Source organism: Bradyrhizobium sp. AUGA SZCCT0283, from assembly GCF_018130385.1.
Lineage (GTDB): Bacteria > Pseudomonadota > Alphaproteobacteria > Rhizobiales > Xanthobacteraceae > Bradyrhizobium.
The window spans coordinates 1-105949 of the sequence record NZ_JAFCLU010000024.1 but is presented as its reverse complement, the minus strand read 5'-3'; the positions used below and the strand labels follow the sequence as shown (position 1 = coordinate 105949).

General features: G+C 63.0%; 113 protein-coding genes, 2 tRNA genes and 1 pseudogene. 56 read left to right on the top strand and 60 right to left on the bottom strand.

Annotated features, from left to right (window positions below; translation table 11 throughout):
• A partial coding sequence (groEL, locus tag JQ624_RS27920; RefSeq protein ID WP_212422109.1) for a chaperonin GroEL occupies positions 1–881 on the bottom strand: 881 nt, incomplete at its 3' end.
• A gap of 91 nt (positions 882–972) precedes the next feature.
• On the bottom strand, positions 973–1290 hold the full coding sequence (locus JQ624_RS27915) for a co-chaperone GroES (RefSeq protein WP_212422108.1): 318 nt from the start codon (positions 1288–1290) through the stop codon (positions 973–975).
• Between the two features lie 382 nt (positions 1291–1672).
• On the opposite strand from JQ624_RS27915, the gene JQ624_RS27910 reads away from it, so the two are divergent.
• Together JQ624_RS27910 and JQ624_RS27905 are read left to right on the top strand one after the other, a co-directional pair.
• Positions 1673–1960, top strand: a complete 288-nt coding sequence (locus JQ624_RS27910; RefSeq protein WP_212422107.1) for an usg protein — start codon at positions 1673–1675, stop codon at positions 1958–1960.
• A 143-nt stretch (positions 1961–2103) separates the two neighbouring features.
• Positions 2104–2652, top strand: a complete 549-nt coding sequence (locus JQ624_RS27905) for a cupin domain-containing protein (protein ID WP_212422106.1) — start codon at positions 2104–2106, stop codon at positions 2650–2652.
• Positions 2653–2774: 122 nt separating this feature from the next.
• Here the strand turns inward: JQ624_RS27905 and JQ624_RS27900 are convergent, their stop codons facing one another.
• The gene (locus JQ624_RS27900; RefSeq protein WP_212422105.1) at positions 2775–4025 is read right to left on the bottom strand and encodes a NupC/NupG family nucleoside CNT transporter; all 1251 of its coding nucleotides are present in this window, start codon (positions 4023–4025) and stop codon (positions 2775–2777) included.
• A gap of 112 nt (positions 4026–4137) precedes the next feature.
• On the opposite strand from JQ624_RS27900, the gene JQ624_RS27895 reads away from it, so the two are divergent.
• Entirely contained in the window at positions 4138–5361 is a 1224-nt protein-coding gene (locus JQ624_RS27895) for an MFS transporter (protein ID WP_212422104.1), read from the top strand.
• Between the two features lie 119 nt (positions 5362–5480).
• Here the strand turns inward: JQ624_RS27895 and JQ624_RS27890 are convergent, their stop codons facing one another.
• Together JQ624_RS27890 and JQ624_RS27885 are read right to left on the bottom strand one after the other, a co-directional pair.
• Positions 5481–6245: an SDR family oxidoreductase gene (locus tag JQ624_RS27890; RefSeq protein WP_212422103.1), complete on the bottom strand. Its 765-nt coding sequence runs from the start codon at positions 6243–6245 to the stop codon at positions 5481–5483.
• A 13-nt stretch (positions 6246–6258) separates the two neighbouring features.
• Positions 6259–7017, bottom strand: coding sequence for a proteasome-type protease (locus JQ624_RS27885; protein WP_212422102.1), 759 nt, complete (start codon positions 7015–7017; stop codon positions 6259–6261).
• A gap of 240 nt (positions 7018–7257) precedes the next feature.
• Here JQ624_RS27885 and JQ624_RS27880 point away from each other — a divergent pair, with 240 nt between their 5' ends.
• Entirely contained in the window at positions 7258–7644 is a 387-nt protein-coding gene (locus tag JQ624_RS27880) for a tetratricopeptide repeat protein (protein ID WP_212422101.1), read from the top strand.
• A gap of 30 nt (positions 7645–7674) precedes the next feature.
• Here JQ624_RS27880 and JQ624_RS27875 read toward each other — a convergent pair whose 3' ends face one another.
• The gene (locus JQ624_RS27875) at positions 7675–8487 is read right to left on the bottom strand and encodes a class I SAM-dependent methyltransferase (RefSeq protein ID WP_212422100.1); all 813 of its coding nucleotides are present in this window, start codon (positions 8485–8487) and stop codon (positions 7675–7677) included.
• Between the two features lie 69 nt (positions 8488–8556).
• Between JQ624_RS27875 and JQ624_RS27870 the strand changes: the two genes are divergently transcribed.
• Positions 8557–10167 (top strand): ABC transporter substrate-binding protein, encoded by a 1611-nt coding sequence (locus JQ624_RS27870; protein ID WP_249130126.1) that lies wholly within the window; start codon positions 8557–8559, stop codon positions 10165–10167.
• 104 nt (positions 10168–10271) lie between these two features.
• Here the strand turns inward: JQ624_RS27870 and JQ624_RS27865 are convergent, their stop codons facing one another.
• From JQ624_RS27865 to JQ624_RS27855, 3 genes are all read right to left on the bottom strand, one after another.
• The gene (locus JQ624_RS27865; protein WP_212422099.1) at positions 10272–11114 is read right to left on the bottom strand and encodes a transglutaminase family protein; all 843 of its coding nucleotides are present in this window, start codon (positions 11112–11114) and stop codon (positions 10272–10274) included.
• A 151-nt stretch (positions 11115–11265) separates the two neighbouring features.
• Positions 11266–12210, bottom strand: coding sequence for an alpha-E domain-containing protein (locus tag JQ624_RS27860; RefSeq protein WP_025589449.1), 945 nt, complete (start codon positions 12208–12210; stop codon positions 11266–11268).
• 16 nt (positions 12211–12226) lie between these two features.
• Complete coding sequence (locus JQ624_RS27855) at positions 12227–13645, bottom strand: circularly permuted type 2 ATP-grasp protein (protein WP_212422098.1); 1419 nt, start codon at positions 13643–13645, stop codon at positions 12227–12229.
• 220 nt (positions 13646–13865) lie between these two features.
• On the opposite strand from JQ624_RS27855, the gene JQ624_RS27850 reads away from it, so the two are divergent.
• The 3 genes from JQ624_RS27850 (at position 13866) to JQ624_RS27840 (ending at position 15923) form a co-directional block, all read left to right on the top strand.
• On the top strand, positions 13866–14597 hold the full coding sequence (locus JQ624_RS27850; RefSeq protein WP_212422097.1) for a molybdopterin-binding protein: 732 nt from the start codon (positions 13866–13868) through the stop codon (positions 14595–14597).
• A 72-nt stretch (positions 14598–14669) separates the two neighbouring features.
• Positions 14670–15179 (top strand): xanthine phosphoribosyltransferase, encoded by a 510-nt coding sequence (gene gpt, locus JQ624_RS27845; protein ID WP_212422096.1) that lies wholly within the window; start codon positions 14670–14672, stop codon positions 15177–15179.
• A gap of 126 nt (positions 15180–15305) precedes the next feature.
• Positions 15306–15923: a hypothetical protein gene (locus JQ624_RS27840; RefSeq protein ID WP_212422095.1), complete on the top strand. Its 618-nt coding sequence runs from the start codon at positions 15306–15308 to the stop codon at positions 15921–15923.
• A gap of 97 nt (positions 15924–16020) precedes the next feature.
• Here JQ624_RS27840 and JQ624_RS27835 read toward each other — a convergent pair whose 3' ends face one another.
• Positions 16021–17043 (bottom strand): methionine synthase, encoded by a 1023-nt coding sequence (locus tag JQ624_RS27835; protein ID WP_212422094.1) that lies wholly within the window; start codon positions 17041–17043, stop codon positions 16021–16023.
• 148 nt (positions 17044–17191) lie between these two features.
• On the opposite strand from JQ624_RS27835, the gene JQ624_RS27830 reads away from it, so the two are divergent.
• The 3 genes from JQ624_RS27830 (at position 17192) to JQ624_RS27820 (ending at position 19610) form a co-directional block, all read left to right on the top strand.
• Positions 17192–17893 carry a glutathione S-transferase N-terminal domain-containing protein gene (locus JQ624_RS27830; RefSeq protein WP_212422093.1) on the top strand — a complete coding sequence of 234 codons (702 nt, stop codon included), beginning with the start codon at positions 17192–17194 and terminating at the stop codon, positions 17891–17893.
• A 134-nt stretch (positions 17894–18027) separates the two neighbouring features.
• Positions 18028–18636 (top strand): 2-hydroxychromene-2-carboxylate isomerase, encoded by a 609-nt coding sequence (locus tag JQ624_RS27825; RefSeq protein WP_212422092.1) that lies wholly within the window; start codon positions 18028–18030, stop codon positions 18634–18636.
• Complete coding sequence (locus JQ624_RS27820) at positions 18636–19610, top strand: NADPH:quinone oxidoreductase family protein (RefSeq protein WP_212422091.1); 975 nt, start codon at positions 18636–18638, stop codon at positions 19608–19610. Before JQ624_RS27825 ends, JQ624_RS27820 begins: the two co-directional genes overlap by 1 nt.
• A 99-nt stretch (positions 19611–19709) precedes the next feature.
• Here JQ624_RS27820 and JQ624_RS27815 read toward each other — a convergent pair whose 3' ends face one another.
• The 6 genes from JQ624_RS27815 to JQ624_RS27790 form a co-directional block, all read right to left on the bottom strand.
• Entirely contained in the window at positions 19710–20387 is a 678-nt protein-coding gene (locus JQ624_RS27815; RefSeq protein WP_212422090.1) for a triacylglycerol lipase, read from the bottom strand.
• Positions 20384–21274, bottom strand: a complete 891-nt coding sequence (locus JQ624_RS27810; protein WP_212422089.1) for a crotonase/enoyl-CoA hydratase family protein — start codon at positions 21272–21274, stop codon at positions 20384–20386. The genes JQ624_RS27815 and JQ624_RS27810 overlap by 4 nt, the downstream gene beginning before the upstream one ends.
• 171 nt (positions 21275–21445) lie before the next feature.
• Positions 21446–22867 carry an amidase gene (locus tag JQ624_RS27805; protein ID WP_212422088.1) on the bottom strand — a complete coding sequence of 474 codons (1422 nt, stop codon included), beginning with the start codon at positions 22865–22867 and terminating at the stop codon, positions 21446–21448.
• Positions 22860–24032, bottom strand: coding sequence for a M20 aminoacylase family protein (locus JQ624_RS27800; RefSeq protein WP_212422087.1), 1173 nt, complete (start codon positions 24030–24032; stop codon positions 22860–22862). Before JQ624_RS27800 ends, JQ624_RS27805 begins: the two co-directional genes overlap by 8 nt.
• 5 nt (positions 24033–24037) lie before the next feature.
• The gene (locus tag JQ624_RS27795; RefSeq protein ID WP_212422086.1) at positions 24038–25573 is read right to left on the bottom strand and encodes a M81 family metallopeptidase; all 1536 of its coding nucleotides are present in this window, start codon (positions 25571–25573) and stop codon (positions 24038–24040) included.
• A 183-nt stretch (positions 25574–25756) separates the two neighbouring features.
• Positions 25757–26887 carry a M20/M25/M40 family metallo-hydrolase gene (locus tag JQ624_RS27790; RefSeq protein ID WP_212422085.1) on the bottom strand — a complete coding sequence of 377 codons (1131 nt, stop codon included), beginning with the start codon at positions 26885–26887 and terminating at the stop codon, positions 25757–25759.
• Between the two features lie 403 nt (positions 26888–27290).
• Here JQ624_RS27790 and JQ624_RS27785 point away from each other — a divergent pair, with 403 nt between their 5' ends.
• From JQ624_RS27785 to JQ624_RS27770, 4 genes are all read left to right on the top strand, one after another.
• A complete protein-coding gene (locus JQ624_RS27785) occupies positions 27291–28865 on the top strand; it encodes an ABC transporter substrate-binding protein (RefSeq protein WP_249130125.1) in 1575 nt (524 codons plus the stop codon).
• 66 nt (positions 28866–28931) lie between these two features.
• Positions 28932–29873, top strand: a complete 942-nt coding sequence (locus JQ624_RS27780; RefSeq protein WP_212422120.1) for an ABC transporter permease — start codon at positions 28932–28934, stop codon at positions 29871–29873.
• Positions 29873–30796 (top strand): ABC transporter permease, encoded by a 924-nt coding sequence (locus JQ624_RS27775; protein WP_212422084.1) that lies wholly within the window; start codon positions 29873–29875, stop codon positions 30794–30796. The genes JQ624_RS27780 and JQ624_RS27775 overlap by 1 nt, the downstream gene beginning before the upstream one ends.
• A gap of 1 nt (position 30797) precedes the next feature.
• Positions 30798–32414 carry an ABC transporter ATP-binding protein gene (locus JQ624_RS27770; protein ID WP_212422083.1) on the top strand — a complete coding sequence of 539 codons (1617 nt, stop codon included), beginning with the start codon at positions 30798–30800 and terminating at the stop codon, positions 32412–32414.
• Between the two features lie 340 nt (positions 32415–32754).
• Here the strand turns inward: JQ624_RS27770 and JQ624_RS27765 are convergent, their stop codons facing one another.
• On the bottom strand, positions 32755–33612 hold the full coding sequence (locus JQ624_RS27765) for an alpha/beta fold hydrolase (protein ID WP_212422082.1): 858 nt from the start codon (positions 33610–33612) through the stop codon (positions 32755–32757).
• A 126-nt stretch (positions 33613–33738) separates the two neighbouring features.
• Here JQ624_RS27765 and JQ624_RS27760 point away from each other — a divergent pair, with 126 nt between their 5' ends.
• Complete coding sequence (locus JQ624_RS27760; protein ID WP_212422081.1) at positions 33739–34488, top strand: 1-acyl-sn-glycerol-3-phosphate acyltransferase; 750 nt, start codon at positions 33739–33741, stop codon at positions 34486–34488.
• 153 nt (positions 34489–34641) lie between these two features.
• Here JQ624_RS27760 and JQ624_RS27755 read toward each other — a convergent pair whose 3' ends face one another.
• Positions 34642–35244, bottom strand: coding sequence for a TMEM175 family protein (locus JQ624_RS27755; RefSeq protein WP_312014508.1), 603 nt, complete (start codon positions 35242–35244; stop codon positions 34642–34644).
• 111 nt (positions 35245–35355) lie between these two features.
• Positions 35356–35442: transfer RNA gene (locus JQ624_RS27750), tRNA-Leu, on the bottom strand.
• Positions 35443–35616: 174 nt separating this feature from the next.
• On the opposite strand from JQ624_RS27750, the gene JQ624_RS27745 reads away from it, so the two are divergent.
• Positions 35617–36060, top strand: coding sequence for a twin-arginine translocation pathway signal (locus JQ624_RS27745; RefSeq protein WP_212422080.1), 444 nt, complete (start codon positions 35617–35619; stop codon positions 36058–36060).
• Positions 36061–36087: 27 nt separating this feature from the next.
• On the opposite strand, the gene JQ624_RS27740 is transcribed toward JQ624_RS27745, so the two are convergent.
• Entirely contained in the window at positions 36088–37290 is a 1203-nt protein-coding gene (locus JQ624_RS27740; RefSeq protein WP_212422079.1) for an FAD-dependent monooxygenase, read from the bottom strand.
• 7 nt (positions 37291–37297) lie between these two features.
• Positions 37298–37543 carry a zinc-finger domain-containing protein gene (locus JQ624_RS27735; RefSeq protein ID WP_025590194.1) on the bottom strand — a complete coding sequence of 82 codons (246 nt, stop codon included), beginning with the start codon at positions 37541–37543 and terminating at the stop codon, positions 37298–37300.
• A gap of 259 nt (positions 37544–37802) precedes the next feature.
• Here JQ624_RS27735 and JQ624_RS27730 point away from each other — a divergent pair, with 259 nt between their 5' ends.
• Positions 37803–38957: a hypothetical protein gene (locus tag JQ624_RS27730; protein ID WP_212422078.1), complete on the top strand. Its 1155-nt coding sequence runs from the start codon at positions 37803–37805 to the stop codon at positions 38955–38957.
• Between the two features lie 54 nt (positions 38958–39011).
• Positions 39012–39764, top strand: coding sequence for an alpha/beta fold hydrolase (locus JQ624_RS27725; protein ID WP_212422077.1), 753 nt, complete (start codon positions 39012–39014; stop codon positions 39762–39764).
• Here JQ624_RS27725 and JQ624_RS27720 read toward each other — a convergent pair.
• Positions 39750–41138 carry a hypothetical protein gene (locus tag JQ624_RS27720; protein WP_212422076.1) on the bottom strand — a complete coding sequence of 463 codons (1389 nt, stop codon included), beginning with the start codon at positions 41136–41138 and terminating at the stop codon, positions 39750–39752. The genes JQ624_RS27725 and JQ624_RS27720 overlap by 15 nt on opposite strands.
• Positions 41139–41344: 206 nt before the next feature.
• Here JQ624_RS27720 and cysE point away from each other — a divergent pair, with 206 nt between their 5' ends.
• The gene (cysE, locus tag JQ624_RS27715; protein ID WP_212422075.1) at positions 41345–42172 is read left to right on the top strand and encodes a serine O-acetyltransferase; all 828 of its coding nucleotides are present in this window, start codon (positions 41345–41347) and stop codon (positions 42170–42172) included.
• 107 nt (positions 42173–42279) lie between these two features.
• On the top strand, positions 42280–42498 hold the full coding sequence (locus tag JQ624_RS27710) for a DUF3126 family protein (RefSeq protein WP_025590201.1): 219 nt from the start codon (positions 42280–42282) through the stop codon (positions 42496–42498).
• A gap of 131 nt (positions 42499–42629) precedes the next feature.
• Here JQ624_RS27710 and JQ624_RS27705 read toward each other — a convergent pair whose 3' ends face one another.
• Entirely contained in the window at positions 42630–43343 is a 714-nt protein-coding gene (locus JQ624_RS27705) for a hypothetical protein (protein ID WP_212422074.1), read from the bottom strand.
• Positions 43344–43561: 218 nt separating this feature from the next.
• On the opposite strand from JQ624_RS27705, the gene JQ624_RS27700 reads away from it, so the two are divergent.
• Both JQ624_RS27700 and JQ624_RS27695 read left to right on the top strand, forming a co-directional pair.
• The gene (locus JQ624_RS27700; RefSeq protein WP_212422073.1) at positions 43562–43891 is read left to right on the top strand and encodes a DUF6949 family protein; all 330 of its coding nucleotides are present in this window, start codon (positions 43562–43564) and stop codon (positions 43889–43891) included.
• 73 nt (positions 43892–43964) lie between these two features.
• Positions 43965–44495: a gamma carbonic anhydrase family protein gene (locus tag JQ624_RS27695; RefSeq protein WP_212422072.1), complete on the top strand. Its 531-nt coding sequence runs from the start codon at positions 43965–43967 to the stop codon at positions 44493–44495.
• 22 nt (positions 44496–44517) lie between these two features.
• On the opposite strand, the gene JQ624_RS27690 is transcribed toward JQ624_RS27695, so the two are convergent.
• On the bottom strand, positions 44518–44685 hold the full coding sequence (locus JQ624_RS27690; protein ID WP_212422071.1) for a hypothetical protein: 168 nt from the start codon (positions 44683–44685) through the stop codon (positions 44518–44520).
• On the bottom strand, positions 44682–44909 hold the full coding sequence (locus JQ624_RS27685) for a hypothetical protein (protein WP_212422070.1): 228 nt from the start codon (positions 44907–44909) through the stop codon (positions 44682–44684). The genes JQ624_RS27690 and JQ624_RS27685 overlap by 4 nt, the downstream gene beginning before the upstream one ends.
• Positions 44910–45020: 111 nt before the next feature.
• Here JQ624_RS27685 and JQ624_RS27680 point away from each other — a divergent pair, with 111 nt between their 5' ends.
• Together JQ624_RS27680 and JQ624_RS27675 are read left to right on the top strand one after the other, a co-directional pair.
• Positions 45021–45485: a hypothetical protein gene (locus JQ624_RS27680; RefSeq protein WP_212422069.1), complete on the top strand. Its 465-nt coding sequence runs from the start codon at positions 45021–45023 to the stop codon at positions 45483–45485.
• A gap of 150 nt (positions 45486–45635) precedes the next feature.
• Positions 45636–46139: a hypothetical protein gene (locus JQ624_RS27675; RefSeq protein WP_212422068.1), complete on the top strand. Its 504-nt coding sequence runs from the start codon at positions 45636–45638 to the stop codon at positions 46137–46139.
• 740 nt (positions 46140–46879) lie between these two features.
• On the opposite strand, the gene JQ624_RS27670 is transcribed toward JQ624_RS27675, so the two are convergent.
• The 3 genes from JQ624_RS27670 to JQ624_RS27660 all read right to left on the bottom strand — a co-directional run bounded on the left by JQ624_RS27670 (position 46880) and on the right by JQ624_RS27660 (position 49805).
• Positions 46880–47764, bottom strand: coding sequence for a dienelactone hydrolase family protein (locus JQ624_RS27670; RefSeq protein WP_409334379.1), 885 nt, complete (start codon positions 47762–47764; stop codon positions 46880–46882).
• Between the two features lie 473 nt (positions 47765–48237).
• Positions 48238–48744, bottom strand: coding sequence for a hypothetical protein (locus tag JQ624_RS27665; protein ID WP_212422067.1), 507 nt, complete (start codon positions 48742–48744; stop codon positions 48238–48240).
• 143 nt (positions 48745–48887) lie between these two features.
• A complete protein-coding gene (locus tag JQ624_RS27660) occupies positions 48888–49805 on the bottom strand; it encodes an alpha/beta hydrolase (protein ID WP_249130123.1) in 918 nt (305 codons plus the stop codon).
• A 214-nt stretch (positions 49806–50019) separates the two neighbouring features.
• Here JQ624_RS27660 and JQ624_RS27655 point away from each other — a divergent pair, with 214 nt between their 5' ends.
• Together JQ624_RS27655 and JQ624_RS27650 are read left to right on the top strand one after the other, a co-directional pair.
• The gene (locus tag JQ624_RS27655) at positions 50020–50475 is read left to right on the top strand and encodes an Hsp20 family protein (RefSeq protein ID WP_212422066.1); all 456 of its coding nucleotides are present in this window, start codon (positions 50020–50022) and stop codon (positions 50473–50475) included.
• Between the two features lie 89 nt (positions 50476–50564).
• The gene (locus tag JQ624_RS27650; RefSeq protein WP_212422065.1) at positions 50565–50882 is read left to right on the top strand and encodes a hypothetical protein; all 318 of its coding nucleotides are present in this window, start codon (positions 50565–50567) and stop codon (positions 50880–50882) included.
• A 131-nt stretch (positions 50883–51013) separates the two neighbouring features.
• Here JQ624_RS27650 and JQ624_RS27645 read toward each other — a convergent pair whose 3' ends face one another.
• The 4 genes from JQ624_RS27645 to JQ624_RS27630 all read right to left on the bottom strand — a co-directional run bounded on the left by JQ624_RS27645 (position 51014) and on the right by JQ624_RS27630 (position 53656).
• Positions 51014–51643, bottom strand: a complete 630-nt coding sequence (locus tag JQ624_RS27645) for a transglutaminase-like cysteine peptidase (RefSeq protein WP_212422064.1) — start codon at positions 51641–51643, stop codon at positions 51014–51016.
• Between the two features lie 329 nt (positions 51644–51972).
• Complete coding sequence (locus tag JQ624_RS27640) at positions 51973–52590, bottom strand: PilZ domain-containing protein (protein ID WP_212422063.1); 618 nt, start codon at positions 52588–52590, stop codon at positions 51973–51975.
• A 171-nt stretch (positions 52591–52761) separates the two neighbouring features.
• On the bottom strand, positions 52762–53208 hold the full coding sequence (locus JQ624_RS27635) for a host attachment protein (RefSeq protein ID WP_212422062.1): 447 nt from the start codon (positions 53206–53208) through the stop codon (positions 52762–52764).
• Between the two features lie 37 nt (positions 53209–53245).
• Positions 53246–53656, bottom strand: coding sequence for a DUF3775 domain-containing protein (locus JQ624_RS27630; RefSeq protein ID WP_212422116.1), 411 nt, complete (start codon positions 53654–53656; stop codon positions 53246–53248).
• Between the two features lie 199 nt (positions 53657–53855).
• Here JQ624_RS27630 and JQ624_RS27625 point away from each other — a divergent pair, with 199 nt between their 5' ends.
• Positions 53856–55370, top strand: a complete 1515-nt coding sequence (locus JQ624_RS27625) for a DASS family sodium-coupled anion symporter (protein ID WP_212422061.1) — start codon at positions 53856–53858, stop codon at positions 55368–55370.
• A 45-nt stretch (positions 55371–55415) separates the two neighbouring features.
• Here JQ624_RS27625 and JQ624_RS27620 read toward each other — a convergent pair whose 3' ends face one another.
• Positions 55416–55721, bottom strand: a complete 306-nt coding sequence (locus JQ624_RS27620; RefSeq protein WP_312014507.1) for a hypothetical protein — start codon at positions 55719–55721, stop codon at positions 55416–55418.
• Between the two features lie 123 nt (positions 55722–55844).
• Here JQ624_RS27620 and JQ624_RS27615 point away from each other — a divergent pair, with 123 nt between their 5' ends.
• From JQ624_RS27615 to JQ624_RS27600, 4 genes and pseudogenes are all read left to right on the top strand, one after another.
• The gene (locus JQ624_RS27615; protein WP_212422060.1) at positions 55845–56618 is read left to right on the top strand and encodes an enoyl-CoA hydratase-related protein; all 774 of its coding nucleotides are present in this window, start codon (positions 55845–55847) and stop codon (positions 56616–56618) included.
• A 17-nt stretch (positions 56619–56635) separates the two neighbouring features.
• Positions 56636–56755: pseudogene (locus JQ624_RS27610) on the top strand (thiamine pyrophosphate-binding protein); the annotation flags it as partial.
• 17 nt (positions 56756–56772) lie between these two features.
• Positions 56773–57186 carry a DUF6130 family protein gene (locus JQ624_RS27605; protein ID WP_212422059.1) on the top strand — a complete coding sequence of 138 codons (414 nt, stop codon included), beginning with the start codon at positions 56773–56775 and terminating at the stop codon, positions 57184–57186.
• Positions 57187–57278: 92 nt separating this feature from the next.
• The gene (locus JQ624_RS27600) at positions 57279–57866 is read left to right on the top strand and encodes a hypothetical protein (RefSeq protein WP_212422058.1); all 588 of its coding nucleotides are present in this window, start codon (positions 57279–57281) and stop codon (positions 57864–57866) included.
• 65 nt (positions 57867–57931) lie between these two features.
• On the opposite strand, the gene JQ624_RS27595 is transcribed toward JQ624_RS27600, so the two are convergent.
• The 5 genes from JQ624_RS27595 to JQ624_RS27575 form a co-directional block, all read right to left on the bottom strand.
• On the bottom strand, positions 57932–58660 hold the full coding sequence (locus JQ624_RS27595; RefSeq protein WP_212422057.1) for an amino acid ABC transporter ATP-binding protein: 729 nt from the start codon (positions 58658–58660) through the stop codon (positions 57932–57934).
• On the bottom strand, positions 58647–59297 hold the full coding sequence (locus JQ624_RS27590; RefSeq protein WP_212422056.1) for an amino acid ABC transporter permease: 651 nt from the start codon (positions 59295–59297) through the stop codon (positions 58647–58649). The genes JQ624_RS27595 and JQ624_RS27590 overlap by 14 nt, the downstream gene beginning before the upstream one ends.
• Positions 59298–59300: 3 nt before the next feature.
• The gene (locus tag JQ624_RS27585; protein ID WP_212422055.1) at positions 59301–59963 is read right to left on the bottom strand and encodes an amino acid ABC transporter permease; all 663 of its coding nucleotides are present in this window, start codon (positions 59961–59963) and stop codon (positions 59301–59303) included.
• A gap of 21 nt (positions 59964–59984) precedes the next feature.
• Complete coding sequence (locus JQ624_RS27580; RefSeq protein ID WP_212422054.1) at positions 59985–60764, bottom strand: transporter substrate-binding domain-containing protein; 780 nt, start codon at positions 60762–60764, stop codon at positions 59985–59987.
• Between the two features lie 228 nt (positions 60765–60992).
• Positions 60993–61547, bottom strand: a complete 555-nt coding sequence (locus JQ624_RS27575; RefSeq protein ID WP_212422053.1) for a PAS domain-containing protein — start codon at positions 61545–61547, stop codon at positions 60993–60995.
• A 554-nt stretch (positions 61548–62101) separates the two neighbouring features.
• On the opposite strand from JQ624_RS27575, the gene JQ624_RS27570 reads away from it, so the two are divergent.
• Positions 62102–62899 carry a rhomboid family intramembrane serine protease gene (locus JQ624_RS27570; RefSeq protein WP_212422052.1) on the top strand — a complete coding sequence of 266 codons (798 nt, stop codon included), beginning with the start codon at positions 62102–62104 and terminating at the stop codon, positions 62897–62899.
• 190 nt (positions 62900–63089) lie between these two features.
• Positions 63090–63518, top strand: a complete 429-nt coding sequence (locus JQ624_RS27565) for a CBS domain-containing protein (protein WP_212422051.1) — start codon at positions 63090–63092, stop codon at positions 63516–63518.
• A gap of 3 nt (positions 63519–63521) precedes the next feature.
• On the opposite strand, the gene JQ624_RS27560 is transcribed toward JQ624_RS27565, so the two are convergent.
• Complete coding sequence (locus tag JQ624_RS27560) at positions 63522–64592, bottom strand: patatin-like phospholipase family protein (RefSeq protein WP_212422050.1); 1071 nt, start codon at positions 64590–64592, stop codon at positions 63522–63524.
• A gap of 233 nt (positions 64593–64825) precedes the next feature.
• On the opposite strand from JQ624_RS27560, the gene JQ624_RS27555 reads away from it, so the two are divergent.
• Positions 64826–65914 carry a hypothetical protein gene (locus JQ624_RS27555; protein ID WP_212422114.1) on the top strand — a complete coding sequence of 363 codons (1089 nt, stop codon included), beginning with the start codon at positions 64826–64828 and terminating at the stop codon, positions 65912–65914.
• 119 nt (positions 65915–66033) lie between these two features.
• On the opposite strand, the gene JQ624_RS27550 is transcribed toward JQ624_RS27555, so the two are convergent.
• From JQ624_RS27550 to thrS, 4 genes are all read right to left on the bottom strand, one after another.
• The gene (locus JQ624_RS27550; protein ID WP_212422049.1) at positions 66034–66597 is read right to left on the bottom strand and encodes a nitroreductase; all 564 of its coding nucleotides are present in this window, start codon (positions 66595–66597) and stop codon (positions 66034–66036) included.
• 99 nt (positions 66598–66696) lie between these two features.
• Positions 66697–67077, bottom strand: coding sequence for a hypothetical protein (locus JQ624_RS27545; RefSeq protein ID WP_212422048.1), 381 nt, complete (start codon positions 67075–67077; stop codon positions 66697–66699).
• A gap of 20 nt (positions 67078–67097) precedes the next feature.
• Positions 67098–68732, bottom strand: a complete 1635-nt coding sequence (locus tag JQ624_RS27540; RefSeq protein ID WP_212422047.1) for a YadA-like family protein — start codon at positions 68730–68732, stop codon at positions 67098–67100.
• Between the two features lie 470 nt (positions 68733–69202).
• A complete protein-coding gene (gene thrS, locus JQ624_RS27535) occupies positions 69203–71248 on the bottom strand; it encodes a threonine--tRNA ligase (protein WP_212422046.1) in 2046 nt (681 codons plus the stop codon).
• Between the two features lie 156 nt (positions 71249–71404).
• Here thrS and JQ624_RS27530 point away from each other — a divergent pair, with 156 nt between their 5' ends.
• Positions 71405–71668 carry a hypothetical protein gene (locus tag JQ624_RS27530; protein ID WP_212422045.1) on the top strand — a complete coding sequence of 88 codons (264 nt, stop codon included), beginning with the start codon at positions 71405–71407 and terminating at the stop codon, positions 71666–71668.
• 11 nt (positions 71669–71679) lie between these two features.
• Here the strand turns inward: JQ624_RS27530 and JQ624_RS27525 are convergent, their stop codons facing one another.
• Complete coding sequence (locus JQ624_RS27525) at positions 71680–72006, bottom strand: GrlR family regulatory protein (protein WP_212422044.1); 327 nt, start codon at positions 72004–72006, stop codon at positions 71680–71682.
• 158 nt (positions 72007–72164) lie between these two features.
• A complete protein-coding gene (locus tag JQ624_RS27520) occupies positions 72165–73472 on the bottom strand; it encodes an alpha/beta hydrolase (protein WP_212422043.1) in 1308 nt (435 codons plus the stop codon).
• A gap of 292 nt (positions 73473–73764) precedes the next feature.
• Between JQ624_RS27520 and JQ624_RS27515 the strand changes: the two genes are divergently transcribed.
• Positions 73765–75138: an APC family permease gene (locus tag JQ624_RS27515; protein ID WP_212422042.1), complete on the top strand. Its 1374-nt coding sequence runs from the start codon at positions 73765–73767 to the stop codon at positions 75136–75138.
• Between the two features lie 2 nt (positions 75139–75140).
• Positions 75141–76361 carry a hypothetical protein gene (locus JQ624_RS27510; protein ID WP_212422041.1) on the top strand — a complete coding sequence of 407 codons (1221 nt, stop codon included), beginning with the start codon at positions 75141–75143 and terminating at the stop codon, positions 76359–76361.
• A gap of 28 nt (positions 76362–76389) precedes the next feature.
• On the opposite strand, the gene yidD is transcribed toward JQ624_RS27510, so the two are convergent.
• Positions 76390–76743 (bottom strand): membrane protein insertion efficiency factor YidD, encoded by a 354-nt coding sequence (yidD, locus tag JQ624_RS27505; protein WP_249130127.1) that lies wholly within the window; start codon positions 76741–76743, stop codon positions 76390–76392.
• Between the two features lie 236 nt (positions 76744–76979).
• On the opposite strand from yidD, the gene JQ624_RS27500 reads away from it, so the two are divergent.
• The gene (locus tag JQ624_RS27500) at positions 76980–77900 is read left to right on the top strand and encodes a hypothetical protein (protein WP_212422040.1); all 921 of its coding nucleotides are present in this window, start codon (positions 76980–76982) and stop codon (positions 77898–77900) included.
• 139 nt (positions 77901–78039) lie between these two features.
• Here the strand turns inward: JQ624_RS27500 and JQ624_RS27495 are convergent, their stop codons facing one another.
• Positions 78040–78489, bottom strand: a complete 450-nt coding sequence (locus tag JQ624_RS27495) for an iron-sulfur cluster assembly scaffold protein (RefSeq protein WP_212422039.1) — start codon at positions 78487–78489, stop codon at positions 78040–78042.
• Between the two features lie 231 nt (positions 78490–78720).
• Here JQ624_RS27495 and folE point away from each other — a divergent pair, with 231 nt between their 5' ends.
• The 4 genes from folE (at position 78721) to JQ624_RS27475 (ending at position 82604) form a co-directional block, all read left to right on the top strand.
• Positions 78721–79443 carry a GTP cyclohydrolase I FolE gene (gene folE, locus JQ624_RS27490; protein ID WP_212422038.1) on the top strand — a complete coding sequence of 241 codons (723 nt, stop codon included), beginning with the start codon at positions 78721–78723 and terminating at the stop codon, positions 79441–79443.
• Between the two features lie 68 nt (positions 79444–79511).
• Positions 79512–79961 (top strand): phosphoribosyl-AMP cyclohydrolase, encoded by a 450-nt coding sequence (hisI, locus tag JQ624_RS27485; RefSeq protein ID WP_212422037.1) that lies wholly within the window; start codon positions 79512–79514, stop codon positions 79959–79961.
• Positions 79962–80111: 150 nt separating this feature from the next.
• Complete coding sequence (locus JQ624_RS27480) at positions 80112–81149, top strand: transglycosylase SLT domain-containing protein (protein WP_212422036.1); 1038 nt, start codon at positions 80112–80114, stop codon at positions 81147–81149.
• 279 nt (positions 81150–81428) lie between these two features.
• Positions 81429–82604 (top strand): DUF2336 domain-containing protein, encoded by a 1176-nt coding sequence (locus JQ624_RS27475; protein WP_212422035.1) that lies wholly within the window; start codon positions 81429–81431, stop codon positions 82602–82604.
• Positions 82605–82774: 170 nt separating this feature from the next.
• Here the strand turns inward: JQ624_RS27475 and JQ624_RS27470 are convergent, their stop codons facing one another.
• The 5 genes from JQ624_RS27470 to JQ624_RS27450 form a co-directional block, all read right to left on the bottom strand.
• Complete coding sequence (locus tag JQ624_RS27470; RefSeq protein WP_212422034.1) at positions 82775–83353, bottom strand: Hpt domain-containing protein; 579 nt, start codon at positions 83351–83353, stop codon at positions 82775–82777.
• 21 nt (positions 83354–83374) lie between these two features.
• A complete protein-coding gene (locus JQ624_RS27465) occupies positions 83375–83920 on the bottom strand; it encodes a response regulator (protein WP_025590237.1) in 546 nt (181 codons plus the stop codon).
• A 144-nt stretch (positions 83921–84064) separates the two neighbouring features.
• Positions 84065–84844, bottom strand: a complete 780-nt coding sequence (locus JQ624_RS27460; protein WP_212422033.1) for an NAD kinase — start codon at positions 84842–84844, stop codon at positions 84065–84067.
• A 140-nt stretch (positions 84845–84984) separates the two neighbouring features.
• The gene (locus JQ624_RS27455) at positions 84985–87114 is read right to left on the bottom strand and encodes an adenylate/guanylate cyclase domain-containing protein (RefSeq protein ID WP_249130122.1); all 2130 of its coding nucleotides are present in this window, start codon (positions 87112–87114) and stop codon (positions 84985–84987) included.
• A 49-nt stretch (positions 87115–87163) separates the two neighbouring features.
• Complete coding sequence (locus JQ624_RS27450; RefSeq protein WP_212422031.1) at positions 87164–87835, bottom strand: hypothetical protein; 672 nt, start codon at positions 87833–87835, stop codon at positions 87164–87166.
• Positions 87836–88133: 298 nt separating this feature from the next.
• Here JQ624_RS27450 and JQ624_RS27445 point away from each other — a divergent pair, with 298 nt between their 5' ends.
• Positions 88134–89708, top strand: coding sequence for a S10 family peptidase (locus JQ624_RS27445; protein WP_212422030.1), 1575 nt, complete (start codon positions 88134–88136; stop codon positions 89706–89708).
• 187 nt (positions 89709–89895) lie between these two features.
• On the opposite strand, the gene JQ624_RS27440 is transcribed toward JQ624_RS27445, so the two are convergent.
• Positions 89896–90432, bottom strand: coding sequence for a tetratricopeptide repeat protein (locus JQ624_RS27440; protein ID WP_212422029.1), 537 nt, complete (start codon positions 90430–90432; stop codon positions 89896–89898).
• Positions 90433–90723: 291 nt separating this feature from the next.
• Here JQ624_RS27440 and JQ624_RS27435 point away from each other — a divergent pair, with 291 nt between their 5' ends.
• From JQ624_RS27435 to JQ624_RS27415, 5 genes are all read left to right on the top strand, one after another.
• On the top strand, positions 90724–91011 hold the full coding sequence (locus JQ624_RS27435; protein WP_249130121.1) for a His-rich protein BRANT: 288 nt from the start codon (positions 90724–90726) through the stop codon (positions 91009–91011).
• Positions 91012–91251: 240 nt separating this feature from the next.
• Positions 91252–91644: a hypothetical protein gene (locus JQ624_RS27430; RefSeq protein ID WP_212422112.1), complete on the top strand. Its 393-nt coding sequence runs from the start codon at positions 91252–91254 to the stop codon at positions 91642–91644.
• A 160-nt stretch (positions 91645–91804) separates the two neighbouring features.
• On the top strand, positions 91805–92854 hold the full coding sequence (locus JQ624_RS27425) for an alpha/beta fold hydrolase (RefSeq protein WP_212422028.1): 1050 nt from the start codon (positions 91805–91807) through the stop codon (positions 92852–92854).
• 310 nt (positions 92855–93164) lie between these two features.
• Entirely contained in the window at positions 93165–93875 is a 711-nt protein-coding gene (locus JQ624_RS27420; RefSeq protein ID WP_212422027.1) for an outer membrane protein, read from the top strand.
• A 197-nt stretch (positions 93876–94072) separates the two neighbouring features.
• On the top strand, positions 94073–94312 hold the full coding sequence (locus tag JQ624_RS27415) for a hypothetical protein (RefSeq protein ID WP_212422111.1): 240 nt from the start codon (positions 94073–94075) through the stop codon (positions 94310–94312).
• Between the two features lie 86 nt (positions 94313–94398).
• Here the strand turns inward: JQ624_RS27415 and JQ624_RS27410 are convergent, their stop codons facing one another.
• From JQ624_RS27410 to JQ624_RS27385, 5 genes are all read right to left on the bottom strand, one after another.
• On the bottom strand, positions 94399–94653 hold the full coding sequence (locus JQ624_RS27410) for a hypothetical protein (RefSeq protein ID WP_212422026.1): 255 nt from the start codon (positions 94651–94653) through the stop codon (positions 94399–94401).
• Positions 94654–95024: 371 nt separating this feature from the next.
• Complete coding sequence (locus JQ624_RS27400; RefSeq protein ID WP_212422025.1) at positions 95025–95462, bottom strand: hypothetical protein; 438 nt, start codon at positions 95460–95462, stop codon at positions 95025–95027.
• 280 nt (positions 95463–95742) lie between these two features.
• Positions 95743–95967, bottom strand: a complete 225-nt coding sequence (locus JQ624_RS27395; protein ID WP_249130119.1) for a hypothetical protein — start codon at positions 95965–95967, stop codon at positions 95743–95745.
• A gap of 125 nt (positions 95968–96092) precedes the next feature.
• Positions 96093–96167, bottom strand: a tRNA-Thr gene (locus JQ624_RS27390).
• A gap of 173 nt (positions 96168–96340) precedes the next feature.
• The gene (locus JQ624_RS27385) at positions 96341–96757 is read right to left on the bottom strand and encodes a hypothetical protein (protein WP_212422023.1); all 417 of its coding nucleotides are present in this window, start codon (positions 96755–96757) and stop codon (positions 96341–96343) included.
• Positions 96758–97217: 460 nt separating this feature from the next.
• Here JQ624_RS27385 and JQ624_RS27380 point away from each other — a divergent pair, with 460 nt between their 5' ends.
• Positions 97218–97913 carry an urease accessory protein gene (locus tag JQ624_RS27380; protein WP_212422022.1) on the top strand — a complete coding sequence of 232 codons (696 nt, stop codon included), beginning with the start codon at positions 97218–97220 and terminating at the stop codon, positions 97911–97913.
• A 61-nt stretch (positions 97914–97974) separates the two neighbouring features.
• The gene (locus JQ624_RS27375; protein ID WP_212422021.1) at positions 97975–98949 is read left to right on the top strand and encodes a Bug family tripartite tricarboxylate transporter substrate binding protein; all 975 of its coding nucleotides are present in this window, start codon (positions 97975–97977) and stop codon (positions 98947–98949) included.
• Between the two features lie 76 nt (positions 98950–99025).
• On the opposite strand, the gene JQ624_RS27370 is transcribed toward JQ624_RS27375, so the two are convergent.
• A complete protein-coding gene (locus tag JQ624_RS27370) occupies positions 99026–99286 on the bottom strand; it encodes a hypothetical protein (RefSeq protein ID WP_212422020.1) in 261 nt (86 codons plus the stop codon).
• A gap of 481 nt (positions 99287–99767) precedes the next feature.
• Here JQ624_RS27370 and JQ624_RS27365 point away from each other — a divergent pair, with 481 nt between their 5' ends.
• The 5 genes from JQ624_RS27365 (at position 99768) to JQ624_RS27345 (ending at position 104754) form a co-directional block, all read left to right on the top strand.
• Entirely contained in the window at positions 99768–100787 is a 1020-nt protein-coding gene (locus JQ624_RS27365) for an MBL fold metallo-hydrolase (RefSeq protein WP_212422019.1), read from the top strand.
• Between the two features lie 10 nt (positions 100788–100797).
• Complete coding sequence (locus JQ624_RS27360) at positions 100798–101946, top strand: CapA family protein (protein ID WP_212422018.1); 1149 nt, start codon at positions 100798–100800, stop codon at positions 101944–101946.
• Between the two features lie 558 nt (positions 101947–102504).
• Positions 102505–103017, top strand: a complete 513-nt coding sequence (locus JQ624_RS27355; protein WP_212422017.1) for a DUF962 domain-containing protein — start codon at positions 102505–102507, stop codon at positions 103015–103017.
• A 34-nt stretch (positions 103018–103051) separates the two neighbouring features.
• Positions 103052–104101, top strand: coding sequence for an NAD-dependent epimerase/dehydratase family protein (locus tag JQ624_RS27350; protein ID WP_212422016.1), 1050 nt, complete (start codon positions 103052–103054; stop codon positions 104099–104101).
• A gap of 26 nt (positions 104102–104127) precedes the next feature.
• Positions 104128–104754, top strand: a complete 627-nt coding sequence (locus tag JQ624_RS27345) for an isoprenylcysteine carboxylmethyltransferase family protein (protein ID WP_212422015.1) — start codon at positions 104128–104130, stop codon at positions 104752–104754.
• A gap of 21 nt (positions 104755–104775) precedes the next feature.
• Here the strand turns inward: JQ624_RS27345 and JQ624_RS27340 are convergent, their stop codons facing one another.
• The gene (locus JQ624_RS27340) at positions 104776–105684 is read right to left on the bottom strand and encodes a LysM peptidoglycan-binding domain-containing protein (RefSeq protein ID WP_212422110.1); all 909 of its coding nucleotides are present in this window, start codon (positions 105682–105684) and stop codon (positions 104776–104778) included.
• Between the last annotated feature and the right edge of the window lie 265 nt (positions 105685–105949).

Below are 105949 nucleotides of genomic sequence, written 5' to 3'. Positions count from 1 at the left end.
ACGGCGATGTCCTGCAGCATGGCCTTGCGGCGATCGCCGAAGCCCGGAGCCTTGACGGCGGCAACCTTGAGGCCGCCGCGCAGACGGTTGACGACGAGGGTGGCGAGAGCTTCGCCTTCGACGTCTTCCGCGACGATGACCAGCGGCTTGCCGGTCTGCACAACGGCTTCGAGCAGCGGCAGCAGTTCGTTCAGCGAGGAGAGCTTCTTCTCGTTGATTAGGATGTAGGCGTCGTCCATTTCAACGCGCATCTTGTCGGCGTTGGTGACGAAGTAGGGCGAGATATAGCCGCGGTCGAACTGCATGCCCTCGACGACGTCGAGTTCGGTCTCGAGCGACTTGGCCTCTTCAACCGTGATGACGCCCTCGTTGCCGACCTTCTTCATGGCATCCGCCAGGAACTTGCCGATTTCGGCGTCGCCGTTGGCGGAGATGGTGCCAACCTGGGCGATTTCCTCGTTCGAGGTGACCTTCTTGGAGTTCTTGACGAGGTCGGCGACCACGGCTTCCACCGCCAGGTCGATACCACGCTTCAGATCCATCGGGTTCATGCCGGCGGCAACCGACTTGGCGCCTTCACGGACGATCGCAGCCGCGAGCACGGTCGCAGTGGTGGTGCCGTCGCCGGCAGCATCGGCCGACTTGGAGGCGACTTCGCGCACCATCTGCGCGCCCATGTTCTCGAACTTGTCTTCGAGTTCGATTTCCTTGGCGACAGTGACGCCGTCCTTGGTAATGCGGGGAGCGCCGAACGACTTGTCGAGGACGACGTTGCGGCCCTTGGGACCGAGCGTCACCTTGACGGCGTTGGCGAGAATGTCGACGCCGCGCAGCATGCGGTCGCGGGCATCGACGCCGAATTTGACTTCTTTAGCTGACATATTGGATTTCCCTGAGTTGATGCTTGTCTCTCACCCTGTCGGGGAGGCGCCTTGCGGGCGCTCCTCAGGGTGAGCGTGGCAGGCGAAGCGCTTAGGCAGCCTTCTTCTTGGTGCCGGCGGGGACGTCGAGCACGCCCATGATGTCGGACTCCTTCATGATCAGGAGATCTTCACCGTCGATCTTGACCTCGGTGCCCGACCACTTGCCGAACAGCACGCGGTCGCCGACCTTGAGGTCGATCGGGATCAGCTTGCCGGCTTCGTCGCGGCCACCCGGGCCCACGGCGGTGATTTCGCCCTGCGAGGGCTTTTCCTTGGCACTGTCCGGAATGATGATGCCGCCAGCAGTCTTCTCTTCGGCGTCGATGCGCTTGACCACGACGCGGTCGTGAAGCGGACGGAATTTCATGCAGTCCTCCTAAGTTTCTGAAGATGTTGTCAGATTCTGAAATTTTGGCAGTCCGGGCAGGCGAGTGCCAGCTCGGCTGCGGTGGACATAAGCCAGTCTTGTTCGGGGGACAAGGGCTTCTAGCAGAAAAATTGGCACTCAAATATGTCGCCTGCCAATTTCGTTAATCATGATTAATCGGCGGGCGACGGTCTTTGGACCTCGTATTAGCACATGCGGTAAGCTGCTGCTAACGCGTGAATTTTCAACAAATCATTAAACATTTAGGCTTGTGATGGGTTGGTATCGTGCGTCACATTTCTCTCATGTGAGCGCATCTCCGCCGGGGTGGCTCGGTGTGTGGCCACCACGTGAAATGCGCTTCCAGCAATGGAGGTTTGGCATGGTCTCGCGGGTTGGAGTTGCTTCCGACGATTTCCGGAAGCAGGTGCTGGGTTACGGGCTGACGACGGCGCAAATCCTGTATCGGATGCCCGATCATCCGTCATTGCTGCAGACCTATGTCTGGCAGAATTACGATCTGTTTCCGAAATTCCCGGCGCTGAAGGATTTCCTCGCCTTCTGGCAGGAAAAGCTTGATGGTCCGCTGTATTCTGTCACCGTCGCGCATTCCAGGCTGATCAAGCCCGCCGAGCTGCGCGCGGTCGACGGCGTGTTCAGGCTGCATTGATTGAGATACAAGGGTGGGCAAAGGCGCTTGCGTCGTGCCCACCATCTGACACTCAGCTCGCGCTGGTGGGCACGTTGCGCTTTGCCCACTCTACGAAAAAATTCTGTGTTAGCCTCCCGCCACAGACAAGAAGGGAGGCACCCATGGCCAAGAAGAAAGTCGCGTCGCGCGCCGCAGCGCAGCCCGCCGTGAAGAAGAAATGGTCGGGCCACAAGACCGCAGCCAAATCCTCAGCCCGCAAGGCCATCACGTCGAAGGCGAGGGGCGTTGCGGCAGCCAAGTCAAAACCGGCCAGGAAGGCGCGGCCGAAGCAGCGCATCGCCATCAGCCATCACCGTGAAGAAGATTTCAAGGCCGACGGCCTGCGCGCTTACGCGCATTACCGCGACCTCGGCATCGCGGACGCGACCCACGGCCTGGCCCAGGCGCATGTGATCCGCCTGATCGGCCCGTGCAATCCGGCGGAAGTTTCAAAACTGCATTACCACGACGTCGAATTCCAGATGGTCTACGTGCTAAAGGGCTGGGTGAAGACCTACATGGAAGGCCAGGGCGAGACGCTGATGAAGGAAGGCAGCGCCTGGACCCAGCCGCCGCGCATCAAGCACCTGATCATGGATTATTCCGACGACGTCGAACTCTTGGAAGTGATTTTGCCGGCGGAGTTCAAGACGGTGGAATTGGCGAATTAGCTCTCGCCGTCATTCCGGGGCGCGCGTAGCGCGAACCCGGAATCTACTTCGCCACTTGCGCATGTCGCCCAATGGATTCCGGGCTCGGTGCTTCGCACCGCCCCGGAATGACGGCGAGAGTTTTACGTCATCACCCCCACGATCGCCCCCATCAAACACGTCGTCAGCGTGCCCGATACGATCGACTTCAACCCCAGCGCATTGATCTCCTCGCGACGCTCCGGGGCCATCGTGCCGAGGCCGCCGATCATGATGCCGAGGCTCGCAAAATTGGCAAAGCCGCACATCGCATAGAGCATGATCAGCCGCGAGCGTGGATCGAGCGCATCCATGCCGAGTTTTGAAAGATCGAGATAGGCGATCAGTTCATTGAGCACGGTCTTGGTGCCCATCAGGCTGCCCGCCGTGATCGCCTGCGGCCAAGGCAGGCCCATCAGCCAGCACACCGGCGCCATCAGGTAGCCGAGCAGGCGCTGCAACGAAATTTTGGCGCCGCCGATTTCGGGCAACAGCCCGAGGACGGCATTGGCGAGGTAGACCAGCGCCACCAGCACCAGCAGCATGGCTATGATGTTCAGGAGGAGTTCAAGTCCCGCCGTGGTACCCTTGGCGATGGCGTCCATGGTGGAGGAGGCATGCATGTCGGGGTCTTCCAATGACCCGCCCGTGCGCTTGTCCGAAGTCTCCGGCACCATGATCAGGCTAACGAGGATGGCCGCGGGCGCGCCCAGCACCGATGCAATGACAAAATGCGCAGCCGCGTCCGGGATCAGCGGAGCGAGGAAGGTGGCGTAGAGCACCAGCACGGTGCCGGCGATGCCGGCCATGCCGCCGGTCATCACCAAAAACAATTCGCTGCGCGTGAGCTGCGCGAGATAGGGGCGGATGAACAGCGGCGCCTCGACCATGCCGAGAAAGATATTCGCCGCGGTCGACAGGCCCACCGCGCCGCCGACGCCGAGCGTACGCTCCAAGAGCCATGCCATGCCGCGCACGATCGGCGGCAACACGCGCCAGTAGAACAAGAGCGTCGTCAGAACGCTCATGACCAAAACAATCGGCAGCGCCTGAAATGCCAGGATGAAATCCGCGCCCGGCGCCTTGAGGTCGAAGGGCAGGGCGCCGCCGCCGAGATAGCCGAACACGAAGGAGGTGCCGGCGCGGGTGGCCGCCGCGATCGTGTTGACGGCGTCGTTGATGGCGCCGAACGCCTTTGCCACCGGCGGCAGCTTGAGCAGCACCAGCGCGGTGATAACGGTGGCGGCAAGCCCAACCGCCATTTGCCGCAGCGAAACCGCGCGCCGGTTCTCGCTGAGCGCCCATGCGATCGCCAGCAACGCCAGCACGCCAAACCCCGATTGCAGGTGCAGCATGAATCCCCCGCCAACCCCGGGAGCGATTATGCCAGCGCCGGGCGGCTGCGCAATGCCGTGTTGCGGGCCTGCCCGTTGACATCTGCATCCCGCTCGGCCACCCCGTCTCTCCATGTCCTCGACGATGCCGGTGGGCGCCCGCGAGTTGCTCAGGCACGGGCCGTTTCTGTTCTTCCTGCTGTCGCGCAGCCTTTCGCGCTTCGCCAGCCAGATCGTGGCGGTCGCGATCGGCTGGCAGATCTACGACATCACCGGCAGCGCCTTCCAGCTCGGCATGGTCGGGCTGGTGCAATTCCTGCCCACGGCGCTGCTTGTCTTCGTCGCCGGCCACGCCGCCGACCGGTTCGAGCGCAAGCGGGTGGTGCAGCTTTGCCAGATCGCGGAAGCGACGACGGCGCTGTTTCTGGCCGTCAGCACCTTTGCCGGCTGGCTCACCGTGGCGCAGATATTCATCGCCACCTTCGTGATCGGTATCGCCGGCGCCTTCGAGAGCCCCGCCACGGCCGCGCTGCTGCCGCTGATCGCGCCCAAAGGCTCGGTGCAGCGCGCGACCGCGATCTCCTCCGGCGCAGCCCAGGTCGCGACCATCACGGGACCTGCGCTCGGCGGGCTGGCTTATGTGTTGGCGCCGAGTCTGCCTTACTTCGTCATCGTCGTGTTCTGGCTGGTGGGCGCGGTTCTTACCGGCTTTATCCATACGGAGAAGCAGGAGGTTGCGAAGCCGGGTGCGACAGCCGACGATGTATTTGCCGGCGTCCGCTTCATCCGCAACAATCCGGCGATCCTCGGCACCATCTCGCTCGACCTGTTCGCCGTGCTGCTCGGCGGCGTCACGGCGCTGTTGCCGATCTATGCCCGCGACATCCTGCAGACCGGCCCGCTCGGCCTCGGCATCCTGCGCGCCGCGCCCGCGGTCGGCGCGCTGCTGATGACCATGGTGCTGGCCCGCCACAGCATCAATCGCCATGTCGGATTGCGCATGTTCCAGGCCGTGATCGTGTTCGGCGCGGCAACGGTCGTGTTCGCGCTGTCGCAATGGATGTGGCTGTCGGTGCTGGCGCTGGCGGCCCTCGGCGCCGCCGACACGATCAGCGTGGTGATCCGCTTCTCGCTGGTGCAGCTCTCGACGCCCGACGAGATGCGCGGCCGGGTCGGCGCGGTCAATTTCCTCTTCATCAACGCCAGCAACCAGCTCGGCCAGTTCGAGAGTGGCGTCACTGCGGCGCTGTTCGGCACCATGCCGGCCGCGGTGCTCGGCGGCGTCGGCACGATAGCGATCGCGCTGCTATGGATGAAGTTGTTCCCGGCGCTGCGGAAGGTGGAGCGGCTGGAGTAGGGCGCTTCGCGTCCCTCAACCGTCATTGCGAGCGAAGCGAAGCAATCCACTTCTCCAATCGAAGAGGCATGGATTGCTTCGTCGCTAACGCTCCTCGCAATGACGGTCGTGGGTGCGGCTCAACCCCGCCCCACGAACGGCATCTTTGTCGCCATCACCGTCATGAACAGCACGTTGGCATCTAACGGCAGGCTGGCCATGTAGGCGACCGCGTCGCCGACCGCCTTCGCGTCCATGCGCGGCTCGTGTTTCATCGTGCCATCGGGCTGCATCACGCCGGGGCCGGCGACCATGCGGTCCGTCATGGGCGTCGCGGCATTGCCGATGTCGACCTGGCCGACCGCGATATCGTACATGCGGCCGTCGAGATTGGAGGCCTTGGTCAGGCCGGTGATCGCGTGTTTGGTGGAGGTATAGGCCGCCGAGAACGGCCGCGGCGCGTGCGCCGAGATCGAGCCGTTGTTGATGATGCGGCCGCCGCGCGGGTTCTGGTCCTTCATGATGCGGAAGGCGTGCTGCGTGCACAAAAATGGCCCGGTGAGGTTGGTGTTTACCACCGCTTGCCACTGTTCGAGGCTGAGATCCTCGAAATTCACCGGCGGCGCGCCCATGCCGGCATTGTTGAAGAGAACGTCGAGCCGGCCATAGGTGTCCTTCACCTTGGCGAACAGCGCCGCGATCGAGCCGGGGTTGGTCATGTCGGCGGAAACGCACAGGCTCTTGCCGATATTGTCGCCGAGCTTCTTGGTTTCTTCCAGCATCTCCATGCGGCGTCCGGCGAGCACCACGGTAAATCCTGCATTCATCAGCGCCAGCGATGCGGCGCGCCCGACGCCGGTGCCGGCACCGGTTACGATTGCGATCTTGTTTGTTGCGTCGGCCATTGCTTCCTCGCCTTCAGTTTTTTGTTTCTGTTTCGGATTTGTAGGGTGGTCTCGGAATATTCTGGTGCGCCGCGCGCAGCGCCGCCGACCAGCGCGAGCGCAGGTCATGGAAATACGGCTCGCCCGCCTCGATGCGGTGGTTGAGATCGGCCTCGCAGGCATCCGCGCGCACCACCAGCACGTCGATCGGCAAGCCGACGCCGAGATTGGACCGCATGGTCGAATCCATCGAGATCAAGCCGGTCTTCAGCGCCTCATACAGTTCGACGTCGTAGTGCATCGCGCGGTCGAGCACCGGCTTGCCGTATTTGTGCTCGCCGATCTGCAAATAGGGGGTGTCGGTGGTGCATTCGATGAAATTGCCGGCGGTGTAGACCATGAACAGCCGCATCCGCGAGCCCTTGATCTGTCCGCCGAACAGGAAGGAGACGTCGAAGCTGACGTCTTCGGATCGCAGCGCCGGGCCTTCGGTGGCGTGGACCAGGCGGATCGCCCGCCCGATGCGCTGCGCCGCCTGGAACATGGTCGGCGCGTTCATCAGCGTCTCGATCTCGCCGGTGTTGGGGTCTTCGATGCCCTCGGTTAATGTCGACAGCACCGACTGGCTGATCGCCAGATTGCCGGCACTGGCAATCGCCATGATGCGCTCGCCGGGCTTGCTGAAAATATGGAGCTTGCGGAAGGTCGAGACGTTGTCGAGCCCGGCATTGGTGCGGGTATCCGCGATCATGACGAGACCGTCCCGCACCAGAATTCCGCAACAATAGGTCATTCCCGATCCCCGAACGTGCCCGAATTTTTCGGCGCCAAACCATAGCGTTTTCAAGCGAAGTGGGTACCGGTTCGCATGAAGAAAACGCGTCAAACAAGACACTAGAGCCCGGTTCTGATGCAATCAGAACCGACAAGGCTCTAGTAACCAATTTCAAGGGGGCGTCCAACCCCCATTCCCGTGGCGCGGCATGCGCCGAACGGGGTAAAAAAGCCGTCGCATCCATGGGCGGGGGAAGGCATGCGGAAACCAGTTCTGATTGGCGCTATCGCGGCTACGCTGCTGGGGGGCACCGCTGGCGCCCAGGCCGGCCCATGGGAAGACGGCATGGTGGCCTATAACCGCGGCGACTATGTGCCGGCGATCCGGCTGTTCCGTCCGCTGGCGGAAGCGGGCAATCCGAAGGCGCAGAATCAGATCGGGCTGATGTACCGCAAGGGCGAGGGGACGGCGCAGAGCCCGGCCCGCGCGTTCATGTGGTTCAGCCTTGCCGCCAAGCGTGGCGATGCCAAGGCGAAGGCTGGCCTGCGTGACGTCTCCAAGACCATGACGCCGGGCGAAATCTCGCAGGCCCAGCAGATGGCGCAGGCTTGCGAGGCTTCGAACTACCGAAGCTGCGAATACTGATCCGCCCTCAACAACGCCGCCCGGCGAGTTCTAGGCCCGCGCCAGAATGACATGCGCCTGGATCTTGGCGACAACCTCGCCGCTGCCATGCTTGCGCGCGATGGCGGCGGCGGCATGGTCGGTTGCCGCCTCGAGCTTCTCGGCACCCCGAGCCTCGATCTCGTTGCGCAGCGGGGTGCCCTGGCAATAGGCGATCGCGGGATCACGCGGGGAGGGCGCGCGGCTTTGCTCTGCTTTGGTCTCGATCGTCACGTTCGAGAAGCCCGCCTTCGCCAGATCACTGCGGATCAGCGCCGTGTCGTGATAGCCGTGCGGAATCCGTGCCATGAAGCGCGGCGGATCGTCTGGGAAAAATTCCGCGAGCGCGTTCGTCACGTCGTCGGCGAACACGTTTTCCTCGATGCGGTCCCATGCGTTGAACAGGAAACATCCGCCCGGCTTGAGCAGGCGCCGGGCCTCGCGATAGGCGGACGGACGATCGGGAAAGAACATCACGCCGAACTGGCAGCAAACGAGGTCGAAGGCCGCATCCTCGAACGGCAGCGCCTGCGCATCTGCCTTCTGCCAGCTGATGCGGTCATCCCGGCCCTGCCGCGTGGCGGCATAATCGAGCATCGGCTGGTTGAGGTCGGTTGCGACGTAACGGGCATCGGGCGAAAGCCTTGGCGCCAGCGCACGCGTCACGACGCCGCTGCCGGCCGCCGTTTCCAGCACGGCTTTGGGCGAAAGTGCTGATGCCTTGTGCGATATATCCCGGGCGTAGCTCTCGAAGATCAGCGGAACCATATAGCGGTCATAGTTTTCCGGAATCGAGCCCGCAAAAATCTTATCACCTGCTGACATGGCCTGTCCCCTGCGCTACCTTCGATCCCTCGCAGTTCTATAGAAAAAGAAAACACATTGGGAGGCTGAATGCGCACCAGCGACTTGCCGGGCAGGTTACAGGCCGCTCTCATGACGCTTTTTTGCGTCGCACTGGTTGCCACAAGCCCCGCCGCCGCGCAGAAAAAAGGCGGCACGCTCCGCCTCTATCACAACGACAATCCGCCCTCGACCTCGCTGCACGAGGAAGCGACCATTGCCTCGGTGACGCCGTTTGCGGCGATCTTCAACAACCTTGTCGTGTTCGATCCGGCCAAGGTTCATGAGAGCATCGACACTGTCATTCCTGATCTGGCCGAAAGCTGGTCGTGGGATTCCACCAACACCAAACTGACGTTCAAGCTGCGGCAGGGCGCGAAATGGCACGACGGCCAGCCGTTCACCGCCAAGGACGTGCAGTGCACCTGGCGGATGCTGATCGGCAAGACCGAGACCCAGGACTTCAAGCGCAATCCGCGAAAAGTCTGGTACACCAAGCTGCAGGACGTCAGCGTCAACGGCGATTACGAGGCGACCTTTGAGTTGAGCGAGCCGCAGCCGAGCCTGCCGGTGTTGCTCGCGAGCGCGTTTTCGCCGGTGTATCCCTGTCATGTGCCGCAACAGGTGATGCGCACCAAGCCCATTGGTACCGGGCCGTTCAAGTTTGTCGAATTCAAGCGCGGCGAGTCGGTTCGCCTGGTGCGCAATCCCGATTACTGGAAGAAGGATCGCCCGTATCTCGACGAGATCACGTTCCGGATGATCGACAGCCGCGCCACGCGCATGCTGGCGTTCGCCACCGGCGAATACGACATCACCTTTCCCTCCGACGTCAGCGTTCCCCTGAAGGACATCAAGGCACGCGCGCCGCACGCGATCTGCGAGACGACCGCGACGGGAACCCAGATCAATTTGATGGTCAACCGCGTCAATCCGCCGTTCGACAATCCTGATATCCGAAAGGCGATGTCACTGGCGCTGGACCGCAAGCCCTTCAACACCATCCTGATGGAGGGGCTGGCGCGGATGGGCGGGGCCATGCTGGCCAAGCCCGAAGGCGAATGGGGCATGCCGCCGGAAATGGTAACTGCGTTGACCGGCTACGGTCCGGATGGCGAAAGGAACATCGCCGAGGCGCAGGCGATCATGCAGAAGCTCGGCTACAGCGACGCCAAACCGCTGCAGATCAAGATCCAGACCCGGAACCTGCCGACCTATCGCGATCCCGCGGTGATCCTGACCGACCAGCTCAAGAAGATCTACATCACGGGCGAGCTCGATATTCTCGACACCCCGCGCTGGTACGCGCGGCTGGCGAAGAAGGACTACACGATCGGACTGAACGTCACTGGCGTCAGCGTCGACGATCCCGACGGCAACATCGTCGAGAACTATTCCTGCAAGTCGGAGCGCAACTACACGCAATATTGCAATGCCGAGGTCGACCGGCTGCTGGCGGCGCAATCGAGCGAGCTCGACAAGGAAAAGCGCAGGAAAATGGTCTGGGACATCGAGCGGCTGCTGGTCGAGGACGCGGCGCGGCCGATCATCCTGCACTCGTCGGCCGGCAATTGCTGGCAGCCTCATGTGAAGAATTTCCGGCCGCACGACAACAGTCAGTACAACAACCTGCGCTTCGAGGATGTGTGGCTGGATAGATAATCTGTAGGGTGGGCAAAGCGAAGCGTGCCCACCATATCTCCACGATCTCAATGTTTAATGGTGGGCACGCGCAGCGTGCCCACCCTACGAATCTACAAGCAGCCCTACGACTGCGACTGGCTCTGCCACTGGCCGGGACGTCCGGCCTGTTCGACCTTGACCGCCACCGTCAGCGTTTCCGCGCCGCCGCCATAGCGGGTGCCGCGCACCGGCGCGGCGCCGAGATAGTCGAGCCCGATGGCGACACGGGCGTGCGCGTCGGTGGTGCAGATGCCGTTGGCGGCATCGAAGCCGACCCAGCCGAGGTCAGGCACGTAAGCTTCCGTCCAGGCGTGGCCGGCCTGCTGGTGGATGGTACCGTCGGAACGCAGGAAGTGTCCGGAGACGAAGCGCGCCGGAACGCCGCCGGAGCGCGCGCAGGCGATGAAAATGTGGGCGTAGTCCTGGCAGACGCCGCGCTTGAGCGCAAAAGCTTCCGCCGCCGACGTGCCTGAATTGGTGGGGTCCTCGTCGAACGTCATGTGCTCGTTGATCTGCACCATCAGCGCATGCAGGAAGCCGAGCACGTCGCCGTCGGATTCCGAGCGCAGCTCGCGGGCAAACGTCGCCATCGCCGGATTGACTTCGGTCAGCGCGGTGGAGCGCAGGAACAGGCTTGGCGGGAACCGCTCGTCGGTGCCGCGCAGCACGCCGCCGGTGTCGTGGGTCTCGATCAGGCCTTCGACATGGATGGCCAGGTCGGCGATCGGCCCGTGCGTCAATACATGCGTGACGTTGCCGAACGCGTCCTGATGCATGTCGAGGCGGGAATCGGTGGAGACGTCGATCTGCCATTCGGCGACATATTGCCCGTCATGGCTGCCGGGCGTCATGCGCAGGATCTGGATCACCCCAGAGGCGGGAGGCTCGTAGCGATAGCTCGTGGTATGGGCAATTCGCAGGCGCATGGCTCAACCCGATTCAGATCGTCATGCCCGGCCATAGCAGTCTATGCAGACTGCGTAAACTTGTCTGCGATGCCGGGCACCACGTCTTTCTTTGCCCATTCAAAGCAAGACGTGGATGGCCGGGTCAAGCCCGGCCACGACGGAGAATGTATCAAATCAAATACTGCTTGGTGATGATCTCACCGAGCCGCGCGTTATCCGAAATGAATTCCTGGATGAATTCATGGACGCCGTGCTGGAAGATATCGTCCATGTGGCTGTGTTCAAGCCGGTTGCGAACGCCGCGGGCGTGGCGCTGGGAGGCGCCCTGGCGGCCATAGGCGACGCCGATCTGGTCGAGGTTGCGGACCAGGTTGCTGTAGCAGCTCGCAAGCGATCGCGGCAGCGTGTCGTTGAGGATCAGGAGATCGGCGATCAGCCAGGGTTTCAGCGTTTCGCGGTAGACCCAGTGGTAGGCCGTCAGCGCTGACACCGAGCGCAGGATCGAGGTCCACTGGTAGTAGTCCAGCGGACCGCCGACATGTTCTTCCTCGGGCAGCAGCACGTGATATTTCACGTCGAGAATGCGGGCGGTGTTGTCGGCGCGCTCCAGATGTAGCCCGAGGCGCGAGAACCAGTAGGCGTCGTTGCGCAGCATGGTCCGGTAGGCCGAACCGTCGAACCGCAATGAGGTCTCCTGCACGAAACGGAGAAACCGCGCCAGTTCCTCGCGGCTCGACGTGCCTTTGCCCCAGAGCTCCCCGAGCTCGATCCAGGCCGAATTGATGGTGTCCCACATCTCCGATGTCAGCGCGGTGCGCACCGAACGCGAATTGAGCCGGGCCGCCTCAATGCAGTTCTTGATCGAGGAGGGATTGGACGGCGAGAACGCCAGATATTCGACGACATTCTGCTCGGTGGCTTCCTGATAGGTCTCGTAGAAGCTCGCGCTGACGCCGGCGGTTAGCAGCGCCGATTCCCACTCATTGGTCTTGCCGATATAGGCGGCGGGGAGCGCGGTGACGCGCAAGGTCGCGTCGATGGTGCGCGCGATATATTCGGCGCGCTCGACGTAGCGGGCCAGCCAGTACAGATTTTCGGCGGTGCGCGACAGCATACGGAAATTTCGCTCTCTATTCGTCCAGTATCCAGGTGTCCTTGGTGCCGCCGCCCTGGCTCGAATTGACCACCAGCGAGCCTTCCTTCAGCGCCACCCGCGTCAATCCGCCCGGCACGATGGTGACGTGCTGGCTGCCCGTCAGCACGAACGGCCTGAGATCGACGTGGCGCGGCGCGAGGCCGGAGGCGGTGCAGGTCGGGCAGGTCGACAGCGCCAGCGTCGGCTGGGCGATGAAACCCTCGGGCTCGCGCTTGAGCTTGTCGCGGAACGCCTCGATCGTCGCTTTCGTCGCGGCGGGGCCGATCAGCATGCCGTAGCCGCCGGAGCCGTGGACTTCCTTCACCACGAGCTCGCTCAAATTGTCGAGCACGTAGGCCAGGTCCTTCGGCTCGCGGCAGCGCCAGGTCGGCACATTCTTCAGGATCGGCTCTTCGCCGAGATAGAATTTCACGATCTCCGGCATGTAGGAATAGATCGCCTTGTCGTCGGCAATCCCGGTGCCGACCGCATTCGCCAGCGTGATGTTGCCGGCGGCATAGGCCGACATCAGGCCGGGGACACCGAGCGCCGAATCCGGGCGGAAGGTCAGGGGGTCGAGGAAATCGTCATCGACGCGGCGGTAGATCACGTCGACGCGTTTCAGGCCCTCGGTGGTGCGCATGAACACTTCATCGTTCTTGACAATGAGGTCGCGGCCCTCGACCAGCTCGATCCCCAGTTTGTCGGCGAGGAAGGAGTGTTCGTAATAGGCGGAATTGTAGACCCCGGGCGTCATCAGCGCGACCGTCGGCTCCGCCGAGGCCGAGAGCGGCGCCACCGAGCGCAACGCCGACAGCAGTTCGTCGGGATAGCGTTCCACAGGTGCTACGCGGTGGCGGGCGAACAGGTCCGGAAACAGCCGCATCATGATTTCGCGGTTTTCCAGCATGTAGGACACGCCCGAGGGCGTCCGCGCATTGTCCTCCAGCACGATGAAATTGTCGGCGTCGACCCGGACGATGTCGATCCCCGCTATGTGGACGTAGACGTCGTGCGGCACGCTCTGGCCGTTCATTTCCGGGCGGAACACTGGGTTCTGGAAGATCAGGTCGTCGGGAATGATGTTGGCGCGCAGGATGTCGCGGCCGTGATAGATGTCGCGCAGGAACATGTTGAGCGCGCGGACCCGCTGCTTCAGGCCCTTTTCCAGCGTCGCCCATTCCTTCGCCGACATGATCCGCGGGATCACGTCGAAGGGGATCAGCCGTTCCTGGGCTTCGGCGTCGCCATAGACGGCGAAGGTGATGCCGATCCGGCGGAACAGCAGTTCCGCCTCCTGCCGGCGATATTCCAGGGCGTCCGGAGGCGTCTCCTTCAGCCAGCGGGAGAGCTCCCTATAGGCCGGGCGGAGGTCGCCGCCGGGCCCGTTCATTTCATCGAAGGCAACTGCCATAAATCCTGACTATCTCTCGAAGCCATGCGGCACAGTGCATGACTTCACGGGATGGTAGCAAGGCTCGGGCCAGCGCGATATGCATTGGCCAGCGGCATTTCGTGTGGGTAGCCGGCCGCGCTGCCCTAAAAAAAGGCTGCCGGGTGCTTATTTCGGCAGCAAACCCCCGTGACTTCAATGCGTTGCTTGCGCAAGGTACGGGGACAGGTGGGGAGAAGTCATGAGCGAGATCGTCACGGCGGGTATTCTGGTCATTGGCGACGAGATCCTGTCCGGCCGGACCAAGGACAAGAACATCGGCTTCATCGCCGAGTACCTGACCAATATCGGGATCGACCTCAAGGAGGTCCGTGTCGTCGCCGACGACGAGGCCGACATCATCGCAGCCCTTGATGCACTGCGGCATCGCTACGATTACGTCTTCACGACCGGTGGCATCGGGCCGACCCATGATGACATCACCGCCGACAGCGTTGCGAAAGCGTTCGGCGTCCGCATCGACCATCACCCCGAGGTGGTGGCGCGGTTCCGCGAGCGCTGGACCGAGCAGGACCTGAACGAGGCGCGGCTGCGCATGGCACGCGTGCCCGACGGCGCCGAATTGATCCAGAGCGCGACCATCCTGGCGCCGGGTTTCAAGCTCGGCAACGTCATCGTGATGGCGGGCATCCCTTCGATCATGCAGGCGATGATGGACATCGTCGCGCCCAAGCTGAAATCGGGCGTGCGGATGCTCTCGGATTCGGTCCGCGCCAATGCGCGGGAAGGCGACATCGGCGGGCCGCTGCGCGAGATCGCCAATGCGCACCCGGACACCATCATCGGCAGCTATCCGTTCATGGACGAGGACAAGAAGCCGAACACCAACCTCGTCGTCCGCTCCCGCGATCCCGAAAAGCTCAACGCCGCGATGGCCGCGGTGAAGGAGATGCTGGCAAGCATCCCGAGGTAGCCTCGCGCGTGATCCGGTTTCGAAGTTCGCAATACGGGAGACAGGAGTGATCGATTGTTCTGGAGCGCGCTCATGACCGCGCGCGAAAAAGCCACTCCGCCGCCGGAAAAAGCCTTTCCGGTTTCCTGGGATCAGTTTCACCGGGATTGCCGGGCGCTGACCTGGCGGCTCAACGAGGTCGGGCCGTTTCATGCCATCATCGCGATTACCCGCGGTGGGCTGGTGCCGGCGGCCATCGTGGCGCGCGAGCTCGGCATTCGCATCATCGATACCGTCTGCATCGCCAGCTACGACCATACCAAGCAGGGCGACCTGAAGGTTCTCAAGGGCGTTTCGGCTGACGTGGTAAAGCTCGGCGGCGGGACCGGCAAGGGCCTGTTGATCGTCGACGACCTCGTCGACACCGGCAAGACCGGGCGGCTGGTGCGTTCGATGATGCCGGACGCGCATTTCGCGGCCGTCTATGCCAAGCCGCAGGGCAAGCCGCTGGTCGATACGTTTATTACGGAAGTGTCGCAGGATACCTGGATCCATTTTCCCTGGGACACCGCGCTGTCGTTCCAGCCACCGATCCGTCCGTGACGGGGCGGGGTGATGGTCTCGTTATTGCGAGCGAAGCGAAGCAATCCATGCCGCCGCGGAGATGTATGGATTGCTTCGTCGCTTCGCTCCTCGCAATGACGGTGGTGGCAATGGCTTGAGCCTTTCATGCCCCTTCAAAACCGCGTCACGCCCACCGGCGACATCATCGCCACTCCGCATCGCGGCCTGTTCACCGGCAACCGCGGCATCATCCACGATCCCGCGACCAGGACCTTATTGAAGAAGCGCTGGTCAAGTCCGGCGTGGATCACCTGCGTCTGCGAATTCCGGGGCTGGCGGCGCAAGGTGATGGGTGGGCGAAGCTGGACCGAGCTGTTCTTTCTCGACGAGGCCACCGCATTCGCCGCCGGCCATCGCCCATGCTTCTTCTGCCGCCGCGACGACGCCAATCGTTTTCGCGCGGCCTGGGAGGAGGGCAATGGCGTGAAAAATATTCGCGCGCGGGAGATGGACGCCGTACTGCATAGCGAGCGGCTGGAGCGCGGCAGGAAGCGGCTGCATCCGCTGCCGGTGCCGGTGGCGCAATTGCCTGATGGCGCGATGGTGCAACGGGGCGAAGCGAATTTTCTGATCCTGCAGGGCAGGGGGTTGCGATGGTCGATGGCTGGCTATCGCAAGGCGGACGGCGCGATCGAGGACGCGGTGCTGTTGACACCGCCGTCGACGTTGCGCGCGCTGAGTGCGGGGTATCGCCCAGTGCTGCATCCGAGTGCAATGGGCTAGCGGTTTCACTCCGTCATTGCGAGGAGCGAAGCGACGAAGCAATCCATACCTCCTGCGCGAGACTATGGATTGCTTCGCTTCGCTCGCAATGACGGAACTACCCCAACTTCTGCCTTGCCAGCCTCGCACCCGCACCCAGCGCCATTAACTTGGCTTCCGCAATATCGCGCCGCATCGGCGCCATGCCGCAATTGGTGGTCGCGACGATGTTGCTCTTCGGCACGAATTTCGACACCGCCTCGATCACCTTCACGACGTCCTCGGCCGTTTCCACCGTGTCGCTGGCGACGTCGATCACGCCGGCCTGGACGACCTTGCCGGGGAGCAGCGCCAGCAGATCCAGCGGCACCTTTGAATTGCGGCACTCGATCGCGACCTGCTGGATCGGGCTTTTTGCGATCGCCGGGAAAATGTCCTCATATTGCCGCCACTCGCTGCCCAGCGTCTGCTTCCAGTCGGTATTGGCCTTGATGCCGTAGCCGTAGCAGATGTGCACGGCGGTGGTGCAGGTCAGGCCTTCGGCGGCGCGTTCCAGCGCTCTTATGCCCCAGTCGGAGACTTCGTCCATGAAGACGTTGAAGGCGGGCTCGTCGAACTGGATGACGTCGACGCCGTCGGCCTGCAGCGCCTTGGCCTCGTTGTTGAGCAGCTCGGCGAAGGCGAACGCCATCTTGACTTTGTCGCCGTAATATTTGTCCGCGACGGTGTCGGCGATGGTCATCGGGCCGGGCAGGGTGAATTTCAGTTTGCGGGTGGTGTGGGTGCGGGCGACGCGGGCTTCGTCGGCATGGACGCGGCCCTTCAGTGTCAGCGGCGCTGTCACCTGCGGCACCATCGCCTTGTAGCGGTCTTTGCGAATGCCCATCTCGACCTTGTGGGCGAAATCGATGCCCTCGACCTTCTCCAGAAAGCCATGGACGAAATGTTGGCGGGCCTGCTCGCCCTCGGTGACGATATCGACGCCGGCATCCTCCTGCAGCTTCACCGCCAGCAGAGTAGCGTCGCGCTTGGCGCGGGCGAGCTCGTCGCCTTTCGATTTCCAGGGGGCCCACAGCGTATTGGGCTCGGCCAGCCATTCCGGCTTCGGCAAGGAGCCTGCAATCGTGGTTGGAAACAGCATGGGAGCCTCCCGGTCGGTTCTGATTGAGCGCCTGTCTGCCATGTCTTATGATCAAGGTACAGAACAACGAAAGTCGCCCAAAAGCGCGAAGCGCGTCTTCAAGCAAAATCCCGCCTGGGGCGCAAGGAAGGGCGAGGCAAGGGGAGCCATGATCGACCTGCACTACGCGCCGACGCCCAACGGCTGGAAAATCTCGATCATGCTGGAGGAACTCGGGCTTCCCTATCAGGTCATTCCCGTCAACATCCGCGCCGGCGAGCAGTTCAGGCCGGAATTTCTGGCGATCAGCCCCAATAATCGGATCCCGGCGATCGTGGATCACGAACCCGCGGACGGCCAGGGACCGTTCTCGGTGTTCGAGACCGGCGCGATCCTGATCTACCTCGCCGACAAGACCGGGCGCTTTCTGCCGAAGGAGACGCGGGCGCGATCCCGCGTCATGGAATGGCTGATGTGGCAGATGAGTGGGCTGGGGCCCATGCTCGGCCAGCACGGCCATTTCGCGCTCTATGCGGCGGAGAAAATCCCGTACGCGATCGAGCGCTACCGCGACGAGGCGGCGCGGCTCTACCGCGTGCTCGACACTCAATTGGGCAAGACCGGCGCCTATGTCGCCGGCGACTACTCGATCGCCGATATCGCCTGCTTTCCCTGGACCATGACCCACAAGGCGCAGGGCTTTACGCTCGACGACTATCCGAACGTCAAGCGCTGGTACGCTGACGTCCGCGCACGGCCGCAGGTGCAGGCCGGCCTTGCGATCGGCAAGTTCGTGAAGGAGCCGTTCGACGAGGAGGCGCGGCGGAACATGTTCGGCGCGCGTGCCAAGGAGATGGCGGGGAGGAAGTAGATTGCAGACCCTCATGGTGAGGAGGCGCGCAGCGCCGTCTCGAACCATGAGGCCACGGACGGGCCTACATCCTTCGAGACGCGGCGAAGACGCCGCTCCTCAGGATGAGGATTGAAAATCAAAAAGGAAACCCCATGATCGAATTCTTCTTCGACTGCTCCAGTCCCTGGACCTATCTCGCCTTCCATAACATCCAGCCGCTGGCAAAGGAGCTCGGCGTCGAGATCTCCTGGCGCCCGATCCTGGTCGGCGGCATCTTCAATACTGTGAACCCCAGCGTCTACGCGCAGCGCGAGACGCCGGTGCCGCTGAAGGCGCGCTACATGAAAAAGGATCTCGCCGACTGGGCGCACTCGGCAGGCCTTGCGATCAAGATGCCACCGACGGTATTTCCCGTGAACAGCGTGAAAGCGATGCGCGGCTGCATCTGGCTTGGTCAGGAGATGGTGCCGTTTGCGACCGCCGTGTTCGAGGCCTATTGGGGTAACGACAAGGACATCTCGCAGGACTCGGTGCTGACGGAGGTCTGCAAGAAGGCCGGCGTCGATCACGTCAAATTTTTCGATGGGATAGGCCAGCAGGCGATCAAGGACCAGCTCAAGGCCAATACCGATGAAGTGATGGCGCGCGGCGGTTTTGGTTCGCCGACGATCTTCGTCGACAAGACCGACATGTATTTCGGCAACGACCGGATGCCGCTGATCCGCGAAGCGCTGGAGCGCCTGAAAGCGCGGGCTGCCTGATGCCGAAGGCCGTCGTCTGCCGCGAACTCGGCCCGCCCGAGAGCCTGCGCCTGGAAACATTTGCCGCCGCACCCTTGGCCCCCGGGCAGGTGCGCGTCGCCCTCCGCGCCGCCGGAATTAATTTCCCGGATATTTTGATGGCGGCGGGCGAGTACCAGCTCAAGCCGCCGCTGCCGTTTACGCCGGGCGTCGAAGCTGCCGGCGATGTGGTCGAGGTCAACGCAGCCGAGGGTGTCGCGGTCGGCGATCGGGTGATCGTCAAGATGCGGCACGGCGCCTATTCCGATGAAGCGGTCGCTACGCCCTCGCAGCTCGTGCGCCTGCCGTCGACATTGGATTACGCGGAAGGCGCGACATTTCTGGCCGGCCACGGCACCGCCTATCACGCGCTGATCGACCGCGGGCGGATTCAGCCGGGCGAGGTGCTGCTGGTGCACGGCGCGGGCGGCGGCGTTGGGCTCGCGGCCGTCGAGATGGGCAAGATGCTAGGCGCGACGGTGATCGCAACCGCTTCGAGCGACGAGAAGCTTGCGATTGCGAAGGCGAGGGGTGCCGATCATCTCATCCGTTACGACAAGGAGCCGTTCCGTGATGCCGTCAAGCGCATCACCGACGGGCAGGGCGCGGACGTGGTATTCGATCCCGTCGGCGGTGAAGTGTTCGAGAACTCGATGCGCTGCATCAACTGGGGTGCACGGCTGCTGGTCATCGGCTTTACCGGCGGCATCGGGCTTGCGAAGACCAATCTCCTGATGATCAAGGGCGCCAGTGTGCTCGGCGTCCGCGCCGGCGAAGCGGTGCGGAGAAATCCCGCGCTCGGCGCGGTCAGGATCAAGGCGCTGACGGAATGGGCGGAAGCCGGAAAGATCCGTCCCAACGTCTCGCACCGGCTGCCGCTGGAAGATTACGCAAAAGCGATGCGGCTTCTCATCGATCGAAAGGCGATTGGTCGGGTGGCGCTGACGATGGGGTAGAATCGTCGCCGTCATTGCGAGCGAAGCGAAGCAATCCATCGTGCTGCAACGGAAGAATGGATTGCTTCGTCGCTTCGCTCCTCGCAATGACGGCGTTACCTAGCGGCTCACGAACTTCCCATCCCGCAGAAATGCAATCGTCTGCTCGATCGCGACGCTATTGCGCACCAGCCACGGGTGCGAGGTGCGGATGACGATGTGGTCCGCCATCGCGTCGAGTTTGGTGTTCGCCACCGATACCCGTCCGTCATGTGGCTTCGGCAGGAATGCTGATGTGATCGGATAGATCGACCGATTTCCGGCGATGATGCCGACGGGATAGTCGACCGGCGGAAACAGCGCACTGACCGCTGCATTCCGCTGCGTTCCGAGTTGCTGTCCCGCCGGTCCGAAGAAGGCGCGGTAAGGTCTGAAATGCCTGAGCCGGTCGGCGATCTCGCTGCCGCTGTTCGGCGTGCCGAGCATCACCACCCGGCCCAAACGTTTGGGCCGGTGCCTCGCGATATACACGCGCGCCAGCAAGCCGCCCATGGAATGGCAGACGAAATGGACGGCGCCATCGACGCCATCGGCAAAACGCTGGATGGAGGGATGAATATCCTCGGCCAGCGCGTCCAGCGCCTTCCGGCGGCTCGCATAGTCCTGGTTGAGGGTGGCGAAGCCGGCGTCTGCCAGCGCCGTCTGCATCTTTCGAAACGATCGCGTCGTCCTGCTGATGCCATGCAGCAGGACGACGCCGTCTTGCGTCGCGTTGGCCGATGCGGATCGGCCGCTCACTTATACTCGCGCTCTTGCCACCACGGGAAATAGTCGGGCATGTCGCTGGAAACCTTGTTCTTGAATTGCGCCGGGCGCTTTTCCAAAAACGATACCACGCCTTCCTTGACGTCGTCGCTTCGTCCGCGGGCGTAGATGCCGCGGCTGTCGACCTTGTGGGCTTCCATCGGATCGTCGGCACCCATCATGCGCCACATCATCTGCCGGATCAGCGCCACCGACACCGGCGCGGTCTTGGCGACGAATTCCTTGGCGAGCGCGCGTGCGGTCGGCAGCAAATCGTCCGGCGGCACCACCTTGCTGACGAGGCGGCCGGCCAGCGCTTCCTGCGCCGGGAAGACGCGGCCGGAATAGCACCATTCCAGCGCCTGCGAGATGCCGACGATACGCGGCAGGAACCAGCTCGACGCGGCCTCGGGCACGATGCCGCGCTGGGAAAACACGAAGCCGAAGCGTGCGGCCTCCGAGGCAATACGGATGTCCATTGCGAGCTGCATGGTGACGCCGATGCCGACCGCCGGCCCGTTCACCGCCGCGATCACGGGTTTCAAGCATTTGAAGATCCGCAGCGTCACCTGGCCGCCGCCGTCGCGCACCTGGGGATCGCTGTAGTCGACCGAACCATTGGCGAGCCGCTTCACCGGCCCGCGCCGCGCGTCGCGGTCAAAAGTGTTGGCGCCGGAGGAGAGGTCGGCGCCGGCGCAGAAGCCGCGGCCTGCGCCGGTGACGATGATGGCGCGGACATTGTCGTCCTTGTCGGCCGCGTCGAAGGCTGCGATCAGTTCCTGCTGCATCGTGCCGTTGAAGGCGTTGAGCTTGTCGGGCCGGTTCAGCGTGATGGTGAGAATCTGCTCGTCGACCTCGTACTTGATGGTCTCATACGCCATGGGGTTCCTTCCTTTGTGTTCTTGTTTGACTGCTCAACGCATCGTCATGCCCGGGCAAAAGTGCGAAGCGCGTTTTCCGCTAGGGGTCCCGGGCATCCAAGTCTTTCTGTCCATCGAGAGCGTAAAGACGTGGATGGCCGGGACAAGCCCGGCCATGACGGCTCTATGTCGCTACTGTTTCGGCGGCGAGGGCCACGGCCGCTGCGGGCCGCGCAGGCCTTCGAACGCCTTGGCCATGCCGAGCACGCCGAGATCGTCGAAGCGGCGGCCGACGATTTGCACGCCGATCGGGAAACCCCTCGCGTCGTAACCGCCATTGATCGAGATCGCTGGATTTTCAGACATGTTCCACGGCACGGTATAGGCAATGTGCTCGAACGGCTTGTCCGGATCGTTGATCGGAGCGGCGAATTCGGCTGGGAAGTTGACCACCGGCGATACCGGCGAAATCACGTAGTCCAGTTCGCAGAATAGTTTTGCAGCGGCGGCGCGGATCGCCATCGTGGCGTTAAAACCCCTGACGACGTCGACGCCGGAAAGCTTCGCGGCGGCTTCGGCCCATGTGTGGATGTAAGGCAGCGTCTTGCCGCGCTGCTCGGGCGACAGTTTTGAGAGATCGTCCCACATCCGGGCGCGCCAGAAATTGTCGAGCCCGTCGAGCATCTCGCGCGTCAGGATGCCATCGACTTCTGTCACGACGGCACCGGCGGACTCAAACGCCTTGGCGGCCGAGACAGCGACGTTGCGAACTTCCTTTTCGAGCGCCTGGCCGGTGCCGGGATCGAGCATCAGCCCGATGCGAACCTTGCGCGGAGACTTGTCGTGCGCCTTCCAGTTGATGCTGTCCGCCGGCAGGCTCATGCCGTCGCGGCGGTCCGGCTTCGACAATACGCACATCATCAGCGCCGCATCGTCGACGGTGCGGGTCATCGGCCCGGCGACGCGGCCGACATAGGGCGGATCGACCGGAACGCGCCCAAAACTCGGCTTCAGCGCGACCAGCCCGCACCAGGAAGCCGGCAGCCGCACCGAGCCGCCGATGTCGGTACCCAGATGCAGCGGGCCGTAACCGGCCGCGCCTGCCGCGCCCGCGCCGGAGGAGGAGCCGCCGGCATTCTTGGTCAGGTCCCAAGGATTGCGGGTGAGGGGATGGAAGCTGGAGAGGCCCGACGACAGCATGCCGTAGTCCGGCATCGTGGTCTTGGAGAAGATGATGGCACCGGATTCACGCAACCGCGCGGCGGGCGGCGCATCCTTCTCCGCCGGTATAAGCTTGACACTGGCGGCACCCAGCGGGATCGGCTGACCTTTGGTGGCGATATTGTCCTTGATGGTGACCGGAATGCCGTCGAGCGTGCCCGCGGGCTCGCCCCTCTGCCAGCGGTCGGTCGAGGCCTTCGCGGCGGCGCGCGCGCCGTCGGGATCGAACAGATAGAGCGCCTTGATGTGCGGCTCCCACGCCGCGACATGCTCAATCACTTCCTCCAGCACTTCCGACGGCGAGAACTGCTTGGCGCGATAGCCCGCGATCAGGTCAGTCGCGGAAAGGTCGTGCAGCGAGGTGATCTCTTCTTCGGCGGCTGGTTTATGCATGCGAACCTACCGGCAAACGGGTTTCAATGATGCGGGCGAACATGCTGGCGCCGATCGGCAGGATCTTGTCGTCGAGGAAATAGCCGGGATTGTGCACCGGCACCGAGCCGTCATGGCCGATCCAGAAATAGGCGCCGGGCACCACCTGCATCATGTCGGCGAAATCCTCGCTTCCCATCTTCGGCGTCGAGCGCGTGAACACATTGGCCGGATCGACCACGGTCTTCGCCACCGCCTCGACCACCCTGGACTGCTCCTCCTCGTTGACCAGCACGCTGAAACCATCGCGGATATCGACGGATATTTCGCACTGGAAGGTCGCGGCAATGCCGGCGCTGATCGCGCGCATGCGTTCACGGATCAGCGCGCGCACGCCGTCGTCGAACGCGCGTACCGTGCCGCACAGCTTGGCGTCGCCGGGAATTACATTATAGGCGGAGCCCGCGTGAATCTGGGTGATCGACAGCACCGCCGCCTTCAGGGGATCGACGTTGCGGCTGACAATGGTCTGCAGCGCCTGCGCCAGCGTGGTCGCGATCACCACCGCGTCCTTGGAACGTTCCGGCATCGCGCCATGCGCGCCGTAGCCCTGGATGGCGATGTCGAAGAAGTCGGCGCCGGCCATCGCCGGGCCCGGCAGGATCGCGATCTCACCGTGGTTCAGGTCTGGCGCGTTGTGCAGCCCGTAAACTTCGTCGCAGGGAAATTTCTCAAACAGGCCGTCCTTGATCATGGCGCGCGCGCCGCCGAGGCCTTCCTCGGCGGGCTGGAAGATGAAATGTACGGTGCCGTCGAAATTCTTCGTCTCCGCCAGATAGCGCGCGGTGCCGAGCAGCATGGTGGTGTGGCCGTCATGGCCGCAGCCGTGGAAGCGGCCGGGAATGGTCGAGCGCCATTTCAGGTTGGTGTTCTCTTCCATCGGCAGCGCGTCCATGTCGGCGCGCAAGCCGATGCGCTTGCCGCCATTGCCCTTGCCCTTGAGCACGCCGATCACGCCGGTGCCGCCGAGGCCGCGATGCACCTCAATGCCCCATCCCTTCAGCTTCTCCGCGACAATGCCGGAGGTACGCACTTCCTCGAAGCCGATCTCGGGATGGGCATGCAGATCGCGTCTGATGGCGGTGAGTTCTTCGGCATAGCCGTCGATGCGGTCGATGGTGGGCATGTCTGTTATCCCGTGACTGGAGATGTTGAGCGAGATTGGGCGGATGGGGTGAAGGCAGGGCCGTTGGGCTTGATGCGGATGCCCGGACGCAGCCGTGTCCAGGGCAGCGCCGCCGTATCGGCGGGCATCGCGCCGGGCGCGGCGCAGATCAGCAATTTTTCGGCGATCGGTTCGAAATCAGCGCGGAAATGCACCGAGCTCTTGTTGACCAGGATTTTCTGCTCGGTCGGCTCGATGCCGACATAGCGGTACATCGACTGGTCCGCGAGCTGCGCCTTGTAGGAGCCGACGACCACGCGGACGTTACCAATGCGCAGGCAGGCCGACAGTCCCATGTCCATGTCGCGTCCGCCGTAGTAGGGGCCGGTCGCCACGAACTTTCCGTCCGACAGCTTCTCGACAACGAAGCTTTCCTTGTATGGCGCGTCGCCGGGAATGCCGGACTTGCCGCCGAGATCCAGCGTGACCGTGGCGCCGACGCCGGCCGCGTGCGCGGCCCTGGCCGACTCCGGATCGTAGATCACGCCGGTGGCGGCGCCGGACGCCCTGTTGCGCACCAGCGCGCGCAGCATGCCCGTGGTGTCGGAATCGCCGCCGGCGCCGGGATTGTCCTGGGTGTCGGCGATGACGATCGGCCTGGTTGCCGATTTTGCAAGCTCCATGGCGAGACGCACGCCGTCATCGGGCGAATAGATGCGGCCGTCGAAATCGTCTTCGTGGCTTTCGACCAGCGCCACCAATTTGTCGGCGGCTGCATCGGCATCGGCTTGCGTCCTTCCATAGGCAAACAGGCTCGGCCCGCAATCCTGGAAATCCGCAGCCGGAAAGCCCGGCGCAAAGGACAGCGTCGGCACCGCGTCGCTTTCGAGCGCCGCGAGCTTTTGATAGATGCCCTTGGTCGGCTGGTCGTTGGTGCATTGCCAGGAGATCGGGATCAGGAACGGCAGTTGCCGGAACGCTTTTGCAAAGCGCGCCTTCGTCTTCAGCATCAGCGCGAGGTGTCTTGCACAGGCACGCCCGGTGTCGGCCATGTCGATATGGGGATAGGTGCGGTAGGCAATGAGTGCATCCGCATGCGCCATCATCTCGGGCGAGACGTTGGCATGGAGGTCGAGGCTCACGACCAGCGGCAGGTCTTTGCCGATCACCTTGCGGACGCGGGCAAGCGTTTCGCCTTCGCCGTCGTCATGGTGTTCGGTCACCATGGCGCCGTGCAGATCGAGATAGACGGCGTCGATCGGTCCCGCCGCAGCGATGCCGTCGACCATCGCCTTCATGACGCGTTCGAAGGCATCCTTGGTGACATGCGCCGATGGGCTGGCGGCAGCCGAGATAGTCGGGACCAGCTCCCAGCCATTGGCTTCGGCCGCCTCGACGAATCCGGCGAGGCCGACATTGATCTTGCGCATCACCTTGAGGACATCGGCGCCATGCGCCATCGACGGCCAGCCGCCGCCGTGAACGAAATCTTCATAGGTCGCCTTGGTTGGCGCGAAGGTGTTGGTCTCGTGCAGAAAGGCGCCAACGGCGATGCGGGTCATTAAGTGTCTCGGCCAATGCTTTTCGTTGGGTGGACGTTAAGCGTGACATCGTGGCAAGCGCAAGCCGTGGAGCAATTCCGTTTTGCATGCCGCCCCACCGTCCTTGCGAGCGAAGCGACTTGTTCGCCGTAACTCAACGAGCGAAGGCGGAAGCAATCCAAGCCGCGGCTTGCTGCGCGTGGCTCACGTCAGTGTCGCCAGCAAACCCGCCATCAAACGGCCACGCTCGGCGAGGCTGTCGACCTCGATATGTTCGTTGAGAGTATGAGCGTCGGCGCCACGAACACCCAGGCCATCAAGGGTAGGAATGCCCATCGCGCCCGTAAAATTGCCGTCGGAGCCGCCACCGGCGCTGCCGTGCGGGAGCTCGACGCCCATTTGCCCGGCCACGCTGCGCGCGTGTTCGTAGAGCGCCATCGTGCCGGCATCGGGTTCCCACACCGGCCGGGTCACACCACGGGTGACCTTGAACGTGACGTCATTGCTGCTCCCGGAAAGCGCGAGCATCCGTTCGACGCCGCGATCGAGGTCGGCCTGTCGCTTGGCCATGCTGAGCGCCTCGCCGGTGCAGGTGGTGGCGACGCAATTGACCCATTGGCCGCCATGCACGATGCCGACCGAGAAGGTGCAATCTTCGGTCGTCATGCCGTCGATAGTGATAATCTGGCGTGCCATCTCGCGGATAGCGGAGCGGCCCGATGAGAGCGTGGCGCCGGCATGGCTCGGCTTGCCGATGGCTTCGAGATTGAAGCGGGCAATGGCATATCTCCCGGTGACCACGCCGTTGTTGGCGCGGCCCGGCTCCGGCACCAGCACATATTTGTTGCGGGCGGCCTCGGCTTCGATGATGTCGCGGGTCGACGGCGTACCGACCTCTTCGTCCGGCGTGAACAGCACGGTGATCGGCAGCGGCGTCGTGAACGCGGCGCGGGCCAGTTGCCGGATGGCTTCGAGGGTGAGGTAGTTGCCACCCTTCATGTCGAAGATGCCCGGGCCGTAGCACTTGTTGCCTTCGCGCCGCCATGCCAGTTTTTCCAGCGTGCCGACCGGATGGACGGTATCGAGATGGCCCGCGATCAGGATTCCAGGCTCGCCCTGCTTCGGGTGAGGGAAGCGCGCGCGAACGCAGCCGGCAAAACCCTGCCGTCCGGAGATGCGTTCGATGGTCGCACCCATAATGGCCATTTCGCGCGCCGCAAGATCGAGCATGCGATCGACCGCACGCGCATCCCAGGTGGGGCTTTCGCATTCCACCCAGGCCCGCAAACCCTGCAGCATGGAGTCGGAATCAAAGGGAAGGTTGGCAGGATTCATTTGGATGCTCCCGGTTAGGCCGGAATGTTTGGGTTCGGTGTGGACCCTTTACGAGAAGGACCGCCGGCGAATTTGTAAAGGGAAAACATGGCGCCTTCCGGCTTTCCCGGCGCGAGGTCGGGGCAACGGGAATTCTGGCATCATTTTTGATTGTAGGTTTTTGAGGAGGCGTGTTGGCGGAGCTAAACCGGGACCGCAATCCATCCGGCGGCGGGCGCAAGCCGGCCGCGAAAGGACCTGTCCGGAGGGCTGTCCTGATTTCTGCCTGAGCGCCGGCGTCACCAGTGTCGTCGGGTCAAAAGGTGTTGTGAAGCTGAATATCGACCCTATAGTCCGGTCAGAAACCGGGCAGGGGCCCGAACAATGGGCATTCGGGCGTCGAGACGACAACGGAGGTGAAGGAATGAACACGTTGAAAAAAGCAATTCTTGCTGCGACTTGTGTCGGCAGCCTCGTGGCCATGGCAGCGCCTGCGCCAGCGCAGACCACGTTGCGCGCCGTCATGCACTCGGATCTGAAGATACTGGATCCGATCTGGACCACGGCCTACATCGTCCGCAACCACGGCTACATGATCTACGACACGCTGCTCGCGCAGGATGAAAAGGGCGAGATCAAGCCGCAGATGGTCGAGAAGTACGACACCTCGGCCGACAAGAAGACCTACACTTTCACGTTGCGCGAAGGCCTGTTGTGGCACGACGGCAAGCCAGTGACATCGGAAGACTGTATCGCTTCGATCAAGCGCTGGGCAGTCAAGGACTCGCTCGGTCAGAAGATGATGTCCTTCGTCGACTCCATCGACGCGGTCGATGCCAAAACTTTCACCATCAAGCTCAAGGAACCGACCGGCCTCGTGCTGCTTGGCCTGTCAAAACCGTCGTCCAACGTGCCGTTCATGATGCCCAAGCGCGTCGCCGACACCGATCCCAATAAGCAGATCGAGGATTTTACGGGATCGGGGCCCTTCGTCTTCGTCAAGGATGAATGGAAGCCCGGCGACAAGACCGTTTACGTCAAGTTCGACAAGTACAAGCCGCGCTCCGAGCCCGCCTCCGGTCTCGCGGGCGGCAAGGTCGCGAAGGTGGATCGCGTCGAATGGCGCGCCATTTCCGACGCGCAGCAGGCGGTCAACGCGCTTTCCAAGGGCGAGATCGACTACGTCGAGCAGCCCAGCCACGACCTGCTTCCCACCCTGAAGAAGGATCCGAACGTTAATATCGTGGAGGCGGCGAAAACGCAGTACGTCTTCCGCCCCAATACCCTGCACAAGCCCTTCGACAATCCGAAGATCCGACACGCGCTTTGGTATGCCTTCAACCAGGAAGACTTCCTGATGGCGACCATCGGCGACGAGAACTACATCAAGCCGTGCAAGGCGCTGTTCATCTGCGACACGCCGTTCGCCACCACCAAGGGAATGGACGGGCTGCTGACCTCCAACAGCAAGAAGGCGCAGGAGCTGTTGAAGGAAGCCGGCTATGACGGCACGCCGGTGGTGCTGATGCACTCCACCGACCTCAAGGCCCTGACCAACCTGGCTCCGGTGGCGAAATCGCTGATGGAGAAGGCAGGCTTCAAGGTCGACATGCAGTCGATGGATTGGCAGACGCTGGTCGCACGCCGCGCCAAGAAGGACCCGCCGGAAGCGGGCGGCTGGAACGCCTTCCTCACGGCCTGGGTCGCCGCCGACGTGATGAACCCGATCTCGACGGCCTATGTGAACGCGTCTTGCGAAAAGGCGTCGTTCGGCTGGCCCTGCGATGCGCAACTGGAGAAGCTGCGTGACGATTTCGCGCGCGAGACCGATCCCGCCAAGCAGAAGGCGATTGCCGAAGCCGTGCAGCTCCGCGTGATCGAGTTTACGCCGGAGATTCCGGTTGGCGAGTACGTCCAGCCGGCGGCGATGCGCAAGAACGTCAAGGGCTACGTGATTTCACCGATTCCGGTTTTCTGGAACGTGGAAATCACCAAGTAACGCAACGAGGGCGGGCGGCGGTTCGCCGCCGCCCGTTCTCTTTTTGAGGATCGCGCGTCCATGTCGATGTATGGCTATCTCTTTCGCCGATTGCTCGGCACGATCCCCGTGATGCTAGTGGTTGCGGTTTTCATCTTCCTGATGCTGCGCCTGACACCTTCCGATCCCGCGGCGATCATCGCCGGCGACAACGCCACCACCGAACAGGTGGCGCAGATCCGCAGCCAACTCGGCCTCGACCGGCCGATGATCGAGCAGTTCGTGATCTGGTCGGGCCGGGTGCTGACCGGTAATTTCGGCGAGAGCTTCTTCTTCAAGAAGACGGTGGCCGCGCTTATCGGCGAACGCATCGAGCCGACCCTGTCGCTCGCTCTGTTCACGATCCTGATCGCGGTGTTCGTCGCCGTTCCGCTCGGCGTGCTGGCAGCGCACCGGCACGGTTCGTGGATCGACCGCATCGTAATGGGCTTTTCGGTGCTCGGCTTTTCCGTGCCCGTGTTCGTGATCGGCTACCTCCTGATCTATTTGTTCGCGGTCTATTTGAACTGGCTGCCGGTGCAGGGCTATCAGCGAATCTCGGAGGGGGTTGGCGGCTGGGTGCAGCGGCTGATCCTGCCGTCGGTGACCTTGTCGGTGATTTATATCGCGCTGATCGCGCGCATGACGCGCACCAGCGTGCTGGAAGTGCTGTCGGAAGACTATATCCGCACCGCGCGGGCCAAGGGACAATCCGAGCGAAAGGTGCTGTTCCGTCATGCGCTGCGCAATGCCGCCGTCCCGATCGTCACGGTGATCGGACTTGGCGTGGCGCTCCTGATCGGCGGCGTCGTCGTTACCGAGAGCGTGTTCACGATCCCCGGCCTTGGCAGGCTCACGGTGGATGCGGTGCTGGCGCGCGATTATCCGACGATCCAGGCGGTCATTCTGCTGTTTTCGTTCGTCTACGTCATGATCAACCTTGCGGTTGATATGGTTTACACAATCCTCGATCCAAGGATCCGCTACTGATGGCCGACGCGACGATCCTCGAACCCGTGCTGCCGGCGAGCCCGGTCAAGCCCGCCGCGTATCGCAAATTGCTGCGCAACCCGGGCGTGGTGTTCGGCACCGCCGTCATTACGATCGTATTGCTGATGGGGTTGTTGGCACCCTCGCTCGGAACCATCGATCCGACGGCGATCAGCCCGATCGCACGAAACAAGGTCCCCGGCGCCGAAATCACGATGCGGACGGATACCGGCGAACGCATCAAGATGATCGCCAAGTTCGGCACGGACAGCCTCGGACGTGACGTCTACAGCCGCGTGGTCTATGGCGCGCGCGTCTCGCTTTTTGTCGGCATCTCGGTGGCGCTGATCAGCGTCGCCTGTGGCCTGTTCATCGGTCTGCTCGCCGGCTTCTTCCGCATGCTCGACGCCGTCATCATGCGGATCATGGACGGGTTGATGGCAATTCCGGCCATTCTGCTGGCGATCGCCATGGTGTCGCTTTTCCGTTCCAGCGTGTGGACGGTGATCATCGCCATCACGGTTCCGCAGATTCCGGGCGTGGTCCGGCTCGTGCGCTCTATCGTGCTCAGTGTGCGCGAGGAGCCCTATGTCGAGGCGGCGGTGACGCTCGGCACCTCTACCCCGAAACTGCTGTGGCGGCATGTGTTGCCCAACACGATCGCGCCCATGATCGTGCAGGGCACCTTCATTTGCGCGTCGGCCATTCTGATCGAGGCCATCCTGTCGTTCCTCGGCATCGGCGTGCCGCCGGAGGTGCCGACCTGGGGCAACATCATGGCCGAGGGCCGGCAGGTCTTCAGCCTCTATCCGCACAATATCATCTATCCCGGTGTGTGCCTTGCGCTCACGATCCTCGCCGTCAACGTTCTTGGCGACGGCTTGCGCGATACGCTCGATCCCAAGATGGCGAAGCGGGTGTGATGTGAGCAACACTGTCCTCGAAGTCTCGAATCTTTCGGTCGCCATCAACGGAGGCGACAGGACGCATGCGGTGCAGGGCATCAACCTGACCGTCGGTGCCGACGAGATCGTCTGCGTGGTCGGCGAATCCGGCTCCGGCAAGTCGGTGACGGCGCAGGCCGTCATGGGCCTGCTGCCGAAGGGGGCGATGCAGGTCGAGAGCGGATCGATCCGGCTGCAGGGCGATCAACTGCTCACCAAATCCGACACCGAGTTGCGTGCGATCCGCGGCACCCGCATGGCCATGGTGTTCCAGGAGCCGATGACCGCGCTCAATCCGGTCGAGCGGGTCGGCGACCAGATCCGCGAAGTGCTGGAGATCCACACCAGCCTGGACCAGAAGGAGCAGCGCGCGCGCGTGCTCGAGATCATGCGCGCGGTGCATTTGCCCGATCCCGAACAGATGATCGACGCCTATCCGCACCAGCTCTCCGGCGGCCAGCGCCAGCGGATCATGATCGCGGCGGCGCTGGTGCTCGATCCGGCGCTGCTGATTGCCGACGAGCCGACCACGGCGCTCGACGTCACCACGCAGGCGCAGATCCTCAAGCTCGTGCGGGAAATGCAGGGGCGCACCAAAACCGGCGTGCTGTTCATCACCCATGATTTCGGCGTCGTCTCCGAGATCGCCGACCGTGTCGTGGTGATGCAGATGGGCCGGATCGTGGAGCAGGGCCCCTGCGAAGAGCTGCTGCGGAATCCGCGCGAGGACTATACCAAGATGCTGCTGGCCGCGGTGCCGAGCATGACGCCGCCGAAGCGGTCGCCGGTGACGGGTCCGGTGGTTCTGCAGACCGAGAATCTTTTCAAGACCTATGGCAAGCGCTCGCTGTTCCAACCAAAGGCGCGCGTGGTCGCCGCGGTCAAGGACGTCTCGCTGACGATCCGGCGCGGCGAAACGCTGGGCATTGTCGGCGAATCCGGCTCCGGCAAATCGACGGTGGCGCGCTGCGTCGCGCGGCTGGTCGATACCTCAGCCGGCGGCATCAAGATCGACGGCGTCGATATCGCGGCGATGCGGGAAGCGAAATTCCGCCCGATGCGCCGGCGCATTCAGTTCATCTTCCAGGACCCGTACCGATCGCTCAATCCGCGCCGCACGGTCGGCGAGGCGATCATCGAGGGCCCGATGAATTTTGGCCTCAGCCGCAAGGAGGCGTTGCAGCGCGCGCGCGACCTGATGGCCGTGGTGCATCTGCCGCCGGCTGCGATCGATCGCTTCCCGCATCAGTTCTCCGGCGGCCAGCGCCAGCGGATCTGTATTGCGCGGGCGCTGGCGATGGAGCCTGAATTGCTGATCGGCGACGAGCCGGTATCGGCGCTCGACGTCTCCGTGCAGGATCAGGTGCTGAAGCTTCTGGATGAGGTGCGCCGCAAGTTTAATTTGGCGGTGCTGTTCATCACCCACGATCTGCGGGTAGCGGCCCAGGTTTGTGACCGGATCGCGGTCATGCAGCGCGGAGTGATTGTCGAACAGGGCGCCACGGCGGAGGTTTTTGCCGCGCCCCAGCACGAGTACACCAGGGCATTGTTCGACGCCGCGCCCGGCCGGCATCAGGAATTTGCCGCCAGCGCGTGATGACGTTCTCGCTCCCTCCCATCATTGCAAGCGCAAGCGATCTGTCCGCCTTCGCTCTTTGAGCTTCGGCGGGCAAGTCGTCGCTGGCGCTCCCTTGCGCGCAAACGCTTCGCGTTTGTCGCAGGCAATGACGGCGACGTCAGCAGCGGCTGTCGTGCAGCAGTTCCAGCCCGTCATTCAACAGTGGGGAGCGGATTTGCGGATGTTGAGGCGAAGGGGAACGCCGATCCCGCGCCGGCTTGCTCGCCGTAGATTTCGACTTTTCGGGATGTTGTTCGCTCGGCATGTCGTCAGCGCTCCATTTTGCTGCACGACAACATTTTGACCGGCAGTGCGTTCCTCAGGCTGGATGTGCTGCGACATGTTCCAGCATTAATTCGCATACACGTTCCGGCGCCTGATCCGCCGCGAAATGCCCGACGCCGGGAAGCACCTCGAAACGATAGGGGGCGGCGATGAAATCGACCGTGCCTTCAGCGGCGGCGCGGCCGACGGTGTCGTCGGCATCGCCCCAGATATAAAGCGTCGGCACGCGGATCGGGCCGAGCGGCCCGCGGATCGCGCCGCGGGCACGATACCAGGCGAGCGCCGCTTCCATCGCATCCTTGTTGCCGAGCACGGCGAGATGCCTCTCGATCGCGTCCGCAGGGACGCCATTGGCGGTCAGACGCTGGCGCAGCCATCTGGCGTCGTCAGCCAGCACGACATCGGCAGCATCCGGTTCCAGAAACGCCTTGTGGTGCTTTGAACGCTGCGCCTGCTCGCCGTCGCCCATCAGCGCGCGATTGAACGCGTTCGGATGCGGCCGCGAGAGAATGGTGAGCGAGGCCAGCCGCTCGTGGTGGCGGTCGGCGATGCCCCAGGCGATGCTGCCGCCCCAGTCATGGCCGGCGAGATGAAAGCGCGCCTCGCCATAGCCAGCGGCGGCCACGATCGCCATGGCGTCGTCCATCAGGCGGTCGATCCAATAGTGCGAAAACTCGCGTGGATCGGGCCGGGCGCCCGGCGAATAGCCGCGCTGGCTCGGCGCAATGGCGCGATAGCCCATGTCGCCGAGGCAAGCGACCTGCGCGCGCCAGCAATGCATCGATTCCGCAAAGCCGTGCAGCAGCAGGACCAGCGGCGCCCCGGGCGTGCCGGCGGCAATGGCATCGAAGGTGAGATGCGGCGCGATGGTGATTTGTTCTGATGCCGGCATGGGGCGATCCTGGAGGGGCAATCGGGCCAATCCATGGTGAGCATATTTCAGCGGGGTCGGCGGAATTGTGCAACCCGGGAAAAGTGCTGTATTGGAAGCCGCATGGAGGCCCGAGGGGACGGTCGTTTGCATTATCTGAGGTCGATTCTATTCGATGCCGCCGTGGTGATCCTGACGCTCGTCATTTCGCTATCAGTGCCGTTCATGGCGCTGTTCAAGGCGAGCAGCCCGACGGTCCGCGCGGTCTCCCAGGTGTGGGCCAACGGCATCATGTTCCTGATGAAGTACGTGGTGGGGCTGGATTATCGTGTCGAGGGGCGCGAGCACGTTCCCGACGGACCCTGCATCATCGCCTGTAATCATCAATCGCTGTGGGAGACCGCGGCGCTCTGCGTGATCTTTCCGGACGCCAGCATCGTTGCCAAGAAGGAGTTGAGGAAGCTGCCGCTCGTCGGCTGGTTTCTGGAGCGATATCCGATGATCCTGGTCGACCGGTCGGCGGGCCGCCAGGCGCTGCGCCAGATGGTCGATGAGGCAAGGCGCGCGGTCGGCGAGGGGCGCAAGGTGCTGTTGTTTCCGCAAGGCACGCGCCAAACGATCGACGAACCTGTGAGGTTCCAGTCGGCCGGCATTTCCGCCCTGTACACGAACCTCGACGTATCAGTCGTGCCGGCCGCATGCAATTCCGGCCTGTTCTGGGACAAGAAGACCCTGATGATGCATTCAGGGACCATCACGCTGTCGTTCCTCCCGCCGATCGCGCCGGGCCTGCCGCGCAAGGAGTTTCAGGAAAACATGGAGCGGACGATTGCCGAAGAGGCGAGCCGGTTGCTGACGGTGACTGAGGCGAAGGTTTCGCGTCGGCCCCTGACGTGATGAGATTCCGTCGCCGCCCGTATCGAAACGGTCGTCCCTCTGCTGCTTGCGGGGAGGCATAGGCGGCCTCCGGCCGCCGTTCTTAGAAAAACGCCGATGCGGGCATGGGCTACGGGTGGAGCACCTCCACTGGTCACGCCGTCGCAGAAGCGTTCAATTCATATCACCCGAGCCAGCGCGGCGTGCGGCGATCCAGCCCGCCAGCGGCGCCAGGAAAGCCAGGCACCAGACGAACTGCGCAATTCGCGGGGCTATCAACGCCATAGTCGTCCCGAGGACGAACACGAACACCGGAAACAGCGCTGTCGCCATTAAATGCGGATCACTGCGGCCCCTGAGCGCAAGAACCCATAGCACCGCGTTCAGCACCGCGATGATGGTCAGATGAAATCCGTAGAGAACAGCCAGCACGCCGTCGAGCCGGTAGGCGCCGTAGAGTCCGTTCGTCACCGGCAGGATGATGATCGAGAGCAGGAAAAACAGATTGAGGAACACCACGCCTCGGCCGCCTTCCGGGGCAACCGCGAGCCGGCGGTGATGGCTGAACCAGAACATGCCGGCGACGATGAAGCTGATCATCAGCGCGATGACTGGTTGCGCATAAATGCGCATCAGGTCGTGCCAGTCGGGCGCTTGCTTGAAGCTGGAGGCCTTTGGCAGGTCATAGGCGAGCAGCGTCATGGCAACGCCGAAGATGGTGTTGCTCAGCATCTCGAGCCGGCGCATTTCGAAAAGACCGATTTGCGGCAATGTGATCCCCCAGTCCCCAGTCCGTCTACGCTTTCGCTTTGCTCAAGCGACGCCGGACACCCTTCGACCTGACGGACTCGGGCGTGGCGGCCACGCGAAGCCCGTCAGGGCGAAGCATGGTGCGGGCGGTGGGACTCGAACCCACACGACGTTGCCATCGAGGGATTTTAAGTCCCTTGCGTCTACCAGTTCCGCCACGTCCGCTTAGTCTCAGGAGATCAGATACTTAGCGCGTTTACCGGAGAAGTGGAATTGGCATGTTCCCCGGCCCAACGCATCCTTTGCTTTAAGCGAGCACGTCTGCCAAAGCAAAGCCTCAATGCGGACACTTGTGCCTGTTTTAGCCAATCTCAACATTATCCGCTTAACGAAGGTCCGATGCCGAAACCGCCGCCCCACTGCCGGTCATTCAAGCGCTGCCTTGCCGCGCTGGCGCTGGTTGCGCTCGGAGCCAGCCTGTCCGGCTGCGCCGGGATGAGCGACGCCATTTCCCCGGCCTTCGCCGACCCCGCCAAGTACGATCTCTACGATTGCAAGCAGCTCGAGCCGGAGCGCAAGAGCCTTGCCGCCCGCACCGCGGAATTGCAGGGGCTGATGAGGAAGGCCGAAACCGGCGTTGCCGGCCCCGTGGTGGCGGAGATGGCCTATCGCAATGACTACATTGCGTTGCGCGGCCAGTCGAAGCTGGCCGATGAGGCCTGGCAGAAGAACAGGTGCCAGGAATCGAAACCGGAAGCCAGGCCGGCGCCGGTCCCGCCGTCGATCGCGCCGGCTCCCGCCGCCAAGGGCGGCCGTTCGAAGGCCAGCCGCGCGGCAAACTAAGCGAACCGGGCTACGGGATTTCCCAGCTCACACCCGCCAATCATAAATCCAGTCCTGCCGCGCCAGCATGCGCTGTGGGCCCATCGCCTTGATGGCGAGGTCGCGCGCCAGCGCCAGCGGTCCGGTGAGATGGTAGATGCGCCCCTGTTGCCGCGCCGCGCGCTGCACGCGCAGCACGCGGCCGCGCCGCTGCCGGCCATAGCGCTTCAGGGCTGCCGGGATGCCCGCGATATTGTCGCCCGGGCTTTCGCTCAGGCACTTGGCGAGCACGGCGGCGTCCTCGATCGCCATTCCCGCACCTTGAGCGGCAAACGGCAGCATCGCATGCGCAGCGTCGCCGAGCAGCGCGACCGCGCCGTCCGTCCATTCGCCGAGATCGGGCAGCGTGAACAGCGCCCATCGCCGCCAGCCGTCGACGGCGCCGATCAGCATCCGCGCCATCGCGGGCCAGTCCTGCGAGGCGAACGCGCTCTTGAGTTCGTTGGCGTCGCCGGGGACGCTCCAGCCCGGCCTGTTCCAGGTTCCCGGCACGATCGCGACCACGTTGATCTGCCGCGCCGCCGAGATCGGGTAGGCGACCAGATGCGCGTCCGGCCCCATCCAGAGCTGTACCCGCGGCGCGGTGTATTCGCGCGGCAGCGTCGTCGCATCGAGAGTTCCGCGCCAGGCGATCAGGCCGGAAAATTGCGGTTGCACCTCAGGGAACAAATGGTTCCGCACCGCCGACCAGATGCCGTCGGCGCCGACCAGCGCCACCGCCAGCTCCTGCTGCCGCGCATTGCCGCGGCGCTGAACCACGGTGAGCCCCCTGGCGTGCGAGGTCACGTCCTCGAACTGGCAGCCGAGCCGCAGGTCGATGTCCGGATGGTCGTTGACCTGGGCCTGCAGGGCGGCTTGCAGGTCGGCGCGGTGCATCACCCAATAGGGCGCGCCGGCGCGAAGGCTGGCGGCCTCGCCAAGCGGCAGGCGGGCGATCTCGCCGCCCGCGCGCGCGCTCATGATGTTGATGGCTTCGGGCGTCACGGCACGCGGCGCAAGCCGCGATCGCAGGCCAAGGTCGACCAGGATCCGGCTGGCGTTGGGCGAAAGCTGCAGGCCGGCGCCGGCTTCCTCCAGCCGTTCGGCCTTCTCCAGAACGATGACGCGAAAGCCTTTCGCGGCGAGCGAAAGCGCTGCCGTCAGCCCCCCGATCCCGGCACCAGCAACGATGATGGTGCGCGCGGCAGCCACCGAAAGGTCAGGCGACCTTGTCCTTCAGGACGCATTCGGGCGGGCGGGCCTCGCCCGCGGCGAGGTCGGCGGCGAAGCGGTATAGCGTCGAGCAATAGGGGCAGATGATCTCGTTGTCGTTGCCGAGGTCGAGAAACACGTGCGGATGGTCGAACGGCGGGTTGGCGCCCACGCACATGAATTCCTGCGAGCCGATCTCGATTACCGAGACTCCGGCGTCGTTATGGAAATGCGGGACGACATGGTCGGACATCAGTTTCACCTTGGATAGCAACGATGGGCGGACGCAATCAACACGACGCGGCAGCTTCGAAATGCCGCGCACCATAGTGGGGGGTGCCGATGATTCCTAGAGCCGTTCTTCAGCGATTCCTGGAGGTCCCCGCCGCATATTTGCTCATGCAAATTCGACACAATCTTGTCGTCGGAGAAAAGCCCTTCTTTCGTCGGGGCGGTTGTGTCTTAAAAACGGCATACCATCTTGAGAAAGACGAAAACATTGGACTTTTTGGATGAGGCGGTTGCGGCTCGGTTCGGCTCTGGCAGCGGCGTTAGGGTGCTTGGCGCTCAGCGTGGCGGTATGCGCGGCGCTGTGGCCGCACGCCCGCGAGGCCGGCGCCATTCTGGCGGCGCAGGACGACCCCGCGGCGCTGTCCGATATCCAGATCAATTCCGCCCTGCGGAGCAACCAGGCGCTGGTCGCCGACCATATCGAGGCGGCGCTCGCGGAGGGCGATTCGGATCTCGCCAACAGCTTCGTCGAACTTGCCCGCGATAAAGGCATTGCCATCAGCGACGAACTGTCGAAGCGCGTCAGCGATGCCGTTACTCACGCAGGTTCGGCATCGCATTTTGCCAAACGCTTTGCCACTGGTCTGGTGACCGGCAACGCCGACGACGTCGCGAGTCTGTCGGGCACGGTCGCCGGCGATCTCTTCGTGTTCGGCGACATCAGGGACGTCGTCCGCGAGGGCAAGCACCTGGCGACGGGCGAGGAGACGGACCGGCTGGTGCTGGGCCTGGCGACCGTGGGCCTCGCGGTGACCGCCGCGACCTACGTCTCCGTCGGGGGCATGGGGCCGTTGCGCGCCGGTCTTTCCATGGTCAAGGATGCCCGCAAGGTCGGGCGGCTGGGCGAGGGGCTGACGCGATGGGCCGGCCGCTCGGCGCGCGAGGTCGTCGATGCGCCCGTCCTGCAGCAGGCGGTCGCGAAGGGCTCGGTGCTGCGGCCCGGCGAGACCATGAGCGCGATCAAGGCGGCGTTTCGCGCCGAGAAGGCCGGCGCGTTGGTGCGGCTCGCGAAAGACGTCGGACGCGTCGGCGAAAAGGCCGGCACGCGCGGGGCGCTCGATACGCTGCGCATCGCGCAAGGTCCGAAGGACGTCGCGCGCGCCGCACGGCTTGCAGAATCCAAGGGCGGCCAGACCCGTGCGATTCTGAGGGTGCTCGGCCGCGGCGCGCTGCTGCTGGCTGCCGGGACGTTCAATCTGACGATGTGGGTGTTCGGCGCGCTATTGGCGTTGTTCGGCTTTCTGTCGTCGATCAAGGCGACCACCGAGCGGGCCACCGAAGCATGGCTGCGTCGCAAGAAGGCGCGGCGATTAAGACGGCAGGCGGCAGGCTTGCCGTCCGGCCCGGCTCTGGCGGGCACTGTCGCGCAGGGCTAGACTTGCTGTCATTGCAAGGTCGCCCATTCCGATCCCCAAAACATGGAACTGATGATGCCGAGTTTTCACAACGGCGCTGTCGAAATTGCCTATCTCGACGAAGGCGAGGGCGATCCGATCGTTCTCGTGCACGGCTTTGCCTCCAGCAAGAACGTCAACTGGATCTATCCGACCTGGGTTTCCGATCTGAAGAAAGATGGCCGCCGCGTGATCGCGCTCGACAATCGCGGCCACGGCGACTCCGAAAAGCTCTACGATTCCGCTGATTACGAAATTGCGATCATGGCAAATGACATCATCGCGCTGCTGGATCATCTGGGAATCGAGCGCGCCGACATCATGGGCTATTCGCTGGGATCGCGCATGACGGCGATATTGGCGCGCGAACAGCCGCACCGGCTGCGCTCGGCGATCCTCGGCGGCATCGGGATCGGGCTGATCGAGGGCGGCGGCCCCGGCGAAAACGTGGTCATAGCGCTGGAAGCGCCGTCACTGGAGGACGTTACCGACCCGGTCGGACGGACGTTTCGCGCCTTCGCCGACCAGACCCGCTCCGACCGCCGCGCGCTTGCCGCCTGCCTGCGCGGTTCGCGGCGGCTGATGACAGCGGATGAAGCCGCCGGGATCGGCGTGCCGGTCCTGATCGCGGTCGGCACCAAAGACGAAATCGCGGGCTCCGCGGCCGCATTGGGGAAAATCATTCCGGGCGCCGAGGTGCTCGACATTCCGAACCGCGATCACATGCGCGCGGTCGGCGACAAGGTCTACAAGACCGGCGTCACCGACTTCCTGTCACGCCGGCAATGAGCGATCGCGCGATGCGTCGTCACCGGTGAAATGCCTGATCGCCGCGATCAGCAGCACCGTGGTCGCAAGCCACGCCATGCGGGCGCCGTAACGATCATGCGGGCCTGATATCACGGCGCAGATGAACGCATTGCCGAGCAGGGCGAACGTGACCGTGCCGGCGAGCAAAGTGAGATCGTCGAACGGCCGGCGCAGCACGGCGAGGCCGAACAGGATCGCGGCCAGCAGCATCGACGCCAGCGCGACGGGAACGTGAATCCGGTTGATCGCGGTGAAATCGAAATGCCAGCGCTGTTGCTGCGCTGCGCGCATCGGCTTCACCTGTGCGGGAAGAAAGCGCTCGATGATGCCGTAGGTATGGCCCAGCCAGCCATTGGTGCCTTCGCCGGTTCCTGCCTGGACCAGTTGCTGCGCGGTCGCTGTCAGTGCCGCCTTGGCCTGCCAGGCCGGATACTCCGCGAGCGAATGCAGCACGATAAAGCTCATCTCGTCGTTCAGTCCCTGAAAGCGGCCGAGCGTGTTGAACATGCTGTTGCCCCACAGGAACTGGTCGGCTGTGGCCGGAAGCTGATCGCGATAGGGGCAAAGCTTCAGCTTTTGCTGCGGACAATGATCCTGCAGATAGCGTGCGACGATGCCATCCTGCAGCATCCGTGCGAAGGCGACGCCATAGCCGCCCGGCGTCCACGCCAATTGCCCCGACAACGCAAAATTCGTCGCCAGCAACATCGCCGCACCCGCAACCAGGGTGAGGCTGCCCTGTATCAGTCCGGCAACGGAAATCCGCCCGCGCAAAAACGGACGCGCGATCCAGCCGATGCAGCATAGTCCGAGCAGCACGGCGAGCGTTGCGCTGTGCGTTGCTGCAGCGAAAGCGGTGAGGCCGAACAGCAGGCATTTTTCCAGGATCGATGTCCGCTCGCCATGCGCGACCAGGATGAAGAGCGCCAGCACGGACAGGCCGGCGAAAATGTCGGTCAGGAGCGTGCTGGCAAGCCAGGGCAGCGCGGTGGTCAGGACCAGCACCAGGCTCATGGCCAACAGCCGCAACGGCTGCGGCTGGCCTAGCACGCGCAGCGTCAATTGCAGGATCCACAGTGTCGCCAGCGCATTGATCCCGAGGTTGATCCAGAAGCTCGAATCCTCGCCGAAATGCAGATAGAGGCCGAACGTGGTGGAGCGGCTGGGCACCAGATAGCCTTCATACCACCGTGCCAGGTAGCCGCCGGTATCCCACTGGAGCAGTGGGTAGCCATTCCACAGGGCGGGGGTCAGCAACATCAATGGGATGGCGATGGCGGCGATCCAGGCCGACCGCGAGTCCGCAACGGTACGGGCCCGCAATATCTGCGTGCTGGTGTGGCTTTCCCCCATCAGGGCAGCATCCGCCGAATGGCGGGTCCGCCGAAATTCACCAATAGTCGGACGCCGGCCGGCTTGATTTCCCGAAATCGCTGACCACCTTGAACTGACCCCAGGGGGCATTCGGCGGGGGTTTACTTTGCCGAGGCCTGCCGGGGACAGAAGTCCGCCCGCCGTGCTATAATAGCAACGAAATCAGTGAATTTGCGAGAGCAATCATGGCAGTCCATCAGGTCAATCCGCAAGGTTCGAAACTCGCCGCGCTCGATCCGATCTGGGACCGCGTCCGGGGCGAGGCGGAGGACATCGTCCGTCGCGAGCCCGAACTCGCGTCCTTCATCTATTCGACCGTGCTGCACCACGAGCGCCTCGAGGATTCGGTGGTGCATCGTCTCGCCGAGCGGCTCGATCATTCGGCGCTGTCGGGCGACTTGATCCGCCAGACCTATGACGAGGCGTTGCGCGACGAACCCGATCTCGGCAATGCATTCCGCGCCGATCTGGTCGCGGTCTACGACCGCGATCCCGCAACCTCGCGCTTCATCGATCCGCTGCTCTACTTCAAGGGTTTTCACGCGCTGCAGACCCATCGCCTGGCGCACTGGCTCTATCAAAAGGGCCGCAAGGATTTCGCCTACTATCTGCAGAGCCGCTCGTCGGCGGTGTTTCAGACCGACATCAACCCCGCCGCCAGAATCGGCCGCGGCATTTTCCTCGATCACGCGACCGGCTTCGTCTGCGGCGAGACCGCCGTGATCGACGACGACGTTTCGATCCTGCACGGTGTCACGCTGGGCGGCACTGGCAAGGAGAACGAGGACCGTCATCCGAAGATCAGGCGCGGTGTGCTGATCGGAGCGGGCGCAAAGATTCTCGGCAACATCGAGATCGGCCATTGCGCGCGCATCGCCGCAGGCTCGGTGGTGGTCAAGCCGGTGCCTCACAACGTCACGGTGGCCGGCGTCCCCGCCAAGATCGTCGGCGAAGCCGGCTGCGCCGAGCCGTCGCGCACCATGGATCAGATGCTCGGCGCGATCGGGCTTTGATTTTCCACACTTTCTCGCAGCCGTATTTGTGAAGTTACGACTGGTAGTCTGGGCCGTCTCGTCCTAAAAACCTCCCGGAAATTCAAAGAATCCGATTGGAGACCGCCGTGGACGTTCAGGAAGTCAGGAAGCTCGACGCCTATCTCAAGCGCGTATTCGGCAATCCCAAGATCCGTGTCGTGCCGCGGCCGAAAAAGGACGACTCCGCCGAAGTCTATATCGGCGAGGAGTTCATCGGCGTGCTGTTCGTCGATGACGAGGACGACGATCGCTCGTTCCAGTTCCAGATGGCGATCCTCGAGGAAGATCTGGCCGACGTCGGGTGAGGCGCACTTTCGCGCCGCAACGCCGTAGGGTGGGCAAAGCGTAGCGTGCCCACCAACTATCTTTCTTGTAGCGTGAGTTGTCGTGGTGGGCATGGCGCATCCGCGCCTTTGCCCACCCTGCGGAGCCGAGCCTAGCCCTTCGGCCCGCGCATCTGCGCCGTCAGACGATCCATCGCATTCGCAACGTCGCGCCATTGCGACAACCAACTGCGCGGAAAGCGGAACGTCAGGTCGGCGCCGTCGACGCGGCGCTCGCTCAGACACATGCCGGGCGTCTGACCGTCGCGTGTGCAGCGCGCGTTGAGGCTCGGCGTCGCGGCGGAGAACAGGTCTTCGTTGGCGTAGGGCGAGCCGTCGCGAAACGTGCGCATCGTCAAACCGTCATCGACTGGCGTTGCGGCCTGCCCGAGGTAGCGCGGATAGATCGTGCGGACCCGCGTATCGGGTGCCAGCGTGTCGTGGTGGGCCGATATCGACACGAATATCCGGTCGATCGGCTGTACCTTCTCCTCGATCGTATCGGCGCTGACGTGCTTCGGCGCATCCGGCGGTTCCAGCGACGGGAAGACGAAACTGAGATCGACCCGCTCCTGCGGCCCGGAGTGGCGCTGGATCTTCCGGCGGATCGCCGCCGTCGGTACGTTGAAGAGCGTGGCGCCGACGCTGACCGGCAATCGGTCAGGCGCGCTGGCAGGGCGCGCCACCCAGGTCGGCCACAGCAAATAGGCGACCAGCGCAACGGCGCCCGCGGTGATGGTTACCGCGACCATGATCAGGACCATGTGCGAGCGCGGGTCCTTGCGGGTGTCGCGGGCGATATGCTGGGCCGTCGAAAGCAGGGTCATGAACGAAGCATCGGTCGAGGAAGAGCCAGGCGAATCATCCCGCGAATATGCCATGGGGAGCGTGATTTCCTCATGATTTCGCGGGAGCTCCGGCCCCGACAGCCATGCGCAAACGAGGTCCCGGCGGCCCGTTGTTAACCCTTCCTTAAGGATGCTATGGCGGCGGCCGCCCGATTTTGCGAAAGCAGGGCGCGGTTTTTCGAGTAGGGGAAGTTGCCATGTCGCCCGATGCGTTGAATTCCCTGTTCTCACTTTGCATTGGCTTTGCGCTCGCAGGCGCGCTCGCCAGCGGCTATCAGGCGATGGCGGAGCGGCCGGCGGGGTTCGGGCTGCTTGGGGAAGGCGTGGCGCCGAAGACGTTTGCGGCCGTGCCGTTTCTGGTTTTCGCCGCACCCTTCATCATCATGCGCAACACGTTGCGCGGCGCCAAGATCGAGCGCCGCCGCTTTGAATTCGTGATGATGGCGACCGTGCTTTCAGGCTTCTGGAGCTTGATGTCCGGCACGTTTTTCCTGATGACGCTGCGGGCCACCGGCGTGCTGGCCTGAGGTTCGCGGCCTGCTCGCTTGATCCCGCGCCAGCGGCCGTGCCAAGGTCTCCGGCAACGGAGACCTTTTTGTTATGGCGATCTACGAACTCGACGGACAGGGGCCTGAACTCCCCGGAGACGGAAACTATTTCATCGCCGATACCGCCGTTGTGATCGGCAAGGTGCGCCTTCTGAATTCGGCCAGCGTGTGGTTCGGCGCGGTGCTGCGCGGCGACAATGAGTGGATCGAGATTGGCGAAGGCTCCAACGTGCAGGACAATTCCACCTGCCACACCGACCGCGGCTTTCCGCTGACGATCGGCAAGAACTGCACCGTCGGCCACAATGTCATCCTTCACGGCTGCACACTCGAAGACGACGCGCTGGTCGGAATGGGCTCGATCGTCATGAACGGCGCTCGCATACGCCGCGGCAGCATCGTCGGTGCGGGATCGGTCATCACCGAAGGCAAGGAATATCCCGAATATTCCCTGATCATCGGCTCGCCCGCGCGGGTCATTCGCACACTGACGCCGGAGCAGGTGACGGCGATGGGAAGTGCTGCAAAATTCTACGCGCTCAACGGTCCGCGATTCAAAAACGGGCTTAAGAAGATCGGCTGAAGGTGCCGGTCTGCTTTCCGGCTCAGGTGCCTTCGCTCTCGTTCGTCGCTCGCTCGCCGGCGACCTTTTCATGGCCGGCAGCCCAGAGCGCATGCTCGTCGCTGCCATCCTGATAGGGATTGGCTTCCGCCGGAATGTTCTGGCGTGCGGCGCGCTGGGCTTGCTCGAATGGGTCGGGGTCGGAATTCATGCTGGCGCCTTTCCGGTTTTCGATCTTGTCGTTTTCGGCGTTGCGTCCTTGGAAAGCCTCGCGCTCTTTCGCAGCGCGTCCTTGAGGTCGATGGGAATGCCGTGCTTCTTGAGCAGGTCCGCAAAGGCTTCGTCGGCCAATTCCTGAAATGTCGCCATCCGGTCGCGTGCAAGCTGGGTGAGCTTGTCGAGCGTGTCATCGTCGAAGGCGATCAGTTTGCGCAAGCGCGATCACTCCGGGCGTCGAGCGGATGTGAATGAATGATCTGGATCGCAAATCGTTCCGGCAGGAACAACGGCCGGGGCGCCGTTGTTGCTCCGAAAAGGAGATTTCCGATGAAGCGGGTGTCTGTAGCGGCCGCAGTTGCGGCGATCACAATTCTGATATCCTCGGTCGCTTCGTTCGCTCAGAGCGCGGGCGGATCATCGGCCGGTAGCAGCAGTGGTAGCGCCGCCGGCTCGCCGAGCGCGGGTTCGGCCGGTGCGGGCTCGCAAGGCACTAGCGGCGTCCCTCCCGGGCCCGCTGCCCCAGGCGGATTGAACAATGCCGGTGAAGATCCAAGCGGCGCGGCCAATTCGTCCAGGCTTGCGTCGCCGCCTGCGCCCGGCACCAACGCTGCCGGCACCGCCCAGTCATCAGGCAGCGGCGTCAACACCGGCGGCGGTGTAACGACGGGTTCGGGAAGAGGGGCGGGATCCGGAACGAGCACGACGGGGCCGCAGAAGAGCGGCGACGCTGAAATCAATGAAGAGAACAAGGAAGTCGATCGCAAGATCAAGAGCATTTGCCGCGGCTGCTGATATCCCTCCCGCGCGATGTCCGGTCGCGCAGATGTGAGCAAAATTGCCCGGCTACCTCCGGGAAGTCGTCCTAGAGTTGCCGCCGGGATCTGTGAGGGTCCGACACCCAAAGCGTCGAGCATTCGAACGCAAGATCACGGAGGATGGGTGATGTTACGCAAAATGATGATCGCCTTGTTCGCGTCCGTGTCGGTCGCGGTGCTGGTCCCGGATGCGGCTTTGGCCCGTGGCGGTGGCTTTCACGGCGGCGGTGGTGGCTTTCATGGCGGTGGCGGTTTCCACGGCGGCGGCTTCCGCAGCGGCGGAATTGGAATGGGCGGCGCCGGCTTCCGAGCCGCCGCGATCGGCGGCGGTTTCCGTGCGGCGGCTTTGCCGGCTGCCGGATTTCGCGGCGGTACCCTTGCCGTTAACCGTTTCCACGGCGGCTTCCACCACGGATTTAGGCATCGAAGATTTCCGTTTGCCGCGGCAGCGATCGGTGTCGGTCTGGGGTACGGGCTGTATGGACCCTACGGCTATTATGACGACTACTATCCGTATTACGGAAGCTATGACGATTCCTATTACTATGGCGACAGCGGCTGCTACATCGTGCGGCGGAGCGTGCTGACGCCGTATGGCTGGCGCATTCGGCCCGTGCAGGTGTGCGACTGATCCGGGACGTCTGGTCGCATGGAAGGGAGCAAAATAGGCCAAGCCATTTCCGAAAGCGCGTTCTAGACTTGATCCGGGATCTGCGAGGATCCGACGCCGAAAGCGTCGAGCGCTTCGAGGGTAAATCACGGCGGTATGAATAAGGCGACCTCGGTGCTTTCATTGCCGAGGCTGTGGTTTTTATTCCGTTCGCTGGTCCGCCGTTTACATCTGATCAGGGATGTTGAACATGCTCACAGCCCCGGCATTGACGTTGCTGTTTCTGATTATCGTGATTTGTCTGAGTGCGGCCTTCGTCTGGATGTTCTGGGAGATTGAACAGAGGATGTCCAAGCCGCATCGCATGGCCAAGCCGTATCGCAAGAACGATAGTATCAAATAAGCGATCCCGGTAGCATCGCGCGCCATCATTTACTGCGCGCGATGCGTCGCGTCTGCTGTCACCGGCCATCATCCGCAATTTTCCGAAAAATTGCGCCTATACATCCTTAGGTGGTCGCATGGAACTTTGCCGCGCGTGCATAGAACCATTTGCATATCTGGCAAAGAACTTGCGGAGGCGGAAAACTTCTAGTGCCGCGACCTGTCGCGGATGGTGCGGCCGGGACCAACTTCAATTCCAAACTGCTGGCGGCCAGAGCGATCACCGACGGGCTGCATACCCGGCCGGATCCTGGCGCGTGTCGCTGCAGGCGTCGGCAAGTTATTGAGAGCGTCTGCTAGGCCTCGCGGATTTCAGGCTAGCTCAACACCCCGTACTTCCTGAACCAGGTCTGCATATGGCTCCAGGCGTCCTCGGCCGCGTCCTTGCGGTAGCTCGGGCGATAGTCGGCGTGGAAGCCGTGCGGCGCGGCGGGATAGATCTTGAACTCGGCAGTCTTCTTGTTTGCCGCCAGAGCCGCTTTGAAGGCTTTCACCGTTGCGACGGGAATGCCGGTGTCGGCCTCGCCGTAGAGGCCGAGGACGGGCGCCTTCATCTCGCCCGCGAGCTGGGTCGGGCTCTTCGGCCAGACCGGATTTGGCGGATCGACCAGCGGACCGTAGAACGCGGCGCACGCCTTGAGCGCGCTGCTGTGGGCGGCATATTCCCAGACCGTGCGTCCGCCGCGGCAGAACCCGATGATGCCCAGCCTCGAAGTGTCGCCGCCCTCCGACTTTGCCCAGGCAACGGTGCTGTCGAGATCGGATAATAGTTCGGCGTCCGGCTTCGAATTCACGATCGGGAGTAGCTGCGGGATATCCGTGATCTTGGTCAGGTCGGCCTTGCGGAAATAGTAATCCGGCGCCACCGCGAACGCGCCGAGCTTGGCGAGGCGCCGCGTCACGTCCTTGATGTATTCGTGCAGGCCGAAAATCTCCATCGCCACCAGCACCGCCGGCGGGTTGCTGACGCCAGCCGGCCGCGCGAAATAGCAGGGCATCTCGCCGTCGGCGACCTTGATTCTGGCGTCACCGGTGGCCAGGCCCTTGGTGTCGGTCTTGATCACGTCGGCGCGCACCGGCCCGGCCGCAAGCGTGTATCCCGCCGTCACGGCGGCCGACGCTGTCATGAAGCCGCGTCGCGAGAATGGCGCGACCTTGGTCAGCCCGATGACATCCGAGGTCGGCAGAGGTTCGGCGCTCATGGCGGCCCTCCTTTTTTGGGAGGCGCATTCAGCTAGCAAACCAGTGCGAACGCAAATCACCTGCGTGCGAGATATTGGTCGTTTGGGGGGCGCGCAGCGCAACGGCCCAAAAATCGGGCACAAAAGAACAAGGCCGTCGACGCAGTATACCGTCAACGACCTTGCCAGCCCCGGATATTGAAATCGGCTCACGCCATCCGGTGAATTTCAGGATGCCCGGGATTCTGACGGGGATGTGTGAACCAGTTCACAAAGGCGGAAAAAAGTTGCGGCAAGTCGTGCCGTAACGGTGGAAAATATCCCGTCGCCCGGCCGCATGAGCAGTGATCCGATTGGACCGCCTCCCAAGGTACCTGCAATGACGGTCGTTGTGAGGCGGCTGGACAGGCAAGCTACTGATCAACGTGCAGTTTCGGCCGGCTGCGCGTCAGCCCGCTGAAGCGGGCTTCATCGCCGGGCGCCGTCCAGACCGATCAGCCGCGCGCCTTGGCGCGGCTTCGGTTCGCGCTCCGGTTTGAGCGGGGCTTTGCCTTGGCTGACCGCTTGCGGGGCGCGGTAGCCGCGGCAGGTTCGGAGGCTTGCGCGCTGGCAAAGGATTGCCGCAAGCCGTCGATCGCTTCCGTGAGCGTTCCGACCTGCTCGGAAAGCTTCCTGGTGTCGGCCTGCTGCGCGGCGAGCAGGCGGCGTACGGTCTGCAACTGATCCTGCACCACCTGCAACTGATCGATCGATTCCTGCTGTGTCGCTTCCAGGCCCTTGGTCTTCTCGACCAGCTGTTCGGAGGCCTGTGCGGCGCGCGCCTGCAACTGCCGGGTCGCGACCACGCGTTCGATCTCGGGCGCGCTGCCGGTATAGGCACGCCAGAGGGTGATAGAGGTTACGCCAAGCACGACAATGACGAGGGCCGCTGCGGCGATCGCAATCGGCTGTCCGCCGAAACGCGCGATGGGGCTGGCACTCCGGGGGGCGAGTTCGATCATGCGACTCCAAATCCGGACGTGATTCAATGTTCCCGAATAGCACAGGCCAGGCGGCGCTAAAACCCGGGATTTGTCGGGAGGCCGCGGGATTTCGGGCAAAAGCCCGCAAGATCAGGGTTTTGGGCTGCAGGAATGGCCCTGGGCTAACGGATATTCGTCCGGATGAACTGGCCGGCGTACGCCAGCGCGCGCCGGCCGTCCTGGAGGCTAGCATTCCAGACCGGCCATGCATGGATCATGTGCGGCCAGATTTGCAGCGTCATGTCGACATCGGCCGCCCCCGCGGCTTCCGCAAGCCGCGTCGCGTCCGCGAGCAATGTCTCGGCCGATCCGACCTGAATCAGGACCGGCGGAAAGCCTGTGAGATCAGCAAACAGCGGCGAGATCAGCGGATCGCGGCGATCGATGGATGGCGGCGCATAGGCATCCGCGAGCTCGTCGAGATAAGCCTTGTGGATCAGCGGATCGATGGCGTCCCTGGTCGCCAGCGTTTCGCCTGACATGGTGAGGTCGGTCCACGGCGAGACCAGCCAGGCGCACGCCGGCAATTCCTCACCGGCTGCGCGCAGCCGGTTGATCAGCCCGAGCGTCAGGTTGCCGCCGGCGCTGTCGCCGCCGATGGCGATACGCGCCGCTGCAATGCCTTGCCGGCGCAGAAAGCGCCATGCCGTGAGCGCGTCTTCATGGGCGGCGGGGTAGGGATGTTCGGGCGCAAGCCGATAGTCGATCGCAAGCGTGCGTGTGCGTGCCGCGCGCCCGGCCTCGGTCACGAGGCGGCGGTGGCTGACAACCGAGCCGGAGCAATATCCGCCGCCATGGAAATACAACAGCACGCGCGAAGGCTCGCTGCCCGGAACGATCGACCACTCACCGGCGACGCCATCGCAATCGACCGTCTCGCATTTCACATCTGATGCCGTCGGCCAGGTCGATCCGACCTCGTCGAGGCGCTGCCGCCGCTCCGACCAGCCGACCGGCCGCGGCTTCGAGCCCAGCAATGCGCGGATGGCGTCGATCTCGCTGTGGGCCACGGCAGCTTCCCCGATGAGGCCGTCCATCATGGCACATCGTTCGTGCAGTGCAAAAACGGAAGGGAGACGAGCCGGGAGGAAGCCGAAAATTTTTTATCGGCCCCCTTGAAACCAAATCGCGGTTTTCTAATTTTTTTGCTGCCGCCGCAGGGCGGTCCGGGCGCCTGATGGGCCCGGCCTTGAGACGGGCACCGGTCGTGTCCGGTGCCGCTCGTAACCAACTTGCTCTCTGGAGGATTTGGCTATGCGCACATACGACTTCACGCCCCTCTGGCGTTCGACCATCGGCTTCGACCGCCTTTTCGACCTCGTCGAAACCGCGCAACGCGCGGGCGAGGATAATTACCCTCCCTACAACATCGAGCGGCTGGGCGAAGACCGCTACCAGATCTCGCTCGCCGTTGCCGGCTTTGCGGTCGACGAGATCTCCGTTACCGCCGAGCAGAACACGGTGACGATCGAAGGCTGCAAGGCCGAGAAGGGCCAGCGCGAGTATCTCTACCAAGGCATCTCCGCGCGCCCCTTCAAGCGCCAGTTCAGCCTTGCCGACCATGTGCAGGTGAAGAGCGCGTCGTTCGAGGATGGCCTGCTGCGGATCGAACTGTTCCGGGAAGTCCCGGAGGCGATGAAGCCGCGCAGCATCGCGATCAACGGCACGGCGCCAGGCAACGTCAAGCAGATCGAGGCGAAGGCGGCTTAAGCCCGTCACGGCCCGCGAAGGAACCGAAAGGCTCCCGCCCGAACATCTCGGGCGGGAAGCGTTTTCAACCCTTTGGGGAGGACAAACCGATGATCGACCAGACAGACAACGTGTTTGATCTGAATGCGGTGCTGCATCCGGGAGCCGTGTTCGATCACCCGCGCGATGTGGTGGCCGATGCGACGCTTTCGCTCGCCGAAAAGCGGGCGATCCTCGCGTCCTGGGCCTCAGACGCGGCGGCGGTGACTTCGAATCCCGCGCTGCGCGAGCTGGCAGGCACAAGGCGCATCGTGACGATCGACGAGATTCTCGAGGCGCTCTCGATGCTCGACCACAAACCGTCGGGACCGCCCGGCGGCAAGCCGATGCGGCAAAAATCGACGTCACGGGTTGCGCTGGCGGCGTAGGCGCCGAGCGGTCGGTATCCCAAAAAAGGTGCGGCCAGGCTTTGGGGGAAGCCTGGCCGCGCGCGAACCGGTCTGGGACGGGGAGGGGTGGGGATGTGACCGGGTCGCGGGTTCGTAAAATCCTTTGTTCGTTATCGATCGCGTGACGAGGCGGTGGCGACCGCAGGGCGGCTGTCACCGAGCGAGACCCACACATTGGGATCGCTCTGCGACTGACGCTTGACGAAGCGGTAGCCGGTCTCGGTCCAGGCCAGGACGGTTTCGTTCTGGTTGTCGAGAACGAACTCGCCCTTGTCGGTCTTCACCGTCAGCACCGCGTGGCCTTCGCCCTTCTTGTCGCGCACCACCGTGATCAGCAGCGCTTCGCGCGGCCATCCGGCGTCGATCAGCATCTTGCGCTTCAGAAGCACATAGTCCTCGCAGTCACCGTAACCGTCCGTCGGCAACGACCATTTCTCGATCACACCCCAATGATCCATGTCGGTGATCGGCTTGATGGTCTCGTTGACCCACTTGTTGACCCGCACCAAATCCCGCCATGCCGTCTGCGACATCACGATGTCGCGCGGCTGTGATGCGCCGCCGCGGCAATCGCCGGGATTCTCGGCGCAAAATTCGACCCAGCCGATCGGCGAACGCGCGGTCTCGCCAAGGCTGGCATAGAGAGTGTCGCCGGCTTTCGCCGAGACGCTCATTGAAGCGCTCATCCCCAACAGGACGGCGATGACCGCCAGTCCCTTCCCCTGTCCCCTGAACAACATTGTGGCCCCCGTTTCTTGTTGGGACCATGTTTCGCACAAAGGATTTGCGCCGCCGCTAAGTCAGGCAAGTACATTTGACGTGAATACAAGTAAAAGCTGCGGCTAATTCGATCTATACTTGAATCGAATTCGACTAAAATTTGAAACAACTGCAATTGATTCAAATTTTATACATTAACGCGCGCGCTGCTACGCCAGCGGCAGATGAGCGCGCGAAAGCCCGCCGCGTTAACCGCGTTTTGCAGGCCTCAGACGCGGCGAAGGCGGTATCCGTGGTGCGGATACCGCCTTTTGAGGCTGAAAAGTCAGGGATTTTTGTCGCGGGCGCTTTACCGCGCGGTAACTGCTTCTTCGAGCGCCTCGCCGACCTGCTCGTGGACGAACTCGAGCGCGAAGCCTTCCTCGAGGTTTCGCACCACACGGGACTGCACCTTGCCCAGCATGACCAGCGATTTCAGCGGCGGGCGGTTTTCCGCGGCAATGGCGGCGCCCGACAGCGACAGGTCGATGATGCGGCAGGTCATCTTGCTGCCGTCCTCGAGCGTGAGCAGCGCGATCGGGTTGCGCGGCACGATACGGTCGTGGCGGCGGTCTTCCGGCAGATTGAGGATATCGCGGTTGGCAAGCCAGGTGAGCTGGGCGGCGAGCTTGTCGCGCTTGCGCGCGGTAGCGCCGACCGTCATGGCAAAGCCGTTGTCGATGATGCGGGTGATTTTGCCTTCGACCCGGCCGATATGGTCGAGATAGGCGATCACCCGGTCGCCGACATTGCCGATGCCGGGCGCCAGCAGGGCCAGTCCGCCCGGCGACATGTTAATAATCTGGCAAGGAAATTCGCGGCGGTCCGGCAGCATGTAGCGGCCGAGCAGGTGAACCTTGACGCGCTGGAAGCGCCGTCGCTCCTGGGCGGACGGTACAGTGGTTGTTTTCTTTTGCGCAAACGACATCTTCGCCACCAGACAGCCGGTCCTTCGGCGTCAGGGAGACCCTAAGGCCGACAGGGTTAACGATGTGTTAGCGGCGGTTGCATGAAGTGCGGGCACCGGGATGGGGCGGCGTCGCCGCCATCCGGCTGAAGCAACAGGAGCCCGGGATAGCCCGCACGTACCGTCCAGCGGTCACGCCAGGAGCTGCTTCTCGATTTCATAGACCGGCATCTTGACCAGATCCTTGGCGATCTCCCCGTGCAGGGCCTTTTGAACCGCGGTGGAATAATCCGACCTGATCATGCCGAGCGCACGGGGCGACGCGACCATCGTCACGGCCGAGGTTTCCCCGGTCGTAACGGCAACGTTCAGTCGGTCCGCCAGAGTCTTCAGGAACAGCCGTTCCGACTCATCGTGCCAGTCCGTCTGTTCGACCGAGCTTCGCGCGCCACCCACCGACGAGTGAACGCGGCCCGGAGTATCGCCGCCTTGCGCATGCGTGGACGGATCTGGCTGCTCGTACACTTCCCTGGTGTGCAGGTTTGGAAACACGCGATCACCGAGATTCTCAAGAATGAGCGCCTTGCGGCCGTCGCAGACAACGATCCAGTCGCCGGTACCGATCTTGATCTTGGTCATTTTGAAATGCTCCTGGATAGTTTGATGTCAAACGGGGTTAGAGGGGGGCTTCGAAATCCTCAAAGGACTTGCCGAACTGTGACAAGGCCTCTTCCAGATAATCGGCAAGCATCGGTGTTTCGATCAGGTAATGCGCCGTACGGTTATTGTGAGCGCGCGAAGCCTCCAGGCGCAGATCTTTCCAGTTGTCGAGATCTCCATCGCCGCGGCCGAGCCACATCAGGGCGACCAGATCGATCTGTTCGTCCACATTCAACCCGCGGATGAAGCCGGAAAGCTCCGAGCGGTCCGTTATCCTGCTGTGATCCTCAAAGCCGTGGACGGCATCGTCGTCGGCAGATGTGGAATTGGCATCCAGCTCGGTCGCCGTACCGTCGGATTGACGCGACTTTGCGATGATGAAGAATACTTTTTCCGGTGAGATCGACAGGCTAGGGGCTTTTCGCATCGTGAAATCCTCGCGCATTGCCCCCTTGGGTAAGGCCCCCGGGGCAGCGGTACCTTGCGCAAGATCAAAGAGACGCGTGAAATCCGGCTGCCGCTCCGCCAGCAGGCGGGCCGTGTCGGTGCGGGTCTCCAGCCGCTTGATCCAGCGCAAAACGGCGTCCGTTGTCTCGGTCGATTGTGCCGTTCTGGGAGGAACGGGCATGGCTATCGTAGAACAGGCACCGGCGGGCGGCTCTATCGCGGGTGGTGAGCATCAAAGCTGGATCAGGACCAACTGGGGATTGCTGCTGGCGGTCGCCGTGCTGGTCGTCATCCTGCTGCTGCCGACACCGGCGGATTTGCCGGTCGCAGCCCATCGCATGCTCGCTATTCTCGGCTTCGCCGTCATTATATGGATGACGGAAGCGATCGACTACGCGGTATCGGCGGTCGTGATCGCCGCTCTGATGGCGTTCCTGCTTGGGCTGGCGCCCAGCGTCGCCAATCCCAAGGTGTTGATGGGCACGAGTGCGGCGCTCGGTCTCGCGTTCAGCGGCTTTGCCAACACCGCTCTGGCGCTGGTTGCGGCGGCGCTTTTCCTGGCGGCGGCGATGACGGCAACCGGCCTCGACAGGCGCATTGCGCTGACCATCCTGTCGCGGGTCGGCACCGAAACCAGAAACGTCGTGATCGGCACCATCCTGGTCGGTTTCGTGATTGCGCTCATGGTGCCTTCGACCACCGCGCGCGTGGCTTGCCTGGTGCCGATCACGCTTGGCATCATTTCAGCCTTCGGCGTCGACAGGCGCGGTGCTTTTGCCGGCATGCTGATGATCACGACGGTGCAGACCGCAAGCATCTGGAATGTCGGCATCAAGACCGCCGCTGCGCAAAACATGGTGGCGATCGGCTTTATCGAAAAGGCGTTCGGCAGGACCATTACCTGGCTGGATTGGCTGATCGCGGCCGGGCCGTTTGCCGTGCTGATGTGCGTCGCATTGTACTTCGTGATGACGCGGATGATGCCGGCGGAAGTCGCGCAGGTGCCGGGCGGCCGTGAGGGGATTCGCAAATCGCTCTCAGAGCTCGGGCCGATGAAGCCGGCGGAGATCAAGCTGCTGCTGCTTTCCATCACCCTGATCGGGTTCTGGGCGACCGAAAGCGTGCTGCACAAATTCGATACCAGCACGACGACCATCACCGCCGTTGCGCTGATGTTTCTGCCGGGCTTCGGCATCATGACGTGGAAGGAGGCGCAGCCGAAGATCCCGTGGGGTACGATTGTCCTGTTTGGCGTTGGGATCAGCCTTGGCACGGCGCTGCTCCAGACCACGGCGGCGACATGGCTCGCCAACATCGTCGTTAATGCGTTTGGTCTGAAGAACGCGACGGCGTTCTTCATCCTCGGCGTGATGAGCCTGTTCCTGGTGGTGATTCATCTTGGCTTCGCCAGCGCCACGGCGCTGGCATCGGCCATGATTCCGATCGTCATCGCCGTGCTCAAGGGCGTGGCGACATCAGGCATCAACGTCGTCGGCATGACGATGCTGCTGCAGTTCGTGGTGAGCTTTGGCTTCATCCTGGTGGTGAACGCGCCGCAGAACATGGTCGCCTATGGCACCGACACCTTCAGCGCCCGCGATTTCGTCCGCACCGGTCTGGTGCTGACCGTGATCGCGCTCGCGCTCGTGATGCTGCTGGCCGCAACCTACTGGCGCTGGCTGGGTTACGTGTGAGGAGGGGATGCGATGACGCGCTGACGTCTGCTTCGCGCGGTGCGGCTATTTCTGTACCAGTTGATTGAGATCCTGCTTGATTGTCTTCAAGAGCGACTCCAGTCGTTCCTGCCGGAACGGTGGTTGCGCAGGCGCGGCCTCAACGGGACGTTCGCGCGGCGCGGATCGAACCGGACGCTTCGGGAATACAGGGCGCACGGGTTCTTCGGCATGCGGTTCGCCTTTGACGAACTCGCCATGCAGCACGTCCTCGCGACGTCCCATCAGCCAGAGCACGGCCCAATAGGCCACCGCCAGAAAAATTACGCAGAAAATACCGATCTCAAACATAGCGCACGTCCAATCGGCCAAGTATCTCTGGGAACGGCGATTTTGGTCAAGCCTGCGAGAGGCGATTGTTGCGCGCGGTGGCATTAGGGTTACTCTCCCGCCCGGCCGGGCCGGCCAAAAGTGCCTGCGAACGGAGGTTGCGAAATGCCGGGTGTGAAGCGGGAACGCGATGACAGCGTCAGCGTGCTGACATTGGATGAGCCTGAGACCCTGAACGCGATGACGCCCGATCTGCTGGGCGATCTCGCGACAGGCATCGGCGAGGTAAACGATGATCCGAAGGTGAGGGCGCTGGTGCTGACCGGCGCCGGCCGCGGCTTCTGCTCGGGGCAAAATCTCAAGGCCGCGCAGATCCTCGGCGACGACATCGCCGCCGGCGTGATGAAGTATTACTGGCCGACCTTCAAGGCGATGCGCGAGTGCCGCGTGCCGGTCGTGGTGGCGGTCAACGGCGTGGCGGCGGGCGGCGGCTTCAGCCTCGCGATGGCGGGCGACATGATCGTTGCCGCGCGTTCAGCGCGCTTCATTCAGGTGTTCAGCCGCATCGCGCTGGTCCCCGATCTCGGTTCGACCTGGCTGCTGCCGCGTCTCGTCGGCCGGCAGCGTGCGCTGGAATTGATGATGACCAACGAGCCGCTCACGGCCGATCAGGCCAGAGAGTGGGGACTGGTCCGCGAAGTCTTCGACGATGCGGCGCTTCGCGACGGCGCGCTTTCGCTGGCGCGCAAACTCGCAAGCGGCCCGACGCGCGCGCTGGTCGCGACGCGCCGCCTGATCGACGAAAGCGAACACGCCAGCTATGCCGATCAGTTCCGCCGCGAGATCGAAACGCAGGCGGAAATCCGTCTCAGCGCCGACGCGGTGGAGGGGCGCAACGCCTTCCTCGAGAAACGTGCGGCGGTGTTCACCGGACGCTGAGAAAGGACCAGGTCATCATGGCAAGCGAAAATGTCGCCGATCTCATTGCAGGGACGCTGGCGCAAGCCGGCGTCAAGCGCATCTTCGGCGTGGTCGGCGATAGCCTCAATGGCCTCACCGACGCGTTGCGCAAGCGAAAGGTGGAGAAACAGACATGACCAAGGCATTCATCGGCTTTATCGTGGCGATCGCCGTTCTGTGGGCATCCAACGCCATCGCTCAGACTACCGAGCCGCAGCCTGCGGCGAAAATTGTGGTAGATGCGCCTTTGGCTGAACCATTGAGCCGCGGAGTCGTGTTCATCCAGTACCGCACCGAAAATCTGCAGATCGTCCCGGTGTTCGGCGCGAAGGCCCTCGATGTGTCGCCCCGCATCGGGCATCTCCATGTGGCGGTTGATGGCGCGTCGTGGGTCTGGGCCGAAAGCAGCGGCGGGCCTATCATTATCGCTGGTCTTCCTGAGGGACCGCACAAAGTCGAGATTACGCCCGTCAACGCAAACCATCAGCCGCTGGATCGAAGCGTCATCGTCGAATTCGTGATCCCCGGAAGAAAGGCGGCAAAATAGGGCCTCTGCTCGGAGGCGGGCATGTGGTTTCTGGTCGGGTGCAACCTTTATCCGGCTGGACGGTTGTTCAGTGTGCCAAACGATATGACTCCATGTCCAAATGGCTTAAACAATTTCTGTTTGGAATTTGGGGTCTTCTGCTGATCCCAATGATCTTGCCTTTCCTCGAAAGATGGTTGGAGGAAAACGTATTCTCCGATCCTGGCGGCATGGCCACGACGGTCTTTCGTAACGCTTTGGCCACGACCGTTTTTGATAACCTTCGCGCACTGGGCCAACAGCGTTGGTTTAAATTTGCGTTGGTCTTTTGGACCGGAATCGTACTTGGCGTCACATTGGAATGGTTAAACCGGAAGTCGGATGAGAAAAAAGCGTCCGAGCTCCGGAGCCTCGGCTCTAAATTTCGCAGTCTTTCAGATAGCCTCAAAACTCGGACCCCGTCATCGGGATGGCCGGACAATGTGGGTGATCTTAAACCTGCAATCACATCAGCGTTTAACTCCGCCAGGAAATTTCATCTGTGGGCTCCGGATGAGCACGTGTACCAATTGCCGGATGCGTCATTCCTTTGTGAATACTTCAGATGTGTCGGAAAGCTCTTAGAGGATGGACAGTTTGACAAGGCCAGCAGGGAGGCGCTCTCCTGGAAGCCATTCCTCGATAATGTGACGCTGTCTTGAGTTTCCGCGCTGGTCCAGCCAAACTTGGGCCGCCGTGCTCGTGCTTGATGAGTCTACGCCCCGGTTCAGCCGACCTGGCCCACGAATTGCTGCAGTTCCGGCGTTCGCGGGGCGGCGAACACCTCCTTCGGAACGCCTTCTTCATGCACCTTGCCGTGGTGCATGAAGACGAGCTTGGTGCCGACGTCGCGCGCGAAACGCATTTCGTGCGTCACCAGAATGAGCGTCATGCCTTCGCGCGCCAATTGCTCGACCACGCGCAGCACCTCGTTCACCAGTTCCGGATCAAGCGCGGAGGTGATTTCGTCGCATAGCAATACCTTCGGCCGCATCGCCAGCGAACGGGCAATGGCGACGCGCTGCTGCTGGCCGCCGGAGAGTTCGCTCGGATAGGCGTCCATCTTTTCCGACAGTCCGACCTTCGCCAGCACTTCGGCGGCGGTGGCGCGGGCTTCCGCCTTCGATACCTTGTTGACGACGGTCGGCGCCAGCATGACGTTTTCCGCCGCCGTCAGGTGCGGAAACAGGTTGAACTGCTGGAACACCATGCCGACATGGCGGCGCAGTTCGCGCAGGTTGGTGCTCGCGCCGCCGACCTCGATCCCGTCGGCAATGATGCTGCCGGACTGATACGTCTCCAGCCCGTTGATACAGCGGAGCAGGGTGCTCTTGCCGGAGCCGGAGCGGCCGATGATCGCGACCACGTCGCCCTTGGCGATGTCGAGCGAGACGCCTTTCAGCACCTCGTTTGCACCAAAACTCTTCCTGACGTCACGAATGCTAACGAGCGACATTGAGGCGGCCTTCGATTTTCTTCGCCCACCAGGACAGCGGGAAACACAGGCAGAAATAGATCAGCGCGACCAGCGAGTAGACCAGGAACGGCCGGAAGGTCGCGTTGTTGAGCATGGTGCCGGCCTTGGTCAGTTCGACGAAGCCGATGATCGAGGCGAGCGCAGTGCCCTTGATGACCTGCACGGAGAAACCAACGGTCGGCGCGACCGCGATGCGCGAGGCTTGCGGCAGGATGACGTAACGCATCTGCTCGATGTAGCTGAGCGCCAGGCTGGAGGAGGCTTCCCATTGGCCCTTCGGAATCGATTCGACGCAGCCTCGCCAGACCTCGGTCAGGAACGCGCTGGTCCAGAACGTCAGCGCCAGCGTCGCGGCCGTCCATGGGCTAACTTCGAAGCCGAACAGCGCGATGCCGAAGAAAAACAGAAAGAGCTGCATCAGGAGCGGCGTGCCCTGGAAGAATTCGATGTAGACCTTGGTGAACCATTCCAGCGCGGGGATCCGCGAGGTGCGCATGAACAGGAGCGCCAGGCCTACGATGCCGCCACAGACAAACGCGATCAGCGACAGCACGATCGTCCATTGCGTGGCGATCAGGAGGTTCGACAGGATGTCCCAGAAGCTGAACTGCAGCATGGTTCACCTCGCCTTGAAGATGACGCGGCCGAGCGCGCGCAGCAGCGAACGCGTCAGCATCGCGAGCACGAGATACGCCAGCGCCGCCAGCAGATAGACTTCGAAATTTCGGAAGTTGCGCGACGCCACGAAGTTCGCGGCATAGGTGAGGTCTTCCGCAGAGATCTGCGACACCACCGCCGAGCCCAGCATGACGATGATGATCTGCGACGACAGCGCCGGATAGATTTTTCGGAATGCCTGGTTGAGAACGATGCGGCGCAGCACCTCCCATTTGGTCATGGCGAGGCTGAGGCCCGCCTCGATATGGCCTTTGGGCACAGCCTCGATGCCGGCGCGGATGATTTCGGTCGAGTAGGCGCCGAGATTGATCACCATGGCGAGGAAGGCGGCGGTGGTTTCGCTGAGCTTCAGCCCCAGCGCCGGCAGGCCGAAGAAGATGAAGAACAACTGCACGATGAACGGCGTGTTGCGGATCAATTCGACATAGACCGCAACGATGCGGCCGAGCCATACCGGTCCGAAGGTGCGCGCCGAGGCGCCCGCGGTGCCGACCGCGATGCCGGCCACCGTCGACACGACCGTTAGTACGATCGTGAAGATCAGCCCCTGCAGGAGCACGTTCCAGTAAGGAAGCAACTCGGCAAATTGCAGTTTGTAAGACACTGCGGTGCCCCGGCGTTGCGCTTAGAAGCCGGGCGGCAAGGGCGCTTTCAGCCACTTCTCCGACAGCTTGGCGATATCGCCAGACGCCTTCGCCTTGGTGATGATCTCGTTGACCTTGGCCAGCAGTGCCGGCTCATTCTTGTTGAGCCCGACATAGCAGGGGCTGTCCTTGATCACGAATTTCAGCGCCGGCGCGCGGGCCGGGACCTTTTCGGCGATCGCGGCGGCCACCGTGTTGCCGGTGGCGATCAGGTCGACCTGGCCGGACACGAAGGCGGCGATGGTGGCGTTGTTATCCTCGAAACGCTTGACGGTGGCGTCCGGCGGGGCCGAGGCGGTCAGCGCCTGTTCCTCGATGGCGCCGCGGGTGGCGCCGATGGTCTTGCCCTTGAGATCGGCCGCGCTGGCAACCGCGATCGCCTTGGTGCCGAACACGCCGGAGAAGAACGGCGCGTAGGCGATCGAGAAGTCGATGACCTTTTCGCGCTCCTCGTTCTTGCCGAGGCTGGAGATCACGAGGTCGGCCTTGTTGGTCTGCAAATAGGGAATGCGGTTGGCGCTGGTCACCGGAATGATCTCGGTCTTAACCCCGAGTTCCTTGCCGATCAGATTGGCCATGTCGATGTCGTAGCCCTGCGGCTTGAGATCGAGGCCGGCGGAACCGAACGGCGCAAAATCCTGCGGCACCGCGATCTTGATCACCTTCGATTTCATGATGGAATCGAGGGCGTCAGCATGGGCCTGCGTCGCCACCGCGGCAGTGGCAATTGCGGCGGCAAGCAACAGTTTCTTGAAAGGCATTCTAAGATCTCCGAGGTTGCGGCGAACACGCGCCTCCGAGATTCCTCTCGGTGCGTATCATTCGGCTGATGTGGCCCGGCTCCACGTCGTGATTCGACCCTGCCTGACGCCTCGCATTTAGGCAATGCTTGGCGGTGCTTTTTTTAGAGGCGTTTGTGGGTCGTTTTCGAGCATGGTCACGCGACCATGCGTTGTGCTGCGGCGTTCGTTGAACCCGTCGGTTCTTGATTACCGCAGGCCTTCATACACCATGAAGCCCCGTGCGATGGCGAGCTTGCGCAAGGTGCGCGGAACGAGCTTTTGCGGCCGGTGCAAATAGCGCCACGACGTCACCTTGAAATCCCTGATTATGCCGAGGTCGCTTTCGAACGGCGCCAGCACTCCGGTCAGGCTGATCGGCGCGTGCGCGCGGTTGTTGAATGGCAGCAGCAGCAACTCCAGATGCGCCGTCGTACCGTCTTCCGAAGTCGCGGTGATGCCGGCAATCGCCGCCAGCATTTCTTCGGCGACGTAAGTGACGATGTCCTCGATCTCGCGGCGGCTGTCCGCGGTGAACAGCGCGGAGAAGCTTGTGTCCTTCAAGTCGCGGCCGAGCAGGGCGCAGACCCGCGTTCCGGCGACGCGAAACGGGTAGCCGGAATCGTTGTCGTAGGACAGCACGAAGATGTCGCCGAGCAGTTCGCGCACTGCGCCGGGTTCGATCTCGCTGCGGTCCGGCGCCCGCGCATCGCCGCGCTTCGCATCCCAATAGGCGAAGAACTCGCGGCTCGATGGGTGTTTCATAACTAATCCTCGCCCCGGGTTGCCTGGCGAGACACTTCTGTCCCGCTTTTGCGCAACACGCCTTCCCTTGCGTGTTGTGCAGGACGGGCTTTGCAGCGTCCATGCCGCCGAGGCGATTTGGCCGCGCGAGCCCCGGCTTTGCGTTGTTAACGTTAAGTTAACTATGAGGTTGGCGAAGGCGGGGCGGCGTGCGTAATGTGGAACGCATCAGACGGTGCCGGCTTATCTCCAGGTTCTCGGCGCAGTTGGTACACAGGTGGCGTCAAACAGTTTGGTCATCGCGCGGGGAGGGGTGGGGATGTGATCCCTGCTCCAGGGGCGCGAAAAGATCGACAAGACAGGGGAGGATGTTCTCAGCATCCTCCCTTTTTCTTTTGCCGATTGTGCAGATATCGTGTCCCGGACGGGGCGCGGCGCCTTGGCTCTGCGTCGCGTCACTTCGTGCCGCGCCGCGTCCGGGATACCGATAGCTGTGATTGTGCACTTGCACAGGGCGGGCAAAGCCGCCTATCTGGACCAATACACCTCGAAGCCGCCCTGCAAGGTCCTGGTCTTTGGAATCCCAGCCTTACTCATCCCTGGTCGAGCCGCCGGAGACCCCGCACGAGCCGATCCTGACGCTGCCAGGGGCGCTGACGGCCTATGTCGCGCTGATTGCAGCGATTCATTTGCGGGTGCTGCTGCCGGTGGAACTGGAGAACTGGACCATCGACGTGTTCGGTTTCATTCCGAAGCGCTACGATTCCACGCTGCTCAACATCACTTTCCCCGGCGGGGCCGGCGCCAAGGTCTGGACCTTCGTCACCTATTCCCTGCTGCATGCCAATCTCAGCCATATCGGCTTCAACGTGCTGTGGCTGTTGCCATTCGGCAGCGCGCTGGCCCGCCGGTTCGGTGCTATCAGGTTCTTCGCATTCATGGCGGTGACCGCTGTGGCGGGTGCACTGGCGCATCTCGTCACCCATGAACATGCAATCGCGCCGATGATCGGCGCCTCGGCCTCGGTATCCGGCGCGATGGCCGCCGCCATCCGCTTCGCCTTCGTACAGGGGAGCTTTCTTTCGTTCAGCCGGGGTGATGCGGATGCCGCAGCGAAGGTTCCAGCGCTGTCGCTGGCCCGAGCGCTGCGCAACACGCGCGTGCTTGGATTTCTGGCGGTGTGGTTCGGCGTCAACATCATCTTCGGCCTTGGGGCGATTTCGATCGGCACCGAAGGCGCCAGCGTCGCCTGGCAGGCGCATATCGGCGGATTTCTCGCCGGCCTGATGTTGTTTTCGCTGTTCGATCCGGTGCCGCGTGCGACGCCGCATGCGACGGACGTTTCATCGCCGGACGAGACCGGCCGCGTCTGATCGCCGCTTGCGGCGAGGGGCGATTTCATCCATCATCCACTTTAGTTGTAACGCAAGCCGATGCCGCTGCCGTGCAGGACAGCCGCACGTGCAGACCGCGCCCTGAAAACGAAACCGGCGCGGAACTGTTGATTGAAGACTCACGAACAAGTCGGGCCCAAGGGGCGCGAACGAATTCAGGGAGGCGCCAATGACGGTACGTTCAATTCTCGACACCAAGGGCCATCAGATCCTGAGCGTCGAGCCGGACGTCAAGCTTTCAGCTGCGATCAAGATCCTTGGCGAACGCAAGATCGGCGCCGTGCTGGTGATGAACCAGGGGCGTCTTGAGGGCATCCTTTCGGAACGCGACATCGTTCGGGTGCTGGGCGAGCGCGGCGCCAGGGTGCTCGAGGAGCCGGTCAGCGCGGTCATGACCCGCAAGGTCGTGAGCTGCCGCGAGTCCGACACCGTTGCCGGGATCATGGAAATGATGACGATCGGCAAGTTCCGCCATTTGCCCGTGGTCGAGGACGGCAAGGTGGTGGGCCTGATTTCGATCGGCGACGTCGTCAAGCGCCGTGTCCATGAATACGAGACCGAGCAGGAAGCGCTACGCGACTACATCAAGACGGCGTGATCGCTATTTCTTCTCAGCCTTTTCGACTGCCTGCGCGGGTTCACCCGGCGGCGGCGGCGCTAGAATGTGAATTGCCTCCTGGATCGAATCGATGGCGCGCTCGGCGGCGCGCACGCCGTGCGCGATCAGGTCATCGGCGCGGTGAAAATCGAACCAGCCGATCTTGCCGACGCGGGGCGAGATCAGGAGGTCTGGCGGATCGCCCGCCAGCCGCGCGCGGGTGATGCGGTCCTGCATGATGTTGAAGGCATCGACCATGACCGAGGAGATGCCCGGCCGTCCGCCGCCGCCAAAGAACTCGCGCTTCATGGTGCGCTCGGCGGAGAAGAATTTTCCGATACCGCGTCTCCGCGGCTCGGGTTCGGGCAGCGCTTCCGGCATCACCGATACCGAAACGCCGGCCGTCGGCCCGTGGGAATAGATCGTCGTGGAGTGCGTGAAGACGTCGCTGGAAAGATTGGCGGCGATGACGATCTCAGCGCCCATGGCGCGTGCCGCCGACACCGGCACCGGATTGACCAGCGCGCCGTCGACCAGCCAGCGGTCGCCCACCAATACCGGCGAGAATATTCCCGGCAATGCGTAGGAGGCGCGCATCGCGTCCACCATCGGACCGTGGGTCAGCCAGATCTCGTGGCCGGTGCGCACTTCGGTCGCCACGGTGGCAAATTTTACCGCCAGATCCTCGATCAGGCTCTTGCCCAGCGCGGCCTCCAGTTCGGCCGCAAGCTTGGCGCCGCCGATCAGGCCCGATCCGTTCAGGCGGATGTCGAGATAGGAGAGGACGCTTCGCGGCTGCAGGCTGCGCGCCCACTCTTCCAGCGTGTCGAGATGTCCCGCGGCATAGGCGCCCCCGACCACCGCGCCGATCGATGTTCCGACCACGACGTTGGGAATGATTCCGTGGGCCACCAGCGTCCGGACGATGCCGATATGGGCAAAGCCGCGGGCGGCGCCGCCGCCCAGCGCCAGTCCGATCACCGGCCGGCGGATGCTGCCGAGCCCTACCTTGTCCTGGGCCTTGTCTTGGGCATCGGAGCCCTTTTGGCCGCGGCCCATCCAGCTATCCAACACGCAAACTCTCCTGCGGCTTCAACGCTAGTCGCCGCGGCGCGGCCGCGCCAGAACTGTCCATTCCGATCCGCCTGCATGGTTTATGCCTGGCGAAAGCGGCCTAGGTGGGGAATGTGACTGGACCACGACCGCACGATTAACATTGGGTGCCGATGCCGGTTCCGCCACCACCGCTGGCCGAACTTCTGCCCCGGAGGCTTGAATTTGCCGCGTTTTCAGTGAAAAGCATGGCCATGATCTCGGGCGGTAACGGTATCGTTGGATTCGGGCGGGGCGGATGGCCTTTCCCGGCGCTGGCTCTTGTCTTGACACTTGTCTTGGCGCTGGCCGCACTGCTTCCGGTCCCGGCTTCGGCCCAGATGTTCTCGGACCGGCCGCCACCGGTGCCGCCGGCCGCGGTTCCGGATGTCCAGACCGCGCCAGCCATGAATCTGGCGCCGCCCTCCGGGACAGGAACGATCCCGACGCTTCCCGCGCCGTTGACCCAGCCGACCATTGTGCCGCCGTCGATCGCAACGATCCCGCCGGTTGCGCCGCCAGGGGCCGCCGTTCCAAATCAGGGGGTACTGTCGCTGACGGCGCGCTACGGCAAGGATCTGCCGGTCATCAATGGCGGGCTGGTGTGGCGGGTGTTCGCCGACAAGCCCGACGACACCGGCACGTTCAAGCTGATCCGCGAGGAGCGCGGCGCGACCCCGAACATCGTGCTGCCGCCCGGCAATTACGTCGTCCACGTCGCCCTCGGCCTGGTCAGCGCGGTGCGGGCGGTGAGCCTGAAAGCGGAGACCGACCGCGTCGCCTTCGTGCTTCCGGCCGGCGGACTGCGCATCGAGGGCCGCGTCGGCAGCAGCAAGATTCCACCGAACCAGATTTCCTTCGCGCTCTACAAGGGCAGCCAGTTCGAAGGTGGCGCCGGCGCCGAACGCCAGTCGCTGGTCCCCAACGTGGCCGCAGGCGATGTCGCGCTGCTGCCGGAGGGGACCTATTACATCATCTCCAACTATGGCGACGCCAACTCGGTGGTGCGATCCGACATCCGCGTCCAGGCCGGCAAGCTGACGGACGTAACCGTCAGCCACCGTGCGGCGGTGATCACGCTGAAGCTCGTCAGCGACCGGGGCGGCGAGGCGCTCGCCAACACCGCATGGTCGGTGATCACGCCGGGCGGCGACGTCATCAAGGAATCAATCGGCGCGTTTCCGCGCGTCGTGCTGTCCGAGGGCGAATACCGCGCGATTGCCAAGAACGAAGGCAAGGTGTTCGAGCGGCCCTTCAACGTCGTCAACGGTGTCGACGGCGAGGTCGAGGTCGTGGCGCGCTAGCCCTGCACAAAATCGCGAAAACAACCCCATGCAAAGTAGAATTGGGCTCGGCTCGCACCGTCGTCACGGCTCAACCCAATCGCATCCTGCTCCAGGGCATCCATCCTCTCTTGCGGTATCTAGAACCGCGTCACGATATCGGACAGATTCGGGCGCGGGCGGTCTTCGGCCGGTTTCGACGGCGTGCCGATATGGATGAAGCCGGCGAGTTTTTCGTCCGCCTTCAAGCCAAGCCCGTCGAGCACGTTGCGGTCGAACGCGAACCAGCCGGTGAGCCAGTTGGCGCCGTAGCCGAGCGCGGAGGCTGCGGTGACGATGTTCATCGCGCTGGCGCCGGCGGACAATTCCTGCTCCCATGCCGGTACCTTCGGATGCGGCCGGGTAAAACTCACCACGGCGATCACCAGCGGCGCGTCCATCAGCCTGCGCTTCTCCATCTCGATATCGGCGGCAGGCGCTGACGGGTTCTTTTTCGCAAACACTTGCGCAATGACGTCGCCGGCCCGCGCCCGCGCGTCGCCCTCGAACACGATGAAGCGCCACGGCGTCAGCTTGCCGTGGTCCGGCACCCGCGCGCCGATGGTCAGGATGGTGTCGAGTTCGTCGGCCGTGGGGCCGGGGCCGCTCATCTCGCGGGGCTTGACCGAGCGGCGGATCTTCAGGAGTTCAATGGCGTCGGGCACTACGGTCTCTTTCGTCGGACTGGATGGAAGAATTGCCTATCACGGAGATAGGGCGGCAACGAAGTCGCCAAAAGCCCGTTTAGACCGATTGTGAGGACGTCAGGGCTTGCGGCCAGGCGCTGCGGCGGGCGTGCCCGGCACGCAATTGATGCTGCCGATGGCGTTGGGACCGTACTGGACGAAGCCGGTTGCTGTCACCGGTGAGTGCGGCGCCGAGATCGGCAGATAGAGGTAACAGATGGTCCCGTCGACGGGATCGCGCAGCCGCTGGATTACGGTGTCCTGCAATGGACCTGCGAACTGACGCTCGATCTGCATGCGCGGCAGTTTGCTCCATTCGGCCGAGGGTTGGATCTGTTGCGGCGCAGCCTGGCTTGGCTGTTGCTGCGCGAGAGCGGTGAGGGGGCAGGCGACGGCTATCATGGCTGTCAACGCGGCAACGGGAAGGTGGAGCACGAAAGTGCGATTGGAGCAGGACATGGGTCGGGCTTCTAGCCTACTCAGAATTCGACCGCCATACCGGCGCGACCGATATGTTCGTTGCCGCCGCCATTGGCATAGCTGCCATAGACCACGGTCGGAATTGCGAAGTTCAACCGGTGCGACACGCCGACACCGACTCCGGTTTCGCCGCGATAATATCCGGTGTTGACGGCAACGGTGGTTTTGCCGGCGGACGAAGGCATCAGCACCGGTGCGACCGCGACCGCGGCAACGATGCCGCGCCGGGCTTCGCGCTGGTTGTCGATGACCTGGTTTTGCAGGCCGGCATATTGCGATTGCATGCCGGCAACGGTTGACTGCAACTGGCCCACATTGACCGCGTCGGTCGCATTGACGCCGGCGGCGACATTGGTGAGCCGCCGCTCGTTGCCGGCTGAACCGAACGATACCGTGTTGGCAACCGTAGTGGTCGAACCGGAGCCGATCGCGACCGAATTCGCAGCGGTCGCGGACGCATTGGTGCCCAGCGCCGCGGAGTTGGCGCCCGTTGCGACCGCGCCATCACCGAACGCAGCGCCCCCGTTCGACGCGGTTGCGCCCGCGCCGACGCCGATCGAGCCGGTGGCAACGGCGCCGGTGCCGATCGCAATGGCATTGGTGCCGGTCGAGGACGCGTTGAAGCCGACGGCAATTGATCCCGACTGCGTCGCCTGCGAGTTCGTGCCGAACGCAAGCGAATTGGCGCCGCTGGCGCTTGCATTCGAGCCGATTGCGCTGGCGTCGATCCCTGTTGCGGAAGCGGTCGCGCCGCTGCTGTTGGTCTGGACATAGAGCGCCTGCGAATTCAGAGCGGCAAACGCTGCACCGATATTATTGTAGGTGCTGCCGAGAATGCTGTAACTCGGTGCGGTCAGTTGCCCGTTGAGATCAAGCCCGGCACCGGCGCCGAATGTCGCGGCGACGCGCTGGTTCGCGGTCATCAGCTGCCCGCCATTCACCGCATCAGTGCTGCCGATGCCGATCACGCCGCCGGCGACGTTGACGATGCGACGCTCGCTGCCGACCGCACCGACCGAAACCACGTTGGCGATATTGGCGACCGAATTGGCGCCGATCGCCACGGAATTGAGACCTGCTGTTGCGCCAATACCGAGCGCGACGGATGAGGATCCTACTGCCTGGGCGCCATGACCGATCGCCGTCGCGTTCGAGTTTGCGATCGCTGAAAAGCCCACGGCCGTACCGTTGCTGGCACGGGCGCCGTAGATGTTGGTGAGGTCGTTGATATTGTTATTGTCGCCGGTTCCGAGGGCAACGGACTGGGTACCAATGGCTTCCGATCCCGAGCCCAGCGAAGTTGACGATGTATTCGCGTAGGCGAATTGCCCGACCGCGGTTCCGTCATTGCCAATAACCTGTGCGGTGTCGCCGAGCGCGGTACTCCGTACTGGATCTGCCGGATTTCCGAGCGCACCGATAACGGTTGCGTTTGGACCGCAGGCGAAGGAATTTGCGCCGAGCGCCTGGGATGCGCCGCTTGATATGTTGCAGGTTGATTGCGCCAATGCCGGGTTTGCGGCAACCGTCACAGCAAGGACCACCAGCATCCGCGCGATCCAGCAAAGGACTACGTCCGCATCGGACACCCCGAACGGGCGGACCAATGCCGCGGTGTTTCCAACCAAAATCATCTAAAGCCTCCATCCAACGCCGGACGAGGATGGAAGGTCCTGTTACAGAAACTGCACTTTCTTTCTTCAGCCCCGCCAAACCGGCCGATTTTTCTTTTGTCTTGAGCAGCTTGAAGTCGGCGCCGAGCAGACGGTGCAGCATGCCTCTGGCAGGTTCCAGTCTACGGGGGGATGGTTCCCGTGGCTGTTACCAAGCGGCAACATCTGGTTCCGATTCGCGGAACTCGGGCGGGTTGGGCGGGTAAGTATTTAGAATATCTCGGCAATCCAGCAACGTGCCTCCTTTGGGCGCCACCTACCGCAACCGCGCGATCATTCCTCGGCAGCCGCAACCGCCTGCATGAGTGCTCAATCGCCGGCGCGAGTTGACGCTCAAGACGAGAGCTGACGCTCAATATGATTGGGCGATTGCGGTAAGGACTCGGCTTTCCCGCCGAGTCCTTCATCAAGGTCAGGCAGCACAAGGCTGCCTAAGTCTCCAGGCGCGCCCGCTTGACGTCCGGCGGCGTCGCTTCCTCGACGAGCGCGGCCAGCGCCTCGTCGGTCGGCATCACCTTTTGCCCCTCGCTGCCGAGCCGGCGGATCGAGACCGAATGGGTTTCGGCTTCCTTCTTGCCGACGACGAGCAGGGCGGGGATTTTCGCCAGCGAGTGCTCGCGGACCTTGTAGTTGATCTTCTCGTTGCGCAGGTCGATTTCGACGCGCAGGCCGGCACGGCGCGCCGCGGCCGCGACCACCTTGGCGTATTCGTCGCCCTCGGAGGTGATCGTCGTCACCACGGCCTGGATCGGCGCCAGCCAGAGCGGGAAGTTGCCGGCGAAGTGCTCGATCAGGATGCCGATGAAGCGCTCCATCGAGCCGCAGATCGCGCGGTGCACCATGACCGGCGCCTTCTTCGAGCCGTCGGCGTCAATGTAGAACGCGCCAAAACGTTCCGGCAGGTTGAAGTCGACCTGCGTGGTGCCGCATTGCCAGTCGCGTCCGATGGCGTCGCGCAGGACATATTCGAACTTGGGTCCGTAGAACGCGCCTTCGCCGGGGTTGATCGCGGTCTTGATGCGGTTGCTCCCGCTGGCCTGAATTTCCGCCAGCACGGTCGCCATCACGCGCTCGGCATGGTCCCACATCTCGTCGGTGCCGACGCGCTTCTCCGGCCGGGTCGAGAGTTTGACCGTGAGCTCGCCGTCGAAGCCGAAATCGGCGTAGGTCGACAGGATCAATTCGTTGATCTTGAGACACTCGTCGGCAAGCTGGGCCTCCGTGCAGAACACATGCGCGTCGTCTTGCGTAAAACCGCGCACGCGCATCAGGCCGTGCATGGCGCCCGACGGTTCGTAGCGATGCACCACACCGAATTCGGCAAGACGCAAGGGCAGGTCGCGGTAGCTCTTCAGACCGTGCTTGAAGATCTGCACATGGCCGGGGCAGTTCATCGGTTTGAGCGCAAACCAGCGCTTGTCCTCGGCCTCGTCGCCGGCGGATTGGGCCGCGAACATGTTCTCGCGGTACCAGTCCCAGTGGCCCGAGGTTTCCCACAATACCTTGTCGAGGATCTGCGGCGCGTTGACCTCGCTGTAGTCGCCCGTCAGGCGGCGGCGCATATAGGCGATCAGCGCCTGGAACACCGTCCAGCCCTTCGGGTGCCAGAACACCACGCCGGGGCCTTCTTCCTGGAAGTGGAACAGGTCGAGCTCGCGGCCGAGCTTGCGGTGATCGCGCTTCTCGGCTTCCTCGATCTGCTTGAGGTAAGCGTCGAGCTCTTCCTGTTTCGCAAACGCCGTACCGTAGATCCGCGTCAGCATCGGGTTGCTGGAGTCGCCGCGCCAATAGGCGCCCGCCACCTTCATCAGCTTGAAGGCGTTGCCGACCTTGCCAGTCGAAGACATATGTGGGCCGCGGCAGAGGTCGAACCAGTCGCCCTGGAAATAAATCTTGATCGGCTCGTCGCCGGGAATGGTGTCGACCAACTCGACCTTGAAGGCCTCGCCCTTGTCGCGGAACACCTGTTTTGTCTTTTCGCGGTCCCACACCTGCTTGGTGAAGGGCTTGTCGCGCGCGATGATCTCGCGCATCCGCTTTTCGATCGCGGCAAAGTCTTCCGGCGTGAACGGCTCGTTGCGGAAGAAGTCGTAATAGAAGCCGTTCTCGATCACCGGGCCGATGGTGACCTGCGTGCCCGGCCACAGCGACTGCACCGCTTCCGCCAGCACATGCGCGCAGTCATGCCGGATCAGTTCCAGCGCGCGCGCGTCGTCGCGGTTGATGAGCTCGATCTTCACGTCATGCGAAATCGGATCGTTGAGGTCGGCGACCACGCCGTCGAGCGCCATCGCCACCGTGCGCTTGGCGAGCGAGGGCGAGATGCCCTTGGCGATGTCGAGGCCGGTGATGTCCCTGGGGTATTCGCGTTTGGCGCCGTCCGGGAAGGTGAGGGTAATCTTTTCCAGGGGCTCGGCGGGTTTCAAATTGGCAAGGCCGAACTGGAATCCGGATGCAGGCGTATTCTGGTCAGGCATAGTCGTCTCCTAAAGCTCACTCCTGCGAACGAGCGCAGGTAAGCGGGAAGCAGCGGTATAGCAGGGGATTCGGCTCCTGCAATCGGGCAATATCGAGAAATCCAGGTCAAATCCTGCTTACAATCAACTCGCGTCTGCTGGACCAGATTGTAATCGATGCCCTGGCACCGATCCGATATTCCTTTGCAATTCTCGCGCTATCTGCCGGACGATGCTCACTTCGTTGAGCGCTATGATGTCAGGTTGGAGGACCTTCATGCCATCGACGACAAGGGGACTACGTTCATCCCACCGCTTGTGATCCTGCTCAAGATTGAGCGCTACTACGCGAAAGCGCATTGCCATCCGTTCTCCCATGTCGGAGCCCTGTGCGATCTTCTTCCAAAGCGGCAAGCACATTTCTGGCTGCATGTGCGCTAATCCAGTCGAGCCTAGTCCGAGATTCGCGTCAGCGTGGCCTTGAAGCTGACGCCCGGCAGTTGCAGCGCGGTGCCTTCAAAGTCGACCATGTCGCCATTGTCCGCGCCCTTCAGCGTGAGCGTGATCATGTCGGTGCCGAACAGCGGTCTGAATGCAGGATCGGGGTTGTGGCGTTGCGTCGTGACCTTGACGTGAATGCCGGCGTCTCTCGCGGCATAATTGCCAATGAATGCGAAGGCGGAGTTGCCACCGCGAAGTTTGCCGTTGATGGCGTAAATCACCCCGGTGCCGGTGCCATGAACCGTGTGAAATTCGACCTTGTACAAGCCTTCCTGCAAAATTCGTCCCCAGAAGTTGTATTAAAAACAACTGCATCCTAGGGAAGAGAAACGAATCGAACAAATGCTGCGTGGCACAAGTCACACGTCATCACCATCAGAATTCGACTTGAGGGGCGATGATGGCTGGCACGCCGCGATGCGCGGCGAAGAGGCGGTTACCGGCTGGCGTAGGGTGCGCTGGCGACCCGGGTCAACGCGGGCGTTGCCGCCATCTTGACCAGCACGTCCTTGACCGGATGCTCGGTCCAGGCCTGCGTGACGTAATCGCGATGGGTCACGCCGTCCGGTGTCTGCACGAACACGACGCTGCCGGGCCGTAGCGGTCCGTCCATGCTCTCGGTGACGGTGATGCCCCTGTCGCGGAGCATCTGCATCAGTTCCTCGTCGTGCCGCTTGGTGTAGCGGGTATACGAAGAGACGAAGAAGCCGGTCCGGTTTTTCTCGATCCAGGAGGCGAATTTGTCGAGTTCGCCATAGACGGCGTCGAGCAGGAACACGCCGCGGACCCGGCTGGGGAGGCCGCCGACCTCAAGGCTCCAGGCGGTCGGCAGGAAGCCGCCGCTATAGCCGACGATCACGATCGGCAGGTTCGCGAACGCCTGCGCCGACTTCGGATCGCCGTAGAGGCGGGCGAGGTGGCTGGCCGATTCATCGATGAAGCGCTTGAAACCGCCCGGCTGCCAGAACTTGCCGGCCGAGGAATCGGCGGCGTTCACCGCGAGCTGGGGCGCGAGCAGCACGGCGTTGACGCCGGAATCCGAGATCTGTTGCGGCACCAGTTGCCGGTCGCGGACGTCGCGCTCCAGCGTCGCGCCGTTGCCGTGGAAGAACACCACGATCACGCCCGGCTTCCTGACATCGAACGTGTCTGGGACATGCACCAGCACGCGGCTGTCGTTGTAGGTCTCGTCCTGCCAATAGACCCGGCCGCCATAGCTGCGGTGGCCTTTGCGGTCGCCCTTGGCGATGTTGAGGAACGGCTCTTCGGAGCGTGGATTGGTGCCGGAATAGGGGAAGGCCGAGGACTTCATGCTGACCAGCGTGGTCAGTTCTTCGCGCTCGGTGCGGGGTAGCGTCAGCGTCGGCGTGAGCGACGCGACCCTCACGGGCTCGGTACGCACGGCGCGCGGCTGCGGCGCGAGCGCGACCTGGCGCTGGATCTGCGGCAGGCTTTCATGGGCGGTCGGGAAACGGTCGGCGAATTGCGGTGTGGGGAAGCGGTCTTCGAACGTATCGGCCGAGGCTTGCGACTTGGTGCGGGATTTTGCGCCTTCCGTGTTCGCCGCCAGCATGCCTGCGTCCGGCGCCTTGCCACACTGAACCAGGACAAAGGATAGCGGCACGACCAGCGCAGCCATCGCCACCCAATGCCATCGCAGCGGCAGGGCGCGGCGCAGCATGGCCGGGGACGTCGCCCGGCTGGCGCGATCAACTGTCTGGAATTTCGGAATTGCTCCGACCATCCACCCCAATGTCCCAAGATCCACCGTCAACCGGCGTAAGCTCGCACGCTAGGCGACGTTAAGCGTCCGGAAAACTCCCCACATCCGGAAGCCCTGAGAGGACCACGCAATCGTGTCGCGATTGTGGGACCGTCACGATGTTTTCGCAATCCAGTAGTGGCCCGGGGACGATGACGGTACCATAGAACCTATTTTGTGTTTCAATTTAAACCATTGTTAACATTGCTTGAATTGAGGGGCGTCAGCCTGCACGATGCGGCTCCTGGCTGCGGCACTGAAGGTACGGTCCGAGATGGCGGCATCAGAAACGGGAAGCCCAGCGTGGCCCGGCTCGCTCTCCAGCGGACGCTCCACCGTTTCGGTCCTGGTGGCGGTTGCCATCGTCGTTGCCGACATGGTCGGCGTCGGCGTCTTCACCAGCCTCGGCTTTCAGGTCAAGGACATCCCGTCCGGCTTTTCGATCCTGCTGCTGTGGACGATAGGCGGCATCGTCGCGTTGTGCGGGGTGTTTTCCTACGGTGAACTTGGCGCGATGTTTCCGCGCTCGAGCGGCGAGTACAACTTCCTCGGCCGGGCCTATCACCCGGCCTTCGGTTTTGTGGCAGGCTGGGTGTCGGCAACCGTCGGCTTCGCCGCACCGGTCGCGCTGGCCGCCATGGCATTCGGCGAGTACGGCAAGTCGGTCGTGCCCAATGCGCCGCCGCTGGCGCTCGCGATCGGCGTGGTCTGGCTGGTGTCGCTGGTGCAACTCACCGGCGTGCGGCACTCCTCGACCTTTCAACTGATCGCGACCGTTCTGAAAGTATTGCTGATCGTAGCCTTCCTGGTCAGCGGATTTGTGATCGGCACGGCGCAGCCGGTATCCTTCGCACCATCGGCCTCCGACTTCACCCATATCGTCAGCGCGCCCTTCGCGATCAGTCTCGTGTTCGTGATGTATTCGTTCTCGGGATGGAACGCGGCGACCTACATCATCGGCGAGGTGAGGTTGCCCGAGCGCAACGTGCCGCGGGCGATGCTGATCGGAACGCTGATCGTGCTCGTATTGTATGTGGCGCTCAACGCGGTGTTCCTGCATACCGCGCCGATCGACAAGCTCGCCGGCCAGCTTGACGTCGCCCGGATTTCTGGCAGCTACATCTTCGGCGAATTCGGCGGCCGCATCGTCGGCGCGATGATCTGCATCGGGCTGATCTCGTCGATCAGCGCGATGATGTGGATCGGGCCGCGCGTCATGATGACGATGGGCGAGGACATTCCGGTGCTGCGGCCGTTCGCCCGCAGGTCGACCGGCGGCGCGCCGCCTTACGCCATTCTGTTCCAGCTCACGGTCGCGAGCCTGATGCTGTTTACGCGCAGCTTCGAGGCGGTGCTCGACTTCATCCAGTTCGCGCTGCTGTTCTGCTCGTTCTTCACCGTGCTCGGCGTGATCAAGCTGCGCATCACGCATCCCGATCTGCCGCGGCCCTACCGCGCCTGGGGATACCCCGTGACCCCTGTGGTTTTCCTGCTCGTGACCGGGTTCATGATGTACTACCTTTTGACCGAACGGCCATTGCAGTCGCTGCTGGGTCTCTTGATCATGCTTTCAGGTCTCCTGATTTACGCCGTCTTCCGCAAGCGGGCGGATCAAGCCCCCGCGGCCGTATCCTCGGGTCGTGAATGAACATGCTGCATTCCGTTCGAATGGCGACGCTTGCGGCTGTGATGCTGTTGGCGGCGGCGCTTCCTGTTCGTGCCCAAACTGCATCCGCTGACGATACCGCGAAATTTCTGGCGGGCATGATGCCTCCTGCGGATTCGCCGCTCGCGCCGCTCACCAAGGAACCGGCCTGGCAACGCCACGCCAAATTCTTCGACACCGCGTTTGGGCAACTCGAGCAGCGCCAGTTGTCGCGGATCCGCGCCTGGGCGGATACCAATCTGGCGGCGCCCAAGCCGACCATGTTCTACATGTTCTCAGGCCCGGACTTTCTCTATGCGAACGCCTTCTATTCCAAGGCGTCGACCTACGTGCTGAGTGCGCTCGAGCCGGTTGGCTCGGTGCCCGACCTCTCGCGATTGCCACGCGGCGGCATTGCGTCGGCGCTCTACAATGTCGAGCGCTCGCTCGGTTCGATCCTGAGCTTCAGCTTCTTCATCACCAAGCAGATGAAGACCGATCTGCAAGCCGGCCAGATCAGCGGCACCTTGCCGATCCTCTACGTGTTCCTGGCGCGCTCGGGCATGACCGTGAACAGCGTCAGTCCGATCTCGCTGGACGACCAGGGCGCGGCGTATCTCGCAGGCGAGAATGCCGGACCGAATGCCGTGCGCGGCGTGCGCATCATCTTCGCCGGCAGCGACGGTCAGGAAAAGACGCTGTATTACTTCTCGACCGATCTTTCCAACTCCGGCGTGAAGGCGAGCGGCTTCCTGAAATTCTGCGCGACGCTCGCGCCCGGCAACAGCCTGATCAAGAGCGCCTCCTATCTGCTGCATTCCGGCAACTTCACCACGGTGCGCAACTTCCTGCTCGCCAACAGCGCCACCATCATCCAGGACGATTCCGGAATCCCGCTTGCCTATTACAGCACGAAGAAATGGCGCTTCTTCCCGTTCGGCCGTTATTTGGGACCGATCGATGAATTCCCGGGACGCTATCAGGATTCGTATGCCGCACTGTTCCGGCGCGCGCAGCCGATCGATTTCGGCATCGGCTATCGCTGGCGCACGCCTGAATCGAATTTGCTGCTGTCGGTGAGATTGCCCGACGACGGCTCGGCCGGCACCGATGCGACATCGTCGACCGAACCACCACCACCGCCGCCGCCGCCGCGTCTGCGCAGGCCGCGACCGCCGGCAGATATCGGACCGCAGCCGCGAGGCGGATTTTTCTTCTGGCGTTGAGTGGTGGAACTCAGGCTAAGCGCCGCATTCACGAACCGTTGACGCCGCGCCAGCGTCCGTAGCGCCACGGCAGATACCACCGCGCACCGGGAGGGGTCGTGAGCGGCACGTTGTCGATGCCGGATGTGCCGAAGGGCTGGCAGCGCAGGATCCGCGCCAGCGTCATCCATCCGCCGCCCCACAGGCCGAAACGTTCGATCGCTTCGTCGCCATACACCGAGCATGTCGGAAGATGCCGGCAGTTGTAGCCGACCAGCGGCGACAGCGTGTGCCGGTAGATCCAGATCAGCGCGCGTCCTGCGTTGCGCGGCAGACGACGGGCCGTGCTGGCACAATCTGTGCATTGTTTTTGACGGGATGATGAATGATCTGCGGGTGCCATGCTGAACGATGTACGTAGTTTTGCGGATGTTCCCAAGCAAGGAACTCAATGCGTGCAGATATTTACGCCACACTTCGTAATTATCGCACCGCAAAGCGGCGTAGCAAGCGAAGGTATTATGGACGATACAGGTCAGCACGGTTACCGTTTTGATACGGATCGATGACAGAATCATTTTGCGCTAAACCGGAGCCACTGCCGCTCATCGTAGACGGGGCTTGGGGGAAGGAACCAAATTGAGGTTTGTGAGGTCGCTGAAACTTCGCGGCTGGGCGCTCCTCGGCGCCACCGCCTTTTGTCTCGCATTGCCTGGCGCGGTCACGACGCTGGGCAACTCGGCATACGCCGGCGGCACCCTCGAAGAACGCAAGCAGCCGATGCATTTCAAATGGAATGCGTGCCAGCCCGATTGCAGGGGCTGGGTTTCGGCGGTCGGCATCGTCACATCGGATAGTCCGCGGGAGTTCGAGGAATTCGCCAGGGATCGCCAGCTCACCGGCGCGACCATCGTGCTGGATTCCAGCGGCGGCTCGGTCAACGATTCCATCGCACTTGGCCGCAAGTTCCGCGGTCTCGGTGCGCTGACTACGGTCGGCGCCACCGTGCGCACGCAAACCCCGCACGGCGAACGCGCGAGCGTGACGCCGGAAGCCTATTGCGAGTCGATGTGCGTGTTCCTGCTGCTGTCGGGCAAGACCCGATACGTGCCGCCGGTCGCGCATGTCCGCGTGCACCAGATCTGGATGGGCGATCGCGCCGACGACGCCAAGGCCGCAAGCTATACCGCGCAGGACCTGATGATCGTGGAGCGCGACATCGGGCGGCTCGCGAAATTTGCCTTCGACATGGGCGGCACCGGCGATCTGCTCTCCCTCGCGCTCAGCGTGCCGCCGTGGGAAGATCTGCACGAGATGTCGCGCGGTGAATTGCGCCTGACCAATCTCGTCACGACCGATGCGGTCGCCGATGTGTTCCTGCAGGACAATGCTTCGATGCCGATGGCGGAAGCGAAGCCTGCCAAGCCGCAGGACCGCTTCGTTAGTTCCGCCGTCGAGGGCGACGCGCAGCCGCAGGCGGGCAAGTCCACCAAGACCGCCGAAGCCGCGGTTCCGACCGGCAGCTCTGCTACCGCACCGGCTCAGCCGCAGCAGAAGTAGGCTCTATCCGCACCGACGGTGCCATCATCCGCGAAAGCGGATGATCCAATGCCATGGCGTAGGTGATAAATCGAGATTTTCCGGCGTACTGGATACCCCGCCTGCGCGGGGTACGACGGCGGTATGCTGGGCTCGTTGCTTAAGCCGACGCCGTCTGCTTCGCCCGGGCTTCGATCTGGCCGATGGCATCGACCACGGCGTCGAAGGTCAGCATGGTCGAGGCGTGGCGGGCCTTGTAGTCGCGCACCGGTTCGAGCAGGGCGATGTCGGCCCATTTGCCTTGCGGGGGGCTGCCGTTTTCCTTCAGCATCTTGCGCACGGTTTCTCGCAGTTCACGTAACTCGCCAGCCGTCGAGCCGACCACATGGCTTGCCATGATCGAGGAGGAGGCTTGTCCCAGCGCACAGGCCTTCACGTCATGGGCGAAGTCGGTGACCACAGGCCCGTCCATCTTGAGGTCGACCTTGACGGTCGAGCCGCACAGCTTGGAGTGGGCGGTAGCGCTGGCGTGGGGGTCGGGGAGGCGGCCGAGGCGGGGGATATTGCCCGCCAGTTCGATGATCCGCTTGTTGTAGATGTCGTTCAGCATGTGAATCGGTGTCCCGGGCGGCGGTCCGAGCGCCCTTGGCGGCTGGGTTTCATCGTCCTATATATGGACGGGAACGGCGGAAAAACAGCCCGGCCGTTTGCCGAAGGCGGGCGGACATGGAAACCAGTTCGGCCGCTAGCGTTTTGTGGATGGGACTCAGGCGCCCGGCGGCATACCGCCCCGTCTGCCCGGTGACACTCCGGTCTTTCGGACCGGTCGAACGGAGAAGACATGGACGCATTGATCAAATCCCTCCGCCCAGGCAAGGCTCCTGACTTAAAGCCTTCCGAAGTCAAATCGCCCGATGTGGCCCCGGAAACCCGCCCGGCCGAGCTCGACCCGGCCGAGTTCCTGGCCGCCGCCGTTCGCGCCGACCTGCCGCGCCCCTCGCGCGCGGAGGCCGAACAGGCCGTGCTGACACTGCTCAGCTATATCGGCGAGAACCCCGGCCGCGAAGGCCTGCTGGATACGCCGCGCCGGGTGGTCGAAGCCTTTGACGAACTCTATCAGGGTTACCACCAGTGCCCGGCCGAGGTGCTGGACCGCACCTTTGGCGAAACCGCGGGCTATGACGATTTCGTCCTGGTCCGCGACATCGAATTCACTTCGCAATGCGAGCACCACATGATGCCGTTCTACGGCAGGGCGCATATCGCCTATACGCCGGTGGAGCGGGTGGTGGGATTGTCGAAGCTGGCGCGGCTCACCGATATCTTCGCCCGCCGCCTTCAGACCCAGGAGCACCTGACCGCCCAGATCGCGGCCGCGATCGATGAGGTCCTGAAGCCCCGCGGCGTTGCCGTACTGATCGAGGCGGAGCATACCTGCATGTCGGTGCGCGGCGTCGCCAAGCATGGTGCGATGACGTTCACCAGCCGGTTCACCGGCATGTTCCGCGACAATCCGGCGGAGCAGCAGCGTTTCCTGTCCCTGGTGCGAGGACCGAGCCGGTAACCTCGCTTGCATCTTTGATTGACGCGTTTTCTTCACGCGAACCGGCGTCCACTTCGCTCGAAAACGCTATGGATCCGCGAGGCCTTTCCGTGTCCACTTCAAAACATGACCATGACCGCGAAGAAGGGCTGGATTTCCAGCCCAAATTCGACGCGTCCGGGCTAGTGACCTGTGTGGCGACCGATGCCGCGACCGGCGATGTGCTGATGGTCGCGCACATGAATGACGTGGCGCTGCGCAAGACGATCGCGAGCGGCGAGGCGTGGTACTTCAGCCGTTCGCGCAATGCGCTGTGGCGAAAAGGTGAGACGTCAGGTCAGACCCAGCGCGTGGTCGAGATGCGCCTGGATTGCGATCAGGATGCGGTCTGGATCAGGGTAGAGCAGACCGGCGCCGCCTGTCACACCGGCCGGCGGTCGTGCTTCTACCGCAAGGTCGATGCTGCCGATGGCAGCGCGCGATTGTCGTTCGTCGATGCGGACCGCCTGTTCGATCCGGCCGCAGTCTACAAGAAGTAATTCATCCCGCGGCGAAGGCGCGTCTTTCGGATGATCGCACCCTTAACCCCTCATTAACCATGATTGCGGCAGTCTTGGCCGCGTATAGGCGCTGATTGCCAGCGCCTGGAGGGCCCGCGCGAGGTTTCGCGAGGAGCAGGCACCAGAGACATGGCGGTCGACACAACAAGCGCCACGGCTGCGGCAGGTGTCGATCCCGCACGCGCGAAGATCGCGGGCTCGATCAAGCAGGCTGCCTCGACCACCGGCGCCAGCTTCGAATATCTGCTCGCCACCGCGAAGATGGAATCCAATTTCAACCCGAAGGCCGCCGCCACCACCTCGTCGGCGCGCGGGCTGTTTCAATTCATCGACCAGACCTGGCTCGGCACCGTGAAGGAAGCGGGCGCCCATCTCGGCTACGGCAAATATGCCGACGCCATCACCAAGAATCCTTCCGGTAGCTATTCGGTCAGCGATCCCGACGCACGCGCGGCGATCATGAAACTGCGCGACGATCCGGAGGCAGCCTCGTCGATGGCGGCGGTGCTGACCCAGTCCAACAGTTTCAAACTGACCGGCAAGATCGGCCGCCGCCCGACCGACGCCGAACTCTATATGGCGCATTTCATGGGCGTCGGCGGCGCCGGCAAGCTGATCCAGAACGCCGAGGACAATCCGAACGCGTCCGCCGCACGGATGTTTCCGAACGCGGCGGCTGCCAACCAGTCGATCTTCTACGACCGCTCGGGGCAGGCACGCAGCGTCTCGCAGGTCTATTCGGTGCTGAGCACGCGCTACGCGGCAGCCGCCAACTCGCCGGTGACGCGCACCGCGATGGCGGCTGCCGGCGGCGATCTGCCGAGGCGCGTCACGGTCGCGAGCAATGCGGCGACGGCGATCGACAACGCCGCCTATCTCTCGAGCTTCCCGAATCAGCGCGCGGTGACGCCGGTGGCGGCAACGTCGCAGACTGCCGATGCGTCATCCGAGCCGATCTTCCGCTCGCTGTTCCAGGCCGGCGAACGCACGCAGCCGATTTCGCCTGCGGTGCAGGAATTGTGGGGCAGTAGTTCATCGCTGACCTCGGTTGCGCCAGCAACCACAGTTGCTTCAGCGAGCACCATATTGTTGGGACATAAGCCCGAGGTTCGCGCACCCGGCCGGCTCGATCTCTTCAGCGACCGCAGCGGCACGTTCAGCAGCTGACATGCAGCGGCGTGTTCGCTCGCTGACCTCATGGTGAGGAGCCGCGAAGCGGCGTCTCGAACCATGCGGTCCGAGTAGTGCGTGGCCATCCTTCGAGACGCCGCGCAATGCGCGGCTCCTCAGGATGAGGACAGTGCCTGTGGCGGGTTACCTCGCACCCTTAACAAAACGTCAATAAAACCAGCCGTTTATGGTGAACCCTTTGTTAAGCGTCATGGTTTATTTTTTCTAATAGTGGCACCGCGTCACGGTGTCGTCTCAGGTTGCGTAGCCAGGACCATGATCGTTCGGCAGTTCATCAGGTGGATTCGTACCGCTCCGGCAGGCGAGCGGGCAGAGGCGACGCGGGCTTTGGCGCGCGCCTGGTTGATTTCAGATCTCAGCGAGGACGATCGCATCGCCGCCGAAGGCGCGCTGCTGATGCTGCTCGACGATCCGTCGCCGCTGGTCCGGCAGGCCATGGCGGAAGTATTTTCGCGCAGCCCGGATGCGCCGGCTGCGATCGTGCAGGCGCTTGCGCTCGATCAGCCCTCGATCGCGCTTCCCGTGCTTGAACATTCACCACTTCTGATCGACGCCGATCTCGTCGACATCGTCGCGACCGGCAACAGCGACATGCAGTGCGCCATCGCCCGCCGCATCAATTTGCCGCCCTCGGTCTCCGCCGCGATTGCCGAAGTCGGCTCGGCCGCGTCAGCGCTCGAACTGATCGAGAACGCCTACGCCGAACTGGCGCCGTTTTCCTGGGACCGCATCGTCGAACGTCACGGCCATCTTGCCGCGATCCGGGAAGCGATGCTGGTGCTGGAAGGCCTTCCCGCCGCCACCCGCGCGGCGCTGGTCGCCAAACTCTCCGACACCCTGGCGCAGTTCGTTGTCGCCCGTAATTGGCTGAGCGCCGACCGGGCAGGGCGGCTTGCGAGCGAAGCACGCGAGCGCTCGACCATCAATATCGCGGCGCGTTCGCGCGGCGAGGACATGCAGGGCCTGGTGCGGCACCTGCGCGCCACCGGGCAACTGACCGCAGGCCTGATCCTGCGCGCGCTGTTGTCGGGCAATCTCGAACTGTTCGATTCCGCGCTCGCCGAACTGGCCGATCTGCCGCTGGCCCGCGTGACGGCGCTGCTGCACGACCGCGGCGGCGCCAGCCTGCAGGCGCTTCTGATCCGCGCGGGCCTTCCCGAATCGACCTTCGCGGCGTTTCGTGTGGCGCTCGAGGTCAGCCAGGAAACCGGTTATGTCGATACGATCGGCGGAGCGGCGCGGCTGCGCCGCCGCATGGTCGAGCGCGTGCTGACCCATTGCGAGACCGACCGCAAGGCCGCCGAGCCGCTGTTGATCCTGCTCCGTCGCTTCGCAACCGAGTCCGCCCGCGAGGAAGCCCGCATGTTCTGCGAGGAACTGGTCGCCGACGAAGCGTACGTTCCGCCCGTGCGCGATCTGATCGCGGCGTAGCCGATCCTGCGACAACACATTCGGTGTCGTCCCTGCGAACGCAGGGACCCATAACCACAGCCGTTTGTGGTTACGCGAAAATCATCGACCAGCGCTCTTTTAATCGAGAGGCCGCGGCGTATGGGTCCCTGCGTTCGCAGGGACGACAATGTGAGAGAGCGGCGACTCTCTCACTCCGCCGGAACGATGCTCGGCGCCAGGATCGCTTCGAGATGTTCGGGGCGGTCGCGGTTGGCCTTGAGCAGGAATTCGTCCGCGACCCCGCGGAGCTGCGTGCTGAGCGCGCTGGCCATCACGGCGGTATCGAGCTTGGTGCGCTCGCGCACGATCGCCTGAATGGCGTTGATGTGGTGGGTGATCAGCTCCGCCGGGACCAGGTCGAGGTCGGGCGCGTGTTCGATGATGCGGCAGAGGCTTTCGGCGGCGGCACCCGCGGACGGGAAGCCGAACGTGGCGGCGTCGCCCTTGATGTCATGGGCGGCGCGAAACAGCTCTTCGCGGTTGTCGATGGTGAAGCCGCTGCGGAGAATGGCCGCGTGCGCCGCCGAGAGCCGGTCGGCCTCGATCGCCATCCAGTTCTTGAATTCGCCGGACAGTCCGGCGAGCGCCTTTTCCGCGCGCCCGACGGGATCGTCGAGGTCGGATTCGGGAACGCGCAGCAATACCTTGCGGAGCGGATTGGGCTGCGTGATCACGTGGTGATCGCCAAACGACTTGACCTGTATCGTCCCGGGCTTCTGTTTCGTCATGATGGTCTCTCCAGGCCGGCGCTAGACGGCCGAACGCGCCTTGTCGAGCAGCGACGGCTGTTGCATGACTTCCACCTCGCCGCCAACGCGGCGCTCGGGGCCGATATAGGCGTTGTTGGTATTGCGCCGGCGGTCGGGGCCGAAATAGGTCTTGGTCTTGATGAAGGGACGCGGGTTGGCGACGACGTTGAGAATACGCTGGTAGAGTCCCTTGGCCGAGATCGGCTTCGCCAGAAACTCGGTGACGCCGGCATCGCGTGCGACCGTCACGCGGCGTTTCTCCGAATGCCCGGTCAGCATGATGATCGGCGCGTAGGGATTGCCCTTCGATTCCGGCTGCCGGATCATCTGCGCCAGTTCGAGACCGTCGAAGATCGGCATCGACCAGTCGGTGATGACGATATCGGGCACGTAGTGGCTGTACATTTCCAGCGCAGTAGCGCCGTCCTCGGCCTCATAGGCCTCGCGCGCGCCGAACGAATGCAGCAGCGTCCGCAGGATGCGGCGCATATGCGGATTGTCGTCGCAAATCAGAAATCGCAGCTTGTTGAAGTCGATGCGATACATGGTCCGGCCCGGCCAAGCAAAACGGTATACTGGTGTTAACCATATCGCAGCGCTCGTTAAGGAATGGTTGCGAATCCGGCCTTTCGGGCTCGCGCGGCGCCATTTTCCGGATAGGGAATCCGGCTCAAGGCCAGCCCGGGGGCGTCAGTATCCGAACTGCTCGCGCAGGATGCGTTCCTCGAGGCTGTGACCGGGGTCGAACAGCATCCGCATCGAGATCGTCTTATCGGACAGCACCTCGACGCGGCGGACATCGCGCACGTCGTCATGATCGGCGGCGGCCGCGACCGGGCGCTTTTCGCCCTCGAGCACCTCGATCACCACGAAAGCGGAGTTGGGGAGCAGGGCGCCGCGCCAGCGGCGCGGGCGGAACGCACTGATCGGGGTCAGCGCCAACAGCGCGGCGTTGATCGGCAGGATCGGTCCCTGCGCCGACAGGTTGTAGGCGGTCGAGCCGGCGGGCGTCGCCACCAGGATGCCGTCGGCGATCAATTCCGGCATGCGCTCGTGCTCGTCGATCAGGATGCGCAGATGTGCGGCCTGGTTGGTCTGGCGAAACAGCGCGACCTCGTTGATGGCGTGATGCAGATGCACCGTGCCATGCACGTCGGTCGCGCGCATCAGGAGCGGATTGATCAGGGATTCCCGCGCCGCCGCCAGCCTCGTATGCAAATCGTGCGTGGTGAACTCGTTCATCAGGAAGCCGACGGTGCCGCGATGCATGCCGTAGATCGGCTTGCCGGAGCGCATGTGCTCGTGCAGCGTCTGCAGCATCAATCCGTCGCCGCCGAGCGCCACCACGACATCGGCGTCGTCGGCATCGTGATTGCCGTAGAGCTTGACGAGCTGCGCCAGCGCGGCCTGCGCCTCGGTGCTTGCGCTCGCGACAAAGGCAATCCGGTCGTATCGCTTGGGGGTGGCCATCGGACGACGAACTCACGGGTAGCGGCAGGATTGGGTGGCGCCGGATTGCGCCGCGCTCGTCTATACGCCTTGGCGGGGCTTGTCGAGATGGCCGGGCGGCTCTTTCGCGCCGGTAACCTAAACCGCTGGTCATCGAAACGTCATTTTTCCTGCAAGGTCCGGATCGGGTCCCAATCCTCGCCCGGCGGGTTTTGGGCCAATTCCCGGGCCCGCGCGGCAAACAACGCCGCCGGCCGGTCGATGTCGGCCGAACGGCCGAAATACTGCGCGGCGCGCTCGAATTCGCGGGCCCGCCACTGCGCAAGCCCGTCGGCGTAGTTGGCAATCAATGTCGCTTGCGAGGAGGTCAGCCCGGCCGACAGCGCCAGCAATTCGTAGATTTTCAACGCCTGGGTTCGCCCCTTGACCCTGATGGCGTCGAGCTCGCGCCAGGCGAAGGCCCCGCCGGTAAGGGCTACGGTGGTCTCGGAAGCGATGACGGTGGTGCCGTAGAATTTGTTGGCGCCCTCCAGCCGCGATGCCAGGTTCACGGCGTCGCTCATCACGGAGTAGTTGAAGCGCCGCCGCGATCCAAAATTGCCGACCAGCGCCTCACCGGAATTGATGCCGATCCGCTGCGCCAGCTTGCATTCCTGGAAGAGGGCGGAAGAAGCGTTGAGCTCCGCCAGTTGCGTGCAGCAGTCCAGCGCGGCGCGCGCCGCATTGGCGGCATGATCGGGATCGTCGGCCGGCGCGCCGAAGACCGCCACGATGGAGTCGCCGATGTATTTGTCGACATATCCGCCGTGACGCTCGATGACGTCGGTCATCGCGGACAGATATTCGTTCATCAGCTCCATCAGGTTGTCGGGCGACATCTTTTCCGCGATCAGCGAAAATCCTTCGATGTCGGAGAAGAACACCGTCACGTTGCGGGTTTCGCCGCCGAGTTCCGGCAATTTGTTCGACGACAGCATGCGGTTGATGACGTGCGGGGCGAGGTAGAGCGCAAAGCTCTTCTGCAGCAGCCGGCGGTCCTTGTCGGCGACCACGAAGCGGAAGCCGATCGTGGCGGCGAGCGCGAAAAGGCTCGCCAGGAACGGCTCGGCGATCGGCAGCGCCAGCGCGTGGTTGAAGGCGACCGTGGCGCCGGCGATGCTGGCCACGATCACCGCCATCCAGGCCAGGGCTGCGCTGAGCGGCCGCAACCGCCATGCGGCGACTGCAGCCAGCGCCGCAAACAGGGTAGAGATCAGGAAGCGCGGCAGCGGGCCGGGCTCGATCACGGCATTGCGCAAGATCAGGTTGTTGACTGCGGTAGCATGGATATAGACGCCCGCGATCGTGCTGATCCTGAAGCCAGCCGTGACCGGCGTGCTCTCGGCTGCGCAGCGCGGTGCGCGCGCGCCTTCGATACCGGTCGCAAGTCGCTTGGAGGTCTGTCGGCGGTCCTCGATATCGAGAACGCTGCCGAAAATGACGACCTTTCCGGCGAACCAGCGCCGAAAGTAATCCTTGTCGTTCTTGACGGCGCACGCGCGCAGATCGGCAAATGAGAAGGTCGGAATGTCGTCGGCGCCGCCCTCGAAGTTCAGCGTCATCGTGTTCGGTACCCGGCCGGGGACGCGGTAGCCGGCAAGCGTCAGCCGGCCGCGTTCATCGAACTCGGGTGCCGCACCCTGCGCCCGCGAGGCCAGCTCGACCGCCATCGAGGGCACCTTCGCCCCGTTGACGGTGAAGCTCAGCGGCAGGCGCCGCACGATATCGTCGCTGTCGACATGAACGTTGAGCGGGCGGATGTTCTGCTGCTGGCGTACCGCGACGCGCTGTCCCGGCGATGGCCTGACCGGCTGGTTGCCGCCCAGGGTTTCTCCGAGCACCACCTTGCCGTTCGCCGCCGCACCGGCGAGCGCACGAAGGAAGTCGCGGTCGAATCCGCGGACTTTCTCACCGAGCATGCCCTCGCCGAACGGAATCTCCGACTGCTCGATCGATGTCTGGATCACGATGTCGAAGCCGGCTACCTTGGCGCCGCCTTCGAGTGTCGCTGACAGCACGCGGCCGATTTCGCCGGTCCAGGTCAGCATCGGCGCGCCCTTGAACGGGGCGGTGCGCAGGCTTTCCTCGTCGATCGCGACGACGACCGCGGGCGAGGCGGCCGGATCCTGGCTGCGGCCGAACAGCTCCCAGCGCAGTGCAGTGAGGATATCGAGGGAGAGCCCGCGGATCGGTCTGGCCGCCGGAGAAACCGAAGCCGCCGCGCAGACCAGCGCGATGGCGGCAACCACCATCCTGTTGCGCGTGCTGCGCCTGATTCTCAAGCGGGATGGCCCGTCACGCCTATTCCATCCGCAGCAACCGGCCGACGATCGGCGTCGCGCCGGGTTTGGCCTGCGCATCGACCCGGAACACGATCTGCGATGATTTGAACGTTGCGGCGTAGAGGCCGCCGGGGACCAGGGCTACGTTCTCGCTGGCGAAATCGAGGAAGCGTCCCTTGAGCTGGGTGCCGCCAAGACTGATCTCCTGACGTTCGCCCGGCACGTCGAGGCGCCGAATGATCAGCTTGCCGCGTCCTTTCGCTTCCACCAGCGGCGAGGCGCCGTAAAGGGTGAGCTGCGGCTGGGGCAAGGAAGCCGATTTGCTGCTGTCGACGCTGCGCAGCACGGTGGCGGCGACGCCGCTGGTCTCGCGTGTGGTCGCGTTGGCCTGGTTGGGATCGCAATTCGTCTTCTCGGCCTTGACCTCGGCGAGGTGAACGGCGCTCTCCTCGGTGCCGACGACCACGGTGCCTGTACCGCTGATCGTCTCGCGCCGGCATGACTTCAGGTAGCTGAGAATGACGGACCCGCCGTCGCCGATCTTGATGACCGCTTTGGGCGTCACATAGTCCATGAATTCTGCGCCGGTGACCTTGCCCTGAACGTCTTCGACCACCGCGACCGGCGAATCTGCGACCGCCGGAGAAGCCAGCGCCAGCAGGCCGAGACAGAGAGCAATCGTACGTTTCATTTTTAGGACCCCATTGAAAGCGCAAGATCGTTAGTCGCGCCAGCGCCAAAATGGTTTCATGGATGGATCAAAAATACTCGAAAGATACTTGGCCGGTAGGCCGGCGGAACCGACCGATAGCATCTAACCGTCGGCGGGGACAACCACCGGGCGTGATGACCATTTTCTCACGTGATGCTGTCGGGATTGTGATTTTCGGAAGGATTTCTCCTTGTTGTGCACCACGGCCTCATTGTCGCACTCTTACGGCAGAATCCGCGGGGCGGCTGGATCGTGGGGCGCGCAGGGAGCAAACGGCATGGCTTTTCGTTTCACGGCGACGCGCCTCCTGCGCCTTGCCGCAACGCTTCTGGTCGCGTGTTGGGTGAGCGGTGCGCGCGCCGAGGAGGCGAGTTCGCCAACCTCGCAGCAGCCGGCCGCAGCCACCCCGTCACCGTCGCCATCGGGCCAGAAGGGTGGCGCAGGGCGGGGCACCGCCGCGCCGCCGCCGCCCGTGGCCGAACAGCATCGCCTGCCGCCGGATTCTACCACCAAGCAGACGCTGGCGCTGCCCGGTCGCACGCTCGACTTCACCGCCACCGCAGGCTCGATCCGGCTGTTCGACGACAAGGGCGAGCCGCAGGCCGATATCGCCTATACCTCCTACCAGCTCGACGGCGCCGATCGCGCAAGCCGGCCGGTGACGTTTCTGTTCAACGGCGGCCCGGGCGCATCCTCGGCCTGGCTGCAGTTCGGCGACGCCGGCCCCTGGCGCGTGTCGATCACGGGGGAGGGCGCCGTGTCGTCGGCAACGCCTGATCTCTTGCCCAACGCCGAGACCTGGCTCGACTTTACCGACCTCGTCTTCATCGATCCCGTCGGCACCGGCTACAGCCGCTTCGTCGCGTCCGGCGAGGATGCGCGCAAGCGGTTCTACTCCATCGACGGCGACGTCAGCGCCATCGCGCTCGTGATCCGGCGCTGGCTGGAAAAATACGACCGCCTGCAGTCGCCGAAATTCGTCACCGGCGAGAGCTATGGCGGCATCCGCGGACCGAAGATCGTGCGCAATCTGCAGACCCAGCAAGGCGTCGGCGTGCGCGGGGTGATCATGGTCTCACCCCTGTTCGATTACCGTGACTTTTCCGGCTCGAGCATCCTGCAATACATGTACACGTTGCCGAGCATGGCAGCGGTGGCGCGCGAAGCCAAGGGAGCGGTGACGCGCGCCGATCTCGCCGACGTCGAGCGTTACGCGCAGGGCGAGTATCTCACCGATCTCATCAAGGGGCAGGCGGATCGAGAGGCGACGACCCGCCTTGCCGACAAGGTGGCTGCGCTGACCGGCATCGATCAGGCGGTGAGCCGCAGGCTGGCCGGGCGTTTCGAGGTCGGCGAATTCCGCCGGGAATTCGACCGCCGCAATGGCCGTGTGACCGGGCGCTACGACGCCTCGGTCTCCGGCTTCGATCCCTATCCGGATTCGAGCTCCTCGTTTTTCGGCGATCCCTCCGGCGATTCCTTGACGGCGCCATTGACGAGCGCGGCCGTCGACCTCACCACGCGCAAACTCAATTGGCGCCCCGACGGCTCGTATCACCTGCTCAACGAGGCCGTGTACAAGGCTTGGGATTTCGGCCGCGGGCCGGCCGAGTCGGTTTCACAGTTGCGCCAGATTCTCGCGCTCGACCCGAAAATGAAATTGCTGGTCGGTCACGGACTGTTCGATCTCGCCACGCCTTATTTTGGCTCGAAGGTGATACTCGACCAGTTGCCGGCCTATGCGCGATCGGACCGGGTGAAACTCGTCGTCTATCCCGGCGGCCACATGTTCTATTCGCGCGACGCCACGCGTCAGGCATTCCGCGCCGAGGTCGAGAAGGTGATGAAGTGAGTTGGAGGCAGTAAAAAACCGGCGCAGTGACTACGCACTGCGCCGGTCATTTTTGTTCGTCATTGCGAGCGGAGCGAAGCAATCCATGTCATGGCATAACGGACAGAATGGATTGCTTCGTCGCGTGCGCTCCCTTGCGCAAACGCTTCGCGTTTGTCGCAGGCAATGACGAGGAGAGGGCGGTGCCTCAATAAACCAATCCCGTGCCCGGTGGCTTCTCCAGCGCGGCGGCGAGCGAGCGATATTCTTCGCTTGTCGTGCCGGTGAGCTGAGCGATCTTGTTCAGGTGATACTGCGCCTGATCGCGGTTGCCCTGTTCGACCTGCCACAGGCCGTAATACTGCCAGGTCTTGACGTGGTTCGGATCGGCCTTGAGCGCGCGTTCGTACCAGATCTGCGAGACCTTGTAGTCGCCGAGCTTGCGATAGGAATAGCCGATCAGGTTGGCGACGGCGGCCGAGTCGTCACGGCCGAGCGCCTTGAGTTGCGTAATCGCCGAGGCGTAGTCGTGGCGGTCGTAGATCGCGGCGTAGGCGGCGCGATAGCCGTCAGCGAATGCGGTCTGCTCGATACCCGGGCGGGCCTCGCTGGATTTCTTTTTCTTCTTGTCCGGCGGCGGGGGATCGTTGTCGGGCGCTGCGTAGACCACGCTAACGACAGGGGCTGCCGCGAGCGTCAGCGACAACATTGCAAGAGTCAAAAGCCGGATCGCAAGTTTAGTCATGCATCTCTCCTGATGGCCGGTTCGGCAATCCTACACCGAAGCCCGCTGATTTGAACCCCCGGCGGCCGAGAACATTCCCGCGCCGCTACCCACGATTCCGCCAATTTTCATCGGCGGTCCGTCGTCACCGGACATGACGAAGATGTCATTCAGATGAACGGAATCCGAAAGTCCGATTCAGGAGAGGTTCAGTGCGCAGCCGCTAGCGTCGCCTGCATGATCGGCGAGCCCGGCCTTTCGGCCGGAAATGCCCGCAGGTCCCAAGGGGCAGCAAAGCAAGAGGAGACAACCATGCTCAAGACCATTTCCGCAGCGCTCGTTGCCGTTTCCGTTCTCGCCGCGCCTGCGCTTGCCGGCACGCCGGGCAAGACCGCGCAGGCGCCGGTGAACAAGACCACGCAGGCACCCGCCGTGAAGGCGGAGCAGGGCAAAGCCAAGGTGTTGAACGCCAATGCAGGGATGGGCCGCCATCACAAGCATTATCGGCATCATCGCCATCACAAGCACATCGGCCTGCACAAGACGCATGCGAAGCACATTGCGGTCAAGCATGTGACGCCGGCCGCAAAACGCAGCTGAACCTGATTCGCCGGCGCGCGTTTCGCCCCCATTGCCCACCGCGCGCTTTGCGAATGTCAGACCAGCCCACGCGCCATTTGCTTCGCTAATGGCCGTGGGCTGGTGCGCGCTCAACTTTTCGAGAGCGAAAGTGAAGAGATAACCGAGTTGCGAATTCCATTCTTGAGCCAAGCGGTCTAAGAAACGGCGAAGGGCAGGGGAAGAGTTCGCTTGAGACGTTCGGCCAAATTCGCGGCGATGATGTTTTTGCCGATCATGCTATCGGCCTGTGCCGCCAGCGATGACGGCAAGCCGATCACCTTTACCGACGACCGCGGCGTCACCAGCCAGCCATTTCCCAAGAATTACCGCACCGAAGTGCTGGCGTTTCTGAAGACCTATCTCAACAATCCGGTCGGCGTGCGCGACGCCGTCATGGCCGATCCGGTCGAGCGCGTCGTCGGCGGGCGGCTGCGCTATGTCGCCTGTCTCCGGTTCAGCGCGCGCGAGCCCGACGGCGGCTACCGCGAGCCGCGGGAACGCGCCATCCTCTTCGTCGACGGCCGCCTTGACCGCATCATCGAAAACGCCGTCGAGCCCTGTGCGGGTGTAGCGTACGCGCCATTCGCGGAACTGGAGAAACTGACGCGCTAATTTCGCGCGTGCGTTGGCTTGAGGCCTTCACACGAGACTGTGATGTCTCGACTCCATCTAGATCGCATACGATTAAATCGGAAGGGTTGACACGGGGCTGGTGCGTTAATTATATCGCGTACGATCTAATCGTGTCAGATATAAATCCGGAGTAGGATCCATGACCCAGCCCACCACCCCTGACCGCCGCCGCTTTCTCGGCACCGCCGCCGTGGCGCTTGCGGCGGCACCGCTCGCCATGAGCGGCTCACTCTTGGCGCAGTCCGGCGACGCCAAGCCCGGCGCGGGCGCGGTCAGGCCGGACGCCCACACCTCGTTTGCCGCGCTGAAACAGATCGAGGCCGGCGTCCTCAATGTCGGTTATGCCGAAGCCGGGCCCGCCGATGGCCCCGTCGTCATCCTCCTGCACGGCTGGCCCTACGATATCTACGCGTTCGTCGATGTCTTCCCGGTGCTGGCGTCGGCAGGTTTTCGGGTGATCGCGCCCTGGCTGCGCGGCTATGGCACGACGCACTTCCTCTCAGCCGACACGCCGCGCAACGGCCAGCAGGGCGCGCTCGCCACCGACGTCATCGCCCTGATGGATGCGCTGAAGATCGACAAGGCGGTGGTCGCCGGTTTCGACTGGGGCGCGCGGACCGCCGACATCGTCGCGGCGGTCTGGCCGCAGCGCGTCAAGGCGCTGGTCTCGGTCAGCGGCTACCTGATCGGCAGCCAGGAGGCCAACAGGAAGCCGCTCCCGCCATCGGCCGAACTGCAATGGTGGTACCAGTATTACTTCGCGACCGAACGCGGCCGGCTCGGCTACGAAAAATACCGGCGCGAATTTTCAAAACTGATCTGGCAACTCGCCTCGCCGAAGTGGAATTTCGATGACGCCACCTTCGAACGCAGCGCGGCGTCCTTCGACAACCCCGACCATGTCGCCATCGTGATCCACAACTATCGCTGGCGGCTTGGTCTCGCCCCGGGTGAGGGGAAATACGACGAACTGGAAAAGCGGCTGGCCGAATTCCCCGCCATCGCCGTGCCCGCCATCACCCTTGAAGGCGACGCCAACGGCGCGCCGCATCCGGACCCGAAGGTCTACGCCAGCAAGTTTTCCGGCAAATATGCCCACCGTCTCATCACCGGCGGCATCGGACATAACCTGCCGCAGGAGGCGCCGCAGGCCTTTGCCGACGCTGTCATCGAAGTGGCTCGCTCTTGAAGCGAGCTTAGCCCCCGCCGGCGGCCTGCCGGCGGGCCGCATTGCGGTGTTCCCGGGACGGAACCGTGAACGAATTAGGATCACTTTTCGGCGAGGGTTGAACCTTGCCTTAGTCATCCCGGACATCAACTAAATGGGAGACCATCTCCTTAACGGGGAAAAAAGCCCTACGTGCGAGGGAACTAAAACGTCTTGTTGCTGGGCCGTCACAGTGGCGCGCCATCGGGTCGCGGGCACTTGCCGCAAAGCAACCTAAATGAAGTCACGTTGTTTGGATTGGTATCTGCAACGTTCGTAACGGGGATAGATGATGAGGAAGATTCTGCTCGGCGCTGCCGCGCTGGCCGCCATGGCGGCTCCAGCTTTCGCGGCCGACATGCCGCCGCGGCCTTATACCAAGGCGCCTACCTATACCGCGCCTCAGGTCGTCTATAACTGGACCGGGTTCTATGTCGGCGGCCATGTCGGCGGCGCCTTTGCGGGTGACAATTCCCTGCAGGGCAGCGACGCGCGCTTCCTTGGCGGCGTGCAGGGCGGCTTCGACTATCAGTTCGCGCCGAACTGGGTAATGGGTGCCGAAGCCCAGTATAGCTGGCTGTCCGGCGGCAATAATAATGGGGTGCTGTTTCCGGGCGGCACCCTCGTGACATCAAACACCGACCAGCTCGGCTCGGTGACCGGCCGGCTCGGCTACACTTGGGGTCCGGCGCTGCTCTACGCCAAGGGCGGTTACGCCTGGCGCGACGGCAACAATCTCGGGGTGTCGGTGGCCGGCGTGCCGGCGGCCTTCACCACCAACGGCAGCCACAAGGACGGCTACACTGTCGGCGGCGGCCTCGAATACATGTTCGCCCCGAACTGGTCGGCCAAGGCCGAGTACCAGTATTACAATTTCGGCAACACCACCTTCACGACGGGCTCTGCCGATATCGCCGGCCGCAGCTTCCGCAACGACGAACACACCGCCAAGGTCGGCGTGAACTACCGGTTTGGTTGGGGTGGGCCTGCCGCCTCCAGATGATGATACGTCGCTTCGTATCGCACGAAAAAGGCCGGCGTCACGCCGGCCTTTTTTTGTCCGGATGCCGGAGCAGTTTGCGTCCCGTGTGCCTTGCTGCGCGCATTTTGAGTGCGTCAAAAAAATTTTTCGCGCTGCACGCAACTTTTCGTCATGATGCGCTATTATGGATGTCAGCCGGCTGGGTTGGACATCAAAACATGCGTGCTTTTGCGTTAGGGCTGATCTTTTCCGCAGCGGCGTTTCCGTGCCTTGCCCAAACTGTCCTGAAATCCGAACCGCTTATGCTTGCTCCCTATGAAGTCGCCTTCGTGCAGGACCCCTCGTGCGGAGTCGGCAAGGTGCGCAAGGTAACCGGCGCGATCAGGGGACTGCAACGGCGCAAGGCCTGTGTCACTCTGGCTGCGGAACAGGCATCGCTGGTTTCGGCGACGCCGTAAAACCGATTTACCGCGTCGGATGTCGTCCCGGCGAACGGGACCCATATGCCGAGAGCCGTTGTTTGCCCACCCGGCCGCCGTCGCCCTTACGACGCCAACAGCAATTCCGTCTGCGCTTCGCGCTCGGCCTCGGCCTTGTTTCGGGCGGGGTCTTCATGCGGCTCGAGCTGGCACGGCTTGATTTCGTAGTCATGATCCAGCACGGGACGCGGCGCCTCTTTGTCGCCCTCGGAGACGACATCGACCACGAGGCCGCTCTTCTGGGCAATCTTCCAGACGTCGGCCGCGGTGGGATAGGCCTTGCTCAGCTTGGCATCGTTTGAGAACAGCGCGTAGGGCATTGTCGGCTCCGGTAAAAACGGTCAACGCGAAAGCGGCGCCCGGGTTTCAGGCTTGGCTGCCATGACGTCATTCCACTGGTTGTTTCGGGAGCAAATTGGCTCGTTTCGGCCCGTTTTCGTGGAGTCTCTGAGTCTTTAACGAGTCGTAAATCCCGGGAAAAATAATCCCCGAGACTCGACCGCCAGAATCGCCGGATGTTTCCGGCCATGAGAACGAGCCTCCAGACCTCCTGCGAGCGTGTCCAACTCACGCTAAGCGTCTGCCTGCTGGTCGCCTGCGCGGCCAACATGGCGCTGGTCTACGCCTGGCTTTGAATATCTGGCTCTGAACATCGTGCGGGAGCCGGGGAAACGCGGTCTCTGTCCAGGGTCTACTTCCCCGGCCGCGTCGGCTGCTCGGTTTCCCTGAGAGCCGCGTGGACCTTCGCCATCGTCGCGCTGCAATAGGCCTCGCGCTCGCGGTTGAACCGCTCCTGATGGGCGCGGAAACTGGCGACCCGCGCCCTGATCTCGGACTGGAAATCCTCCCGCAGGTCAAGACGCGCAACAGGCGCCGGCCTCGATACCTCCCGTGGCATTTCTTCTCTTGATACTTCTCTTGGCGCCTGGGCAGCGGGCGGCGTCTCCGCCAGCAGAGCCTCAATGTCGGGAAGGGCCGCGGCCGCGCGGATGGTTTCGGATGTCTCGACGGAGAGCAGGGCAACCGACGTCGTGACCGTCTTCTCGGCCTCCGGCGTCTTGCCGGTCACCGATTGGACGAACGCCATCGTTTGCGCGATCAGGAGATCGCGTTCCCTCATCCATTTCATGAAACACCTCGGCCCAAGTCACTCCATCAAACGTCTTTTGTGGAATCAAGCGAGTGGGGAGGTAACCGGGGATAACTGCCATGCTTTTGTGCGCGAGGTGACAAAACGGTGACAGTTCGTGACCGGCAACGTGCACATGGCGCGCCGGGCTCCGCGTCCTCAACTGTGCTTGTCCCTCGATGATGAGCCGGGATCCGGCGTCTGACGTGAACCTCGAATCCGCGGCACGTCACGCCGGCGCGCTGTCCAGCAATTTAAGGGGAAAGCGGCCTGATGAACATCAGCGTTCGCGCGGATTGGTGTTGGGAACGAACGGCGCACCGACCACGCGGACCGGCGGCTGATCGCTGACGTAGACGATTTGCTTGTCGGATGAGGGGGCCTGCTGCGCGCGAGCCGTGGACCGATCGGCGAGATAGGTTGCCTTCTTTTCAGTCGGCCCCACCAAACTGCCGCCACCCGCGATCGCCACCGTGAACAAGGTGACGACGGCGAGCAGGACCATGTTGCAGTTTTCTTCGCGAATTCTCATGCCGGGAAAACGCGGGAGAGGAGAGCTGGTTCCAGTGAGCAAAGTTCGGAGGGCGATACCGAAACCAGCTTGTACTTGCTGTCTCGAGGCCGAGATCATGGTGCCGGTTGAGAGGATTGAACTCCCGACCTTCGGTTTACAAAACCGCTGCTCTACCGCTGAGCTAAACCGGCGAATTGAAGCGATCGGCGGGGGGTGAAATATCCCGCCCCTTGGTCCGATCTTCGGCGGCTCGAATATCAGACTTGGTCGCAAAGGGCCAGAACCCCCAGAACCGCTTTCATCGCTGCCGCATGGAAAAGGCGGCCTTTCCAGCCGCCTTTTCCGAACGCGATTCGCTTCCGTCCTACTGGCAGGGATGCCTCCGCCCGTCCTCGCCGCGGAACCAGGTGCCGGGGACACAGACAAAGCCGTTACGTCGGGCATATTCGGCGCCGCCAATCGGGGAGGTGGCGATGGCAGCCGCCGAGCCGACCGCGCCGCCGACGCCGGCCGCGACATCGCCGGGCCGGAAGCCGCTGTTGTCACCGTAGCGGTTATAGCTGCCCCGCCAGGTGCGATCCCGATAGGCCTGATCGCGATAGGCCTGTCGCTGGTAGCTGCCGCCATAATCGGGACTTCCCGGTCCGCGGTTCTGGCAATTGGCGTTTGGATAGAATTGCGCGCAGTACCCGGGTTCGGAGATGACTTCCTGCGCCATTGCGGGGCCGGCGAGCGCGGACGCAAGGATCGCGGCGGCGCCAAGAATTCCGGATTTTGTCATGGGGGCACTCCGTTGCTGGTGGTGCGAGGTAAGCGCCTCTTCAGCCGATGGTTCCGGTGTTCGCATTCCGGTTGAGTCAAACCGGCGTGATGCCGATCAACGGGAGGGCGCGCGCGGCTCTGCGATTTCGGTTGTGCGGCCTGCAAACGGGTGTGAAGTCCCAGCTCCCTCGCATTTGAAGGATCGGAAAATTTGATTCAGGCGCGCGACGTCGACCGCCGCTCCTGGGCGTCGACGAAAAGCCTGTTCGATGAAGTCTTGACCTGACAAAGGCTTGCAACTGGTATTTCATAGCGTTTTCAGGCGAAAGCCTGCCCCGGACTTGATCCGGGGTGGGCACCGGTTCGCACAGCAATCAAGTTTGCGCAGATTGCGTAGACTTATCTGCGATAGAAAGCGCGTCAAATCCAAAATCAGAAGTTCATCTTGGACTTCGACTGATACAATGAGCAGGGGGCGCATGTTCGGAATTCTTGGGCTGGGGTTTTTGCTGGGCATGCAGCATGCGCTCGAGGCCGATCATATCGCCGCCGTCTCCAGCATCGCCGCGCGCCGCAGCCATGTGGCCGATATCGTCAAGCACGGGCTGACCTGGGGGCTCGGCCATACGCTGACGCTATTCGTCTTTGCCGGCGCCGCCATCCTGCTCGGCCGCGCGATTCCGGAAGGTTTTGCCCGCCCGATCGAGACCGCCGTCGGCCTCATGCTGGTCGGTCTCGGCGCCCATGTGCTGTGGCGGCTGTGGCGCGACCGCGTGCATTTCCACCAGCACGGCCATGGCGACGGCACGGTGCATTTCCATGCCCACAGCCATGCCGGCGAAACCAGCCCGCATGCCCGTGCGGCCCATGCCCACCAACATGGCTTCCGCTGGCGTACCCTGCTGGTCGGGCTGATGCACGGCATGGCGGGTTCAGCCGCGCTGCTGGTGCTGACGGTTTCGCAGGCGTCCAGTCCCGCGGTCGGCCTCGTTTACGTCGCACTGTTCGGCGTCGGCTCGATGATCGGCATGGGCGCGCTGTCGACCCTGATCGCGGTGCCGCTTGCGGTATCGGCCCGCTCGCTCACCTGGGCCAATCGCGGGCTGCAGGGGGCGGTGGGTCTTGCCACCGTCGCAATCGGAATTATGACCGTAGTCGAAACAATGCTGGCCTGACGCGGGGGCGTCTCAGCGCTGCGGGCCGATCAACAACGAAAAAAGTGTTCGGAGGAACAGGATGAAACGCCGAGATTTTCTGGCCGGAAGCGCCGCATGTTCATTGGCCGCATGGACAGGCCCAGCGCTGGCGCAATCGGGCCCGCTGACCAAAATCATCTTTCCCTTTGCGGCCGGCGGTGGCGGCGACGCGCTGTGCCGGTTGCTGGCGCAGCACCTCGCCCCATTGCTCGATCGCAACATCATCGTCGAAAACCGCACCGGCGGTGACGGCCTGATCGGCATCAAGGCGGTGAAGGGGGCCAATGCCGACGGCACCACCATCCTCGTCACCACGGGGCCGACGATGTATCTGCTGCCGATGGTCGAGACGACACCGAGTTTTGACGCGGCGAAGGATTTCGTTCCGGTCAGCCAGCTCGTGCGGTTCGAGTTCTGTGTCTTCGTCGGCACGGCCGTCCCGGCCGAGGTCAAGGACTTCAAGCAATTCGTCGCCTGGCTGAAAGCCAATCCGGACCAGGCCACGTTCGGCGTACCCAGCAACGGCACCATTCCGCATTTTAGCGGATCGCGGCTTGAGGAGGCGCTGGGCATCAAGCTGACGCGCGTCGCCTATCGCGGCAGCGCGCCGATCATCAACGATCTTGTCGGCGGCCATATGCCGTTCGCGATTTCCACGCTGACCGATGCCATTCCGCAGCATCGCGCGGGCAATATCCGGATTCTCGCGGTCGGCAGCGCGGCGCGTTCGCCGTTCCTGCCCGACGCCCCGACGCTGAAGGAGAGCGGCGTCGATCTGGTGGCGGATGCCTGGTACGGGATGTGGCTGCCGGCAGGCGCTTCATCCGATTTCGCGAAAAAGCTGAGCGAGGCCGCCGCCACCGCGCTTGCCAAGCCCGAGGTCAAGGAGAAGCTGCTCGCGATCGGCCTGATCCCGGTCGGCTCGACCCCGGAAGGTCTCACGCAGGAACTCGCCGCCAACACCGCGTTCTGGCGGCCGATCGTCAAGGCGACGGGGTACAAGATCACGAACTAAGAGGTGGGCACTCCGTCCGCACCCGACGAAAAAATGGCCCCTTGAAGGGGCCATTTTCACTACGCCAGCGTCCTCACTAGTCGTCCCAGTAGTGACGCCGGATGACGACCCCTCGGTCGCCATAGTAGTTGCGGTGGTACCATCCGCGATGCAGGCCGCGATCGTGTTGATAGAACCCGAAGCGGGGACCACCGTAGTAGCGGTCGCCGTAGTAGCGGTCGCCATAATAGTCACGATCGCCGCCTACATAGACACCAAAACCGCCTGCGCTTGCTGCCGTGGGCGCACCGATGGCGACGATCGCCAAAGCGGCCAGCACGTAAGAGAGCTTTCTCATTGTTCCTCTCCACTCGTTGTTGCCTGAGGGAAAACGAATGTCGCCGCGGTCTGTTGCAGGGAACACCGGGAAACTTTCTTGAATGCGCGTTCACCATCATTGCATGAATGTTCATGACGCCGATTGCGACGCGATTCGCGGGCGGATCGCGGCGAGTTCCTGCTCGTCTCAGATCCCGATCAGGATGCCGCCTTTGACCTGCAATTGCTGAGCCGCCTAGGTGGCGATCTGCCCTTCGAGATCCGCCTCGTCCAGCGAGCGAGCATCGATTGCCGTACCTCGTCGTGTAGCCGAACGAGCGTGGTCAGATTGCAGCGCCGTAGTTCGATCTTGACCGATGCGGAGTCCGAAAGTCTGCTTAAATCTGGAAGTTCACGGAGCATTGACCAAAATCAACCTGGCATACAAGGAGGGTTCCTTGGGCAGTGAAGGTACAGTGATGCACAAGCTGCACGAAAAACCTGCTGCAGAATAGTTTGTGATGCGACCGATCTTCCATCCGAGTCTTGTCAACGGTCGCTACGGCGACCCGACGGTCTATGTGGAGACACTGTTTAAAACGCACAGTGTGCTGTTCGATCTCGGGGAAATCGCTTCACTGTCACCGCGGAAGATACGACGCGTCGATCAGATCTTCGTCTCGCATGCGCATATCGATCATTTCGTTGGCTTCGATCATATGCTCCGTTTGCTCGTAGGACAGGAGAAAACTGTACATCTTTACGGCCCGGCCGGCTTTACCGAGCGCGTCTTTCACAAGCTTCAGGCCTATCGTTGGAATCTTGTCGAGAGCTACGGCGCCGATCTTGTCTTTGTTGTCAGCGAACTTGAGACGCCGAACTCCATCTCGACCAGGCAATTCCGGTTGAAGAGGGCTTTTGCCGCTGAACCGCCGGTATCGAAGGCAATTCTTGACGGCGTCCTATGTGACGAGCGGACCTGCCGCGTCTCAGCCGCCATCCTCGATCATGGCACGCCCTGCCTCGGTTTTGCCCTGCAGGAAGCGGCCCATGTCAACATCTGGAAGAATCGACTAGCCGAGCGCGGGCTTCCGGTCGGTCCGTGGTTGCAGTGGCTCAAGCAGGCGGTTGTGGAAAGCCGTTCGGACGATCATTTGATACGGATCGATGGGACGGTAGCTTCGGACGGTCGCCTCGAGCGGCTTGGCAGCCTGCGTGACCTCCTTACGGTCACTGCGGGCCAGAAAATTGCCTATGTTACCGATGTTGCCGACACGCCGGCCAACCGCGCCGCCATCGTAGCGCTCGTTCGGAATGCGGACATCCTCTTCATTGAAGCGGCATTCGTGGGGACGGATGCCGCATTGGCGAGGGACCGGGCCCATCTTACAACGACGGCTGCCGGAGAAATTGCGCGGGAAGCCAATGTGCGCCGTGTCGAGCCGTTTCACTTCTCTCCGCGCTATGCGGGAGAGCAGGAGCGGATGCTAGCCGAGGTAATGACGGCGTTCATGGATCCTGCATCTGACGCAAAAACCTGAGCGGTATTTCATGCTCGAGGAAAGACACTCGCCGGCTGGGCATCGGAAATTGGTGCGGCTCTTTCTATGCGGAGATGTCATGTGCGGCCGCGGCATCGACCAGGTGTTGGCGCACCCCTGCAGCCCCGAGATTTACGAACGCTACCTGCGATCGGCGGAGGGGTACGTGCTGCTCGCCGAGCAGGCGAACGGGCGCATTCCGCGGCGCAACGGGTCGTCCTACGTTTGGGGCGCCGCACTGGGCCAGTTGGAGCGCATGCAGCCGGACGCGCGGATCATCAATCTCGAAACGGCTGTGACCCGCAGCAACAACCGCATGAACAAGGGCATCAACTACCGGATGAGCCCCGAGAATGCAGAATGTCTCGCGGCGGCCGAGATCAGCTGCTGTGTATTGGCCAACAACCACGTGCTCGATTGGGGCAGCGCCGGCTTGCTGGAGACGCTGACCACTCTGCAGAAACTCAACGTCAAGGCGACGGGCGCAGGACGCAACGATCATGAAGCGCGCGCACCTGCGGTGCTGAACCTTGGCAAAGCGCGGCTCTTGATCTTTTCGTTTGGATCGACATCGAGCGGCATCCCGCTCGAATGGGCTGCGACGTCAGACGCTCCAGGCGTCAACTTGCTTCCTGACCTCTCCGAGGCGAGTGCGTCGGAGGTCGCCGACCAGGTCATGGCGCTCAGCAGGCCGGGCGATCTCGTCGTCGTTTCAATCCATTGGGGATCCAATTGGGGATATCACATTCCCCAGGAGCAGAAAATTATGGCCCGGGCCCTCATCGACAAGGCAGGCGTGTCGATCGTTCACGGGCATTCTTCGCATCATCCGCGAGCGATCGAAATTTATCGAGACCGCCTCATTCTATATGGCTGCGGTGATTTCCTGAACGACTATGAAGGCATCGGTGGCTACGAGCGCTACCGCGACGACCTTGCCTTGATGTATTTCGCTGACCTGGATTCGACCAGCGGAAGCCTCCATGCGCTCAAATTGATTCCCCTGCAGATCAAGAACTTTCGTCTCTCCATTCCAACGTCGCGGGACATCGAATGGATCCAGCAGACACTGGATGGCAGATGTCAGCAGTACGGAACAAGGGTCATTCTTGATTCCGAACGGCAGCTTGTCGTTATCGGCCCTCGGGCAGGGACCTAACTCACAATACCTCCCGTGGACCGCTTAGGCGCGCACAGCGTCGAACTAAGGAGCGACTGGCAAACGAAACCTGTACCCAGTTGGCTCTTTGCCTAGCTGACGGCCGGAAAATTTCTGATCAAATACGTTCATGCCTGTGGGGCCGGAGTCTTATGGCTCCATCCCGCTCTTCTCCCTGATCGCGGAGTTTGAGCCGTCAGCCTCATTCTCGTCGGTGCGATTGCGCTGGTGCCTCACGTAGCGGGGTAAAGTGTGTACTCACGAAACGATCATGACTGCTTGAACGGCAACACCTGCGGGAAAAATTGTCGCAACGTGTGGCGGTTCCCGAGACCCGCGTACCATGTTAATCGCTTGAATTGCTGCATGATTTGTCAAGTTGGCAGTGCCTTCGCGCGCTCGATGGGCTAACGTGCCGCGTCCGCGCTTTGACTTGATGGTGATTCCCAAGTTTAACTACCGTTATGTCTCTGATTGGAGTTGGGCTTCGAAGCTGGTGCCGGGTTTAGGTTGACCCGTCTAGCGGCGTCTGCCGACAGCGAGGGGGATAAGTACCGAATGAGTTCATATTTTCGGCGGCAGCTTGCGGATTATGTTGAATACCATCGTGACCCATGGAATTGCGCAATGCATGTCTTCGGCATCGTTTTCTTGTTCCTGGCCGCTGTTCTTCCGCTCAGCCTGTGGTCCATCACCATATTCGGGTTCCAAACCAGCGTGGCGACCATCGCAGTCGTGCCGGTGCTGATCTACTGGTTTCTGCTCGACTTCGCGCTCGGAGCCGGAATCCTTGCGGCCGCAATCGTGTTGCTCTCGATCGCTGCCATGATCGTTGGTCATGTGACGACCGTCACTATGTGGTCACTTACGGCAATCCTGATTGTCGTTGGTGTCGCATCACAGATTATTGGGCACCGCGTGTTCGAGGGGCGGCAACCGGCGCTGGTCGACAATCCGACCCACCTGTTGCTCGGACCGATGTTTGTTATGGCGAAGCTGTTTATCGCGCTTGGCTTTCGGCGCGATCTTGCCACCATCATCCAAGGGCATCCGCAAGTCGCTGCATCTTGATCTCGAATAGTTCAGCTTGAAGTGCACCCGTAGCATGACACGCGTACTGGTCACAGGCGGCAGTGGGTTCATCGGAAAGCACCTTGTCGCGGCGCTGATCGCGCAAGGCCGGCAGGTGAGGGTGCTTGACCTTCAGCCCCCGCCTCGCATTTTGCCGCACGTTCAGTATGTCAGCGGATCAGTGCTGGATCGGGACCTGGTGGGCCGAGCGATGGACGGGGTCGACCAAGTCTATCACTTGGCAGGCCTGCCGGGCATGTGGTTGCCGCGGAAATCCGATTTTCACGCGGTCAATTTCGGTGGCACCGAGATCGTGATCGAGACGGCGCGTCAGCGCGGCATCAAGCGCTTCCTGCACTGCTCGACGGAATCCATTTTGTTCCGTGCCTCACCATCGATGGTTCCTGTCGCCGGTGATGCGTTGCTGCCGGACGACATGCCGGGCCCATATACGCGCTCGAAAATGCTTGCCGATCGGTTCGCGATGCAGGCGGCCGCATCCGGATATCCGGTGATTATCGGCTGTCCCACCATGCCCGTCGGACCTTACGACCAGAACGTGACGCCGCCGACGGCGATGCTCCGGTATTTTCTCGGCAGACGCCTTCACTTGCATCTTGATTTTGTCGTGAACCTCGTCGATGTGCGCGACGCCGCCGAAGGGCTCATCCTTGCCATGGAGCGCGGACAGGCTGGACATCGCTACGTTCTCGGCGGCGAAAGCATGCCGCTAAGTCAGGTTCTCGAACTCATGGGTGACATCAGCGGCCGTCGCGTCCGGCGCATTCAAGTGAACGCCAAGGTCGCCGAAATGGTCACTGCTGCGCTGGAGTTCATCGCCGATCACGTGACGCGCCGGCCTCCGTCCGGTACGGCCGAAGGCGTCCGTATCGCATTGCGCGCGGGCGCCTTGTCGATCGAAAAGGCGCAGCGCGAATTGGGCTATGCGCCAGGCCCCGTCGAACCTGTGTTGCGTGAAACCATTGCGCATCTGCTTGATGCCGGCCACAATCAACCTGAATGGGGCTCAACGCCGAGTACGCGCCCTCGACCGTTTCACGTCGAGCGCCGGTTTGGCGGTTGATACAATCGATTGATGCGGTCCACGATATGCTGAACTATCTTGGTCAATGGTTGGCTTTCGCCTTGAGTGGCTGGACCACGACCTGGCCCACCCAGTTGCTCGCCATCATCTGGATTTTGTGGGTCATCAGTTGGGTCGTCGCATCGTTCTGGTCCGGCCAAACCAAGAAACAGGTGATGACCTGGGAGTCGCTCAGGTACCGCTTCCCCATTCTCGTGGGCGCCATTCTCTTCTTGCCATTGACCGGCAAGGTCCTGGGGGAAAAGCCGCTCTGGCAGTTTGGCAGCCTTGGCATCTACGTGCTGGCGTGTCTTGTCCTTGCGGGGATCTCGTTCACTTGGTGGGGGAGAATTCATCTCGGACGTTTCTGGTCGAACGCGATCACGCACAAGGAAGGCCATCAGGTCATCGACACCGGCCCCTATGGTCTTGTGCGCCACCCGATCTATACGGGCCTTATCGCGGGGATGCTGGTCACGGGTATCGCGGTCGGAACCGTGACCGCGATGCTGGGCGCAGTGCTGATTTCGCTCGGGATGGGGTTGAAGGCCCGCATAGAGGAGGGCTTCCTCACGGCTGAGCTTGGTGAGGATGCCTATGGATCGTATTGCCGTCGCGTTCCGATGCTGATTCCGTTCCTGCCGCCCACCTAACGCCGCAGCATACCCGGCAAGCTACCGTTTCGGTTGCGACGCCGCTGATGTCGCGACAGGCGGAGCGAGATGGCGCGGAACAAGGACGCGCTGGCCAGCTGACAGCGGAGCACCGTCCGAATACTGATTGGCCTGGGTAAGTGACCACAGCGGCACACGGTTGAGTTCCGCAAGCCTCTGCAAGGTGTCGCCCGAACGGGCGAGTTGCTGCGTGCCGCTGTCCCACAGCTCAAGCGGGGCGTCGGAAGGAACGACGTAGCGCAGCGGCACCGCGTCACCCTTGGCCGGCAAGGGCGTCGTCGCAAGTTGCGCAATGGCCGTCACCAATTGCTCGTGGACGGAATCCATCTTGTCGATATTGATGTGGGTGACTTCCTCGTGCTCCTTTAAATCGAAGCTCGCGTAGTGTCCCTGGTAACCCTGCTCTGCCACCACATCGCCGCCGCCCAATACGCTGTCGGACAGGAAAATGTTGATGTAACGCTCGACGTTCAGCGGCACCTTCGGACTTGCGTGAGCCGGATCGATGGTGACCACCAAGCTTACCGGGATGTTTTCGGACTTCAGTATCCCGGCGAACGTCAGGGCGCAAAGTCCGCCCATCGAATGACCGATCAGGGCGATCGGAGCGGGATTGTCACGGAAATCACGGATGGCCTGATCGGCGATCAGCCGGCAAATGGTGAATTCGTAGACGTCAGCTCGGATGCCGGCTTCTTCGAGACGCTTGGTCAAGCGGTCCATCCCGCGCGAAAAGATTGGACCGAGCGCGCCGCGGAACAGGTAGACGCGCGCCTGTAGCTGGGCCGCGGCTGGCGGTGCGACGGGGGCGGTTGTCGCGGCAGCATTGGCCGAGCGCGCGACCGGACCGGCGAGCGCCAGATTGCAACCGGACGAGAAGATGCAGGCGGAGAGAGCCGCCCAGATCATCACGGCCGCAACCTGCGTCGGACTTCTCATACGCTTCGCCCGCGATTGTAGGCGTAAAGGCACGCCGGACCGTGAAAGCCGGCAGGCGACGCCACCCGGCGCTCTGTGGATGATCTATCGTCGGGGAATTGGCAGAATTTGCGGCGCCGCTGCGGCGACAGCCACCCGAACCGAGCGAAACCGAACTACTAAAGCGGGATGGGGTTAGGTTGAATCGATTTGGGATTCCCAAATCAGCGGGCTTCTGATTCACCATGCTGGCTGG

Bases quoted from the DNA above. Each gene is read 5' to 3' on its own strand.
- JQ624_RS27480 (WP_212422036.1), top strand. From the start codon at position 80,112: ATGGCGGTCGACACAACAAGCGCCACGGCTGCGGCAGGTGTCGATCCC.
- JQ624_RS27350 (WP_212422016.1), top strand. From the start codon at position 103,052: ATGACACGCGTACTGGTCACAGGCGGCAGTGGGTTCATCGGAAAGCAC.
- JQ624_RS27445 (WP_212422030.1), top strand. From the start codon at position 88,134: ATGGCTTTTCGTTTCACGGCGACGCGCCTCCTGCGCCTTGCCGCAACG.
- JQ624_RS27420 (WP_212422027.1), top strand. From the start codon at position 93,165: ATGAGGAAGATTCTGCTCGGCGCTGCCGCGCTGGCCGCCATGGCGGCT.
- JQ624_RS27360 (WP_212422018.1), top strand. From the start codon at position 100,798: ATGCTCGAGGAAAGACACTCGCCGGCTGGGCATCGGAAATTGGTGCGG.
- JQ624_RS27675 (WP_212422068.1), top strand. From the start codon at position 45,636: ATGTTACGCAAAATGATGATCGCCTTGTTCGCGTCCGTGTCGGTCGCG.
- JQ624_RS27890 (WP_212422103.1), bottom strand. From the start codon at position 6,245: ATGGCCGACGCAACAAACAAGATCGCAATCGTAACCGGTGCCGGCACC.
- JQ624_RS27700 (WP_212422073.1), top strand. From the start codon at position 43,562: ATGTCGCCCGATGCGTTGAATTCCCTGTTCTCACTTTGCATTGGCTTT.
- JQ624_RS27870 (WP_249130126.1), top strand. From the start codon at position 8,557: ATGCGCACCAGCGACTTGCCGGGCAGGTTACAGGCCGCTCTCATGACG.
- JQ624_RS27690 (WP_212422071.1), bottom strand. From the start codon at position 44,685: ATGAATTCCGACCCCGACCCATTCGAGCAAGCCCAGCGCGCCGCACGC.
- JQ624_RS27850 (WP_212422097.1), top strand. From the start codon at position 13,866: ATGAGCGAGATCGTCACGGCGGGTATTCTGGTCATTGGCGACGAGATC.
- JQ624_RS27650 (WP_212422065.1), top strand. From the start codon at position 50,565: ATGATCGACCAGACAGACAACGTGTTTGATCTGAATGCGGTGCTGCAT.
- JQ624_RS27555 (WP_212422114.1), top strand. From the start codon at position 64,826: ATGATCTCGGGCGGTAACGGTATCGTTGGATTCGGGCGGGGCGGATGG.
- JQ624_RS27835 (WP_212422094.1), bottom strand. From the start codon at position 17,043: ATGCTGTTTCCAACCACGATTGCAGGCTCCTTGCCGAAGCCGGAATGG.
- JQ624_RS27635 (WP_212422062.1), bottom strand. From the start codon at position 53,208: ATGACCAAGATCAAGATCGGTACCGGCGACTGGATCGTTGTCTGCGAC.
- JQ624_RS27810 (WP_212422089.1), bottom strand. From the start codon at position 21,274: ATGGCGTATGAGACCATCAAGTACGAGGTCGACGAGCAGATTCTCACC.
- JQ624_RS27530 (WP_212422045.1), top strand. From the start codon at position 71,405: ATGCCCTGGCACCGATCCGATATTCCTTTGCAATTCTCGCGCTATCTG.
- folE (WP_212422038.1), top strand. From the start codon at position 78,721: ATGGACGCATTGATCAAATCCCTCCGCCCAGGCAAGGCTCCTGACTTA.
- JQ624_RS27375 (WP_212422021.1), top strand. From the start codon at position 97,975: ATGAAACGCCGAGATTTTCTGGCCGGAAGCGCCGCATGTTCATTGGCC.
- JQ624_RS27430 (WP_212422112.1), top strand. From the start codon at position 91,252: ATGTTTTTGCCGATCATGCTATCGGCCTGTGCCGCCAGCGATGACGGC.
- JQ624_RS27735 (WP_025590194.1), bottom strand. From the start codon at position 37,543: ATGTCCGACCATGTCGTCCCGCATTTCCATAACGACGCCGGAGTCTCG.
- gpt (WP_212422096.1), top strand. From the start codon at position 14,670: ATGACCGCGCGCGAAAAAGCCACTCCGCCGCCGGAAAAAGCCTTTCCG.
- JQ624_RS27345 (WP_212422015.1), top strand. From the start codon at position 104,128: ATGCTGAACTATCTTGGTCAATGGTTGGCTTTCGCCTTGAGTGGCTGG.
- JQ624_RS27380 (WP_212422022.1), top strand. From the start codon at position 97,218: ATGTTCGGAATTCTTGGGCTGGGGTTTTTGCTGGGCATGCAGCATGCG.
- JQ624_RS27785 (WP_249130125.1), top strand. From the start codon at position 27,291: ATGAACACGTTGAAAAAAGCAATTCTTGCTGCGACTTGTGTCGGCAGC.
- JQ624_RS27590 (WP_212422056.1), bottom strand. From the start codon at position 59,297: ATGCTGCAGTTCAGCTTCTGGGACATCCTGTCGAACCTCCTGATCGCC.
- JQ624_RS27605 (WP_212422059.1), top strand. From the start codon at position 56,773: ATGACCAAGGCATTCATCGGCTTTATCGTGGCGATCGCCGTTCTGTGG.
- JQ624_RS27775 (WP_212422084.1), top strand. From the start codon at position 29,873: ATGGCCGACGCGACGATCCTCGAACCCGTGCTGCCGGCGAGCCCGGTC.
- JQ624_RS27860 (WP_025589449.1), bottom strand. From the start codon at position 12,210: ATGCTGTCGCGCACCGCCGAAAATCTGTACTGGCTGGCCCGCTACGTC.
- JQ624_RS27640 (WP_212422063.1), bottom strand. From the start codon at position 52,590: ATGTCGTTTGCGCAAAAGAAAACAACCACTGTACCGTCCGCCCAGGAG.
- JQ624_RS27840 (WP_212422095.1), top strand. From the start codon at position 15,306: ATGCCCCTTCAAAACCGCGTCACGCCCACCGGCGACATCATCGCCACT.
- JQ624_RS27670 (WP_409334379.1), bottom strand. From the start codon at position 47,764: ATGAGCGCCGAACCTCTGCCGACCTCGGATGTCATCGGGCTGACCAAG.
- JQ624_RS27595 (WP_212422057.1), bottom strand. From the start codon at position 58,660: ATGTCGCTCGTTAGCATTCGTGACGTCAGGAAGAGTTTTGGTGCAAAC.
- JQ624_RS27795 (WP_212422086.1), bottom strand. From the start codon at position 25,573: ATGACCCGCATCGCCGTTGGCGCCTTTCTGCACGAGACCAACACCTTC.
- JQ624_RS27385 (WP_212422023.1), bottom strand. From the start codon at position 96,757: ATGACAAAATCCGGAATTCTTGGCGCCGCCGCGATCCTTGCGTCCGCG.
- JQ624_RS27855 (WP_212422098.1), bottom strand. From the start codon at position 13,645: ATGGCAGTTGCCTTCGATGAAATGAACGGGCCCGGCGGCGACCTCCGC.
- JQ624_RS27465 (WP_025590237.1), bottom strand. From the start codon at position 83,920: ATGTATCGCATCGACTTCAACAAGCTGCGATTTCTGATTTGCGACGAC.
- JQ624_RS27820 (WP_212422091.1), top strand. From the start codon at position 18,636: ATGCCGAAGGCCGTCGTCTGCCGCGAACTCGGCCCGCCCGAGAGCCTG.
- JQ624_RS27875 (WP_212422100.1), bottom strand. From the start codon at position 8,487: ATGTCAGCAGGTGATAAGATTTTTGCGGGCTCGATTCCGGAAAACTAT.
- thrS (WP_212422046.1), bottom strand. From the start codon at position 71,248: ATGCCTGACCAGAATACGCCTGCATCCGGATTCCAGTTCGGCCTTGCC.
- JQ624_RS27915 (WP_212422108.1), bottom strand. From the start codon at position 1,290: ATGAAATTCCGTCCGCTTCACGACCGCGTCGTGGTCAAGCGCATCGAC.
- JQ624_RS27460 (WP_212422033.1), bottom strand. From the start codon at position 84,844: ATGGCCACCCCCAAGCGATACGACCGGATTGCCTTTGTCGCGAGCGCA.
- JQ624_RS27680 (WP_212422069.1), top strand. From the start codon at position 45,021: ATGAAGCGGGTGTCTGTAGCGGCCGCAGTTGCGGCGATCACAATTCTG.
- JQ624_RS27660 (WP_249130123.1), bottom strand. From the start codon at position 49,805: ATGATGGACGGCCTCATCGGGGAAGCTGCCGTGGCCCACAGCGAGATC.
- JQ624_RS27805 (WP_212422088.1), bottom strand. From the start codon at position 22,867: ATGCATAAACCAGCCGCCGAAGAAGAGATCACCTCGCTGCACGACCTT.
- JQ624_RS27900 (WP_212422105.1), bottom strand. From the start codon at position 4,025: ATGCTGCACCTGCAATCGGGGTTTGGCGTGCTGGCGTTGCTGGCGATC.
- JQ624_RS27725 (WP_212422077.1), top strand. From the start codon at position 39,012: ATGCCGAGTTTTCACAACGGCGCTGTCGAAATTGCCTATCTCGACGAA.
- JQ624_RS27470 (WP_212422034.1), bottom strand. From the start codon at position 83,353: ATGACGAAACAGAAGCCCGGGACGATACAGGTCAAGTCGTTTGGCGAT.
- JQ624_RS27730 (WP_212422078.1), top strand. From the start codon at position 37,803: ATGAGGCGGTTGCGGCTCGGTTCGGCTCTGGCAGCGGCGTTAGGGTGC.
- JQ624_RS27475 (WP_212422035.1), top strand. From the start codon at position 81,429: ATGATCGTTCGGCAGTTCATCAGGTGGATTCGTACCGCTCCGGCAGGC.
- JQ624_RS27450 (WP_212422031.1), bottom strand. From the start codon at position 87,835: ATGAAACGTACGATTGCTCTCTGTCTCGGCCTGCTGGCGCTGGCTTCT.
- JQ624_RS27545 (WP_212422048.1), bottom strand. From the start codon at position 67,077: ATGTCCTGCTCCAATCGCACTTTCGTGCTCCACCTTCCCGTTGCCGCG.
- JQ624_RS27765 (WP_212422082.1), bottom strand. From the start codon at position 33,612: ATGCCGGCATCAGAACAAATCACCATCGCGCCGCATCTCACCTTCGAT.
- JQ624_RS27495 (WP_212422039.1), bottom strand. From the start codon at position 78,489: ATGCTGAACGACATCTACAACAAGCGGATCATCGAACTGGCGGGCAAT.
- JQ624_RS27365 (WP_212422019.1), top strand. From the start codon at position 99,768: ATGCGACCGATCTTCCATCCGAGTCTTGTCAACGGTCGCTACGGCGAC.
- JQ624_RS27615 (WP_212422060.1), top strand. From the start codon at position 55,845: ATGCCGGGTGTGAAGCGGGAACGCGATGACAGCGTCAGCGTGCTGACA.
- JQ624_RS27435 (WP_249130121.1), top strand. From the start codon at position 90,724: ATGCTCAAGACCATTTCCGCAGCGCTCGTTGCCGTTTCCGTTCTCGCC.
- JQ624_RS27800 (WP_212422087.1), bottom strand. From the start codon at position 24,032: ATGCCCACCATCGACCGCATCGACGGCTATGCCGAAGAACTCACCGCC.
- JQ624_RS27895 (WP_212422104.1), top strand. From the start codon at position 4,138: ATGTCCTCGACGATGCCGGTGGGCGCCCGCGAGTTGCTCAGGCACGGG.
- JQ624_RS27425 (WP_212422028.1), top strand. From the start codon at position 91,805: ATGACCCAGCCCACCACCCCTGACCGCCGCCGCTTTCTCGGCACCGCC.
- JQ624_RS27510 (WP_212422041.1), top strand. From the start codon at position 75,141: ATGCTGCATTCCGTTCGAATGGCGACGCTTGCGGCTGTGATGCTGTTG.
- JQ624_RS27520 (WP_212422043.1), bottom strand. From the start codon at position 73,472: ATGGTCGGAGCAATTCCGAAATTCCAGACAGTTGATCGCGCCAGCCGG.
- JQ624_RS27410 (WP_212422026.1), bottom strand. From the start codon at position 94,653: ATGCCCTACGCGCTGTTCTCAAACGATGCCAAGCTGAGCAAGGCCTAT.
- JQ624_RS27865 (WP_212422099.1), bottom strand. From the start codon at position 11,114: ATGCGCCTGCGAATTGCCCATACCACGAGCTATCGCTACGAGCCTCCC.
- JQ624_RS27370 (WP_212422020.1), bottom strand. From the start codon at position 99,286: ATGAGAAAGCTCTCTTACGTGCTGGCCGCTTTGGCGATCGTCGCCATC.
- JQ624_RS27415 (WP_212422111.1), top strand. From the start codon at position 94,073: ATGCGTGCTTTTGCGTTAGGGCTGATCTTTTCCGCAGCGGCGTTTCCG.
- JQ624_RS27575 (WP_212422053.1), bottom strand. From the start codon at position 61,547: ATGAAACACCCATCGAGCCGCGAGTTCTTCGCCTATTGGGATGCGAAG.
- JQ624_RS27905 (WP_212422106.1), top strand. From the start codon at position 2,104: ATGGCCAAGAAGAAAGTCGCGTCGCGCGCCGCAGCGCAGCCCGCCGTG.
- JQ624_RS27665 (WP_212422067.1), bottom strand. From the start codon at position 48,744: ATGATCGAACTCGCCCCCCGGAGTGCCAGCCCCATCGCGCGTTTCGGC.
- JQ624_RS27395 (WP_249130119.1), bottom strand. From the start codon at position 95,967: ATGGTCCTGCTCGCCGTCGTCACCTTGTTCACGGTGGCGATCGCGGGT.
- JQ624_RS27825 (WP_212422092.1), top strand. From the start codon at position 18,028: ATGATCGAATTCTTCTTCGACTGCTCCAGTCCCTGGACCTATCTCGCC.
- JQ624_RS27600 (WP_212422058.1), top strand. From the start codon at position 57,279: ATGTCCAAATGGCTTAAACAATTTCTGTTTGGAATTTGGGGTCTTCTG.
- JQ624_RS27440 (WP_212422029.1), bottom strand. From the start codon at position 90,432: ATGACTAAACTTGCGATCCGGCTTTTGACTCTTGCAATGTTGTCGCTG.
- JQ624_RS27540 (WP_212422047.1), bottom strand. From the start codon at position 68,732: ATGATTTTGGTTGGAAACACCGCGGCATTGGTCCGCCCGTTCGGGGTG.
- JQ624_RS27515 (WP_212422042.1), top strand. From the start codon at position 73,765: ATGGCGGCATCAGAAACGGGAAGCCCAGCGTGGCCCGGCTCGCTCTCC.
- JQ624_RS27885 (WP_212422102.1), bottom strand. From the start codon at position 7,017: ATGACCTATTGTTGCGGAATTCTGGTGCGGGACGGTCTCGTCATGATC.
- JQ624_RS27720 (WP_212422076.1), bottom strand. From the start codon at position 41,138: ATGGGGGAAAGCCACACCAGCACGCAGATATTGCGGGCCCGTACCGTT.
- JQ624_RS27565 (WP_212422051.1), top strand. From the start codon at position 63,090: ATGACGGTACGTTCAATTCTCGACACCAAGGGCCATCAGATCCTGAGC.
- JQ624_RS27340 (WP_212422110.1), bottom strand. From the start codon at position 105,684: ATGATCTGGGCGGCTCTCTCCGCCTGCATCTTCTCGTCCGGTTGCAAT.
- JQ624_RS27400 (WP_212422025.1), bottom strand. From the start codon at position 95,462: ATGAAATGGATGAGGGAACGCGATCTCCTGATCGCGCAAACGATGGCG.
- yidD (WP_249130127.1), bottom strand. From the start codon at position 76,743: ATGGCACCCGCAGATCATTCATCATCCCGTCAAAAACAATGCACAGAT.
- JQ624_RS27705 (WP_212422074.1), bottom strand. From the start codon at position 43,343: ATGACCCTGCTTTCGACGGCCCAGCATATCGCCCGCGACACCCGCAAG.
- JQ624_RS27830 (WP_212422093.1), top strand. From the start codon at position 17,192: ATGATCGACCTGCACTACGCGCCGACGCCCAACGGCTGGAAAATCTCG.
- JQ624_RS27645 (WP_212422064.1), bottom strand. From the start codon at position 51,643: ATGTTGTTCAGGGGACAGGGGAAGGGACTGGCGGTCATCGCCGTCCTG.
- JQ624_RS27790 (WP_212422085.1), bottom strand. From the start codon at position 26,887: ATGAATCCTGCCAACCTTCCCTTTGATTCCGACTCCATGCTGCAGGGT.
- JQ624_RS27655 (WP_212422066.1), top strand. From the start codon at position 50,020: ATGCGCACATACGACTTCACGCCCCTCTGGCGTTCGACCATCGGCTTC.
- JQ624_RS27880 (WP_212422101.1), top strand. From the start codon at position 7,258: ATGCGGAAACCAGTTCTGATTGGCGCTATCGCGGCTACGCTGCTGGGG.
- JQ624_RS27780 (WP_212422120.1), top strand. From the start codon at position 28,932: ATGTATGGCTATCTCTTTCGCCGATTGCTCGGCACGATCCCCGTGATG.
- JQ624_RS27625 (WP_212422061.1), top strand. From the start codon at position 53,856: ATGGCTATCGTAGAACAGGCACCGGCGGGCGGCTCTATCGCGGGTGGT.
- JQ624_RS27910 (WP_212422107.1), top strand. From the start codon at position 1,673: ATGGTCTCGCGGGTTGGAGTTGCTTCCGACGATTTCCGGAAGCAGGTG.
- JQ624_RS27355 (WP_212422017.1), top strand. From the start codon at position 102,505: ATGAGTTCATATTTTCGGCGGCAGCTTGCGGATTATGTTGAATACCAT.
- JQ624_RS27695 (WP_212422072.1), top strand. From the start codon at position 43,965: ATGGCGATCTACGAACTCGACGGACAGGGGCCTGAACTCCCCGGAGAC.
- JQ624_RS27630 (WP_212422116.1), bottom strand. From the start codon at position 53,656: ATGCGAAAAGCCCCTAGCCTGTCGATCTCACCGGAAAAAGTATTCTTC.
- hisI (WP_212422037.1), top strand. From the start codon at position 79,512: ATGGATCCGCGAGGCCTTTCCGTGTCCACTTCAAAACATGACCATGAC.
- JQ624_RS27580 (WP_212422054.1), bottom strand. From the start codon at position 60,764: ATGCCTTTCAAGAAACTGTTGCTTGCCGCCGCAATTGCCACTGCCGCG.
- JQ624_RS27745 (WP_212422080.1), top strand. From the start codon at position 35,617: ATGCCGAAACCGCCGCCCCACTGCCGGTCATTCAAGCGCTGCCTTGCC.
- JQ624_RS27455 (WP_249130122.1), bottom strand. From the start codon at position 87,114: ATGGTGGTTGCCGCCATCGCGCTGGTCTGCGCGGCGGCTTCGGTTTCT.
- cysE (WP_212422075.1), top strand. From the start codon at position 41,345: ATGGCAGTCCATCAGGTCAATCCGCAAGGTTCGAAACTCGCCGCGCTC.